The sequence below is a fragment of the Variovorax trehalosi genome (assembly GCF_051216415.1).
Lineage (GTDB): Bacteria > Pseudomonadota > Gammaproteobacteria > Burkholderiales > Burkholderiaceae_C > Variovorax.
Window position 1 is genome coordinate 110,267 of sequence record NZ_JBPJZG010000010.1, and the last position, 112,057, is coordinate 222,323.

General features: G+C 67.0%; 104 protein-coding genes and 1 other RNA gene (2 of these 105 cut by a window edge). 44 read left to right on the top strand and 61 right to left on the bottom strand.

Translation table 11 applies throughout. The features are described 5' to 3' along the window. Nucleotides 1-143 carry the 5' portion of a hypothetical protein gene (locus tag ACSFA7_RS29790; RefSeq protein ID WP_435502677.1) on the bottom strand. 136 nt of this gene lie to the left of the window's left edge, so 143 of the gene's 279 nt are visible here — the first part of the coding sequence; the start codon lies at nt 141-143; the stop codon falls past the left edge of the window. A gap of 49 nt (nt 144-192) precedes the next feature. Further along, nucleotides 193-960: a hypothetical protein gene (locus ACSFA7_RS29795; protein WP_435502678.1), complete on the bottom strand. Its 768-nt coding sequence runs from the start codon at nt 958-960 to the stop codon at nt 193-195. A gap of 231 nt (nt 961-1,191) precedes the next feature. On the opposite strand from ACSFA7_RS29795, the gene ACSFA7_RS29800 reads away from it, so the two are divergent. Further along, nucleotides 1,192-2,802 (top strand): patatin-like phospholipase family protein, encoded by a 1,611-nt coding sequence (locus ACSFA7_RS29800; protein ID WP_435502679.1) that lies wholly within the window; start codon nt 1,192-1,194, stop codon nt 2,800-2,802. Between the two features lie 32 nt (nt 2,803-2,834). Here ACSFA7_RS29800 and ACSFA7_RS29805 read toward each other — a convergent pair whose 3' ends face one another. Beyond that, on the bottom strand, nt 2,835-3,869 hold the full coding sequence (locus ACSFA7_RS29805; protein WP_435502680.1) for a saccharopine dehydrogenase family protein: 1,035 nt from the start codon (nt 3,867-3,869) through the stop codon (nt 2,835-2,837). Between the two features lie 123 nt (nt 3,870-3,992). Between ACSFA7_RS29805 and ACSFA7_RS29810 the strand changes: the two genes are divergently transcribed. Beyond that, nucleotides 3,993-4,598, top strand: a complete 606-nt coding sequence (locus ACSFA7_RS29810) for a TetR/AcrR family transcriptional regulator (protein ID WP_435502681.1) — start codon at nt 3,993-3,995, stop codon at nt 4,596-4,598. A gap of 10 nt (nt 4,599-4,608) precedes the next feature. Here the strand turns inward: ACSFA7_RS29810 and ACSFA7_RS29815 are convergent, their stop codons facing one another. From ACSFA7_RS29815 to ACSFA7_RS29825, 3 genes are all read right to left on the bottom strand, one after another. Next, nucleotides 4,609-4,866: a hypothetical protein gene (locus tag ACSFA7_RS29815; RefSeq protein WP_435502682.1), complete on the bottom strand. Its 258-nt coding sequence runs from the start codon at nt 4,864-4,866 to the stop codon at nt 4,609-4,611. 124 nt (nt 4,867-4,990) lie between these two features. Next, a complete protein-coding gene (locus ACSFA7_RS29820) occupies nt 4,991-6,250 on the bottom strand; it encodes an alpha/beta hydrolase family protein (RefSeq protein WP_435502683.1) in 1,260 nt (419 codons plus the stop codon). 51 nt (nt 6,251-6,301) lie between these two features. Continuing rightward, on the bottom strand, nt 6,302-7,504 hold the full coding sequence (locus ACSFA7_RS29825; protein ID WP_435502684.1) for an amidohydrolase family protein: 1,203 nt from the start codon (nt 7,502-7,504) through the stop codon (nt 6,302-6,304). 132 nt (nt 7,505-7,636) lie between these two features. Between ACSFA7_RS29825 and ACSFA7_RS29830 the strand changes: the two genes are divergently transcribed. Beyond that, nucleotides 7,637-8,566, top strand: a complete 930-nt coding sequence (locus ACSFA7_RS29830) for a DMT family transporter (protein WP_435502685.1) — start codon at nt 7,637-7,639, stop codon at nt 8,564-8,566. 103 nt (nt 8,567-8,669) lie between these two features. After that, nucleotides 8,670-9,500 carry a TorF family putative porin gene (locus ACSFA7_RS29835; protein WP_435502686.1) on the top strand — a complete coding sequence of 277 codons (831 nt, stop codon included), beginning with the start codon at nt 8,670-8,672 and terminating at the stop codon, nt 9,498-9,500. Between the two features lie 170 nt (nt 9,501-9,670). Here the strand turns inward: ACSFA7_RS29835 and ACSFA7_RS29840 are convergent, their stop codons facing one another. Next, nucleotides 9,671-10,687 (bottom strand): Bug family tripartite tricarboxylate transporter substrate binding protein, encoded by a 1,017-nt coding sequence (locus ACSFA7_RS29840; RefSeq protein ID WP_435502687.1) that lies wholly within the window; start codon nt 10,685-10,687, stop codon nt 9,671-9,673. Between the two features lie 131 nt (nt 10,688-10,818). Here ACSFA7_RS29840 and ACSFA7_RS29845 point away from each other — a divergent pair, with 131 nt between their 5' ends. The 3 genes from ACSFA7_RS29845 (at nt 10,819) to ACSFA7_RS29855 (ending at nt 13,914) form a co-directional block, all read left to right on the top strand. After that, nucleotides 10,819-12,516, top strand: coding sequence for an MBL fold metallo-hydrolase (locus ACSFA7_RS29845; protein ID WP_435502688.1), 1,698 nt, complete (start codon nt 10,819-10,821; stop codon nt 12,514-12,516). Then, nucleotides 12,513-13,235 (top strand): RNA pseudouridine synthase, encoded by a 723-nt coding sequence (locus tag ACSFA7_RS29850; protein WP_435502689.1) that lies wholly within the window; start codon nt 12,513-12,515, stop codon nt 13,233-13,235. The genes ACSFA7_RS29845 and ACSFA7_RS29850 overlap by 4 nt, the downstream gene beginning before the upstream one ends. Before the next feature lie 97 nt (nt 13,236-13,332). Beyond that, entirely contained in the window at nt 13,333-13,914 is a 582-nt protein-coding gene (locus ACSFA7_RS29855) for a hypothetical protein (protein WP_435502690.1), read from the top strand. 4 nt (nt 13,915-13,918) lie between these two features. On the opposite strand, the gene ACSFA7_RS29860 is transcribed toward ACSFA7_RS29855, so the two are convergent. From ACSFA7_RS29860 to rnpB, 7 genes are all read right to left on the bottom strand, one after another. Next, nucleotides 13,919-15,127: a multidrug effflux MFS transporter gene (locus ACSFA7_RS29860; protein WP_435502691.1), complete on the bottom strand. Its 1,209-nt coding sequence runs from the start codon at nt 15,125-15,127 to the stop codon at nt 13,919-13,921. After that, the gene (locus ACSFA7_RS29865; protein ID WP_435502692.1) at nt 15,124-16,596 is read right to left on the bottom strand and encodes an efflux transporter outer membrane subunit; all 1,473 of its coding nucleotides are present in this window, start codon (nt 16,594-16,596) and stop codon (nt 15,124-15,126) included. The genes ACSFA7_RS29860 and ACSFA7_RS29865 overlap by 4 nt, the downstream gene beginning before the upstream one ends. A 4-nt stretch (nt 16,597-16,600) precedes the next feature. Beyond that, nucleotides 16,601-17,512 carry an efflux RND transporter periplasmic adaptor subunit gene (locus ACSFA7_RS29870; RefSeq protein WP_435502693.1) on the bottom strand — a complete coding sequence of 304 codons (912 nt, stop codon included), beginning with the start codon at nt 17,510-17,512 and terminating at the stop codon, nt 16,601-16,603. 13 nt (nt 17,513-17,525) lie between these two features. After that, on the bottom strand, nt 17,526-17,732 hold the full coding sequence (locus ACSFA7_RS29875) for a DUF1656 domain-containing protein (RefSeq protein WP_013539373.1): 207 nt from the start codon (nt 17,730-17,732) through the stop codon (nt 17,526-17,528). Continuing rightward, entirely contained in the window at nt 17,729-19,843 is a 2,115-nt protein-coding gene (locus tag ACSFA7_RS29880; RefSeq protein WP_435502694.1) for an FUSC family protein, read from the bottom strand. Before ACSFA7_RS29880 ends, ACSFA7_RS29875 begins: the two co-directional genes overlap by 4 nt. Further along, nucleotides 19,844-20,287: a MarR family winged helix-turn-helix transcriptional regulator gene (locus ACSFA7_RS29885; protein ID WP_435502777.1), complete on the bottom strand. Its 444-nt coding sequence runs from the start codon at nt 20,285-20,287 to the stop codon at nt 19,844-19,846. A 169-nt stretch (nt 20,288-20,456) separates the two neighbouring features. Beyond that, an RNA gene (rnpB, locus tag ACSFA7_RS29890) (RNase P RNA component class A) lies at nt 20,457-20,816 on the bottom strand. Nucleotides 20,817-20,901: 85 nt separating this feature from the next. Between rnpB and cysK the strand changes: the two genes are divergently transcribed. The 5 genes from cysK to ACSFA7_RS29915 all read left to right on the top strand — a co-directional run bounded on the left by cysK (nt 20,902) and on the right by ACSFA7_RS29915 (nt 25,722). Beyond that, nucleotides 20,902-21,822, top strand: a complete 921-nt coding sequence (gene cysK / locus ACSFA7_RS29895; protein WP_307510640.1) for a cysteine synthase A — start codon at nt 20,902-20,904, stop codon at nt 21,820-21,822. Nucleotides 21,823-21,893: 71 nt separating this feature from the next. Next, nucleotides 21,894-23,540 carry an NAD(P)/FAD-dependent oxidoreductase gene (locus ACSFA7_RS29900; protein WP_435502695.1) on the top strand — a complete coding sequence of 549 codons (1,647 nt, stop codon included), beginning with the start codon at nt 21,894-21,896 and terminating at the stop codon, nt 23,538-23,540. Then, complete coding sequence (locus ACSFA7_RS29905; protein ID WP_435502696.1) at nt 23,540-24,097, top strand: VUT family protein; 558 nt, start codon at nt 23,540-23,542, stop codon at nt 24,095-24,097. The genes ACSFA7_RS29900 and ACSFA7_RS29905 overlap by 1 nt, the downstream gene beginning before the upstream one ends. Nucleotides 24,098-24,106: 9 nt before the next feature. Continuing rightward, complete coding sequence (locus ACSFA7_RS29910; RefSeq protein WP_435502697.1) at nt 24,107-24,730, top strand: flavin reductase family protein; 624 nt, start codon at nt 24,107-24,109, stop codon at nt 24,728-24,730. Between the two features lie 65 nt (nt 24,731-24,795). Further along, on the top strand, nt 24,796-25,722 hold the full coding sequence (locus ACSFA7_RS29915; RefSeq protein WP_435502698.1) for a ProQ/FinO family protein: 927 nt from the start codon (nt 24,796-24,798) through the stop codon (nt 25,720-25,722). Between the two features lie 93 nt (nt 25,723-25,815). Here ACSFA7_RS29915 and htpX read toward each other — a convergent pair whose 3' ends face one another. The 5 genes from htpX to ACSFA7_RS29940 all read right to left on the bottom strand — a co-directional run bounded on the left by htpX (nt 25,816) and on the right by ACSFA7_RS29940 (nt 30,169). Continuing rightward, nucleotides 25,816-26,688 (bottom strand): protease HtpX, encoded by an 873-nt coding sequence (htpX, locus tag ACSFA7_RS29920; RefSeq protein ID WP_013539363.1) that lies wholly within the window; start codon nt 26,686-26,688, stop codon nt 25,816-25,818. A 150-nt stretch (nt 26,689-26,838) separates the two neighbouring features. Then, nucleotides 26,839-27,564 carry a DUF3025 domain-containing protein gene (locus ACSFA7_RS29925; protein ID WP_435502699.1) on the bottom strand — a complete coding sequence of 242 codons (726 nt, stop codon included), beginning with the start codon at nt 27,562-27,564 and terminating at the stop codon, nt 26,839-26,841. A 4-nt stretch (nt 27,565-27,568) separates the two neighbouring features. Then, a complete protein-coding gene (locus ACSFA7_RS29930) occupies nt 27,569-28,381 on the bottom strand; it encodes an NYN domain-containing protein (RefSeq protein ID WP_435502700.1) in 813 nt (270 codons plus the stop codon). Then, nucleotides 28,378-29,409 (bottom strand): dihydroorotase, encoded by a 1,032-nt coding sequence (gene pyrC / locus ACSFA7_RS29935; RefSeq protein ID WP_435502701.1) that lies wholly within the window; start codon nt 29,407-29,409, stop codon nt 28,378-28,380. Before pyrC ends, ACSFA7_RS29930 begins: the two co-directional genes overlap by 4 nt. 43 nt (nt 29,410-29,452) lie before the next feature. Then, nucleotides 29,453-30,169 (bottom strand): peptidoglycan-binding protein, encoded by a 717-nt coding sequence (locus ACSFA7_RS29940; RefSeq protein ID WP_435502702.1) that lies wholly within the window; start codon nt 30,167-30,169, stop codon nt 29,453-29,455. A gap of 228 nt (nt 30,170-30,397) precedes the next feature. On the opposite strand from ACSFA7_RS29940, the gene ACSFA7_RS29945 reads away from it, so the two are divergent. The 7 genes from ACSFA7_RS29945 to ACSFA7_RS29975 are packed head-to-tail and all read left to right on the top strand — an operon-like array spanning nt 30,398 to nt 37,696. Beyond that, nucleotides 30,398-32,059 (top strand): ABC transporter substrate-binding protein, encoded by a 1,662-nt coding sequence (locus ACSFA7_RS29945; protein WP_435502703.1) that lies wholly within the window; start codon nt 30,398-30,400, stop codon nt 32,057-32,059. Nucleotides 32,060-32,096: 37 nt separating this feature from the next. Next, nucleotides 32,097-33,050, top strand: coding sequence for an ABC transporter permease (locus ACSFA7_RS29950; protein WP_435502704.1), 954 nt, complete (start codon nt 32,097-32,099; stop codon nt 33,048-33,050). A gap of 19 nt (nt 33,051-33,069) precedes the next feature. Continuing rightward, a complete protein-coding gene (locus tag ACSFA7_RS29955; RefSeq protein ID WP_435502705.1) occupies nt 33,070-33,972 on the top strand; it encodes an ABC transporter permease in 903 nt (300 codons plus the stop codon). Between the two features lie 4 nt (nt 33,973-33,976). Then, a complete protein-coding gene (locus ACSFA7_RS29960) occupies nt 33,977-35,026 on the top strand; it encodes an ABC transporter ATP-binding protein (RefSeq protein ID WP_435502706.1) in 1,050 nt (349 codons plus the stop codon). A gap of 38 nt (nt 35,027-35,064) precedes the next feature. After that, complete coding sequence (locus tag ACSFA7_RS29965) at nt 35,065-36,054, top strand: ABC transporter ATP-binding protein (protein ID WP_435502778.1); 990 nt, start codon at nt 35,065-35,067, stop codon at nt 36,052-36,054. 25 nt (nt 36,055-36,079) lie between these two features. Further along, on the top strand, nt 36,080-37,258 hold the full coding sequence (locus tag ACSFA7_RS29970; protein WP_435502707.1) for an amidase: 1,179 nt from the start codon (nt 36,080-36,082) through the stop codon (nt 37,256-37,258). 57 nt (nt 37,259-37,315) lie between these two features. Next, nucleotides 37,316-37,696, top strand: a complete 381-nt coding sequence (locus tag ACSFA7_RS29975; RefSeq protein ID WP_435502708.1) for a cupin domain-containing protein — start codon at nt 37,316-37,318, stop codon at nt 37,694-37,696. On the opposite strand, the gene ACSFA7_RS29980 is transcribed toward ACSFA7_RS29975, so the two are convergent. Genes ACSFA7_RS29980 through ACSFA7_RS29990 form a run of 3 tightly spaced genes read right to left on the bottom strand, consistent with a single transcriptional unit; the run spans nt 37,693 to nt 40,930 of the window. Further along, nucleotides 37,693-38,208, bottom strand: a complete 516-nt coding sequence (locus ACSFA7_RS29980) for an ureidoglycolate lyase (RefSeq protein WP_435502709.1) — start codon at nt 38,206-38,208, stop codon at nt 37,693-37,695. The genes ACSFA7_RS29975 and ACSFA7_RS29980 overlap by 4 nt on opposite strands. Further along, a complete protein-coding gene (locus ACSFA7_RS29985) occupies nt 38,205-39,665 on the bottom strand; it encodes a UdgX family uracil-DNA binding protein (protein WP_435502710.1) in 1,461 nt (486 codons plus the stop codon). The genes ACSFA7_RS29980 and ACSFA7_RS29985 overlap by 4 nt, the downstream gene beginning before the upstream one ends. An 11-nt stretch (nt 39,666-39,676) precedes the next feature. Continuing rightward, on the bottom strand, nt 39,677-40,930 hold the full coding sequence (locus ACSFA7_RS29990; RefSeq protein ID WP_435502711.1) for a putative DNA modification/repair radical SAM protein: 1,254 nt from the start codon (nt 40,928-40,930) through the stop codon (nt 39,677-39,679). 124 nt (nt 40,931-41,054) lie between these two features. Here ACSFA7_RS29990 and ACSFA7_RS29995 point away from each other — a divergent pair, with 124 nt between their 5' ends. From ACSFA7_RS29995 to ACSFA7_RS30005, 3 genes are read left to right on the top strand one after another with little or no spacing between them, the layout of a single operon-like run. Beyond that, nucleotides 41,055-41,408 carry a Rieske (2Fe-2S) protein gene (locus ACSFA7_RS29995; protein ID WP_435502712.1) on the top strand — a complete coding sequence of 118 codons (354 nt, stop codon included), beginning with the start codon at nt 41,055-41,057 and terminating at the stop codon, nt 41,406-41,408. 23 nt (nt 41,409-41,431) lie between these two features. Next, complete coding sequence (locus ACSFA7_RS30000; RefSeq protein ID WP_435502713.1) at nt 41,432-42,001, top strand: YbhB/YbcL family Raf kinase inhibitor-like protein; 570 nt, start codon at nt 41,432-41,434, stop codon at nt 41,999-42,001. A 48-nt stretch (nt 42,002-42,049) separates the two neighbouring features. Further along, a complete protein-coding gene (locus ACSFA7_RS30005; protein ID WP_435502714.1) occupies nt 42,050-42,286 on the top strand; it encodes a hypothetical protein in 237 nt (78 codons plus the stop codon). Here the strand turns inward: ACSFA7_RS30005 and ACSFA7_RS30010 are convergent. Continuing rightward, entirely contained in the window at nt 42,271-43,191 is a 921-nt protein-coding gene (locus ACSFA7_RS30010) for a LysR family transcriptional regulator (RefSeq protein ID WP_435502715.1), read from the bottom strand. The genes ACSFA7_RS30005 and ACSFA7_RS30010 overlap by 16 nt on opposite strands. 157 nt (nt 43,192-43,348) lie before the next feature. Between ACSFA7_RS30010 and ACSFA7_RS30015 the strand changes: the two genes are divergently transcribed. From ACSFA7_RS30015 to ACSFA7_RS30100, 18 genes are all read left to right on the top strand, one after another. Further along, nucleotides 43,349-45,493 (top strand): 3-hydroxyacyl-CoA dehydrogenase NAD-binding domain-containing protein, encoded by a 2,145-nt coding sequence (locus ACSFA7_RS30015; protein ID WP_435502716.1) that lies wholly within the window; start codon nt 43,349-43,351, stop codon nt 45,491-45,493. Nucleotides 45,494-45,507: 14 nt separating this feature from the next. Further along, nucleotides 45,508-46,698: an acetyl-CoA C-acyltransferase gene (locus tag ACSFA7_RS30020; RefSeq protein WP_435502717.1), complete on the top strand. Its 1,191-nt coding sequence runs from the start codon at nt 45,508-45,510 to the stop codon at nt 46,696-46,698. Nucleotides 46,699-46,708: 10 nt separating this feature from the next. After that, entirely contained in the window at nt 46,709-47,917 is a 1,209-nt protein-coding gene (locus ACSFA7_RS30025) for an acyl-CoA dehydrogenase family protein (protein ID WP_435502718.1), read from the top strand. Nucleotides 47,918-47,929: 12 nt separating this feature from the next. Further along, a complete protein-coding gene (locus tag ACSFA7_RS30030) occupies nt 47,930-49,072 on the top strand; it encodes an acyl-CoA dehydrogenase family protein (protein WP_435502719.1) in 1,143 nt (380 codons plus the stop codon). Next, nucleotides 49,069-49,881: an oxepin-CoA hydrolase, alternative type gene (locus tag ACSFA7_RS30035; RefSeq protein ID WP_435502720.1), complete on the top strand. Its 813-nt coding sequence runs from the start codon at nt 49,069-49,071 to the stop codon at nt 49,879-49,881. The genes ACSFA7_RS30030 and ACSFA7_RS30035 overlap by 4 nt, the downstream gene beginning before the upstream one ends. Nucleotides 49,882-49,954: 73 nt before the next feature. After that, nucleotides 49,955-51,163, top strand: coding sequence for a CaiB/BaiF CoA transferase family protein (locus tag ACSFA7_RS30040; RefSeq protein WP_435502721.1), 1,209 nt, complete (start codon nt 49,955-49,957; stop codon nt 51,161-51,163). A gap of 45 nt (nt 51,164-51,208) precedes the next feature. After that, nucleotides 51,209-52,207, top strand: coding sequence for a Bug family tripartite tricarboxylate transporter substrate binding protein (locus tag ACSFA7_RS30045; RefSeq protein WP_435502722.1), 999 nt, complete (start codon nt 51,209-51,211; stop codon nt 52,205-52,207). A 45-nt stretch (nt 52,208-52,252) separates the two neighbouring features. Further along, nucleotides 52,253-54,208 carry an acyl-CoA synthetase gene (locus ACSFA7_RS30050; protein WP_435502723.1) on the top strand — a complete coding sequence of 652 codons (1,956 nt, stop codon included), beginning with the start codon at nt 52,253-52,255 and terminating at the stop codon, nt 54,206-54,208. A gap of 36 nt (nt 54,209-54,244) precedes the next feature. Further along, the gene (locus tag ACSFA7_RS30055) at nt 54,245-55,243 is read left to right on the top strand and encodes a Bug family tripartite tricarboxylate transporter substrate binding protein (RefSeq protein ID WP_435502724.1); all 999 of its coding nucleotides are present in this window, start codon (nt 54,245-54,247) and stop codon (nt 55,241-55,243) included. Between the two features lie 32 nt (nt 55,244-55,275). After that, nucleotides 55,276-56,025 carry an electron transfer flavoprotein subunit beta/FixA family protein gene (locus ACSFA7_RS30060; RefSeq protein ID WP_435502725.1) on the top strand — a complete coding sequence of 250 codons (750 nt, stop codon included), beginning with the start codon at nt 55,276-55,278 and terminating at the stop codon, nt 56,023-56,025. A gap of 2 nt (nt 56,026-56,027) precedes the next feature. After that, entirely contained in the window at nt 56,028-56,960 is a 933-nt protein-coding gene (locus ACSFA7_RS30065; protein ID WP_435502726.1) for an electron transfer flavoprotein subunit alpha/FixB family protein, read from the top strand. 4 nt (nt 56,961-56,964) lie between these two features. After that, the gene (locus ACSFA7_RS30070; protein ID WP_435502727.1) at nt 56,965-57,936 is read left to right on the top strand and encodes an NAD(P)H-dependent flavin oxidoreductase; all 972 of its coding nucleotides are present in this window, start codon (nt 56,965-56,967) and stop codon (nt 57,934-57,936) included. Between the two features lie 1,008 nt (nt 57,937-58,944). After that, nucleotides 58,945-60,096, top strand: a complete 1,152-nt coding sequence (locus ACSFA7_RS30075; RefSeq protein ID WP_435502728.1) for a hypothetical protein — start codon at nt 58,945-58,947, stop codon at nt 60,094-60,096. A gap of 123 nt (nt 60,097-60,219) precedes the next feature. Continuing rightward, nucleotides 60,220-64,047, top strand: coding sequence for a hypothetical protein (locus ACSFA7_RS30080; protein ID WP_435502729.1), 3,828 nt, complete (start codon nt 60,220-60,222; stop codon nt 64,045-64,047). 220 nt (nt 64,048-64,267) lie between these two features. Further along, nucleotides 64,268-64,855, top strand: coding sequence for a TRAP transporter small permease (locus tag ACSFA7_RS30085; protein ID WP_435502730.1), 588 nt, complete (start codon nt 64,268-64,270; stop codon nt 64,853-64,855). Further along, complete coding sequence (locus tag ACSFA7_RS30090; protein ID WP_435502731.1) at nt 64,852-66,150, top strand: TRAP transporter large permease; 1,299 nt, start codon at nt 64,852-64,854, stop codon at nt 66,148-66,150. The genes ACSFA7_RS30085 and ACSFA7_RS30090 overlap by 4 nt, the downstream gene beginning before the upstream one ends. Nucleotides 66,151-66,185: 35 nt before the next feature. Continuing rightward, complete coding sequence (locus tag ACSFA7_RS30095; RefSeq protein WP_435502732.1) at nt 66,186-67,223, top strand: DctP family TRAP transporter solute-binding subunit; 1,038 nt, start codon at nt 66,186-66,188, stop codon at nt 67,221-67,223. Between the two features lie 248 nt (nt 67,224-67,471). Continuing rightward, nucleotides 67,472-68,527 carry a nucleoside hydrolase gene (locus ACSFA7_RS30100; protein WP_435502733.1) on the top strand — a complete coding sequence of 352 codons (1,056 nt, stop codon included), beginning with the start codon at nt 67,472-67,474 and terminating at the stop codon, nt 68,525-68,527. Between the two features lie 78 nt (nt 68,528-68,605). Here the strand turns inward: ACSFA7_RS30100 and ACSFA7_RS30105 are convergent, their stop codons facing one another. The 6 genes from ACSFA7_RS30105 to ACSFA7_RS30130 form a co-directional block, all read right to left on the bottom strand. Beyond that, nucleotides 68,606-69,343, bottom strand: coding sequence for an amino acid ABC transporter ATP-binding protein (locus tag ACSFA7_RS30105; RefSeq protein ID WP_056576214.1), 738 nt, complete (start codon nt 69,341-69,343; stop codon nt 68,606-68,608). Nucleotides 69,344-69,382: 39 nt separating this feature from the next. Then, nucleotides 69,383-70,072: an amino acid ABC transporter permease gene (locus ACSFA7_RS30110; protein WP_013539317.1), complete on the bottom strand. Its 690-nt coding sequence runs from the start codon at nt 70,070-70,072 to the stop codon at nt 69,383-69,385. Nucleotide 70,073: 1 nt separating this feature from the next. Beyond that, nucleotides 70,074-70,805, bottom strand: coding sequence for an amino acid ABC transporter permease (locus tag ACSFA7_RS30115; RefSeq protein ID WP_093441603.1), 732 nt, complete (start codon nt 70,803-70,805; stop codon nt 70,074-70,076). Between the two features lie 91 nt (nt 70,806-70,896). Beyond that, nucleotides 70,897-71,796, bottom strand: a complete 900-nt coding sequence (locus tag ACSFA7_RS30120; RefSeq protein ID WP_435502734.1) for an amino acid ABC transporter substrate-binding protein — start codon at nt 71,794-71,796, stop codon at nt 70,897-70,899. 179 nt (nt 71,797-71,975) lie between these two features. Continuing rightward, entirely contained in the window at nt 71,976-73,430 is a 1,455-nt protein-coding gene (locus ACSFA7_RS30125; RefSeq protein WP_435502735.1) for an aspartate ammonia-lyase, read from the bottom strand. 174 nt (nt 73,431-73,604) lie between these two features. Continuing rightward, nucleotides 73,605-74,597, bottom strand: a complete 993-nt coding sequence (locus ACSFA7_RS30130) for a LysR substrate-binding domain-containing protein (RefSeq protein WP_435502736.1) — start codon at nt 74,595-74,597, stop codon at nt 73,605-73,607. Nucleotides 74,598-74,658: 61 nt separating this feature from the next. Here ACSFA7_RS30130 and ACSFA7_RS30135 point away from each other — a divergent pair, with 61 nt between their 5' ends. After that, a complete protein-coding gene (locus ACSFA7_RS30135; protein ID WP_435502737.1) occupies nt 74,659-76,101 on the top strand; it encodes an amidase in 1,443 nt (480 codons plus the stop codon). Between the two features lie 126 nt (nt 76,102-76,227). Here the strand turns inward: ACSFA7_RS30135 and ACSFA7_RS30140 are convergent, their stop codons facing one another. Together ACSFA7_RS30140 and ACSFA7_RS30145 are read right to left on the bottom strand one after the other, a co-directional pair. Next, complete coding sequence (locus ACSFA7_RS30140; protein ID WP_435502738.1) at nt 76,228-77,166, bottom strand: 2-hydroxyacid dehydrogenase; 939 nt, start codon at nt 77,164-77,166, stop codon at nt 76,228-76,230. Between the two features lie 41 nt (nt 77,167-77,207). Then, a complete protein-coding gene (locus ACSFA7_RS30145) occupies nt 77,208-79,040 on the bottom strand; it encodes an ABCB family ABC transporter ATP-binding protein/permease (RefSeq protein WP_435502779.1) in 1,833 nt (610 codons plus the stop codon). A gap of 41 nt (nt 79,041-79,081) precedes the next feature. Here ACSFA7_RS30145 and ACSFA7_RS30150 point away from each other — a divergent pair, with 41 nt between their 5' ends. After that, nucleotides 79,082-79,507 (top strand): acyl-CoA thioesterase, encoded by a 426-nt coding sequence (locus tag ACSFA7_RS30150; protein WP_007834091.1) that lies wholly within the window; start codon nt 79,082-79,084, stop codon nt 79,505-79,507. 6 nt (nt 79,508-79,513) lie between these two features. Here the strand turns inward: ACSFA7_RS30150 and ACSFA7_RS30155 are convergent, their stop codons facing one another. The 12 genes from ACSFA7_RS30155 to ACSFA7_RS30210 all read right to left on the bottom strand — a co-directional run bounded on the left by ACSFA7_RS30155 (nt 79,514) and on the right by ACSFA7_RS30210 (nt 92,391). After that, a complete protein-coding gene (locus ACSFA7_RS30155) occupies nt 79,514-80,671 on the bottom strand; it encodes an ABC transporter substrate-binding protein (protein ID WP_435502739.1) in 1,158 nt (385 codons plus the stop codon). A 146-nt stretch (nt 80,672-80,817) separates the two neighbouring features. Then, a complete protein-coding gene (locus ACSFA7_RS30160) occupies nt 80,818-81,582 on the bottom strand; it encodes an enoyl-CoA hydratase (protein WP_435502740.1) in 765 nt (254 codons plus the stop codon). A gap of 40 nt (nt 81,583-81,622) precedes the next feature. Beyond that, on the bottom strand, nt 81,623-82,216 hold the full coding sequence (locus ACSFA7_RS30165) for a 2-hydroxychromene-2-carboxylate isomerase (protein WP_435502741.1): 594 nt from the start codon (nt 82,214-82,216) through the stop codon (nt 81,623-81,625). 29 nt (nt 82,217-82,245) lie between these two features. Then, entirely contained in the window at nt 82,246-82,995 is a 750-nt protein-coding gene (locus tag ACSFA7_RS30170; protein WP_435502742.1) for an SDR family oxidoreductase, read from the bottom strand. 2 nt (nt 82,996-82,997) lie between these two features. Further along, entirely contained in the window at nt 82,998-83,834 is an 837-nt protein-coding gene (locus tag ACSFA7_RS30175) for an acyl-CoA thioesterase (protein ID WP_435502743.1), read from the bottom strand. A gap of 32 nt (nt 83,835-83,866) precedes the next feature. Beyond that, a complete protein-coding gene (locus ACSFA7_RS30180; RefSeq protein WP_435502744.1) occupies nt 83,867-84,763 on the bottom strand; it encodes an alpha/beta hydrolase family protein in 897 nt (298 codons plus the stop codon). Between the two features lie 55 nt (nt 84,764-84,818). Then, nucleotides 84,819-86,018, bottom strand: a complete 1,200-nt coding sequence (locus ACSFA7_RS30185) for an acetyl-CoA C-acyltransferase (protein WP_435502745.1) — start codon at nt 86,016-86,018, stop codon at nt 84,819-84,821. A gap of 11 nt (nt 86,019-86,029) precedes the next feature. Continuing rightward, a complete protein-coding gene (locus ACSFA7_RS30190; protein WP_435502746.1) occupies nt 86,030-88,429 on the bottom strand; it encodes a 3-hydroxyacyl-CoA dehydrogenase/enoyl-CoA hydratase family protein in 2,400 nt (799 codons plus the stop codon). 39 nt (nt 88,430-88,468) lie between these two features. Next, on the bottom strand, nt 88,469-88,903 hold the full coding sequence (locus ACSFA7_RS30195; RefSeq protein WP_435502747.1) for a DUF2147 domain-containing protein: 435 nt from the start codon (nt 88,901-88,903) through the stop codon (nt 88,469-88,471). Between the two features lie 39 nt (nt 88,904-88,942). Further along, nucleotides 88,943-90,739, bottom strand: coding sequence for an acyl-CoA dehydrogenase C-terminal domain-containing protein (locus ACSFA7_RS30200; protein WP_435502748.1), 1,797 nt, complete (start codon nt 90,737-90,739; stop codon nt 88,943-88,945). A gap of 71 nt (nt 90,740-90,810) precedes the next feature. Further along, entirely contained in the window at nt 90,811-91,506 is a 696-nt protein-coding gene (locus ACSFA7_RS30205; RefSeq protein WP_435502749.1) for a TetR/AcrR family transcriptional regulator, read from the bottom strand. Nucleotides 91,507-91,632: 126 nt separating this feature from the next. Next, nucleotides 91,633-92,391 carry an SDR family oxidoreductase gene (locus ACSFA7_RS30210; RefSeq protein WP_435502750.1) on the bottom strand — a complete coding sequence of 253 codons (759 nt, stop codon included), beginning with the start codon at nt 92,389-92,391 and terminating at the stop codon, nt 91,633-91,635. Between the two features lie 110 nt (nt 92,392-92,501). Here ACSFA7_RS30210 and ACSFA7_RS30215 point away from each other — a divergent pair, with 110 nt between their 5' ends. Further along, entirely contained in the window at nt 92,502-93,389 is an 888-nt protein-coding gene (locus tag ACSFA7_RS30215) for a LysR family transcriptional regulator (protein ID WP_435502751.1), read from the top strand. Nucleotides 93,390-93,399: 10 nt separating this feature from the next. Here the strand turns inward: ACSFA7_RS30215 and ACSFA7_RS30220 are convergent, their stop codons facing one another. Genes ACSFA7_RS30220 through ACSFA7_RS30305 form a run of 18 tightly spaced genes read right to left on the bottom strand, consistent with a single transcriptional unit; the run spans nt 93,400 to nt 111,421 of the window. Further along, nucleotides 93,400-94,263 carry an isocitrate lyase/PEP mutase family protein gene (locus tag ACSFA7_RS30220; RefSeq protein ID WP_435502752.1) on the bottom strand — a complete coding sequence of 288 codons (864 nt, stop codon included), beginning with the start codon at nt 94,261-94,263 and terminating at the stop codon, nt 93,400-93,402. After that, on the bottom strand, nt 94,260-95,672 hold the full coding sequence (locus ACSFA7_RS30225) for an FAD-dependent oxidoreductase (RefSeq protein ID WP_435502753.1): 1,413 nt from the start codon (nt 95,670-95,672) through the stop codon (nt 94,260-94,262). The genes ACSFA7_RS30220 and ACSFA7_RS30225 overlap by 4 nt, the downstream gene beginning before the upstream one ends. Further along, a complete protein-coding gene (locus ACSFA7_RS30230; protein WP_435502754.1) occupies nt 95,669-96,283 on the bottom strand; it encodes a cysteine hydrolase family protein in 615 nt (204 codons plus the stop codon). Before ACSFA7_RS30230 ends, ACSFA7_RS30225 begins: the two co-directional genes overlap by 4 nt. Beyond that, the gene (locus tag ACSFA7_RS30235; RefSeq protein ID WP_435502755.1) at nt 96,280-98,334 is read right to left on the bottom strand and encodes a hydantoinase/oxoprolinase family protein; all 2,055 of its coding nucleotides are present in this window, start codon (nt 98,332-98,334) and stop codon (nt 96,280-96,282) included. Before ACSFA7_RS30235 ends, ACSFA7_RS30230 begins: the two co-directional genes overlap by 4 nt. Further along, nucleotides 98,331-100,043, bottom strand: coding sequence for a hydantoinase B/oxoprolinase family protein (locus tag ACSFA7_RS30240; protein WP_435502756.1), 1,713 nt, complete (start codon nt 100,041-100,043; stop codon nt 98,331-98,333). The genes ACSFA7_RS30235 and ACSFA7_RS30240 overlap by 4 nt, the downstream gene beginning before the upstream one ends. Then, nucleotides 100,036-100,554 (bottom strand): LeuD/DmdB family oxidoreductase small subunit, encoded by a 519-nt coding sequence (locus tag ACSFA7_RS30245; protein WP_435502757.1) that lies wholly within the window; start codon nt 100,552-100,554, stop codon nt 100,036-100,038. Before ACSFA7_RS30245 ends, ACSFA7_RS30240 begins: the two co-directional genes overlap by 8 nt. Next, nucleotides 100,551-101,837, bottom strand: a complete 1,287-nt coding sequence (locus ACSFA7_RS30250; protein WP_435502758.1) for a 3-isopropylmalate dehydratase large subunit — start codon at nt 101,835-101,837, stop codon at nt 100,551-100,553. The genes ACSFA7_RS30245 and ACSFA7_RS30250 overlap by 4 nt, the downstream gene beginning before the upstream one ends. Beyond that, nucleotides 101,834-102,790: a tripartite tricarboxylate transporter substrate binding protein gene (locus ACSFA7_RS30255; RefSeq protein WP_042580266.1), complete on the bottom strand. Its 957-nt coding sequence runs from the start codon at nt 102,788-102,790 to the stop codon at nt 101,834-101,836. The genes ACSFA7_RS30250 and ACSFA7_RS30255 overlap by 4 nt, the downstream gene beginning before the upstream one ends. Before the next feature lie 40 nt (nt 102,791-102,830). Then, nucleotides 102,831-103,541: an ABC transporter ATP-binding protein gene (locus tag ACSFA7_RS30260; protein ID WP_307601875.1), complete on the bottom strand. Its 711-nt coding sequence runs from the start codon at nt 103,539-103,541 to the stop codon at nt 102,831-102,833. Beyond that, nucleotides 103,538-104,299, bottom strand: coding sequence for an ABC transporter ATP-binding protein (locus tag ACSFA7_RS30265; RefSeq protein WP_435502759.1), 762 nt, complete (start codon nt 104,297-104,299; stop codon nt 103,538-103,540). The genes ACSFA7_RS30260 and ACSFA7_RS30265 overlap by 4 nt, the downstream gene beginning before the upstream one ends. Next, entirely contained in the window at nt 104,292-105,272 is a 981-nt protein-coding gene (locus tag ACSFA7_RS30270) for a branched-chain amino acid ABC transporter permease (protein ID WP_435502760.1), read from the bottom strand. Before ACSFA7_RS30270 ends, ACSFA7_RS30265 begins: the two co-directional genes overlap by 8 nt. Continuing rightward, nucleotides 105,269-106,141 (bottom strand): branched-chain amino acid ABC transporter permease, encoded by an 873-nt coding sequence (locus ACSFA7_RS30275; protein WP_206177136.1) that lies wholly within the window; start codon nt 106,139-106,141, stop codon nt 105,269-105,271. The genes ACSFA7_RS30270 and ACSFA7_RS30275 overlap by 4 nt, the downstream gene beginning before the upstream one ends. Nucleotides 106,142-106,154: 13 nt before the next feature. Beyond that, nucleotides 106,155-107,360, bottom strand: a complete 1,206-nt coding sequence (locus ACSFA7_RS30280) for an ABC transporter substrate-binding protein (RefSeq protein WP_435502761.1) — start codon at nt 107,358-107,360, stop codon at nt 106,155-106,157. A 22-nt stretch (nt 107,361-107,382) separates the two neighbouring features. Next, complete coding sequence (locus tag ACSFA7_RS30285) at nt 107,383-108,165, bottom strand: GntR family transcriptional regulator (protein WP_435502762.1); 783 nt, start codon at nt 108,163-108,165, stop codon at nt 107,383-107,385. 53 nt (nt 108,166-108,218) lie between these two features. Beyond that, nucleotides 108,219-109,049: a helix-turn-helix domain-containing protein gene (locus ACSFA7_RS30290; protein WP_435502763.1), complete on the bottom strand. Its 831-nt coding sequence runs from the start codon at nt 109,047-109,049 to the stop codon at nt 108,219-108,221. A gap of 20 nt (nt 109,050-109,069) precedes the next feature. Beyond that, nucleotides 109,070-109,918, bottom strand: a complete 849-nt coding sequence (locus tag ACSFA7_RS30295; RefSeq protein WP_435502764.1) for a fumarylacetoacetate hydrolase family protein — start codon at nt 109,916-109,918, stop codon at nt 109,070-109,072. A 25-nt stretch (nt 109,919-109,943) separates the two neighbouring features. Further along, nucleotides 109,944-110,690, bottom strand: coding sequence for an SDR family NAD(P)-dependent oxidoreductase (locus ACSFA7_RS30300; protein WP_435502765.1), 747 nt, complete (start codon nt 110,688-110,690; stop codon nt 109,944-109,946). After that, complete coding sequence (locus ACSFA7_RS30305; protein WP_435502766.1) at nt 110,687-111,421, bottom strand: SDR family oxidoreductase; 735 nt, start codon at nt 111,419-111,421, stop codon at nt 110,687-110,689. Before ACSFA7_RS30305 ends, ACSFA7_RS30300 begins: the two co-directional genes overlap by 4 nt. 118 nt (nt 111,422-111,539) lie before the next feature. Between ACSFA7_RS30305 and ACSFA7_RS30310 the strand changes: the two genes are divergently transcribed. Continuing rightward, nucleotides 111,540-112,057 carry the 5' portion of a FadR/GntR family transcriptional regulator gene (locus tag ACSFA7_RS30310; protein WP_435502767.1) on the top strand. The gene runs 190 nt beyond the window's last position, so the window shows 518 of its 708 coding nt (coding positions 1-518); the start codon lies at nt 111,540-111,542; its stop codon lies off the right edge, out of view.

The window sequence follows — 112,057 nt, forward strand, 5'->3', positions numbered from 1 at the left end:
TGCGCGTGCACGCCCTGGCCGCGCGCGATGTGCGCATGGCACGCAACGATGCTTCGATGAATTTCGAGCGCCTGCTCGACACGGGCAAAAGACTGAAAGGGCGCGGTATCCGTTGCGCCGCCGTGCGTTCCGACGATGTGCATTGCCGACTCCTCGTGGCGCACTCCGAGTGGCGCCGTGAGACGACTCTATTCACGCAGGCGGGCAGCGGGGAGTAACAACATCGTCGTGAATCCACCGACCGGAAGCCGGGCACACGCGGGCCCTCGCGCCGTTCCACAGGACCTGCTCTTCATCGAGCCTTGATGCGGCCGAGGGGTCGATGTCGAACGCGATCTGCAATGCCCGCGCCACATGCGCGTTCTCGATAGGGAGCTCCCAAGTGAGGAACACCTGCGTGACGTCGTGCCCCGTCGCGAAGTCGCCGGCATCGAAGCCGCTGCTGCCGCGCCGGATCACTGCGTGGGGCTGGCCGGTGTCGAAGAGCAGCACCGTGCCTCTGACGAGCGGAATGCGTTGGCCGGTGCCGGGAAAGTGAACGTCCAGGCCCTTGTCCTCGCTCACGAAGAGATTGCAGAAGGCCGCGGCGCCGTACTGCGCGCCGTCGTGGTGATATCGCGCGCCGCGGCAGGCCATGAGGGCGATGTCGCTTGCGGCAAGCGCTTCGGAGAGCCCGTGCGTGTGCGCCCAATCAGCTGCGGCCTGCACGCAGCGTTGGTAGTCGGGCCAGCGCGCACGCGCGCGCGCCAGGGGCAGCGGCTCGACGTCGCCGGGCTCCAACTGCAGCTGCGAGGCGATGTCGCGTTCCCAATCAACCACGAGGCGCGCGGGCGGCATGGGCACGTCGATCACGCCCGTGCGCACGATGCTGCTCACGCTGCGGCTGCGCAGGGCATCGCCGCTCCTGAAGCAGGAAGTGAGAAGACCTTGCGAGGGAGCGTGCTGACTTTCGGTTGTCATGAAGGTGCGGATCGGATGTGCGATGGATGCGGTTCGGCGTGCGGATTCGAGGTCCATTTTCTTATCTTCCCGGCGCCTCGCAATGCGTTCGCGAGTCACCCATCTATTGCGCATGACTTGGAATTACGCTGTTCTGCTGAACGGGATTTCACGCGTAGACGATGAATCTTCATGGCGAAGACACTGCGCATTCAGGGAGGACCAACTGCTTCACTCAATCAGGAGTCAACCGTGGATCCCAATCAAAAATTCACCATCCTCTCGTTCGTTGGCGGGGGCATTCGCGGCCTCATGTCGGCGACCGTTCTTCAACGCCTCGGGGACCAGACGAAGAAACTTCTGGACCAGACCACGATGCTTGCCGGCTGCTCGACCGGGTCGATCATCACCAGCGAGCTGCTGATGAAGACGACGCCGCAGGCACTCATCGATCTCTTCACAGGCGATGAGATCACGTTCTACAACAACATGAACCCCAAGCCCGACGCGCCGGCCTACCCCATCGACAAAGTGCTCGCTTCGCAGGGAGATCTGCAGAAGACGAACCTGGTCTCCGGTACGCCAAAGAACGTGTTGTTCGTGTCGTTCAATGTCGGGCGCATCGAGGCCGGCTCGGACGGCCGCGTGGTACCCAAGCCGTGGGACCCGATCATGTTCACCGACATGCTTGGCACCGATGCAGACAAGGCCAACGGCCTGGACGGCAACGGCAACACCCTGGTCGCCATAGCCGCATCGTCCAGCGGCGCAATGCCGGGGCAGCTCGGTTCGGTGGAAGGCAATGTGGACGGAGCCTTCTTCAACCACGACCCGACGCTCGCCGCGATCTGCCTGGCGGTGCACAACGGCGTGCCGCTGGAGAACATCGTGGCCATCACCATCGGCACCGGGCTCATGCCCGACTGGCTCGCCAGCGACACGACGAACTGGGGCGCCAAGCAGTGGATGAACGGCGACGCGAATCCGTTCGACAACACGCCGCCGTTCCTCATGAACCAGACGCAGCCGTCGCCGATTCTGGACATGTGCCTGAGCGGCACCTCGGCCAACATGATGCCCAGGCTGTGCAAGATGCTGCTGGGCGACCGCTACGTGAACATCAACCCGCGGCTGCCCTGCTTCATTCCCGAGAACTCAACCAATAAGCAGGCCACCGACTTGCTCCAATGGCACGGGAAGAACGGCGATCCGGAGAACGTCGAAAAAGCGATCGCGCTGATCAACAAGTACTGGCCGACCAGCAGCCCGCCCATCAAGCCGGTCGTCACGGGCCCGACGATTCCGGTGGTGCCGCCGAAGCCGCCGGTGACCGGACCAGACGGCACGCCGGGCCATGGCGCGTTCTTCTTCATCCAGCACAAGGAATCCAAGAAGGTGCTGGACATCGCCAACGCGAGCCCGTCCGCGGGCGCCCAGGTCATCCTCTACGGCAAGAAGCCCAATCCCGGCGACCAGGCGAACCAGAAATGGCAATTCGTTCCGGCCGTGGACGCGCCGGGCTGGTGGTACCTGCAGACGGCCATGTCGACCGAGATGGTGCTCACGCTCGGCGTCGGCCTCGCGAATGCCAACCCGCCGATCACCGTGCAGAAAAAGACGGACGAACTGCGGTCCCGCCAGCTCTGGAACCTGGTGTCGACCGAAGATCTCGGCTGGTGGTTCATCCAGTGCAAGGCGCAGACCGAGGAGGTGAAGTACACGAACCCGAACTCCTTCGTTCCCTGCGTGATCGGCGTCGGCAGCAACGGCGGTGCCGACCCGATCGCGGTAAGTACTTCACTGGACTACTTCGCGGACGGACCAATGTCCTGGGGCTTCCTGGAAATGCCTTACACGGGATGATGCGGGCGGGGGCGCGCGATCTCGGGCGCTCTCTAGCGGATCTCCAGCAACAGGTGCTCGGGGCTGAGCGTCGCAAGAAGGTCGCGCGCATCGAAGGCCTCGCCAGCGGTCAGCACGCCGGGTGCCTTGACCTGCCCGCCGACGACGCGGGCCAACGCCTCCACGACGAGCGGTGCGGTGAATGCATAGATGTCCCGCCCGCTCGCGATGGCCCTGCGCTCTTCGCTGCCGCGGCGCGCGATCACTTCGACCACGAAGGTCTGCGACGACCGGCCGCTCGCGTCGCTGGCCGTCGGCGCCTTCTGGCTCGGCTCGGTCAGGTCCTTGACGGCGGCGAGCGTCATGTACGAACGGATCTCAGGCACCTGGATGTGGCGCGAGATCGTCACCGTGTCAGCCATGGTGAATTGCGAGACGGCCTGCTGCCTGCCCACGGGCGCGGGGAATTCCCATTCGACGACCGGCGCGCTGCCCGTCGTGTACGCGATCTTTCCGTTTGCGAAGACGACGCGGCGGCCGTCGCGGCGCTGCCGGGAGACCTGGCCCGCAACCAGCGTGCCGGCGGTCGGCAGCCAGCTGTCGAGGCCGTAGGCGATGGAGATTTCGTCGGCCGATGTCCAGTCGCCCATCGCCGCGGTGGCGAGCAGGTCGCCCAGCCCGCCGTAGAACGCCATCGCGTGCACGACGACGACGCCGGCCCCGCGTGCGCGGTCGGCGTACAGCGCGAAGGTGTCGATGTTGGCTTCGACTTCGGCGGCGACATCGAGGTACGGAATGCGTGCGCGCAACGCTGCTTCGATCACCGGGCCCGCCGTGCTGGCGAAGGGGCCTGCGCAGTTGATGACCGCCGCTGCGCCCTGGAGTGCGCGGTCGAGCGATGCGGGTTCGTCGACCGATGCGGGTCTCGCTTCGAGGCCGGGGTAGTCGGTTGCCAGCGCGTCGAGCTTGCCGGCATCGCGCCCCGAGAGCACGGGCGTCCAGCCGCGCCTCTTCAGCTCCGCCACGACGAAGCGGCCGGTATGCCCATAGGCGCCATAGACGACCACCGATTGATTGTTGGATGCCACTGCGAATCTCCTCCAGTAGAGCCATCTGCCGCAAAACGCTACAGATCTGTACTCCCTTGATTCGAGCTTAGAGTACAGATCTGTAGCGTGTCAAGGTAAACTGCCGGCATGAACAAGCAACGCATGGTCGCGACCACCGAAGCAGTCGCCGGCGAACGCAGCCCCTCCGTCGCGCGGGCGCGCATTCTCGAAACAGCGGCGGCGCTGTTCTATCGGGAGGGTGTGAGGGCCGTCGGTGTCGACCTGGTGGTCGAGCGATCGGGCGTCGCGAAGACCAGCCTGTATCGGCACTTCACGACCAAGGACGATCTGGTCGTTGCGTTTCTCGAACAGGAAGACGCCGAGTACTGGCGCGATTGGGACGGCGTGGCCGAGAAGGCGAAAGGCGATGCGCTGGCGGAGTTGGAGGCGCACATCCGCTGGATCGCCAATCACATCCTCAAGCCGACCTACCGCGGCTGCCCGTTCCTCAACGTGGCCACGGAGTTTCCGGATGCAGGCCATCCTGCACGCGCCATCACCACGCGGCACAAGCTCGAATTGCACCGCCGTCTCGCCGCGCTAGCGAAGCAGGCGGGCATTCGCAAGCCCGCCGAGCTGGCGGACCAGCTGGGGCTGCTGTTCGATGGGGCCTACATGAACGGCCACCTGACAGGCAAGAAGGGGCCCGTGCGGTCGTTCGTTTCGGCCGGGATCGCGCTGCTGCGTCTTGCGCAGGAACAGAAATAGCGCGCGTTCTTTAACCCGCGTTCTTCAGCGACTGCTTGGCCTTCTCGGCCGAACTCTTCGAGCGATTCTTGTGATAGCCCGACTTGACGTTGTTCACCGCCTTGCCGACCGGGCCGCTCTTCTTGGCCTTGCTGTCGGCCTGCTTCTCGTCGATCTTGTGCTGCGCGGCATCGGTCGCCTCGGAGGCGGCCTTGCCGATCTGCGCACTGGCCGTGCCGGCCGCGAGCAGGGTGAGCGAAGTGGCGAGTGCGATCAGGGTCTTGTTCATCGGGTGTTCCTCCAAATGTTGAATCGGAGTCGATGGTTGCACCGCTCGCTGCAGCGGCGTGTCAGCGAGGGCCGCGCATGCACTGGGGGCCCGGCCCCACAAGCCCGTGGCGCGGCCGCTTTGCCTACCTGAGCGACTCCAGGTACGAATCCAAGGCCGCGCCCCACAGGCGCTGCACGGTGTAGGTGCCGTGGCCGTCCAGCCCCTTCGGTGGCGTGAGGACGTCGAACGTCCCTTTTCCGCCGGCTGCCTGGAATGCATTGAAGTTGCCCCGGCTGTGCGCAATGGGGTAGTACGGATCTGCCTCGCCGTACAGCCAGAGCGTCGGCTGCGGAAAGGCGGCCCCGCGTTTGAACAGTTCGCCATTCACCTTGACTGCATCCGGGCACCCCGCGCCGATCCAGCCGCCAACGAAGTTGATGACTCCCACCTCCTCCTGCGGATGAAGACCCGCGTAGGCCGTGGCGAGAATGCCGCCGCGCGACACGCCGCCGATCACGATGCGCTTGGCGTCCACATCGCTGCGTTGCCGGATGTGCGTCATGGCCACCTGCAGATCGGCCAGTGCGTGCTCGGCACCGGGCAGCGACAGCGAGGCCTGGCATGAATAGCGCGAGCGATCCGTCTCGAAGCCCTCGTCATACAGCCCTTCGGAGCGGCCCCGTCCCCGGCGCTGCGGATAGATGACCTGCCAGCCGCGTGCGACGAAGAACGCACTCACCTCGGGGCTGACCCAGGTCAGCTTGAACCACTCCGGGCGATTGCCCATGCCTGTCGAGCCATGGTTCATGACGAGCGTGGGAAAGGGCCCATCGCCTTCGGGGCGGTGGATGATCATCTCGAGCTTCACCGGCTTGCCGTTTTCCGTGAACGGCGTGTCCAGCCATTCGACGCGTCGCACATACGCAGGTGGGCGACGCGACAGCACGCCCGCGGACAGGAGCTGGGTTTCCGGCCGCCAGATGCCGAGCTCCATGTCGCCGTCCTTGCGCAGACGCAGCACCAGCTTGGCGCCGGTCTTGAGCGTGACCTGAAGTTCGTCGTTCTCGAAGCGGCCGGGGGCTTCGTCGACCACGGTCTGCAGCGGGCTGGCGCCCGCATAGGTCACGGTCGCGCCGGTGGTGGAAAGATCGCGGATGGCGATCTTGACGTCGCAGCCCGCCGTGCGGCACGACCATCCGCGCCAGATGCCGCTCCATTGCGCGACCTCGGCAGGGGCCGTGGCGTCCTGCGCCAACGCGGCCACCTCCGCTGGAAGTTCGGCCGCCACGGAGCTTTCGGAAACGGCACGCGGCAGATCGCCGATGTAGCTGGGCCATGGGGTCTGCGCCGATGCGGCCATGCAAACGCCGAGCAGAAACGCCCCGAAAAGACTTTGCTTCAAGAGAACTCCCTCCAATTTTCTGGTGATCGAAACACGCGCCTTCGCGTACCCCTACAACGATGCTATCCCGGCCTCCAGCGTGCCATCGCGCGCGACAACCCGCCCACCCGCCACCACGAGCTTGCGCACCGGCCGCGACACCACCGCATGCGCCACGGTCTGCGCATCGACCAGCACCAGGTCCGCGCGGTTGCCCGGCACGAGCCCATAGGCCTCGAAGCCGCAGCCGCCCGCGCCCGCGTGGGTGACGGTGTCGAGCGCCACTCCGACCTCGTCGTCGCGGCGCAGGTTGTAGCGCAGGCCGATGAGCATCGCGCGCTCCAGCATGTCGGGGTTGCCGTAGGGCGTCCACGCGTCGCGGATGCCGTCGTTGCCGCCGACCACCGTCACGCCCGCCTGCCGGCAGGCCATGAGCGGCGGCACGCTGCGGGACGGCGGCGCGCTGGTGACGAGCACCACGCCGAGCTTCGCCATGCGCACGAGCAGCGTCTCGCGCTCGCGTTCGGCCACGTCGCCGAGGCAGAAGCCGTGGCTGACGGCGACCTTGCCCTGCATGCCCAGCGCCTCGGTGCGCTGCAGGATGAGGTCGAGCGAGAACGCGCCCATGGCGCCCGGCTCGTGCAGGTGGATGTCGATGGGCCGCTGGTGCTTGTCGGCGATGCCGAAGAGCACATCGAGCGACTTCACCGGGTCGCCGTCGATGGCGCAAGGGTCGAGGCCGCCGAGCACGTCGGCGCCGAGCGCGAGCGACTGGTCGAGCAGCTCGGCGGTGCCGGGGCGACCCAGCAGGCCGGACTGCGGGAACGCGACGACCTGGATCTGCTGCAGCTCACGCAGCGCCTCGCGCGTGCGCAGCGTGCCTTCGAGATGGCGCAGGCCCGCCTGCGTGTCGACATCGACATGCGTGCGAAGCCGCGTGGTGCCCAGCGCGAGGAAGGCCTTGGCGAGCACCAGCGATTGCGCCGCTGCGCCGTGCCCGCTCGCGTGGCGGAAGGCGCGCTCGTTCTCGATCTTGTCGATGAGGTTGGTGCCGACTTCGTTGCGGTACCAGTCCATGCCCCACATGGTCTTGTCGAGGTGCGTGTGGCCTTCGACGAGGCCGGGGAGCAGCAAGGCGCCGCCGCCCTCTTCCACCGTTGCATCGGCGGGCGCGGAAAGCGCGGCGCCGATTTCCGAGATGCGGCCGTCGCGCACGAGCACGTCGACGGGGGGAGCGCCCATCGGGCGAACGTTGCGGATCAGGAGCGTGGGCATGGTTCTTTTTTGAAAAGCATCGGGCGGATTGTCGCGAGCAGCGTACCCAGATTCGGGCGCGTGGTCATCACCGCACACGATTCGTTCCAGGCCGAAGTGTTCGCGCCGCCCGCTCGCGATGATCGGCGCACCATGCACACGACCACCCTCGACACAGACGCCAGGACCCGCCCCAACCTCGCCTTCGAATGGGCGCTGCTCGCGGTGCTCGCGACCTGCTGGGGCGCCTCGTACACCTTCATCAAGATCGGCGTGCAGACGCTGCCGCCCGTCACACTGATCGCGGCGCGCACGCTGGTCGCCGGCCTGCTGCTGCTCGCGGTGCTGCGCATGCGTGGGGTGAAGCTGCCGACCGAACCCGCGATGTGGGGGCGCTTCGCGCTGCAGGCATGCCTGAACAGCGTGCTGCCGTTCACGCTCATCGCGTGGGCAGAGCGCAGCGTCGATGCCGGGCTCGCGACCATCCTCAACTCGACTTCGCCGATCTTCATCTTCCTGCTCGGCCTCTGCATGGGCGGCGCGGACAAGCCCACGCTGCGCCGGCTGTTCGGCGTGGGCGCGGGGTTGGCGGGCATCTGCCTCATCGTCGGCTTCGAGGCGCTGCACGGCCTCGGGCATTCGCTGCTCGCGCAGCTCGGGCTGGTGGCGGCCGCCGTCTGCTACGGCTGCGCCGCGATGTTCGGCCGCGTGTTCAAGGGGTTGGACCCGATGGTGCCGGCCGCGGGCTCGCTGCTGAGTGGCGCGGCGATGCTGCTGCCCGCGAGCATCGTGATCGACAGGCCGTGGACGCTCGCGCCCTCGGCTGCATCGGTGATGGCGGTGCTGGCGCTTGCGGTGGTTTCGACCGCTCTTGCCTTCACCATTTACTTCCGCCTCATCAAGACACTCGGGCCGATGTCGACTGCCGCGCAGGCGTACCTGCGCGTGCCCATCGGCGTGACGATCGGTGTGGTGTTTCTCGGCGAAGCGCTCTCGCCCACCGCGTGGATCGGGCTCGCTTGCATCGTGGCGGGCGTGGTCGCGATGACGATGCCGGCGCGCCGCGGCGCGCCAACGAGCTGAGGCCGCGTTCAAAACTTTTTCGCTCGGGACCTCATTTTTTACGCGGCTTTTAGACGCCCTCTCCTACGCTGCCGGCTCCTCCATCCGTTAGCGATTTCTTTCGATGAAACACCTGATCCGCATCGCCCTTCCGATGCTCCTTCTCCCCACCCTCACCGCCTTGCCGATGCTCGCGAGCGCACAGCTCGCGGGCAACGTCGCGCTCACCAGCAACTACAAGTTCCGCGGGCAAGACCAGGACATGCTGGGCCGCAACGACTACGCCAAGACCAGCGGCTTCAAGCCCGCCATCCAGGGCGGCCTGGACTACGCCTTCGGCGACAGCGGCTTCTATGTGGGCAACTGGAATTCGAGCGTCAACTGGCTCAAGGGCAACAGCCTGGAGAGCGATGTCTACGGCGGCTACAAGTTCAAGGCCGGCCCGCTCGACATGGACGTGGGTGCGCTCACCTACATCTACCCCGGCAATTCCTCAGGCAACACGACCGAGCTGTACGGCAGCGCCGGCTACACGAACGAAGCGATCGGCTCCTTCACGCTGAAGTACTCGCACACGGTGTCGAAGGACTACTTCGGCTATGCGGGCAACAAGGCCGGCTCGGGCCTGAAGGGCACCAACACCGGCTACCTGAACCTGGCCTACAGCAAGGAGATCGCGCCCAAGCTCACGCTGAAAGCAGCGGTGGGCTACACGAGCATGTCGAGCGACATCCGCAGCCTGGGCTACAGGAACTACGTCGACTACAACGTGGGCGCCTCGTATGACTTCGGCAACGGCCTCTCGCTGGCCGGCTCGGTGCAGGGCGCGAACAAGAAGAGTGCGTACACGGCAGTGAGCAACCCCGGCGTGGACTTCGGCTTCGGCACCTTCGGGCGGACAACTTACTCACCGAACAAGGCGCGCTTCATCGTCACGCTGACGAAGACGCTGTAGTTCTCAAGGTCAGAGCACCCGTTGATCGCTGCACACCGACAGCGTGCCCACGTGCGCAGGGCGTCGGGTGCTCCCCGCAGCGAAATCAAGGAGGAGCCGAAGGCGGGGGACATTCGCGGAGGGGAGTACCCGGCGGCCTGCGCACGCGCCCTGAACGCAGCCCGCACCCATCAGTCAATGCTGATGTTCGCAGCCTTCGCCACCTCCGCCCACTTCACGCGGTTCTCATGCACCGTCTTCTTGAACTGCGCAGGCGACTCGATGCGGATGGTGTTCCCCTGCGCCTCGAACTTCTCGCGGATCTCGGGCTGCTCCAGCACCGCCTTCACCGCGGCATTGAGCTTGTCCACGATCTGCGGGTCCGTGCCCTTGGGCGCGAAGATGCCGAACCAGATCGAGCTGTCGAAACCCTTGGTGCCCGGCACGCCGCTGGAGGCGATGGTCGGCACTTCCTTCACCGCCGCCACCGGCTTGGCCGTGGTCACGCCCAGCAGTCGCACCTTGCCCGCCTTGTAGTGCGGCAGCACCGTCTGCACCTGGTTCATGATGCAGCAGGTCTCGCCACGCACCACCGAGGTGATGGCCTCGGGGCCGCCCTTGTAGGGCACATGCACCATGTTCAGCCCGAGGCGTGAATTGAATTCGGCAAACGCCATGTGCGTGCCCGCGCCGTTGCCCGTGGAGGCATAGTTGTATTTGCCGGGGTTGGCCTTGACGAGATCGACGAACTCCTTCAGCGTCTTCACGTCGATCACGCTCGAATTGATGGTGAGCACGTTCGATACGTCGAGCACCGGCGCCACCGGCACGAAGTCGGTCTCCACGTCGAAGGGCAACTTCTTGTAGAGCGCGGCATTGCTGCCATGCGTGGCGGCGGTGCCGAACGAGAGCGTGTAGCCATCGGGCTTCGAATGCGCCACGTATTCGCTGGCGATGTTGCCGGCGGCGCCCGAGCGGTAATCGATGATGACCGGGCGGCCCAACTGCTTCGCGAGCGGCTCCTGGATGGTGCGGGCGACCACGTCGACGCCCGAGCCTGCGGGAAAGCCCATGATCAGCGTGACGGGCTGCTGCGGCCAGTCGTGCTGGGCAAAGGCGGCCGGCGTTGCGGCAGCGCACAAGGCCGTGGCCAGGAGCAGCGAACGGCGTGAGAACAGGGAGAAGAGAGAGGACGGAGAATGGGCCATGACTGTCTTTCTGCGAGGCGGGCGGTGCAGAGGGTGCAAAAGTGGATTGTGGCGCGCGGCTCATGCCCGTTTCTCCATGAGCTTATGCACCGCGCCACACGCGCATCGCACCCGCTCCCCATAATCACCCCATGGTCCGCTTCTCCCAATTGATCCACCCCGCACGCGAGCCCGCGCCCGTGCGCGCCGCCGCCACCGTGCTGCTGCTGCGCGACACGCCCGCCGGCATCGAGGTGCTGATGACCCGCCGCTCGGCCACTGCAAGCTTTGCGCCCGGTGCCTACGTTTTCCCCGGCGGCCACATCGACGCGGCCGACGAAGCCGCCAAGCGCATCGCCACCCGCCGCGCCACCCAGAGCCGCGCCCAACGCACCCAGGCCATCGCGGCGATCCGCGAGGCTTTCGAGGAACTGGGCGTGCTGCTCGCACACCACGCCGACGGCCGCCCGGTGAGCGCTGAAGACATCGCCTCGATGGACCGCAACGCCACCGCGGGCACCGGCTTCGCCGACCAATGCGCGGCGCGCGGGCTGGTGCTGGCGTCCGACCAGGTGTTCACTTTCGCGCACTGGATCACCGACCGCGACCTGCCCAAGCGCTTCGACGTGCCCTTTCTCGTGGCACGCATGCCAGAAGGCCAGGAGCCCACGGCCGACGAGAGCGAGCAGTTCGAGCCCAGCTGGGTGCACCCCGCCGATGCGCTCGCGCGCCATGCGGCGGGCAACTTCTTCATGATCTTCCCGACCGTGCGCACACTGCAGCGCATGGCGGCCTATGCAACGGTCGATGCGGTGCTCGCGGCCTGCGCGCCCAACGGCAATGGCGAGGCGCCGCTCTGGACCAGCTGCCCGCGCGCGGGCTTCCTCAAGGGCGAGGACGTGCGCTACATGGAAAGCGATTCACCCTACGGCGAGCTCGCACTGGTCTGCCCCGACGGCCAGCTCGTGCACGCGCTCGACTGGCAGAGCAAGCAGCCGGTGGCGCTTTTGAAGAACGTGCAGCGTCTCACCGCGCCCAACCCGAGCGCCATGACCGGCCCGGGCACCAACACCTACATCGTGGGCGATGCGGCCACCGGCTACCTGGTGATCGACCCGGGCCCGAACGACTTCGACCACATCGGCCGCCTCTGGCGCCTCACGCACGGCGACATCCGCATGATCGTCTGCACGCACTCGCATGCCGACCATTCGCCCGGTGCCGCGCCGCTGCAGGCGCTGTGCAAGGCAAGCAAACCGCCGATTCTCGGCCTGCCCTCGGCACCGACCGCGCGCGCCACGGCGCGCTTCACGCCCGAGCGCTCGCTGATCAACGGCGAGCGCCTCACGCTCTCTGGCACCACCGCCGAGGGCGAGCCCATCAGCCACACGCTCCGCGTGATCCACACGCCCGGCCACGCGGCCAACCACCTGTGCCTGGTGCTCGAGGAAGACGGCCTGCTGTTCTCGGGCGACCACATCCTGAACGGCAGCACGACGGTGATCGACCCGCCCGATGGCGACATGACGGCCTACCTGGATTCGCTCGACACGCTGGATGAGGCGTGCGCCGCGGGCCTGGTGGAATTCATCCTGCCGGCCCACGGCTACGTGATCGGCTTTGCGCGCAGCGCCATCGCGCAGCTGAAGGCGCACCGCCTCAAGCGCGAGGCCAAGGTCGCCGCGGCCATGCACAAGCTGCCCGAAGGCACGCCCGAGCAATGGCTGCCGATCGCCTACGACGATGTGCCCGAACGCATGTGGCCGGTGGCCGCGCGTTCGTTGGCCGCGCATGTGGCGCGCATCCAGCAACTGCAGCAACAACCACAACAACAGGCAGGCGCCCGATGAAGAACAACGCTCCCGAAGACGAAGGCATCCGCCTCGCCAAGCGCGTGGCGGCCCTCGCCGGCGTGTCGCGGCGCGAGGCCGAACTGCTGATCGAGAACGGCGCAGTGCGCGTCGATGGCGTGCCCGCACTGCTGCCGCAGTCGCGCGTGCAGGCACACCAGCAGGTCGAGATCGCGGCTGGCGCCAAGCCCGAGCCGGTGGTGCCCGTGACGATGCTGCTGTACAAGCCGGCCGGCATGCCGACCGACAACGCCTTCAAGCTGCTGGTGGCCGCGAACCACCACGAGCCCGAGCGCGCCGGCCAGAAATTCCTGCCCGCGCACGTGAAGGGACAGCACTGCATGACACCACTGGAGACCGGCGCCAGCGGCCTCGTGGCCTATACGCAGGAGTTCCGCATCGAGCGAAAGCTGCAGGAAGACGCGGGCATCCTCGAGCACGAGGTGATGGTCGACGTGGCCGGCACGGTGAGCCCCGAGGTGCTCGTGCGCTTCGAGCGCTCGCCCGCGCGCGTGAGCATCGGCCGCCAGGCCGAGGACGGCAAGCAGACCGGCCTGCGCTTCGCGCTCAAGGGTGCGCGGCCCGGGCAGATCGCGCACCTGTGCGACCAGATGGGCCTGACCATCGTGGCCATGCGGCGCATCCGCATCGGGCGCGTGCCGCTCGCGGGGTTGCAGCCCGGCCAGTGGCGCTACCTGGCGCCGCACGAACGTTTTTGACCGAAGAGAAAGAGAAAAACGACGCGCCGCCTGCCTTGTGCTTGCGGCTTGAAATTTTCAGCAAGCGGCCTGGCGCCGCCGACGGGGAGACCAAGCCATGAAATTCAGAAGAACCAAAACCAGAACCACGGCCGCCGCACTGGCCTCCATCGTGCCCGTGGCACTGCTTGCGGGCTGCAGTTTCTTCGCCTCGCTGCAGCCGGCGCCCGGGCCCGCCGCATCGGCCGCGCCCCCACCCGCCCCTCCAACCGAAGTGGTGTCCAAGGACGGACTCGCACCGATCACCGGCGCGCAGGTAGAGCGCATCCGTGAAGCTATCGGCAGCAAGACGCCCAGCCCGAGCGTGGCCAAGGTGGTTCGCGGCGCCGCGCCGACCATCGAGTCCTTCGTGCGGACCGAAGGCTGCATCACCGAGCGCAACGGCGCCGTGCTCAACCCCTTCGCGGCGCCGGGGCGGCTGTTCGACGGCACCGGCTTCCAGGGCGGCCCGATGGCGCAGATGCAGTACCACGACAAGACGGCCTGCGTGACCGTCAAGCGCATCCAGAAATGGAAGATGGTGTCGCCGAAGCTGTTGCGCTTCGAGGTGGTCTACGTGGGCGACGACGGCGAGGAGCACTCGATCCGTCGCCACGAGCTGATGCGCCAGCCCAAGGGCGGCTGGCTGTTCACGCGCTGAGCGTTCAGGCCGCGCCTGTGCGCTTCTGGCTGCGCAGCGCGATCCCGAACGACAGCTGCGCCACGATGCCCGCCCCGGCCAGCACGATGGCCGCGGCCAGTGCCGGATTCTGGTGGCCCATGCCGGCCAACGCCGTGCACAGCGCGCCCACCGCCATCTGCGTGGACCCATAAAGGCCCGAGGCCGATCCGATGACCTGCGGGTTGACGCTGATCGCCTGCGTCAGCGCCGCCGGCGAAGCCATGCCCGCGCCGACGGTGAAAAGGAACATGGTGCCCACCGCCAGCGCCACCGACAGGTGCCCCGTCAGCACCCCGCCCAGCAGCACAAAGGCTGCGAGCACGCTGAGCGCGTTCGAGCGGATCATGAGGCGGTCGACGCGCACACGCTGGATCAGGTGGCTCGTGAGAAAGCTGCCGAGCCACACGCCCGACACCAGGATCGCGAGGTAGATGCCCGCCTCGTGCGCCGGGCGGTGCAGCTGATCCACGAAGATGAACGGCGCGGAGGCGATGAAGGCGTACATCGAGGTGGTCGCGCAGCCGCCGCCGATCGAGAAGCCGAGGAACGCGGGCGAGCGCAGCAGTTCGCCGTAGTTGCGCGCGAGCGCAGACGCATCGAGCCGCGCGCCCGGCGTGCCGGTCTCGGGCAGCAGGCGCCAGGTGAAGAGCAGGCCGACGATGCCGAGCGTGAAGAGCGCATAGAAGATCGAGCGCCATCCGAGCGCGGTGGCAAGCGCGCCGCCGACCAGCGGCGCGATGCTCGGGCCGACCGTGACCATCAGATTCATCAGCGCGAGGCGGCGCGTGGCCTCTTGCGGCCCGGCCGTGTCGCGCACGATGCTGCGGCCCAGCACGAGGCCGGCGCAGCCGCCGATGGCCTGGAACAGCCGCGCCGTGATGAGCGCGTGCACATCGGGCGCGAGCGCGGCGACGAGCCCCGCCGCCGAGTAGAGCCCGAGCCCGAACAGCAGCACGGGGCGCCGGCCGAAGCGGTCGGCCATCGGCCCGTACAGCAGCTGCCCCACGGCAAGACCGAAGATGTAGAGGCTCACCGTCATCTGCATCGCGCCCATGCCGGCGCCGAGATTTTTCGCGGCAATCGGCAAGGCGGGCACGAAGATGTGCATCGCCAGCGTGCCGCTGAAGGTGACCAGCGCGAGCAGCCACAGCGGCGCGTGCGGGCGTTGCGACGGCGTTTCCGTGGAGGTCATTGCTTCACGGTCGCTGCCGAGTTCCTGTCGAGCGCAACGGCGCTGGATTCATCCGGCTCCCAGCCGCCGCCGAGCGCCATGAACAGCACCACCTGGTCGTCGGCCAGCTGCGCTTCGCTGGCCGCCAGGGCCGCATCGCTCGCCGCGAGCGAGCGCTCGGCATCGAGTGCGTCGAGGTAGGCGGTGCGGCCGTTCCGGTAGAGCTGTCGGGCCTGCGCCGCGACCTTCGCGCTCTCGTCGCGCGAAGCCTGCAACGCGGCGCGGCGGTCGAGTTCGCGGGCGTAGGTGCCGAGCGCGGTTTCGGTTTCGCGCAGCGCGGTGAGCACGCTGCCGTCGAACTTGGCGAGCGCGCCGCGCGTGCCGGCCTCGGCCTCGGCGATGCGGGCCTGCGCGATGCCGGTGTTGGGAATGGTCCAGGAGATCAGCGGGCCCATGCTCCAGCTCATCGTGTCCTTGCGGCCGAAGTCGGCGGCCGGACCAGCCGACGAAGCCGACAGGCCGAGCGTGACCTTCGGATAGAGATCGGCCGTGGCCACGCCGATGCGTGCGGTCGATGCGGCGAGGCTGCGCTCGGCCTGGCGGATGTCGGGGCGGCGGCGCAGCAGGGCCGCGCCATCGCCCACGGGCAGCGTGCCTGCCACGCGCGGGGGCACGGTGCAGTCGGCCACCTCGCGCGGAAAGTCCTGCGGCAATGCGCCGGTCAGCGTGGCGAGGCGGTAGAGCGCGCCCTGGCGCCCGGCCTTCAACGGCGGCAGCGCGGCGTTCAGCTGCTCGAGCTGCGCACGCGCGCGGCCGGTGTCGATGACGCCTGCGCGGCCTGCGCGCTGCAGGCGGTCGGTGACGTTCACCGCGTCTTGCTGCAGCGCAACGGACTTCTCTGCGATCCGCAGGCGCAGGCCCGTCGAGCAGGCCTCGGCGTAGGCGCGCGCGGTACCGGCCGCGACGTTCACACGCACGAGGTCGAGCGCGGCGGCGGCGGCTTCGGTGCTGGCGCCGGCCGCTTCGATGCTGCGGCGGATCTGGCCGAACAGGTCGACCTGGTACGACAGCGATGCGCCCGCGCTGTAGTTGAAGCGGCTCGGCGGCTCGTAGCCCTTCTGCAGCAGCGAGAGGCCCGACACGTGGCCGAACGACGGGCCGCCGCTCACGCCCAGCGTAGGGCGCTCGGCGCCGGCCACTTCGGACTCGATGGCGCGTTCGCGTTCGAGGTTCGCGACGGCCTGGCGCAGGTCGGTGTTGTGCGCGAGGGCCTGCGTGACGAGCTTGTCGAGCAGCGGGTCGTGGTACAGGCGCCACCAGTGCGGGGGCAGCGGCGCGGCATTCGCGGGCGCTTCGGCAAAGGGCTTTGCGGCGGCTGGCTGGCTGGCGAGCGCATCGGCGGGTTGCTTGTAGTCGGGGCCGACCGCTGCGCACGCGGCGAGCCCGGCGACCACCGCCAACGAGGCCATGCGAAAAGCGAAGCGAGTCATGGCGTCATCCCTTCTTCGGAGCGGCCGCGCCGTGCTCCAGCACCTGCACGGTCACGGTCTGGCCCGCCACGAGCCGCGCGCCTTCGGGCAGCGGATCGAGTTTCACGCGCACCGGAATGCGCTGCGCGAGCCGCACCCAGTTGAAGGTCGGGTTCACGCTCGGCAGCAAGTTGGCGCTGGTGGAGCGGTCGCGGTCGGCGATGCCGGCGGCCACGCTGTCGACTGCACCTTCGAGCACCGCGCCGCCGCCCATCGGCGTGACGCGCACGCGGTCGCCCAGGTGGATGCGCGGCAGTTTCGTTTCCTCGAAATAGCCTTCGACGTAGAACGACTGCGCGTCGACCAGCGCGAGCACCGGCCGGCCGGCTGCGGCGTAGCTGCCCTGGCGCAGGTCGAGGTTGGTGACCAGACCATCGGCTGGCGCGCGCACCTGGGCACGCTGCAGGTTGAGGCGCGCGGAATCGAGCGCCACTTCGGCCTGCGCGACGGCGGCCCGCATCTGCTCGACGCGCGAGCGGGTCTGTTCGCGCGCTTCCTTGGAGACGAGTTCGTCCAGGCCTGTGTTGCGCGCGTTCTCGCGCTGCACCTGCGCACTCGCGGCGCGCTGCGCGGAGAGCGCGGCCTGGGCCTGGCGCACGGCCAGGTCGTAGCGCGCGCGGTCCACCTCGAAGAGCAGCGTGCCGGCGGCGACCGATTGGTTGTCCTGGATCGGCACGGCCGTGACGAGGCCCGACACGTCGGGCGCGATCTGGACCACGTTGGCGCGCACGCGGCCGTCGCGCGTCCATGGCGCGAGCTCGTAGTGATCCCAGAGCCGGAAGCCGGCCCAGACGGCCGCGGCCACCACGGCCACGGTGAGGAGGACGCGCAGCAGGCGCTGTATCCGGGAGTTGTCTGAAGAAGAACTGGCTGTCATGGGAATCTCTTCGTCATTGAAGGTGGGAGGTGAGGCGGCTCAGCGCATAGAGCAGCAGCAGGTAGAGCGCCATGTCGAACAGTGCCGGGTGCCACACCCAGCGGTAGAGGCCGGTGGCCGCGAGCAGGCGCCGCACGCCCCAGAGCGCGAGCAGCGCGCCGGCGGCGAGCACCATGAGCCATGGCAGGTAGAGGCCGTAGAAACTGGCTTCGCCGATCATGTGGAGGCTCCTTGGGGTTTGACTGCTGCCAGCGAAGGCGGCGCGTCAGGGAACAGGTTGCGGCGCAGGCCCACCAGCGCGGTGATGGCGGCGCGCGATGCCGAAGAGGTGTCGCGCGCGGCGAGCACCGCATTGAGCGCGTCGTCGATCTGCGGCAGCAGGCCTTGCGGCCGCGGCGTCATGCGGCCTTCGCCGCGCTGGCGGAAGAAGCGCGAGATGCCGCCCAGCAACGCAGCCGAGGTGGCCAGCGGCAACTGCGCGCGCACGCGCTGCAGCACGGCGATGTCGGCGCCCATGCGCAGGTCGCGCAGCGCGTCGTCGGCAGCCACGCCCTCGACGCTGCCGCCGGCCTGCGCGATGCGCGGCGCGAGCAGGCCGATGCGGTCGAGCATGCGCACCGCGTAGGCGTCGCCCTGCGCGTGCTGCGGTTGCGAAGAAGCGGCCATCTCGCCGAGCTCGCGCCAGGTCGCGCGCTGGATGCGGCGCGCGCTCCAGTCGGCGCCCACCGAGCGCACCAGGCGCGTGACGCGGGCCGCGACCAGCACGCCGACGATCTGGCCGATCATGCTGTTGATGAAGCTCACGAGGTCGGCGCTGGCGGTGTCGTGCATCGCGAGCGTGCCGGCCACGCCGAAGATCATCGCCATCGCGGGCATGAAGTGCGTCGGCCGCGGCAGGTACAAGCCCAGCAGCAGGAAGAGCGGCGCGCAGATCGCGACCAGCATGCCGAAGTCCTGCACCGTGGGCATGAGCACCAGCACGTAGACGGCGGAGATCGGAATGGACCACAGCGTCCATTTCAGGAAGCCGTGGATGGCCGGCACCGGATCGTCCATGGTCGCGAAGAAGCAGCAGAAGACCGCGGCCATCATGGTGGCGACCGAGCCCATGGTCCAGCCGGTGAGGATCCAGAACGCGCCGCAAAGGCAGATGGCGATGACAGCCGCGAGCGCGGAGAGCAGCGCCATGCCGTAGTCGCGGTGCAGCGCGCGGTTGCCGAGGGCGGCGGTTCGGCGCAAGGGGGCGGCGCCCTTGAGGCCCTCGTCGATGTCGAGGCGCAGTTGGGCGCAGGCGGTCCAGCCGTCGACCAGTTCTTCGAGGCGGCCGGCGAGGCCGATGCGCAGGGCGCGGCCCCAGGCGGTGGGTTGCGCGCCGGTCTCGGCTGGCGGTGTGGCGCTCAGTGCGGCGATGGCATCGCGCAAGGCTTGCAGGCGCTCGGCGCGCGAGACGTCGTCGCTCGCGGGCTCGGCTTCTGCGCGCAGCCATTGCGCGGCCTGCGCGAGCACGGCGGCCACATCGGGTGCGAGCGCGCCTTCGGCCTGTTCGAGTGCGAGCAGCCGGTCTTCGACGGCCGAGAGCGCGGGCGTGAGCGCGGCGACGCGGTCCTGCATCGTGCGGATCGCGCCGGCGGTCCAGCGCAGGTGCGTGGTGTCGAAGGGCACGTGGGTGGAGAGCAGGCGCAGCTGCGTGATGTCGCCCGCGAGGCGGCGGCGGTCGTCGTCCAGGCGCTTGGGGTCGGCATCGCTCTTGCGGCCGGCCGGCTGCAGCAGGTCGCCGAGCCACTTGCGCGCGTCCTGCAGCGTGCGGTCGAGCAGGCCCAGCACGGTCGGCGCGAGACCCGTGGGCAGCACGAGGCTGTGAACCAACGTGGCGCAGAAGATGCCGAGGCCGATCTCCTCGACGCGCGCCACGGCGGTGTCGAACAGCACCAGCGGCGTCTGCACCGACGGGAAGCCGATCAGCGCGGCCGTGTAGCCCGCGAGCATGAAGACGTAGGAGCGCGGTGTGCGGTCGAAGAGCGAGATGCACAGGCACAGGCCCACCCACAGCGCGAGCACCAGCGTCAGCAGCTCGGGCGCATTGGAGAGTGCGGGCACCAGGAGCACCGTCGCCGTGCAGCCGATCAGCGTGCCGAAGAAGCGGTACACCGCCTTCGAACGCACCGCGCCGGCCAGCGGATGGGCCACGATGTAGGTGGTCATGAGCGCCCAGAACGGACGCGGCAGGCCGGCGCGGCTGGCCAGGTACATCGCGAGCATCGCGGCGGCGAAGCTCTTGCCGGAGAACAGAAGCTCCGCGCGGCTGAAGCGCGGCAGGCGGAGCGCGGTCATTTACTTGCGGCCTTCCTGCGTTGCCAGCGCGTTGCGGCCCAGGCGCTCCTCGAGCGTGGCGAAGACGCGCAGGCACGCGGCGATGTCGTCGTCGCCGATGCCTTCGAAGAGCGTGTTGCGCATCTCGCTCAGCGCGGCTTCGATGGTGGCGCAGGCGGTCACGCCGGTGGGTGTGAGGTGCAGGGTCTTGGCGCGGCGATCGGCCGGATCTTCGAGGCGTTGAACGAGGCCCGCCTCGACCAGTTGATCGACCGAGCGAACCAGCGACGGTCCCTCGATGCCCAGCACGGAGGCGAGCATGCCCTGCCGCATGCCGTCGCCCATGCGGCCGATCATCACGATGGGCCAGGCCAGCGTCTGCGACACGCCGACATGGGCGACCGCCTTGTCGGCCACGGCACGGTAGGAACGCTGCAGCGTGGACAGCGACATGCCGAGGTGCATGAGCGCGTGTTCGCGGCTCTGGGTGGTTTTGGAGGCAGTCACGTCGGATAGCAATTAGTTAGCTTGCTATCTATTATACGGGTAACTACCGATCCGTGCAGCGGCCACGCTGGCGCCCACCTGGGGCGCCGGCGAACCGGGAAAGAAAAAACGGGGGGAAAGAAGAAAAGTGTGAAGCCCGCCGATAAGCCGGATTCTGTGCATCGGAGGTCTCTTGCGAAACTCCCGACGTGACCGCCATTACTCTGGGCCGTTTGTCGCCAAACGGCTCGATGCCACCTACCCGCCAGCTCAGCGGAACCACCTCGATACTGGCCTACTTGGTGTTGCTGCGCGCAGAGATTGCCCGTTTCACCCGAACTGAATCGGCTCGTCTCTGTTGCTCTGATCCTCACCTCACGGTGGAGAGTCGTTAACTCCTGCGCTGTCCTGTGCAGTCCGGACGTTCCTCCAGTGCGGTCTTTCGACACGATGCCCGAAGGCAGAGCGTCCCTTTCGGGCTTGCACCAGCGGCGGTCTGGCGTGCTTCACAGCGCGATTATCGCCCGGCGCGCGGGCACGCTGGTCTCACAATGCGCGGTGTCCGTCGACAAACCGCATCCAAGGAGATTTCCATGAAGGCCCAGAACATCCTCCAGACCATCGGCAACACGCCGCACATCCGCATCAATCGCCTGTTCGGCAATGCGAAGCAACAGGTGTGGATCAAATCCGAGCGCGCCAACCCCGGCGGCTCGATCAAGGACCGCATCGCGCTGTCGATGGTGGAAGACGCCGAGAAGTCCGGCGCGCTCAAGCCCGGCGGCACCATCGTGGAGCCGACCTCGGGCAACACCGGCATCGGCCTGGCGATGGTCGCGGCCGTCAAGGGCTACAAGCTGATCCTGGTGATGCCCGACAGCATGTCGATCGAGCGCCGCCGCCTCATGCTGGCCTATGGCGCCACCTTCGACCTCACGCCGCGCGCTGGCGGCATGAAGGCCTCCATCGCCCGCGCTGAAGAAATCGTGGCCGGCACGCCAGGCGCGTGGATGCCGCAGCAGTTCAACAACCCGGCCAACGTCGAGGTGCATGTGCGCACCACGGCCGAGGAAATCGCGGCCGATTTTCCCGACGGCATCGACGTGATCATCACCGGCGTGGGCACGGGCGGCCACATCACCGGCGTGGCGAAGGTGCTCAAGAAGAAGTGGCCCAAGCTGCAGGTGTTCGCGGTGGAGCCGGTGGCCTCGCCCGTCATTTCGGGCGGTGCGCCGTCGCCGCACCCGATCCAGGGCATCGGCGCGGGCTTCATTCCGAAGAACCTGGACACCTCGCTGCTCGACGGCGTGCTGCAGGTCGATGCCGAACCGGCCCGGGAAATGGCGCGCCGCTGCGCGCAGGAGGAAGGCATCCTCGTGGGCATCTCGTCCGGCGCCACGCTCGCGGCCATCGCGCAGAAGCTGCCTTCGCTGGCGCCCGATGCGGTGGTGCTGGGATTCAACTACGACACGGGCGAGCGGTACCTCTCGGTCGAGGGCTTCCTGCCCGCCTGATCCAGCTATCTCTTTCATAGCGCCCCGGCGCGTAAAATCCGCGGTCTGCTTGATAACCACAAGCCACCGCCATGCTGAGAATCTCCGAACTCAAACTCCCGCTCGACCACGCGCCTGAAGCGCTCGTCACCCTGATCGCCCGGACCCTCGACGTCCCGCTCGAAGCGATCGCCTCCCATACCGTCTTCAAGCGCAGCTTCGATGCACGCAAGGTGGACCTGCTCACGGTCTACATCTGCGACGTGCAGCTGGCCGATGCGAAGCTCGAAGCCGCCCTGCTCGCCAGGCACGCCGGCCACCCGCACATCCAGCCCGCCCCGAACATGGTCTACGTGCCGCCGGCCGACGCGCCCGAAGGCACGAGCCGCCCCGTGGTGATCGGCTTCGGCCCTTGCGGCATCTTCGCGGCGCTGATGCTCGCCAAGATGGGCTTCAAGCCCATCGTGCTCGAACGCGGCAAGACCGTGCGCCAGCGCACCCGCGACACCTGGGGCCTGTGGCGCAAGAGCGTGCTCAACCCCGAGTCGAACGTGCAGTTCGGCGAAGGCGGTGCCGGCACTTTTTCCGACGGCAAGCTCTACAGCCAGATCAAGGATCCGCGCTTCCTCGGTCGCAAGGTGATGGAAGAGTTCGTGAAGGCCGGCGCGCCGCCCGAAATCCTTTATGTCGCGCACCCGCACATCGGCACCTTCAAGCTGGTGAAGGTGGTGGAGAACATCCGGGAGCAGATCGTCGCGCTCGGCGGCGAGATCCGCTTCGAGCAGCGCGTGACCGATGTGGGCATCGAAGACGGGCAGCTGCGTGCGCTCACCGTGCTCGACCAGACCACTGGCCAGTCGAGCGAGCTGCGCGCCGACCATGTCGTGATGGCGCTCGGCCACAGCTCGCGCGACACCTTCGCGATGCTGCACGCGCGCGGCGTTCACATCGAGGCCAAGCCTTTTTCCATCGGCTTTCGCGTCGAGCATCCGCAAGGCCTCATCGACCGCGCGCGCTGGGGCCGCCACGCGGGCCACCCGCTGCTGGGCGCAGCCGACTACAAGCTGGTGCACCACGCGAGCAACGGCCGCTCGGTCTACAGCTTCTGCATGTGCCCGGGCGGCACGGTGGTCGCGGCCACCAGCGAGCCGGGGCGCGTGGTCACCAACGGCATGAGCCAGTACTCGCGCAACGAGCGCAACGCCAATGCGGGCATCGTGGTCGGCATCGACCCGAAGGATTTCCCGGGCGATGCGCTCGCCGGCATCGCGCTGCAGCGCGAACTCGAATCGAACGCCTATGTGCTCGGCGGCAGCAACTATCACGCGCCGGGGCAACTCGTCGGCGACTTCGTGGCCGGCAAGCCCTCGGCCGCGCTCGGCAGCGTGACGCCTTCGTACAAGCCCGGCGTGACGCCCACCGACCTGCGCGAGGCCCTGCCCGCCTATGCCATCGAGGCGATGCGCGAAGCCTTTCCCGCCTTCGGCCGCAAGATCAAAGGCTTCGACCTGCACGACGCGGTACTCACCGGCGTGGAAACGCGCACCTCGTCGCCGATCCGCATCACGCGCGGCGACGACTTCCAGAGCCTCAACGTGCGCGGCTTGTACCCCGCCGGCGAAGGCGCGAGCTACGCGGGCGGCATCCTCTCGGCCGGCGTGGACGGCATCAAGGTGGCCGAAGCGGTGGCGCGCAATGTGCTCGCCGCCGCGGAACGCGAACGCACGGTCAAGGCCTGATGCACGCCGCGCACTTCGCACGCCCCACCGCCGGTGAATTCGCCGTCGCCACACTGGCCATGGCCGCGGTGGTGCTGGCTTCCAACATCCTGGTGCAGTTCGCCATCAACGACTGGCTGACCTGGGGCGCCTTCACCTATCCGGTGGCCTACCTCGTGAGCGATCTCGTCAACCGGCGCTTTGGCCCTAGCATGGCACGCCGCGTGGCATGGGTCGGCTTCGCGGTGGCCATCGTCGCGTCGCTCCTGCTCGCGCCGATGCGCATCGCGCTCGCCTCAGGCCTGGCCTTCATCGCCTCGCAGCTGCTCGACATCCGCGTGTTCGACCGCCTGCGCCGCGGCCTCTGGTGGCGCGCGCCGCTGGTGGCGACGGTGATCGCAGCGGTCCTCGACAGCATCGTGTTCTGGGGCATCGCCTTCGCGGGCACCGACGGACCCTGGCTCACCTGGGCCGCGGGCGACCTCGCGGTAAAGCTCGGCGTCGGCGTGCTGATGCTGCTGCCGTTCCGCCTGTTGATCGGGCGGCAAGCCGCGCGTGCCTCGGCCCTGAGCCACTGAAAGACGACGATGTCCAGCGACGACTTCCACTTCTACGAGCCCGCCAAGGGCCACGGCCTGCCGCACGATCCGTTCAACGCGATGGTCGGCCCGCGCCCCATCGGCTGGATCTCGTCGCAGGACGAGAACGGCGTGCTCAACCTCGCGCCCTACAGTTTTTTCAACGCCTTCAACTACACGCCGCCGATCGTCGGCTTCGCCAGCATCGGCGCGAAGGACAGCCTGCACAACATCCGCCAGACGCGCGAGTTCGGCTGGAACCTCGCCACGCGACCGCTGGCCGAGCGAATGAACCAGTCGTGCGCGGCCGTGCCGCCCGAGGTGAACGAGTTCGAGCTCGCCGGCCTCACGCCGGCGGCCTCCAAGCAGATCGCCGTGCCGCGCGTGGCCGAGAGCCCGGTGTCCTTCGAGTGCCGGCTCACGCAGATCGTCCAGCTCGAAGGCGTGGACGGCGTGCCGGTGCAGACCTGGCTGGTCCTCGGCGAAGTGGTGGGTGTGCACATCGCGCACCACCTGCTGAAAAACGGCATCTACGACACCGCGGCGGCGCAGCCCATCCTGCGCGGCGGCGGTCCGGCCGACTATTTCGAGATCAGCCCCGACAATATGTTCAGGATGTTCCGGCCGCGCTGAGCGCAGAACCGGTTTTTCTGTTGTTCCCCTTTCATCCCATCGCGCCCACCGCCGAGCCCCACCGTATGACCGACGCATCCACCGCAGCCCCGAACACGAACGCGCGCAACGCACGGCGCCAGCGCCCGGACCTCGCCGAACAGCTGCAACAGCTGAAGACCGGCGCCAGTGCCGATGCAGGTGCCGACGCGCAAGCGCCGGCCGAGCAGCAACAGCAAGAACAGCGGCCGCCGCGCGAGAAGAAGCCGCGTCCGCAGGGGCAAGGGCAACAGCCCCGTCAACAGCAGCAGGCCCGGAAGCCGCAAGCGCAAGGTCAGCAACAACAACCCCAACGCGCGCCGCGCAAGGTCAACCCGGTGCTCGAGCGCCTGTTCGAGCTGTACCCGCAGCTCTTCGGCGCACGCTTCGTGCCGCTGAAGCTGGGCGTGTACGAGGAGCTGATCGCACGCCACCCGGAAGACTTCAAGGCCGAAGACCTGAAGATCGCGATGGGCCAGCACGCACGCTCGACGCGCTACCTCGAAAGCGTGGCCGCGGGCCTCGCGCGCCACGACCTCGACGGCAATGCGCTCGACCCGGTTGCGCCCGAGCATGTGCACCACGCCATCCTCGAACTGCACCGCCGCCGCATGCATCGCAACCCCGGTGAAGACCTGCGCCCGCAACTGGTGGCGCGCATCGCCAAGGCGATCGAGGCCTCGGGCCTGGACCGCGAAGCCTATGCCGTGCTCGTGCGCTCGCGCGATGCGAACAACAATGCGGTGGTCGACGAAGCCTTGGCGGAGCTCGCACAACAGGCCGCCAAGCGCGAGGCGCTGCTGCGCGCCTTCGAGGCCAGCGGCCGCACCGAGCAGGAGTTCGCCGAGATGTACGGCATGAAGCCGGGCGAGGTGGCGCGCACGCTGCAGCATGCGCGCGCCGAAAGGCAAGCACCGGCTGCGGCTGCAGAACCAGCTACCCCCACGGAGCCCACAGAACCCGCTGCGGACTGACACGCCAGGCGCCTCCGGGCGTCAACCGCCCATAAAAAAACCGCCAGGCAAAACTGGCGGTTTTTTTCTTTCGGCGGCGGCGCCGCGGTGATGTCAGCGCGCGTTCTGCAGCGCAGCGATGCGCTCCTCGATCGGCGGGTGCGTCGCGAACAGCTTGCCGATGCTGCCGGTGATGCCCATGGCTTCCACGGCCTTCGGCAGTTCGCCGGCCGGCAGGCCGCCCAGGCGCGCAAGCGCGTTCATCATCGGCTGCTTCTGGCCCATGAGCGCGGCGGCGCCGGCGTCGGCGCGGAACTCGCGCTGGCGCGAGAACCAGGCCACCACCATCGCGGCGGCAAAGCCGAGCACGATGTCCAGCACGATGGTGCTCACGTAGTAGCCGATGCCGGGGCCCGAGGAGCGGTCGTCGCCGCGGCGCAGGAAGCTGTCGACCGCGTAGCCGATCACGCGCGAGAGGAACACGACGAAGGTGTTCATCACGCCCTGGATCAGCGTCATCGTGACCATGTCGCCGTTGGCGATGTGCGCCACCTCGTGGCCGATAACGGCCTCGACCTCTTCGCGCGTCATGTTCTGCAGCAGGCCGGTGGAGACGGCGACGAGCGAGGAGTTCTTGAAGGCGCCGGTGGCGAAGGCATTGGGCTCGCCCTCGAAGATCGCGACCTCGGGCATGCCGACGCCGGCCTTGTCGGCGAACTTGCGCACGGTGGCGACGATCCAGGCCTCGTCGGGCGACTGGGGGTTGTCGATCATGCGCAGGCCGGCGGTCCACTTGGCCATGGGCTTGCTGATGAGCAGCGAGATGAATGCACCGCCGAAGCCCATGATGAGCGCGAAGCCCAGCAGCGCCGTGAGGTTCAGGCCGTTGGCCGTGAGGAAGCGGTTGACGCCGAGCAGGCTCGCGACGATGCCGAGCACTGCGACGACCATCACATTGGTCAAAACGAACAGAAGGATACGTTTCAAGTTGAATTCTCCGTGGGGAACTGCCGCTCAGATGAGGGCCGGCGGGCCCTCTTCAAGCCATGCGGTATTGCGAGCGCTTCTTTGTTGTTTGAATACTGACGCGGCCCCGGCATGGCGGCTGCGGGTAGAGCAATGATAGGAGCAAAAGTTCTACGGACGGGGGCGGAAGACCTTCGGATCGTCGTAGTACTCGGCCGACACATTCCCGGCACACCACCCCGGTACGCCCAGCACGGGAAGCGGCACGAAGGGCTTTTGCGCGAGCCAATCCGGGCCCAGGCGCCGGGCCAGCGCGGCGTCATCCAGCGTGTTCGAATGCGCAGCGTCCGGCAGCAGCACGTGCGCCGTCGCGGCCTTGCGGGGCACGACGAGCTTTTCGAGCAGCGCATGGCCGAATACGAGCAGCCGCGCGTCGGACCACTGGGCGCGCCGCGTCACGAAAAGGGTGTGCCAGTCCCGCGCCACCAGCGCCTCCCACAGCGCGGGCGGCGCATCGAGCACCGCGCCGTTCTCGTCGAACAGCGTGAGCGCGTCGCGCAGCGGGCCGCGCGTGGCGCCGATGCCGGTGCGGGCAATCTCGGCGGCCTGCAGTTCATTGAGGCGTCGCTTGGACTCGGGAAACGCGAGCCAGACCAGGCCGTTGAAGAAGTCGTGCAGGTTGTCGCGCGTCGGCACGGTGCGGGTCTGGAAGATGTGCGCTTCGTAGGCCTGGCCGGCGGGCAGGTTGTCCTGATGCACGAAGTCGGGCGCCGAGGGCGGCTTGATGGCCTGCAGTGCCGAAGCGACCGATGTGTCGCTCATGGCTTGCGCAGCCGCTTCGCCATGGGCGCGATAGGGCGCGAGCCAGGGCTGCGCCCAGTCGACCGCCGGCAGCATCGACTCAGAGCGCGGAAGCGCCCGTCCAGCGGATGCGGTCCGGGTGCTGCAGCACGGCGAACTCCGCGGTGAGCTTGTCGAACAGCTTGAGCGAACTGCCGCTCTTGCTGAGGAGGCCTGCGGTGCGCAAGGCTTTCGCCACGTCGTTGAGCGGCACGTCCTTGCCGCTGCGCAGGGCGGGCGCGGCCCGCAGGATGAATTCGGCAGCTTCGGAGACCGGCTGCTGCGAGGGCTGGGGCTCCGCCGCGGCCCGCGTCGTCTTCCTGGCGGCCGTCTTCGTTGCCGCTTTCTTCGCAGGCGCCGTCGTGGTGCTCTTCGCGCGCGCAGTCTTCACCGCAGGCACCTTCGCCGTGACCTTCTTGGCGGCCACGGTGCGGGCCGCAGGCTTCGCGCTGTGGTGCGCCAGATCGATGAAGCTGTCGTACACCCCCACCGTCTCGTCGCCCGTCTTGCCTTGCTGGCCGATGCCGCAGACACGGCAGCCCTTCTCGCGCAGCCGGCTCACGAGCGGCGCGAAGTCGGAATCCGAGGACACCAGCACCACCACGTCGGGCCGCTCGGCGATCACGAGGTCGATCGCGTCGACCGCGAGCGCGATGTCGGTGCTGTTCTTGCCCGCCGAGAGATTCACCATCGGCCGCACCGAAAGCTGCTTGAACAGCGCCTGCCGATTGACCGCCATCTCGGCATTGCAATAAGCGCGGCGCACATGGATGGCGCCGTACTCGTCCATCGTGCGCTGCACGGCTTGCTCGATCACGTCGGCCGAGACGTTGTCGGCATCGATCAGGAGCATCACGCGCAGCGTGGGTGTCATACGAGTTTCCAGTGGATGGTTTCGCCGCCGCGCAAGGGCTTGAGCGTGGCTTCGCCGTAGGGCACGGTCTCGGGCACGGTCCAGGTCTCGCGCTTGAGCGTGACGGTGTCCGTGTGCCGCGGCAGGCCGTAGAAGTCGGGGCCATGGAAGCTCGCGAAGCCTTCGAGCTTGTCGAGCGCATTCACGCCGTCGAAAGCCTCGGCGTAGAGCTCGATGGCGGTCAGCGCGGTGTAGCAGCCGGCACAGCCGAGCGCGTGCTCCTTCAGGTGCGCGGGGTGCGGTGCGCTGTCGGTGCCGAGGAAAAAGCGGTCGCTGCCGCTCGCTGCCGCCTCCACCAGCGCGACGCGGTGCGTCTCGCGCTTGAGCACCGGCAGGCAGTAGTAGTGCGGACGGATGCCGCCGGTGAAGATGGCGTTGCGGTTGTAGAGCAGGTGGTGCGCGGTGATGGTGGCGGCCGTGAAGCGGTCGGCATCGCGCACGTAGTGGGCGCCCTCTTTCGTGGTGAGGTGCTCGAACACCACCTTGAGCTCGGGGAAGTCGCGGCGCAGCGGAATCATCACGCGGTCGACGAAGACGGCCTCGCGGTCGAACAGGTCGATGGCGGGATCGGTCACCTCGCCGTGCACCAGCAGCAGCAAGCCGTGCTTCTGCATGGCTTCGAGCGTCTTGTAGGTCTTGCGGATGTCGGTCACGCCGGCATCGCTGTTGGTGGTCGCGCCGGCCGGGTAGAGCTTGAGCGCGCGGACGCCGGCTTCGGCGGCCAGGGCGATTTCCTCGGGCGGCAGCTTGTCGGTGAGGTAGAGCGACATCACCGGCTCGAAGGCGATGCCTTCAGGCACCGCGGCGCGGATGCGGTCGCGATAAGCCACGGCCTGTGCGGCGGTGGTCACGGGGGGACGCAGGTTCGGCATGATCAGCGCGCGGCCGAACTGGCGCGCGCTGTGCGGTACGACGGCTTCGAGCGCGGCGCCATCGCGCACATGCAGGTGCCAGTCGTCGGGGCGGGTGATCGTGAGGGTGTCTGTCATGGCGCGGGGATTGTCGCACCGCCTCCCCGCGGCGCCCTCCGGGTTACGCGTGCAGGAACACCCTGCAGATATTCCCGGCCGTGTGCCGGCTCCAGCTCGCATGGTTGACCGAGCAGCGCGCACCCTTGTTCGGCGGCCAGGGATCGAAGACGCGCAGCGTGGTGCCGGCGTCCCCGTCGCCGCGAATGCCCGCCACGACGACCATGTGCCCCGGACAGCCCGCCGCATGGCCCTTGGCGCCCCAGCGCAGGTCGAACATCAGCAGCCCGTTCTCCAGCGCGGTGCGCATGGCGCCGACCGTCCAGGACACCGCCGGCTGCTGCAGCGCCAGGCCGTGCGCGGACGCGAAGAGCGCATCGGCCGTCATCGCCTCGTCGGCGTCCGCGAAGCTGCGCAGCCCGCCGTCCTCGGCGATCAGCTCGCCCGGCGTGCGCGCGACCACCGCCGGCACGGTGGAGCGCGTGATCATGGCCGCGGCGGCCGCCCAGCACAGGGCGGGCGCGGGCTGCGGGATCAGCGCGACCGGATGCAGGATCGGCACGCGGCCCTCGCAGCCGAACACGACGTTCTGCGTACAGGGGCCGGCCTCGCCGTCCTCGACGAGCCAGTTCGCAGCCTGCAGCCGGCGCACGGCCATCCGGGTGAACGGACCGTAGTCGCCGTCGATCACGAGCCCGGGTCCGGGCTGCAGCTTCCTGTTCAGGGCCTCCTGCAGCCTGCGGACATCGGCCCCGCGCGAGCCTTGTCTCAGTGTTGTCATCGGTTCTTGCCCTCGCCCACGCGACTTTGTCTCTCGAAGCGGGGCGGCTGCATTGTGGAAAGCGGGGCGCCGCTGCGTCTATCGGTCGGATGGCATAGCCGGGATGGCGGCATCGCCGCGATCAGCCCGCAATAGCCAGCACATGTCTGGGGCCTCTGCGCCGGCTGGCACATGTCGTGCTTGAGATTTTCTTTCGCCCTTTCCGTCATCCCCACACCGGAGTTCCATGTGAAGCGTGCTGCCCCCGCCCTGTCCCTGAAACCCCTGGCCGCCTGCGCGGCACTTGCCATCCTGGTCTTCGCATCGCCCGCCGCGCTGGCCCAGGAAAAAACGCTGCGCATCGCCATGACCGCGGCCGACATTCCGCGCACCCTCGGCCAGCCCGACCAGGGCTTCGAAGGCAACCGCTTCACCGGCATACCGATCTACGACGCGCTCACGCAGTGGGATCTGTCGAAGGCCGATGCGCCCAGCGTGCTGATTCCCGGCGTCGCCACCACATGGACGGTCGACGCGAAGGACAAGACCAAGTGGGTCTTCAAGCTGCGCCCCGGCGTCAAGTTCCACGACGGCTCGGCCTTCAATGCCGATGCGGTGGTGTGGAACGTGCAGAAGGTGCTCGACAAGGACGCGCCGCAGTTCGACCCGAGCCAGGTCGGCGTCACCGCCTCGCGCATGCCCACGCTCAAGTCCGCCCGCAAGATCGACGACATGACGGTCGAGCTCACCACCAGCGAGCCCGACGCCTTCCTGCCGATCAACCTGTCGAACCTGTTCATGGCTTCGCCTGCGCACTGGCAGAAGAAGTTCGACGCGGCGACCGGCGCCACGCCCGCCGACAAGGCCAAGGCCGCCTGGACCGCCTTCGCCGCCGACCCGGCCGGCTCGGGCCCGTTCAAGGTCACGCGCTTCGTGGCGCGCGAACGCCTGGAGCTCGCCGCCAACAAGACCTATTGGGACGCCAGGCGCGTGCCCAAGATCGACAAGGTCGTGATGATCCCCATGCCCGAAGCCAACGCCCGCACCGCCGCGCTGCTGGGCGGACAGGTCGACTGGATCGAGGCGCCCTCGCCCGACGCCATGGCGCAGATCACGCAGCGCGGTTTCAAGATCTATTCGAATGCGCAGCCGCATGTGTGGCCGTGGCAGCTGTCGTTCGCCGAAGGCTCGCCCTGGCTCGACAAGCGCGTGCGCCAGGCCGCCAACCTGTGCATCGACCGCGGTGGCATGAAGCAGTTGCTGGGCGGCATGATGGCCGAGCCCAAGGGCACGGTGCCGCCGGGCCACCCGTGGTTCGGCAAGCCCACCTTCGACATCCGCTACGACGTGAAGGCCGCGCAGGCCCTCATGACGCAGGCCGGCTACTCGGCGGCCAAGCCGATCAAGGTGAAGGTGCAGATCTCGGCCTCGGGCTCGGGCCAGATGCAGCCGCTGCCGATGAACGAATTCGCGCAGCAGTCGCTCAAGCAGTGCTTCTTCGACGTGCAGTTCGACGTGATCGAATGGAACACGCTCTTCACCAACTGGCGCAAGGGCGCGAAGGACCCGTCGGCCAACGGCGCCAACGCGGTCAACATCAGCTTCGCGGCGATGGACCCGTTCTTCGCGATGGTGCGCTTCGTGAGCACCAAGGCCTTCCCGCCGGTGTCGAACAACTGGGGCTACTACGGCAACGCCGAGGTCGACAAGCTGGTGGCCGATGCGCGCACCAGCTTCGACGACAAGGCGCGCGACGCCGCGCTCGCGAAACTGCACACGCACATCGTGGACGACGCACCGTTCGTGTGGATCGCGCATGACGTGGGCCCGCGCGCCATGTCGGCCAAGGTGAAGAACGTGGTGCAGCCGAAAAGCTGGTTCATCGACATCGCGACCATGACGATGGACTGAGCGTTTCCCTCCAGCCAGCCACGAGCCAGCCATCTCCATGTTCACCTACCTCCTGCGCCGCGTGATCTACGCCGTGCCGATCATGATCGGCGTGGCCCTCGTGTGCTTCCTGCTCGTGCACATCGCGCCCGGCGATCCGCTGGTGTCGATCCTGCCGCCCGACGCCTCGGCGGACCTGCAGGCGCAGTTGCGCGAGCTCTACGGCTTCAACCGCTCGCTGCCCGAGCAGTTCGCCATGTGGGTCTGGCGCGCGCTGCACGGCGACCTGGGCGTGTCCATCGCGAGCAACCGCGCGGTGGCCGGCGAGGTGTTCACCGCGGTGGGCAACACGCTGCGCCTCGCGGTGGTGGCCACCTTCATCGGCTTCGTGCTGGGCTGCCTCTTCGGCTTCGTGGCAGGCTACTTCCGCAATTCGTGGATCGACCGCTTCGCCTCGATGTTCTCGGTGCTCGGCGTGAGCGTGCCGCACTACTGGCTGGGCATGGTGATGGTGATCGTGTTCTCGTCGCAGCTCATGTGGCTGCCGGCCACGGGCGCCGGCCCGAGCGGCTCGGACGACTGGGCCTGGAACTGGGAGCACCTGCAGTTCCTCTTGCTGCCGGCGCTCACGATGTCAGTGATTCCGATGGGCATCATCGCGCGCACGGTGCGCGCGCTGGTGGCCGACATCCTCGACCAGGAGTTCATCGTCGGGCTGCGCGCCAAGGGGCTCACGCACCTGGGCGTGTTCCGCCACATGGTGAAGAACGCGGCGCCCACGGCGCTGGCCGTGATGGGCCTGCAGCTGGGCTACCTGCTGGGCGGCTCGATCCTGATCGAGACGGTGTTCTCCTGGCCCGGCACCGGCTTCCTGCTGAACTCGGCCATCTTCCAGCGCGACCTGCCGCTGCTGCAGGGAACGATCCTGGTGCTGGCGATGTTCTTCGTGGTGCTCAACCTGCTGGTCGACGTGCTGCAGACGCTGCTCGATCCGCGCATCGCGCGCGCCTGAAGAAGGAAGCCGACAAGCCATGTCCACCGTGCTCGCTTCTTCTCCCACCGCCGCGGCCGTCGAACCGCTGCCGGCGCAACGCTCGCGCGGCTACTGGGCCTCGGTCTGGCTGCGCTTTCGCCGCGACCCGGTCGCGGTCGGCGCGGCCATCGTCGTCCTGCTGCTGATCGCGCTCGCGGTGTTCGGCCCCTGGCTCGCGCCGTCCGACCCGTACCAGTCGTCGATGCTCAAGCGGCTCAAGCCCATCGGCACCGAGGGCCTGCCCTTCGGCAGCGACGAGCTGGGTCGCGACATGCTCTCACGGCTGATCGTCGGCGCGCGGCTGTCGCTCTTCATCGGCATCACGCCGGTGCTCTGCGCCTTCGTGCTGGGCACGGTGATCGGCATCGTCGCGGGCTATGCGGGTGGTCTCACCAACACGCTGATCATGCGCACCATCGACGTGTTCTACGCGTTCCCTTCGGTGCTGCTGGCCATCGCGCTCTCGGGCACGCTGGGTGCGGGCGTGGTCAATTCGCTGATCTCGCTGACCATCGTGTTCATTCCGCAGATCGCACGCGTGGCCGAGAGCGTGACCACGCAGGTGCGCACCCGCGACTATGTGGAGGCGGCGCGCGCCTCGGGCGCCAGCCCCTTCACCATCGTGCGGGTGCATGTGCTGGGCAACGTGCTCGGGCCGATCTTCGTGTACGCCACGAGTCTCATCGCGGTGTCGATGATCCTGGCCTCGGGCCTGTCGTTCCTGGGCCTGGGCGTGAAGCCGCCGGAGCCCGAGTGGGGCCTGATGCTCAACACGCTGCGCACCGCGATCTACGTGCAGCCATGGGTGGCCGCGCTGCCGGGGGTGATGATCTTCATCACCTCGATTTCCTTCAACCTCCTGTCCGACGGCCTGCGTTCGGCCATGGACAACAAGGGCTGAAACCATGGAAGCTCTGAAAGACATCGGCGGCCCCGCGCAGCCGCTCCTCACCATCACGGGCCTGGTCAAGCACTTCCCGCTCAAGAAAGACCCGCTGGGCCGCGGCGGCGGCGTGGTGCGCGCCGTGGACGGCGTGGACTTCGAAGTGATGAAGGGCGAGACGCTCGGCGTGGTCGGCGAATCGGGATGCGGCAAGTCGACCACCGCGCGCCTCCTGATGCAACTGATCGAGCCGACACGCGGCGAGGTGATCTTCGACGGCCGCGAAGTCGGCAGCCGCGACCTGCCGCTGAAAGAATTCCGCCGCCAGGTGCAGATGGTGTTCCAGGACAGCTACGCCTCTCTCAACCCGCGCCTCACCATCGAGGATTCGGTCGCCTTCGGGCCGCAGGTGCATGGCGTGTCGCGGCGCGAGTCGGTGGCGCGGGCGCGGGACCTGCTGGCGCGCGTGGGCCTGGCGCCGCAGCGCTTTGCCGAGCGCTATCCACATGAGCTTTCCGGAGGGCAACGGCAGCGCGTGAACATCGCGCGGGCGCTCGCATTGCAGCCGCGCATGGTGATCCTCGACGAGGCCGTGTCGGCGCTCGACAAATCCGTAGAAGCGCAGGTCATCAACCTGCTGCTCGACCTGAAGACGGAGTTCGGCCTCACCTACGTCTTCATCAGCCATGACCTCAACGTGGTGCGCTATGTGAGCGACCGCGTGATGGTGATGTACCTGGGGCAGGTGGCGGAGATCGGCCCCGCCGATGCGCTGTACGAAACGCCCGCGCATCCGTACACGCGCGCCTTGCTGTCCTCGATGCCGTCCATGGACCCGGACAACCGCACCGAGGTGGCGGCGCTCGCGGGCGATCCGCCGAACCCGATCAATCCGCCGTCGGGTTGCCGCTTCCATCCGCGCTGTTCGATCGCGGCGCCGGTGTGCAGCCAGGTCGTTCCCGAGCGCATCGCGACGGATTCGCAACATGCGGTGAGCTGCCTGGTTCACGAGGCGGGCAGCGGGCATCCAATGGCACAGCCGCAACCCTTCTTGCAGAGGCAGGCCGCATGAGCACAGCAGCAGAGACAGAAACTGCCGCCACCGGCCCCATGGTCCGGCTGCGTGACCTGAGCGTCACGTTCAGCGGCGGCCGCAAACCCGTGCATGCGGTCAGCGGCGTGAGCCTCGAAGTACAGCGCGGCGAGGTGGTCGCGCTGATCGGCGAATCGGGCTCCGGCAAGAGCGTGACCATGCGCACCTTGCTGCGCCTGCACCCCGAGCGCCGCACCCGCATGGGCGGGCTGGTGAAAGTGGCGGGCCGCGACGTGCTCGCGATGTCGCAGCGCGAACTCGCGGACTTTCGCGGCAAGGTCGCCTCGATGATTTTCCAGGAGCCGTTGCTCGCGCTCGATCCGGTGTATTCGGTGGGCGCGCAGATCGTCGAGTCGATCCGTCGCCACGAGCCCGTGAGCCAGGCCGAGGCGCAGCAGCGCGCGCTGGCCCTCTTCGAACGCGTTCGAATTCCGAGCCCCGAACGGCGGCTGCAGGCCTATCCGCACGAGATGTCGGGCGGCATGCGCCAGCGCGCCATGATCGCGCTCGCCCTCGCCTGCAAGCCGCAACTGCTGCTGGCCGACGAGCCGACCACGGCGCTCGATGCCACGGTGCAGATCCAGATCCTGTTGCTGCTGCGCGAGTTGCAGCGCGACCTCGGCCTCTCGGTGATCTTCGTCACGCACGACATCGGCGCGGCTGTCGAAGTGGCCGACCGCATCGCGGTGATGTACGCGGGGCGCATCGTCGAGGAAGGCACGGTGCGCGAGCTGATCCGCTCGCCGCGGCATCCGTACACCATCGCGCTGCTCAAGAGCCGGGCGCACGGCGCACTCGCGCGCGGCACGCGGCTGGAAACCATCGGCGGTGCGCCGCCCGATCTTTCGGCGTTGCCGCCCGGCTGCTCCTTCGCCGAGCGCTGCGCGCTCGCAAGCGATGCCTGCCGTGCCGCGCAACCGCCGGTGATCGAGCTCGCGCTGAATCACCGTGTACGCTGCATCCACACGGAGGCCGCCGCCGCCATTGCGCCCGTGCTGGTTGCCTGAACTTTCCTTCTTCACGTCCATCGCCATGCCATTGCACGATCCCGCCCACGCCTTCGTTCCCTACCCCGATGCGCCGGTGGCGCGCGCCAGCACCGGCCCGCTGTCGGACCTGAGCTTTGCCGCCAAGGACCTGTTCGACGTGGCCGGCTATCCCACCGGCGGCGGCAACCCGATCGTGCTGGCGATGTCGGGCATCAAGACCCGCACCGCGCCCACGGTGCAGAAACTGCTCGATGCCGGCGCGCGCTTCGCGGGCAAGACCGTGACCGACGAGCTCGCGTTCTCGATGAACGGCAACAACGCGCACTTCGGCGCACCGGTCAATGGTGGCGCGCCGCTGCGCATCACGGGCGGCTCGTCGTCGGGGTCGGCCTCGGCGGTGTCGTCGAATCTGTGCGACTTCGCGCTCGGCACCGACACCGGCGGTTCGGTGCGCGCACCAGCCAACCACTGCGGCCTGTACGGTCTGCGCCCGACGCACGGCCTGGTGAGCCTGGAAGGCGCGCTCGACCTCGCGCCGAGCTTCGACACCTGCGGCTGGTTCGCCCGCGACGTTGGCACCTTCGCACGCGTGGCCGATGTGCTGCTCGGCGCCGATGCGCAGGCCCTGCCCGAGCGCGTGCGGCTGCTGCGGCCCGACGACGTCTGGGCACTGGCCGTGCCTGCCGCGGCCGCAGCGCTGCAAGGCGCGGCCGATCGCGTGCAAAGCCTGCTCGGCCCCGCGCAAGGAACGACGGTGGCGCTGGAATCCTTCGATGCGATGTACTGGAACTTCCGCTACCTGCAATCGCGCGAGGCCTGGACCACTGACGGCCCGCTGATCGAACGCTACGCGCCGCCGCTCGGCCCGGGCGTGGCCGAGCGCTTTGCGTGGTCGCGCGAAGTGACCGATGCGCAGGTGGCGACCGCGCGGGTTTTCCACACCGCGTTTCGCGCGCACCTGAGCGCCCTGCTCGGTACCGACGGCGTGCTGCTGATGCCGACCATGCCCGATATCGCACCGCTGCGCAGCGAGAGCGAGGCGTCGATGGAGGACTATCGCAATCGCGCGATCCGGCTGCTGTGCATTGCGGGGCTGGCCGGCTTTCCGCAGCTCTCGATGCCGCTCGCGACACGCGATGGCGCGCCGCTGGGCATCTCACTGCTGGGGCCGGCGGGGTCGGACCGGTCGCTGGTCGCGCTGGCCGAGCGTATCGCGGGGTAATACAGGGCCATGCGGCCTGGGTTAGGCTGGCGTTCCCACGTTCCGCACAGAAGCGCCATGTCGAACAATACCCAGGTCACCACCCCCAAGCAAATCGCCGCCTCGCTCACCGAGTTCTGGTCGCCGCGCGTCGTCGCCGAAGTCGACGACGCCTACATCAAGGTCGCCAAGGTCCACGGCTCGCTCGCCTGGCACAGCCATGACGACGAGGACGAGCTGTTCATGGTGCTCAAGGGGCGCCTGCGCATCGAGATGGAAGCGGGGCTAGTCGAACTCGGCGAAGGCGAGATGTTCGTCGTGCCCAAGGGCGTGCGGCACAACCCGGTCGCCGACGAGGAATGCCACCTGATGCTCATCGAGCGCAAGACCACGCTGCACACCGGCAGTACCGTCACCGAGAAGACGCGCTCGCTCGCAGATCAGTTGCGCCCGGTCTAGTTCAGCACCACGCTGCCCGGCGCGCGCAGCCAGCACACATCGCAATCGACAGCGTCTGCGGCACGCTCGATCACCACGAAGTCCCCCGCATCGACCGCCAGCAGCGCGTGGTGCCAGGTGCCGGGCGCGAGCACCACGCCTTGATGCCCGTCGGTGATGAAGGCCGAGATGTCGCTGGCCGACTCGGGTGCATCGCCCGCGCGCGCCACCACGATCACGAAGCGACGCTCGCCCAGCGGCACGAAGGCCTGGCTGCCGAGCGCATGCCGTTCCATCTCCGTGACCTCGTGCGGAAAGCTTCGCGCCTGCGCGCGGAACAGCGCGAGCATCGGCCGGCCGCCGTCGGTATCGAGTTGCAGATCGCCGAGCAGGTCGAAGCGCCGTGCGTTGCCGCTGTTGATGAGACGGCCTCCGCCGGCAGGAGCCTCGATCACCGTGCCGAAGGGCGCAAAGGCCGTGGATGTGAGCGGTTGCGCGACGAGCGGCGCGGCAATGGGCGATTCGGCATTCATGCCGCGATTGCAGCAGAAACCGTGCCGCGGGCACGTTCGAGGTCGCCCAGCCATTGGGCGTAGGCTTCGGCGCGCTCGCCGTCCGCAAGCCGCAGCAGCGCCGAAGGATGCAGGGTCACGAACACCGGCCTGCCATCGCTGCGCTCATGCAGCCACGCACCGCGCTCGGCCTGCACCGCCACTGCCCGTCCCAACAGCGCGCGCGCAGCCGTGGCACCGAGCGCCACCAGCCCCTGCGGCCTGACGAGCGATATCTCGCTGTCGAGCCAGTGCGCGCAGGCCAGGGCCTCGCGCTGCGCCGCCGTCTTGTGGATGCGCCGCTTGCCGCGCAGCTCGTACTTGAAATGCTTGACGGCGTTGGCCAGGTACACGCTGTCGCGCGCCCATCCCAGTTGCGCCATCGCCCGGTCGAGCAGTTGGCCGGCCGGGCCGACGAAGGGGCGGCCCATCAGGTCTTCCTGATCGCCGGGTTGTTCGCCGACGAGCATGTGTTGCGGCGCCAGCGGGCCCTCGCCGCACACCGCCTGGGTGGCGAGCGCGCCGATGGGGCAATCGCGGCAGGCATGCGTTGCCGCGCGCAACTCGGCCAAGTCGGCGGGCGCCACACCCACGGCCGGCTTCAAGTGCAGCGCAATGGGCGCCCGGATGCGGCGTGCGGGCGTGGGCGGCGCATCGATCATCGACTGGCTGCGCGCCTCGGCCGCGTCGGTCAGCGGCTGGATCAGCGCGGCCTCGGGCAGGTTGTGCCAGTAGCGGCGCGGCATCTCGCGCCGCATCATCGCGACCTTCAGGCGCGCGGGGTTGAAGATGTGTTCGTAGTAGGTGAGCCAGAGCTGCTCGCCCGCATCGGGCGGCGGCTTCTCGCGGCGGTCGGCGCCCTCGCCGAAGGCCAGCGTTTCGCCGTTCCATTCGACACACCGCTCGGGCGTGAGGATGGCCCAGCGCATCTGCGCGAAGCGGCGCGCGAAGAAGGGGGCGTTGGCCTCAACGATGTGGTGGTCGGGTTCGAACCACGCAACGTGGCGCTCGAGCCCGTCTTCCCCCATGACCCGGGTGAAGCGCACGAAGGCGCGCATCTTGTGGATGTCGCGGTGCACGGCCTTGGCCATCAGCTGGGCCTGCATCATGTCGGCGTCCAGCGGGTCGTGCCGCAGCGCAGGCTCGTGCGCGAGGCGCCAGAGCAGGCGGTACAGGAGCGCGAAGCGTTGCGGGGCGCGGTGCAGGATCACGTCGCCGCACAGCGCGACAAAGGATGCGGGCACGGCATGCCGCGCGCCGGCAGCGGGCATTGCGGACGGCGCCAGGTCGTGCGGCGCGCCGAAGAGATCGGCTGCGCCGTCGCCCGCCTGTTCCCCATTCCACTCGACGCAATCCGGCGCCACGCCCGCCGCGAGCAACTGCCGCGCGTGGCGGCGAAAAGCGTCGAGATCGACCGGGTCATCGAGCCGCACGTGCATCGCGGGCCTGCTCAGAACAACGCGGCTTGCGTGGGTTGCGCGGTGGGGGCCGCCGAAGCCATGGCACCCGCCGCCGGCCGGTGCCCGTCGGCCACCACGAACGGCAGCACCTTGCGCGCCGGCACATGCAGCCGCCGCAGGTCGTCCGCGCGCACCCGGCGCACGCGCCGCGCCTGCAGCAGCCGCTCGACCGCTTTCACGCCCAGGCCCGGCACGCGCAGCAGCATCTCGCGCGGCGCGTGGTTCAGGTCGACCGGGAAACGCTCGGCATGCGCGAGCGCCCAGGCGAGCTTGGGATCGACATCGAGCCGCAGCAGGCCGTCGGAGGCGGCGACGATCTCCTGGTGTTCGAAACCGTAGAAGCGCATGAGCCAGTCGGCTTGGTAGAGCCGGTGCTCGCGCATCAGCGGAGGCGCAACTAAAGGCAGCGCGCGGGCCGCATCGGGGATGGGGCTGAAGGCCGAGTAGTAGACGCGCTTGAGCTTGTACGCGCCGTAAAGCGTGGCGCTGGAGGCAAGGATGTGCCGGTCGTCGGTGGCATCGGCGCCCACGATCATCTGCGTACTCTGGCCTGCCGGCGCGAAGGGCGGCGGCCTGGCGGCGGTGGGCGCCGCGCCGGGCAGTGCGCGGATCGGCACCACGCGGCGCGCTTCTTCGCGCGTGTCGTCGATGCGCAGCCGCAGCCGCGCCATCGAACGCCGGATCGCGCTTTCGTCCTTCTCGGGCGCGAGCGCCTGCAAGCCTTCGGTGGTGGGCATCTCGACATTGATGCTGAGCCGGTCGGCATAGCGGCCGGCGCGCGCGATGAGTTCGTCGCTGGCGTCGGGAATCGTCTTGAGGTGGATGTAGCCGCGGAAGTCGTGGTCTTCGCGCAGCTGGCGCGCCACCTCGACCACCTGCTCCATCGTGTGGTCAGGCGACTTGACGATCCCGCTCGACAGGAACAGGCCCTCGATGCAGTTGCGGCGGTAGAAGTCGAGCGTGAGCTGCACCACTTCTTCGACGCGGAATCGTGCGCGCGGCACGTTGCTCGAAGCACGATTGACGCAGTAGAGGCAGTCGTACTGGCAGTGGTTGGTGAGCAGCACCTTCAAGAGCGAGATGCAGCGGCCGTCGGGCGCATAGCTGTGGCAGATGCCGGCACCCTCGGTCGAACCGATGCCTCGCCCGCCGAGCGAGTCGCGCGGCTGCGAGCCGCTGGACGCGCACGAAGCGTCGTACTTGGCGGCGTCCGCAAGGATGGCGAGTTTGCGCTGGAGGTCCACGGGCGCCTTTGAATTGGAAATACTGTATGAATATACAGTCTCAAAGAGGCGGTTGTCGGAGAAAGCCGCGAGCTTGCCGCAGCGAATTGCCCAGCGGCCGATCCCTGGGTACGCTCGCCCGCAGATGACGTCCCCCTCTTCCTTGCGCGGCACCACAGACCCCCGCCTGATTTCCCCCAGCCTCGCCGATGGCGGCCTGGCTGCCACGTTCAACACGCCCGACGGCGTGCCGGCCTTTGCGGTGCGCTGGAACGGCGGCGTCCACGGCTACCTCAACCAATGCCCGCACGCCGGCGGTCCGCTTGACTTCGAGGGCCAGGTCCTCGAAAGCTCGGGCCGCTTTTTGATGTGCGCGCGGCACGGCGCGATCTTCGAGCCGGACACGGGCAAGTGTGTCGGCGGCCCCTGCCGCGGCGCGCGATTGACGCCGCTGACGGTCCGCGAGGATGCGGACGGCAGCGTCTGGCTTACCGATTGACGACGACCCACCCAGGAAAACGCATGAACACCCTTCGCCTCGGCACCCTTTCGATTTCGACCATCGCCTTCGCCGCCCTGCTGGCCGGCTGCGGCACCATGGGCCCCGCCCCCGGTGGCAAGGTGCCCACGGGCATGAAGGTCACTTCGACCGCCTTTGCCGACAACGGCGTGATCCCGGCCGAATACGCCAATGTGGGCGACTGCGGCGGCAAGAACACCTCCATGCCCGTGGCCTGGACGCAGTTGCCCGCCAAGACCCGGTCGGTCGCCGTGCTGATGTCGGACCCCGACGGCGCGCTGGGCCTGGGCGTCTCGCACTGGGTGGCCTACAACCTCCCCGCCGAGCGCGGCCAGCTCAAGGCCAACGAGACGGGCGGCTTCACCGTGGGCGTGAACGTGGCGGGCGCGGCCGCCTACCGGGGCATGTGCCCGCCGGCCGGCGACCATCCGCATCACTACGTGCTGACCGTGGTGGCGTCTGACCTCGCGCCGGGGGCGCTGCCGGCCGGGCTCACGCGCGATGCGCTGCTCGCGGCGCTCAAGGGGCACGCGCTGGGCGGGCAGAGCGTGGTCGGGCTCTACAGCCGCTAAAGTCGCGGCTCCTTTTCCAATCACAGTGCGCAGCGATGCGCAGTTCCGATGCGCCGCTCCCTCGCTCTCCTCACGCTTCTTCCGGCCGCCCTGGTCGTCATCACCGGCTGCGCCTCGTCCCGGCCGGTGCCCCGCGTCACCTGGCTCGGCGACGGCGTGTTCAAGTCGCCGACCGCTCAGGATGCCGAGGCCTACTGCCGCAATTTCGGTGCGCCGCTGCGCTACCTCGACCCGAAGGCCGCGGCACGCGCGCCCGAAAGCGAAGTGACCTACCGCTGCGACTGAGCGACGGCTTCCGCGCCGGGTGCCCGCACCCGCTCCAGGATGAAGTCGATGAAGGTGCGGATCGCCCGCGTGTGCTGCCGGTTCGGCATGTAGAGCATGAACATCTGCGTGCCGAAGATGGAGAGGCGCCAGTCGTCCAGCGTGGTCAGCACATCGCCCTTGCGCACGTCTTCCTGCACCACGTAATCGGGCACGAGGCCGATGCCCAGGCCCGCGAGAACGGCCTGGCGCAGGAACAGGAAGTTCTCTGAAATCAGCGTCGGCTCCAGGATCACCTCGCGCCGCGTTTCCCCCTGGTAAGCCGACACGCGCAGCTGCCGGCCGATGACCGCGGCGGTGACCACCGGTGCGCCCTGCAGTTCGTCGAGCTGCACGGGCAGCGGATGTTTTTCCGCATAGTCGCGTGAGGCGCACGCCACGTAGCGCACCGGCCCGAGGGCGCGCGCCACCAGGTTCTGCGGCGGCTCGGGAATCACGCGCACCGCGATGTCGACCTCGTCGCGCAGCAAATCCTCGATGCGGTTCTCGAACACCACGTCCAGCACGATGCCGGGGTACTGCCGCTTGAAGTCGATCAGCCAGTCGGCCATCACCAGCTGTCCGTAGCCGCTGGGCACGCTCAGCCGCACACGGCCCTGCAGGCCTTCGCCGAGCGTGGTGACCGATTCGCGCGCGGCCAGCAGCTCGGTCTGGATGGCCACGCCGTGCTGGTACAGCCTGAGGCCGATTTCGGTCGGCTCGGCGCGCCGGGTGGTGCGCCGCACGAGCTGCGCGCCCACCGAGCGCTCCAGCTGGTTCAGGTGGTAGCTGACGTTGGCACGGCTCATCTTGAGTCGCCGGGCGGCGGCGCTCAGGTTGCCGGCGTCAAGGATTTCCACCAGCAGGGTGAGCGATTGGAGGTCCATTGGGCGATTGTGTCAAAAATTCTTTGACAGTCTGTCAACCGTCTATGCAATTGTCAAAGCGCCGGTGCGGGCCAAGAATGCGGGGTTCACCCCCAGAGCCTCGGGTCCCTCGCCTTGCATCCGCATTCGAGGGCCCGCTAACGCAAGAGACAAGCACATGGCCACCACCACTCCGAGCCCCTCCACGTCTTCCGGTCCCGTGACCTTCGAGCCGTCCCACGTTCACGGCGACGTGTTCGTGGTGACCATCGACAACCCGCCCGTCAACGCCCTGGGCGTGGATGTGCGCCGCGGCCTCGTGGCCGCCATTGAGGCGGCCGAGGCCGACAGCGGCGCGAAGGCGGTGCTGATCGTCGGCGCGGGCCGCAACTTCATCGCGGGCGCGGACATCCGCGAATTCGGCAAGACGCCGCAGCCGCCGTCGCTGCCCGAGGCGTGCCTTGCCATCGAGAACTGCACGAAGCCGGTCGTTGCCGCCATCCATGGCGCAGCGCTGGGCGGCGGGCTCGAAGTGGCGCTCTCGGCGCACTACCGCATCGCCTCGCCCACCGCCAAGCTGGGGCTGCCCGAAGTGGCGCTCGGCCTTCTGCCCGGTTCGGGCGGCACGCAGCGCGCGCCGCGCCTCATCGGTGTGAAGCCGGCGCTGGAGCTGATGCTGAGCGGCCGCCACGCGGGCGCGAAGGAAGCGTTGTCGCTCGGCCTCGTCGACCGCCTTGCCACCGATGCCGACGCGCGCGCCGAAGGCCTGGCCTACGCCGACGAACTCATCGCCGCCAAGGCCCCGGTGCGTCGCACGCGCGAAGCCGGCGGCCTCGCCGATCAGGAAGCCAGCCGCGCCGCGCTCGAAGCCGCGCGCGCCGACACTGCCAAGAAAAGCCGTGGCCTCTTCTCGCCGATGAAGATCATCGAAGCCGTCGAAGGCGCGCTCACGCTGCCCTTCGACGAAGGCATGGCGCTGGAGCGCAAGCTGTTCATGCAATGCATCGACAGCCCGCAGCGCGCCGGCCTCATCCACGCCTTCTTCGCCGAGCGCGAAGTGCTGAAGGCGCCCGAGACCAAGTCCGCCAGCCCGCGCAAGCTCGAATCGGCCGGCATCGTCGGCGGCGGCACCATGGGCGCGGGCATCGCGGTGGCGATGCTCGATGCGGGCCTGCCCGTGACCATGATCGAGCGCGACGAGCCCAGCCTCGCGCGCGGCCGCCAGCATGTGGAGAAGGTGTACGACGGCCTCATCGCCAAGGGCCGCATGACGCCCGAGGCCAAGGCTGCGGTGATGGCGCGCTTCAGCGGCTCGACGTCGTATGACGCGCTGGCCGACGTCGACATCGTCGTCGAGGCGGTGTTCGAGGAAATGGGCGTGAAGAAGGCCGTGTTCGCCGAACTCGACCGCGTCTGCAAGCCCGGCGCAGTGCTCGCCACCAACACCTCGTACCTGGACATCGACGAGATCGCGGCCAGCATCAAGCGCCCGCAGGACGTGGTGGGCCTGCACTTCTTCTCGCCGGCCAACATCATGAAGCTGCTGGAGATCGTGGTGCCCGCCAAGGTGAGCGCCGATGTGGTCGCCACCGGCTTCGAGCTCGCGAAGAAACTGAAGAAGGTGCCGGTGCGTGCCGGCGTCTGCGATGGGTTCATCGGCAACCGCATCCTCGCGGTGTACCGCCAGGCGGCCGACCACATGATGGAAGACGGCGCCTCGCCCTACCAGATCGACGAAGCCGTGCGCGAGTTCGGCTACCCGATGGGTCCGTTCCAGGTGTCGGACCTCGCGGGCGGCGACATCGGCTGGGCCACGCGCAAGCGCAAGGCCGCCACGCGCGACCCGCAGGCGCGCTACGTGCAGATCGCCGACCGCATCTGCGAGCGCGGCTGGTTCGGCCAGAAGACGCAGCGCGGCTACTACCTGTACCCCGAAGGCGCGCGCACCGGCTCGCCCGACCCAGCCGTGCTGGCCATCATCGACGCCGAGCGCGAGCGTGCGGGCATCGTGCGGCGCAGCTTCACGAACGAGGAAATCATCCGCCGCTACATGGCCGCGATGGTCAACGAAGGCGCGAACGTCGTGCTCCAGCGAATTGCGCTGCGCCCGCTGGACGTGGACCTGACCTTCCTCTACGGCTACGGCTTCCCGCGCCACCGCGGCGGCCCGATGAAGTACGCAGACACGGTGGGCCTGCCGAAGGTGCTGGCCGACATCCGCGAGTTCGCCAAGGAAGACCCGATCTTCTGGAAGCCATCGCCGCTGCTGGTCGAGCTGGTCGAACGCGGTGCCGATTTCTCGAGCCTCAATCAATCCGAATAAACAGGAGCATCCCCATGCGTGAAGCCGTCATCGTTTCCACCGCCCGCACCCCGCTCACCAAGGCGCACCGCGGCGAATTCAACATCACCCCCGGCGCCACGCTGGCGTCCTTCGCGGTGAAGGCCGCGGTCGAGCGCTCGGGCCTGGACCCGGCACTGATCGAGGACGCGATCCTCGGCTGCGGCTACCCCGAGGGCACCACGGGCCGCAACATCGCACGCCAGGCCATCATCCGTTCGGCCCTGCCGATCAGCATTGCCGGCACCACGGTGAACCGCTTCTGCGCCTCGGGCCTGCAGGCGATCGCCATGGCCGCGGGCCGCATCGTGGTGGACGGCGCGCCGGCCATGATCGCGGGCGGCGTCGAAAGCATTTCGCAGATCCGTGGCCGCAGCCCCGGCGATGGCGGCGACCTCAGCCTGGACCCGTGGATCGTCGAGCACAAGCCCGACCTCTACATGGCGATGATCGACACGGCCGACATCGTCGCCAAGCGCTACAACATCAGCCGCGAGGCACAGGACCGCTTCTCCGCCGAAAGCCAGCGCAAGACTGAAGAAGCGCAACTGGCCGGCTGCTACAAGGACGAAATCGTCGCCTGCACCACCACGATGGCCGTGACCGACAAGGAGACCAAGGAAGTCACCTACCGCGAAATCACCGCCACCGAAGACAACTGCAACCGCCGCGGCACCACCTACGAAGCGCTGGCCAAGCTCAAGCCGGTGATGGGCGAAGACAAGTTCGTGACGGCCGGCAACGCCTCGCAGCTCTCGGACGGCGCCTCGGCCTGCGTGCTGATGGAAGCCAAGGATGCGGAGCGCGCCAACATCCAGCCGCTGGGCGCCTTCCGCGGCCTCGCGCTCGCCGGCTGCGAACCCGACGAAATGGGCATCGGCCCCGTGTTCGCCGTGCCCAAGCTGCTCGCGCGCCATGGCCTCAAGGTCGAGGACATCGGCCTCTGGGAACTCAACGAAGCCTTCGCTTCGCAATCGATCTATTGCCAGGACAAGCTGGGCATTCCGTCGGAACTGCTCAACGTGAACGGCGGCGCGATCTCCATCGGCCACCCGTTCGGCATGACCGGTGCGCGCCTCACGGGCCATGCGCTCATCGAAGGCAAGCGCCGCGGCGCGAAGTACGCGGTGGTCACGATGTGCATCGCCGGCGGCATGGGCGCAGCCGGCCTGTTCGAAATCTACTGAGGAGCCAGCGATGGACCTGAACTTCACCCCCGAAGAGGAAGCCTTCCGCGCGGAAGTGCGCGCCTTCCTGGCCGACAAGCTGCCCGCACGCCTCTCGGCGAAGGTCAGCGGCGGCCAGATCCTCAGCAAGGCCGACATGCAGGAATGGCACGCCATCCTCAATGCGCGCGGCTGGCTCGCCAATCACTGGCCCGAGCAGTACGGCGGCCCGGGCTGGACGGCGGTGGAGAAGTTCATCTTCGAACACGAATGCGCACTGGCTTTTGCGCCGCGCATCGTGCCCTTCGGCGTGAACATGCTGGGGCCGGTGCTCATCAAGTACGGCAACGAGGCGCAAAAGCAGCGCTGGCTGCCGCGCATCCTGGACGGCTCCGACTGGTGGTGCCAGGGCTACTCGGAACCCGGCGCGGGCTCCGACCTCGCGGCGGTGAAGACCTCGGCCGTGCGCGGCATCGACGCGCGTGGCGACCACTACATCGTGAACGGTCAGAAGACCTGGACCACGCTGGGCCAGCACGCCAACATGATCTTCTGCCTGGTGCGCACCAACCGCGAGGCGAAGAAGCAGGAAGGCATCAGCTTCCTCCTGATCGACATGACCTCGCCCGGCGTGGAAGTGCGCCCGATCATCACGCTCGACGGCGAGCATGAAGTCAACGAAGTGTTCTTCTCCGACGTGCGCGTGCCGGCCGAGAACCTCGTCGGCGAAGAGAACAAGGGCTGGACCTGCGCCAAGTACCTGCTGACCTACGAGCGCACCAACATCGCGGGCGTGGGCTTCTCGGTGGCTGCGCTCGAACAGCTCAAGGGCATTGCCGCCAAGCAGGTGAAGAACGGCAAGCCGCTTGCCGAAGACCCGTCGTTCGCCGCGCGCATGGCGCGCGTGGAGATCGATCTGGAGAACATGAAGACGACCAACCTGCGCGTGATCGCGGCCGTGGCCGGCGGCGGCGTACCCGGTGCGGAAAGCTCGATGCTGAAGATTCGCGGCACGGAAATCCGCCAGGAGATTTCTTCGCTCGCCCGTCGCGCGATGGGCGTCTACGGCCGACCCTTCGTTGCAGAGGCGCTGCAGGACGGTTTCGAAGGCGAGACCTTCGGCCCCGCGTATGCGAAGGCAGCCGCCGCGCGCTACTTCAACAACCGCAAGCTGTCGATCTTCGGTGGCTCCAATGAAATCCAGAAGAACATCATCTCCAAGATGATCCTTGGGCTGTAAAGGAGACATGCAATGAACTTCGAACACACCGAAGACCGGCGCATGCTCGCCGACAGCCTGAACCGCTTCATCGCCGAGCAGTACGCCTTCGATGCGCGCGACCGCATCGCGAAGTCGGCGCACGGTTTCAGCAAGGAAATCTTCCAGCAGTTCGCCGAACTCGGCGTGATCGGCGCGCTGTTCAGCGAAGCCGATGGCGGCTTCGGCGGCGGCGGCTTCGACATCGCCGTGGTCTTCGAGGCGCTGGGTCGTGGCCTTGTGGTCGAGCCGCTGTTGGGCGCTGTGATGGTCGGCGAAGCGCTCAGCGCCGCCGGCAGCGATGCGCAGAAGGAAAAACTCGGCGACATCATCAACGGCGTGACCGTTGCGGCCTTTGCGCACGACGAGGCCGACTCGCACTACGAACGCGCGCGCGTGGCGACTCGCGCCGAGCGCAGCGGCGACGGCTGGGTGCTGAATGGTGCCAAGGCCGTCGTGCCGCAAGGCGAGCAAGCCGACCTGTTCCTCGTCTCCGCCCGCACCTCGGGCAATGTGGACGACGAAGCCGGCATCTCGCTGTTCCTCGTGCCCGCGAAGACCGCGGGCCTCACGGTGCGCGGCTGCCCCGCCATCGACGGTGGCCGTGTTGCCGAACTCACGCTCGACGGCGTGAAGCTCGGTGCCGACGCATTGCTCGGCACCGAAGGCCAGGGCCACGCAACGCTGGAACGCGCCATCGGCCGCGGCGTGCTCGCGCTGTGCGCCGAAGCCGTCGGCGCCATGGAAGCCGCCAAGACCGCAACGCTGGAGTACCTGCGCACGCGCAAGCAGTTCGGCATCCTCATCGGCAGCTTCCAGGCGCTACAGCACCGCATGGCCGACCTGCTGCTCGAGATCGAACAGGCCCGCTCGGCGGTCATCAACGCCGCAGCCGCCATCGACGGCACCGACCGCGTGGCGCGCGAGCGCGCGCTGTCGGCCGCCAAGTTCAGCATCGGCCGCATCGGCGCGCTGGTGGCGGAAGAAAGCATCCAGATGCATGGCGGCATCGGCATGACGTGGGAGCTGCCGCTGCCGCACTACGCCAAGCGGCTCGTGATGATCGACCACCAGCTCGGCGACGAAGACCACCATCTGCAGCGCTACATCGCGCTCGGCAAGGAGCTCGCGGCATGACGGACAAAACCGTCCTCATCAGCCAGCAGGGCGCGGTCCGCATCCTGACCAACAGCAATCCCGGCGCGCGCAACGCGATCACGCCGACGCTGTATGCCGAGCTGTCGGCAGCGCTCACCGATGCGCAGAACGACCCCGAAGTGGGCGCCATCGTCTTCACCGGCGCGGGCGATTTCTTCTGCTCCGGCGGCGACCTCAACCTGCTGGCCAAGCGCCGCGAGCTGCCCGCCTCGGAACGCCGCGAAAAACTCGAAGGGCTGCACAACCTGATCCGCGCGATCCGCGATTGCGGCAAGCCCGTCATCGCGGCCGTCGAAGGCGGCGCGGCGGGTGCGGGCCTCTCGATGGCGCTCGCCTGCGACATGCTGGTGTCGGCGCGCGATGCGTTCTACACGGTCGCCTACGTCAAGGTCGGCCTCACGCCGGACGGCGGCGCGACCGCCTTCCTTGCGGAGTTCGTCTCGCGCCAGGTGCTCACCGAGATGTGCCTCACCGGCGACCGCATGACGGCCGAGCGCCTGCATGCGTTAGGTGCGGTCAATCGCCTCACCGACAAGGGCGCGGCGCTCGCCGAAGCGATTGCACTCGCAGCCAAGGTGGCCGATGGCCCGCAACGCGCGAGCGCGCGCATCAAGACGCTGTGCCGGCAGGCGCACCGCGCCACGCTCGAAGAACAACTCGATGCCGAGGCCGCCTACATGGTCGAGTCGCAGGCGGATGCCGAAGCGGCCGAGGGCATCGGCGCGTTCCTCGGCAAGCGCAAGGCGGATTTCGTCGCGCTGCGCCACAAGAAGCAGGACGCGTCCTGACACCGCCTGCGCTCACCCGTCTTCATGCCTCGCACCCCGTGCGGGGCTTTCTCGTTTCCAGGGAGTCGCCTCCATGCCACTGCTGAATTCCTCGCTGCCGCTCGCCGGCGTGCGCGTCCTCGATCTGTCCCGCATCCTCGCGGGCCCCTGGTGCGGCATGGTGCTGGCCGACATGGGCGCCGAGGTGATCAAGGTCGAGCACCCCGGCCGCGGCGACGACACGCGCGACTGGGGCCTGCGCGTGGGCAAGACCGAGACCGCCTACTTCAACAGCGTGAACCGCAACAAGCGCTCGGTCACGCTCGACCTGCAGACGCCCGAAGGGCAGCAGATCGCGCGCGACCTTGCGAAGCAATGCGATGTGGTGATCCAGAACTTCAAGTTCGGCGGCATCGACAAGCTGGGCTTGGGCTACGAGCAGTTGAGCAAGGAACAGCCCGGCCTCATCTACTGCTCGATCTCGGGCTACGACCGCACCGGCCCCGAGGCCGCACGGCCCGGCTACGACCTCGTGGTGCAGGGCGAAGCGGGCCTGATGGCGCTCAACGGCGAAGCGAACCAGCCGCCGCTGAAGTTCGGCGTGGCCGCCGTGGACCTCTTTACCGGCATGTACTCGGCGCAGGCCATCCTCGCCGCGCTCTACCAGCGCGAGAAGACCGGCAAGGGCCGGCATGTGGAGATGGCGCTCTTCGACTGCGGCCTGATGATCACCGCCTACTACGGCCTCGAAGCGCTGCTGATGGGCGAAGACCCGCCGCGCTACGGCAACTCGCATCCGTCGATCGTGCCCTACGGCGTGTTCGACGCGGCCGATGGTCCGCTGGTCATCACCGTGGGCAACAACGCGCAGTTCGCGCGCTTCTGCACCGACGTGATCGAGCGGCCCGACCTCGCGGCCGACGAGCGCTTCAAGACCAACATCCTGCGTTCGGCGAATCGCGCGGTGCTGCTGCCCGAGCTGCACGCCGAGCTGGCGAAGCGCCAGCGCGCCGACCTGCTCGCGAAGCTCACTGCATCGGGCATTCCGTGCGGCGAAGTGCTGGGTTTGCTCGAAGCGCTGCAGTCGAAGCGCGCGACCGATGCCGGCCTCGTGACCACGCAGCCGCACCCGGTGGCCGGCACGGTCAACGTGCTCGCGCCACCTTATCGTTTCGATGGCGAGCGCCTGCCGGTGCGCAGCGCACCGCCCACGCTGGGCGAAGGCACGCACGAGGTGCTGCAGTCCCTGCTCGGCCTGCCGGATGACAAGCTGGCCGCGCTCAAAAAAAGTGGCGTCGTCTGAAGACGCGCCTGTGCATTCCTGATCCCCTGAATTAGCAAGAAGTCCATGGCCTCCCTCGTTTCCCGTTCCCTTCGCAATCCTCTTCGCCGTGCACTTGTCGCCCTGGCTCTTCCCCTTATCGCCGGCAGCGCCTTCGCGCAAGCCTGGCCCGCCAAGCCGATCACGCTGATCGTTCCCTTCCCGCCCGGCGGCCCGACCGACGTGGCCTCGCGCATCGTGGCGCAGAAGATGTCGGTCGCGCTCAAGCAGAACATCGTCATCGACAACCGCAGCGGCGCCTCGGGCACCGTGGGTGCGGCTGCGGCCGCACGCGCCGCACCGGACGGCTACACCTTCGTGATGCTGGCCACGCCGACGCTGCTGGCCTCGCACCTCTACGGACCGACCGGCTACGACATCTTCAAGAACTTCACGCCCGTGGGCTCGGTGTACGACCTGCCGATCGTGCTGGTGGTCAACCCCAAGTCGTTGCCCGACGTGACCACCCTGCAGGGCCTGATCGCCAAGGCCAAGGCCGAGGACGGCAAGCTCAACTACACGACAGCCGGCGCCGGCAGCTTCGGCCACCTGACGACCGAGCAACTGAAGACCATCGGCAAGTTCGACATGCAGCACGTGCCCTACCGCGGCAGCGCGCCGGCCGTGACCGACCTGATCGGCGGCCAGGTGCCCGCGATGTTCTCGGACCTCGTGGGCGTGCTGCCGCACGTCAAGGCCGGCAAGCTGCGCGCCATCGCGGTCGGCTCGGGCCAGCGCGTGAGCCTGCTGCCCGATGTGAAGACGGTGGCCGAGCAAGGCTTCCCCGGTTTCGATGCGACCTCGTGGGGCGGCCTGCTGGCGCCGGCCGGCACGCCCAAGGATGTGATCGCCCGCATGAGCGCCGAGCTCAAGACTGCCCTGGCCGACAAGCAGGTGCAGGAGAAGCTCGAAAGCGTCGGCTCCTTCGCGGCCTACCGCACGCCCGAGCAGACCGGCGTTCGCATGCGCGAGGACTTCGAACGCTGGGGCAAGGTCATTCGCGACAACAAGATCACGAACCAGTAAAACCGCGATTCGCCATCGCTGGCCACACGACCTCAAGGAGACAACATGACAACAGGCAACGACAAGAACAACAACATGGGAACAGCCGGTGCGCCGTTCCGCCCCCTGTTCCCGGTGCGCGGCCTCGCCGACATCCGGCGGCTGGAAGAAACGCCGCTCGAAGAAGCGCTCACGGTGCGCAGCACCTACGAGCTGTTCCGCAATTCCGGTGCGGCCTTCGGCGACAAGACCGCGCTCACGTTCTTGCGCTCCGGCAATCCGGCCGATGAACCGATCCGCTGGTCGTATGCCGAGCTGCTCGCGGGCATCCACCAGACCGCGAACCTGCTGCACACGCTGGGCGTGGGGCCCGACGATGCGGTCGCGGTGATGCTGCCCGGCTGCCTCGAATACCACCTCGCGCTCTGGGGCGGCGAAGCGGCCGGCATCGTGCAGCCGCTGAACCCGCTGCTGACCGACGAGAAGCTGGTCGCGCTGATGACCGCGGCGCGCGCCAAGGTGTTGATCGCCTACGGGTCGGATGCCGAATCGGGCATGTGGTCGAAGGCGATGCGCCTGCGCGGCCAGGTGCCCACGCTCACGACCGTGCTGCGCGTGGCGCCGCACGACGAAGCGCCCGGTGCTGCGGGTGCGCTGCCCGAGGGCGTGGCCGCGTTCGACACGCTGCGCGCCGCGCAACCGAACGACCGCCTCGTGAGCGGCCGCGACATCGCCCCCACCGACATCGCCGCCTACTTCCACACCGGCGGCACCACCGGCGCCCCCAAGCTCGCGCGCCACAGCCACGGCGCACAGGTGTTCACCGCCTGGGCCAGCGTGCAGCTCGCGGGCATGAACGAGCAGGGCATCTCGATCAACGGCTATCCGTTGTTCCACGTGGCGGGCGTGCTGCCGGCTTCGCTCTCGTCGCTGTCGGCGGGCGTGGAGGTGATCATTCCGACGCCCTCGCTGCTGCGCAACAAGGAGGTGCTGGCCAACTACTGGAAGCTGGTCGCCAAGTACCGGCCGACCTCGCTCTCGGCTGTGCCCACGGTGCTCGCGGCGCTGGCGAACGTGCCGCTCGACGGTGCGGACATTTCATCGATCACCTACTGCCGCACCGGCGCCGCCGTGCTCGCGCCCGAGCTGGCTGCGCGCTTCGAGCGCCTGTTCGGCCTGCATGTGCACGAGAGCCTGGGCATGACGGAGATGGCCGGCATCTCGACCATCACGCCGCCGGGTGTGAACGGCCCCGCGGGCTGCGTCGGCTTCCGGTTGCCGTATTCGCAGATCCGCATCGTCGCGCTCGACGAGAGCGGCAACGCGAGCGACCGCGACGTGGCGCCCGGCGAGCAGGGCATGGTGCTCTTCAAGTCGCCCAATGTGTTCTCGGGCTTCGTCGACCCGGCGGACAACGCCAAGGCCTTCACCGCCGACGGCTGGCTCGCGACTGGCGACCTCGGCTGGATGGACAGCGAGGAGCGGCTCAACCTCACCGGCCGCTCGAAGGACCTGATCATCCGCAGCGGCCACAACATCGATCCGAAGACGATCGAAGACGCGCTCGGCGCGCACCCCGCGGTGCAGCTGTGCGCGGCGGTCGGTGCGCCCGATGCCTATGCGGGCGAACTGCCAGTGATCTTCGCGACGCTGGTGCCCGGCGCCTCGGCCACCGAAGACGAGCTGCTGGCCTTCACCGCCGCGCGCGTGGACGAAGCGCCCGCCAAGCCCAAGTGGGTGTCGGTGATCGGCGCGATGCCGATGACCAACGTCGGCAAGATCTACAAGCCCGAGCTGCGCGCCATGGCCGCGCGGCAAGTGGTGACTGCGACGGTCGGCGAGGTGTGCGCCGAACTCGGCGCGAGCGGTGCGGCAACGCCCGCCGTGACCACCGAGGGCGAAAGCCTCGTGCACGTGCAGATCGACGCCAATGCGGCGGGCGCACTCGCCGCAACGCTGCAGGAGCGGCTGCAGAAGGCGCTGGCCCCGCTGCCCTTCAAGACGCGCATCGCGCTGAAGTGAACTTCGAGAGTTTCTGAAACCAACGAGAGACAAGCCATGACACGTCAACCTTCCAACCGCCGCGCGCTGCTCTGCGCCGCCGCATCGACCGCCGCGCTGTTCGCGCTGGCCCCCGCCCACGCGCAAGCACCCTATCCGAACAAGCCGATCCGCCTCGTCGTGCCCTTCCAGGCCGGTGGCGCCACCGACGTGCTCGCGCGCGTGCTTGGCCAGAAGATGTCGGCCGGCTTCGGCCAGCCCGTCGTCATCGACAACAAGCCGGGCGCGGCCGGCATCATCGGCACCGATGCGGTCGCCAAGTCGCCGCCCGATGGCTACACCGTCGTCTTCTCGCTCAGCAATGCGCTGCTGACCAACGAGTTCCTCTACGAGAAGCTGCCCTACGACACGCAGCGCGACCTCACGCTGGTCTACCAGGTGGCTATGGGTCCGCTGGTGCTGGTGGTGCATCCGAGCGTGCCGGTGAAGACCGCACCCGAACTGCTGAAGTACGTGGCCGCGAACAAGGGCAAGGTCGCCTACGGTTCCTACGGCGTGGGCGCCTACCCGCACCTGGCCGGCGCGCACATGAGCCTCACGCAGCAGGCCGACATGAACCACGTCGCCTACAAGGGCGAGGCGCCGATGATGCAGGACCTGATCGGCGGGCAGATCCAGATGGCCTATGCGAGCGCGCTCGTGGCCAAGCCGCACATCGACGCGGGCAAGGTGCGGGCCATCGGCGTGAGCGGCGAACGCCGCATGGCCGCGCTGCCCAACGTGCCGACGATGGCCGAGCAGGGCCTGAAGGACGAGGCCTACCGCGTCACCGGCTGGCTTGCCTTCGCGGTGCCTGCCAAGACGCCCAAGCCCATCGTGGACCGCATCGCCGACGAGGTGCGCAAGGCCTCGCAGCAGCCCGACGTGCGCGAGCGCATCGCGGCCATGGGCTTCGAGCTGCGCGACAGCTCGCCCGAACTCTTTGCCGCCGCCTGGAAGCAGGAGCGCCCGGTGTGGGAGCGGCTCATCAAGCAATCGGGCGCGAAGCTCGAGTGAACGAACCTCATCTGATTTCTGAAGGAACAACCATGAAGATTCTTGTACCTGTCAAACGGGTCGTCGATTACAACGTGAAGGTGCGCGTCAAGAGCGACGGCACCGGGGTGGACATTGCCAACGTCAAGATGAGCATGAACCCCTTCGACGAGATCGCTGTCGAAGAAGCGGTGCGCCTGAAAGAGAAGGGTGTGGTCACTGAAGTCATCGCCGTCTCCTGCGGCGATGCGAAATGCCAGGAAACCCTGCGCACCGCGATGGCCATCGGCGCCGACCGCGGCATCTTGGTCGAGACCACCGAAGAGCTGCAGCCGCTGGCCGTCGCCAAGCTCCTGAAGGCGCTGGTCGACAAGGAACAGCCCCAGCTCATCATCCTCGGCAAGCAAGCCATCGACGATGACGCCAACCAGACCGGCCAGATGCTGGCTGCGCTGGCCGACCTGCCCCAGGCCACCTTCGCCTCCAAGGTCGAAGTCGCTGGCGACAAGGCCACGGTCACGCGCGAAGTCGACGGCGGCCTGGAAACCATCTCCCTCAGCCTGCCGGCCGTCATCACGACCGACCTGCGCCTCAATGAGCCGCGCTATGTGACGCTGCCCAACATCATGAAGGCCAAGAAGAAGCAGCTCGATACCTTCAAGCCCGAAGACCTGGGTGTCGATGTGAAGCCGCGCCTGAAGACCCTGAAGGTCAGCGAGCCGCCCAAGCGCGGTGCGGGCATCAAGGTGCCTGATGTAGCGACGCTGGTGGACAAACTGAAGAACGAAGCGAAGGTGATCTGAACATGACCGCACTTGTTATTGCCGAACACGACCACGCCAGCATCAAGCCGGCGACCTTGAATACCGTGACCGCAGCGTTGGCTTGCGGCGGTGAAGTGCATGTGCTGGTGGCTGGCGCCAATGCCGCTGAAGCCGCGAAGGCTGCTGCCCAGATCGCAGGCGTGACCAAGGTCATCGCTGCTGACAGCCCGAGCCTTGCCGAGAACCTCGCCGAGAACGTGGCTGCCCAAGTCCTCGCGATTGCAGCCAACTACAGCCACATCCTGTTCCCCTCGACCGCCAACGGCAAGAACGTCGCACCGCGCGTGGCCGCCAAGCTGGACGTGGCCCAGATCAGCGACATCACCAAGGTCGACAGCCCCGACACCTTCGAGCGCCCGATCTATGCCGGCAACGCGATTGCCACCGTGCAGAGCAGCGATGCCACCAAGGTGATCACCGTGCGCACGACCGGTTTCGACGCCGCCGCAGCCACTGGTGGCAGCGCCACCGTCGAAACGGCTGAAGGCGTCGCAGACAGCGGCAAATCGAGCTTCGTGGGCCGTGAAGTCACCAAGAGCGAACGCCCCGAACTGACCGCCGCCAAGATCATCGTCTCGGGTGGCCGTGCCCTCGGCAGCGCCGAGAAGTTCACCGAAGTGATGGCCCCGCTGGCCGACAAGCTCAACGCGGGCCTGGGTGCCAGCCGCGCTGCGGTCGACGCGGGCTACGCCCCGAACGACTGGCAAGTGGGCCAGACCGGCAAGATCGTCGCGCCGCAGCTGTACATCGCAGCGGGCATCTCGGGCGCGATCCAGCATCTGGCCGGCATGAAGGACTCCAAGGTGATCGTGGCGATCAACAAGGACGAAGAAGCGCCGATCTTCTCGGTGGCCGACTACGGCCTCGTGGCCGACCTGTTCACGGCTGTGCCGGAACTCGTCAAGGCGCTGTGAGCCAATGAAGACCCGCATCACCGAACTGCTCGGCATTCGCTACCCGATCATCCAGGGCGGCATGCAATGGGTGGGCCGCGCCGAACTGGCCGCGGCCGTGTCGAACGCCGGGGGCCTGGGCATCGTGACGGCGCTCACGCAGCCCACGCCCGACGACCTGCGCAATGAAATCGCACGCACCCGCACGCTAACCGACAAGCCCTTCGGCGTGAACCTCACGATCCTGCCCGCGGTGAAGCCGCCGCCGTATGCGGGGTACGTGCAGGCCATCATCGACAGCGGCATCAAGATCGTGGAGACCGCGGGCAACAGCCCGAAGGATTTCATCGAGGCCTTGAAGCGCCACGACGTGAAGATCGTCCACAAGTGCACCTCGGTGCGCCACGCGCTCTCGGCGGAGCGCAACGGCGTGGATGCGGTGTCGGTGGACGGCTTCGAGTGCGCGGGCCATCCGGGCGAGGACGACGTGCCCGGCCTCGTGCTGCTGCCGATTGCGGCGCGCAAGCTCCGCATTCCGATCATCGCTTCGGGCGGCATCGCCGACGGACGCGGCATGGCCGCCGCGCTCGCGCTGGGCGCCGAGGGCGTGAACATGGGCACGCGCTTCTGCGTGACGCAGGAAGCGCCGATCCACCCGAACATCAAGCAGGCGCTGGTCGACGCGACCGAGCGCGACACCAAGCTGATGTTCCGCACCATGCGCAATACCGCGCGGGTGTTCCGCAACGCGATCTCCGAAGAGGTGGTGGCGACGGAGAACCGCCCCGGCGGCTGCGAGTTCGAGGAAGTGCGTCCGCTGGTGGCCGGCGCGCGCGGCCGCGCGGCGCTGGAGTCGGGCGAGGTGCAGAACGGTGTGGTCTCGGCCGGCCAGTGCATCGGGCTGATCGATGACGTGCCGACTTGTGCGGAGCTGATCGAGCGCATGGTGCGCGAGTGCCGCGAGCATCTGGACCGGGCGCGGTCCTGGATGGACTGAGTCCTTCTGCTCGCGTCCGGGGCGACGCTCACGCCGACGGGGTACCTTGCTCCGCGAATGTCCCCCGGCCTTCTGCCTCCTCCTTGATTTCGCTGCGCAAGGCACCCCTTCGGCGTGAGCGTTCAGAGCCGCTGTTGATTCACACAACATGGCGCCTCCGAGCTCTACGCGCAGCGCATTGAAGAAGCTGCATTTGTTGGCGGTTGCCGAGACTTCGTGCTGCATGGAGCGGCGACTTGCCGGGTTCTTCTTTAGAGTGAATGCCCCTGTCACTCGATACCCCAACAAGGGAAGAAGGAAGGCGCAACACACACAGCCACCGAGATGTTTGAAGGCTGCTTGCCTCGCGGCAGGTTGTCGGTGCGAAAGCAGCGATGCAGATGCGAGGTATCAAAAGGCGACGGCCAGGGTGTTACGAGCACCCCGGCCGTCTAACCAAGTTCGTGCAATCACCTTGGAAGGAACGCACAAAAATGGCTACCAAGACTATAGCCCGGCCTCGCACGCCGGCAGCTTCCGAAGACAACGCCCAAGACCCGGCGGATCTTCTCGAAAACACACTCTCTCAACTCGAAGCGCTCCTGTGGGTCTGCCACGGGGAAGACATCGACTGGTGCAGCGGGGACGGGCCTCGACAACTGGACAACCTGCTTTGGCTTGCGGCTGAACTTGCTCGCAAGGCGGGGGAGTTGTTTCAGGTGAGTGAGAAGGCGCGGCGTGGGGCGCGTGAGGCTGGCGGGTAGGGGCTGGTCTGCGGGCTGCAGGGTTCGCGGCCCGCCTGGCAAACGGGTTCTTCAAGGTGCGACGCTGAAGTCTGCGTGATGGAGAGAATTCGGTTCGGTAGTCAGACGCAAAGCCACCCCCAAGCTCGACGTGGATGTGGCGGTATCCCATGGCGGCAGCCAGACGTCGTCCCGCGACAGCGACGATAGAGCAACTTTGAATAGCTGAGTGCTTTTTCTGGATTTGCCGTATCTTGGAGGAAGTTCAGAACAAAGCCAGTTTTGTATGACTGACCCTACATTGATCAGCCAGCCACGCTTCGTTGCCCTCGATACCTCGCACTTGGCGGGGTTGGCTTTTGACTGGGCTTCTTCCGATCGCAGTCGGAGGCGCGCGGCCCAAGTATTTGCGCCTGACCTTGTCAAGCGCGGATGGCTTCCGCTGCTTTGCTGGCACCAAGTAGAGGAGTTGTTGCAGCACAAGGACGACGAACTGGTTGACCAGCGCCTACGCTATCTCAGAAGTTGGCCGCTGGTGGCGTGGGTCCGTCCATCAGACCCAGACTCTGGGCCCGGCTCGGTGCTGGAGGTGTTGAAGGCCGAAGTGCGGGCGGCGTACGCGCACCCTAGCGCTGATTTGCTCCAAGTGCGCGATCTCGCGCGCGAAGAGCTGCTTCTGGTAGGCCCGGGTTCAGAGGCCATCCCTGATCGCTTCCAAGATTGGCGGGTTCTTCAGGCAGCGTTGGCCGAGCGACAAGAGGGCGCGCGCAGGGTTGCTGCTATCTCGCAGTGGCGTGCTACGAATATTGACAACGTGCGCATTTCAGACTTGCTGGCTAAGCCCTTTCGAAAGACCGAGGATGCGAATCGTGCGCTTCAACATCTTCGGAACCAGTTGGCCGGCGAGATAGCGGCACGTGGAGACAAGCGCATCACTGACCCGGGCGCGATGGCGGACCATTTTTTTTCCGAGATCGCCCGTGAGGGCCATGCAATCCCAATCGGCGGCGACCTGCCGCCTGTGATTCAGATCTTGTTGATGGCGGGCCTTGAACTGGACGACATTGACCTTTCAGCGACGTTCGGCCGAACGACAAATCTCCTGATCTTTCGTGATCGGCTGCGGATGGTTGCGGACGCGAGCGGGCTACCCTGGCAAACACTCAAGCGAGTTGTGACGCAGGATCGCCTGCCCGTTACCGTCATCGAGGAATGCATGCGGGCTCATGCCCAAGATCAGCCCGAACGCAAAGGCAGTGACCTGAACGACACCCATCTTCTCTGTTTGGCACCCTATGCTGATGTCACGTATGTGGACAAGCGGACGCTGGAAAACGTTCGCCGGGCAAGGGGAAAAGTTGCAGCCTTCGATCAGATCACTGGCGAGGTTCGCAGAGCTGGTGGCTATGCTGAGATATTCGCCGCACTGACGCGATGACTCGTGTGAAGGAAACATAGGGCGGGCTAGGAAGATCGGCGTCGTCGATCATCAGGCTCATCAAAAAAAGCTTCACGCAGGGCGATGAAGAACAGTTCGGGCGAATAATTCTGAAAGGAAAAAATGGGGAAGAAATCACGGCTGAAAAGAGAGAGACGAAATGCTGCCGCAGACATTCCGACCGTTGATGTCAAGAGGGAGCGGCAGAAAGCGTCGTCACAAGAGCCGCGATTCCGTGAGGAAACTGCAGCGGTATATGGGTACTTCGCCCGATACGCCGCAATCGATGTGATCCTTAGTCTGAGCATCTCCGAGCTCTGGCGCCCCAATCGCTCCAGCCAAGTCAAACATAGCTTGGCGATGCTTGTCGCTCTGAGTATGCAGCCGGACGATTTTCAAGGTCATCGATCTATCGTTACCCACGCCGAGTTTGCAGAATTTCTTGATGGGCTTAAGCAACTATTGCCTCGCTTCCCCATGTTGGAGGATTTCGTTCCTCAGGCTGATTGGGGAGATGTCCGAGTAGCTAGCGCAATCGGATTTAAGCGGATCTTCTACGGCGGTAGCGTGGAACGGATTCCAGACTTTATAGAAGCGTTCAGGCTCTTGCGCTCTGACCATCCGGGCGCAGCGGGCGATATGAACTTCGCCATTGCATTGCAAGCGCACATTATTGGGACGATTGACGCCGACCTCGTTGGCGGTGAGGATCGCGTTCTCGCGGGGCACATGGAGGTTCCGTCGCGCAACTTCTGGTCTTCTTGCCGCGAAGCACTGCTGTCTACTCGCGCTGCCGCCCAAGCTTTCGTGGCAGGAACAAGCGAAGAACTCATTGTTGGACAGGGAGAGCTCAAGGTTCCCGAATCATTGAGCGGCTTCAGCGACGCGGTCATGATGGGAACGGTCTTGCCGGTACTCATGGCAAGAGTGGACGGCTTTTACTTGCCGATTTCTCCCAGAGCGGCATCCAGTGTAGTCATTGATCTATGGCACGAGAGGATCAATTCTTGCCGCGTTGACGCGCTGCAGGATCTTGGCGGGCGGCTTGGCACATTTCTGTCACACAGACTTCGCGAAGATGACGTCATTGTTGGGCCTGCCAGGCTCGTTGGGATGTCGCATCGTTTCGATCGGCACATAGCCGCTGTCATCCGCTCCGGCGGGAAACTCTACTTTCTACTCCCAATCAACGTTGGTGATTTGCCAAAGCTGGGGCAAATCGAGCGTTGGTTCAAACGGCTAGTGGACGATAGTGAGCGTTGGGCGCTTGTGCTCGCTGCTAAGAGGCAGATCGTGGAGCTGCGCAATGCAAGAGGGATTTTGGCGCGATCCGGTGGCATCGAGCTGATAGCCGTTATCGCGCGAGTGAGTACGCAGCCCGCCTTCATGGAGATGCCGGACACCCGGGCTCGCGTGATCAGTCTGCCAGACTTTGTCTCCCTATTCGATTCGATAAAGAGCGGTGGTGAATTGGAGGACTTCTGGACCTATCGGGACACCATGGATTCGACGACGGGGGGCATGATTGGTCTCATCGATCACTTTGCTGCCTTTCGTGACAGCCACGGTGTCTTGATAGAGGGGGCGGACTTCCCCGATTGGATCAACCTGGACCCGCACTGGAACTCCAGCTGGCGTTTCAAGGAACTCAGCACCTTCTGGGCATCCGCCCCGTACAGCTTCCCGGATGATTTGAGCACTTGGGTTTTGAGTGATCGCGAGGACGGTCTCACATGCATGAAGGCCAAGGGTCCCTTCATCCTTGCATGGTCTGGCAATGCTGGAAGGTGTGCTGTGCAGGCCGTAATGGAGGTCGGATCAGATCCAGACTACAAGAACGGACCGCTACTTGAACTGTTCACCCATTGTGTTGCCGATGCGATCACCCAGCGCAGTTCTCTACTGGAGAAGTTTGATGTATTTCGCCGAAATCACATCGTGATCCGCTGTGAAATGGATCCAGTGAAGTTGCCTGCAACAGACGATGATGAGGCCACGAAGCTCCAGGCGTCGCTGCCCTTGCTCAGTAGCCTAAGGCTCATTGTCGATACCTCTGAAAAAATTGTGGTTGCGGCCGAAGTGAATCTCTCTCGCCTCTATTCAAAGCTTGAGAACGCCGAGGATGCGTCGTTTGAGGCTGAATGCGCGAGTGAGTTGACTGTTGGTTTGTCCGGGCTACTTGCTTTGAGTTGTGACGAGGGAATCTTGGAGCTGCTACGCGGGACTCAAAATCGACAGCCGAGGTTCACGCTAAAGACCACACAGAGACCTTTTGATGTGCCTGACTATGCGAATCCAAGGTTGCCGGAAGCAGGCCAATTCAAGCTGGCTCGAAAAGAACTAGCGATCATCTTCAAACAACAAGGAGTAGCCGCTCCCGCACGCTATGAGCTTGAATCTGCCAAGCACATCCTGAACTCCGCACGCGATGCAATGCGAAATGAACTACATGTGAGGATTGCTCGGTACGATCAGAGGCAGCTTCTGCAGACTTGTGTTGAACAACACGATGAGTTGACCGCGAAGTATCAGCACGAGGTTACGCGAATAAGGCTCAGCCTGAGCCATCAAGTTTCCTTCGACCGGTCAAGCAGGTTGGCCGATGCGTATGAAAAGTCCACGAGCATGGCTCGAAATTATCGATACTTGTTGGAGTGTTGCATCAGTTCCCCAGTGCAAGGCAACACGCGACCAACCATACCCGAGGTTACTCAGCTAATCGCGTCCATTGATTGGCTATCAGTGCTGTACGGAGCAAGCGATACGCTCCATAACGGAATCGACATCGGCGGTATCGAGCTAGATGACTCTTTTGTACCTACAGTATTCTTTTCTGAAGACCGTGAGGAAAAGGAGCAGCAGTACCTTGAAGAGGTCGCGAGCACAAGGCTCGGGGTTGGGCTTTCGGAAGGGGATGAAGTGAGCTCCGATCAGGATAATGCAGAGAACTGGGGGTCGCTTGACGAGGCGCTTAATGCCGATCTTGGGTTTTCTCTAACCCAAATGACTCAGGTCCTCCAGGTGCTCTCGCACTGGCACTCCGCTGGAGGTGATGATGAACTTCGCTTTGGATACGCTGCGGCGCCGACGTCAATCGCTGCTCGAGTGTGCGAACGACTACCTACCTTCCCTGTAGGGGCGGCGGAGAAGGTGGTGAAATTCCTAACGTTAGATGCAGCCGGCGTGCGCCGTTTGGCTGGAAAGCAAGTGGATGAGCCAGATGTTCCGATATGGGAGCATTCCAAGCGTGTACACCGATATCTCATCCGTCCCTTGGTTCAGATTGATCACGAGCTACTGGCTTGGGGGGCCGCAACCGCCGATCGGGCACTTTCGATTTGGGTTGGAAGCATCGTCAATGGCTATCTGCCTGCGGAGTTCCAGTGGCCCAAGGTCGCAAAGGTCGTTCGCGAAATTAAATCTGGGATCGAGAAGCAGCTTGAGGTGCGAGCTCATGAGATTTTTGGCAGGCATGCTGAATATGTGGTGCATGGAATTGACTTCCGGCGTAGGTTTCCGAAGGAGCAATTCGATGATGTTGGTGACTTCGATGTGCTCGCGTACTGGCCTGACAAGAATCTTTGGATCGGGGTCGAATGCAAGTACAACCAGCCACCGTTTTGTCTTAAAGATGCAAGGCGTTTAAGAGAGCGAATCTTTGGGCAGGGCGAAGATCATGGTCAGTTTTCGAAGATTGAACGCCGTCGTCAGTTCTTTTCCACGAATGTTCACCATCTCAGGGAATTGCTCCAGTGGCCTGAGAGTCAAGTCGGTCCCGATCCTGTGTTTCGGGAGGCGTATGTATGCCGAGAGATCTACTGGTGGCTCAAGCATCCGCCCTACGAAGTTTCCACGGAGTTTGTGCGTGTTGACGCACTAGATGGTTGGCTCCGTGCCGTGCTTGGTATCGTGCGCAGGGCGCCGGGTGCTCCCCGCAGCGAAATAGAGTAGGAGCCCGAAGAGCGGGGGACATTCGCGGAGGGGAGTACCCGGCGCCCTGCGCACGCGCCCCGAAAGCGGCCCAGCAAGCCCGCCAGCTAAGGAAACCCCCGATGCATGAATGGTCATCGACCCTCTAGCATCGGCGACTGCTCCCCCTGTCGAGGTGTACGGACCGCGTCCCGGCGTCCGCCCGGCGACAAGCGCGCCTGCCTCACCTGCCCTTCCTGCGATGACAACTCCTCCCGAGTCCGGCCCCACGCTGGACGCCGCCAGCCCCCTCCCCCCCGACATCGAAGCCGCCGACGAACCCACCAAGGTGCCGCTCGCCATCGAAGACTGGCTCACCGTCATCATCATGGGCGCGCTGGCGCTCATCACCTTTGCCAACGTGCTGGTGCGCTACTTCACCAGCTCGTCGTTCGCCTGGACAGAGGAGTTCTCGGTGTTCCTCATGATCATGCTGGCGCTGGTGGCGGGCTCGGCCGCGGTGGCGCGCGACCGCCACATCCGCATCGAGTATTTCTCCGAGAGCGGCTCGATGGCGCGGCGCAAGCGCCTCGCGCAGTTCGGCGCGCTGATGATCGCCATCCTCTTCGGCCTGATCGGCGCGCTCAGCATCCGCATGGTGTGGGACGACTACCGCTTCGAGGAAACCACGCCAGGCATCGGGCTGCCGGCCTGGTGGTATTCGATCTGGCTGCCGATCGTGTCGTTCGCCATCGCGGGGCGCGCCATCGGCCTCATGGTGCGGCGCGGGCGCAAGACGAACTACCAGTCCGACGACAGCAGCAACAGCAGCAAAGGCGACGCCAAGTGATCGCCACCCTGCTCTTCGTCGCCTTCGTGCTGATGATGCTGGTGGGCGTGCCCATCGGCGCCGCACTCGGCCTGGCAGGCGCCGCCTGCATCGCGCTGGCCAACAGCGATGCCCAGTGGTTCGGCCTGCTGGCCGTGCCGCAGAACTTCTATGCGGGCCTTGGCAAATACCCGCTGCTGGCCATTCCGATGTTCGTGCTGGTCGGCTCGATCTTCGACCGCTCGGGCGTGGCGCTGCGGCTGGTGAACTTTGCGGTCGCCATCGTCGGGCGCGGTCCCGGCATGCTGCCGCTGGTGGCGATTGCGGTCGCGATGTTCCTCGGCGGCATCTCGGGCTCGGGCCCGGCCAATGCCGCCGCCGTGGGCGCGGTGATGATCGCGGCCATGTCGCGCGCCGGCTACCCGGCCGCGTTCTCGGCCAGCGTGGTGGGCGCCGCGGCGGCCACCGACATCCTGATTCCGCCCTCGGTCGCGTTCATCGTGTACTCGGTGCTGGTGCCCGGCGCCTCGGTGCCGGCGCTGTTCGCGGCCGGCATGATCCCGGGCGTGATGGCCGGCCTCGCGCTGATGATCCCGGCCGTGTGGCTGGCCCGCACCCACAAGATGGGCGCGCTCGAGGCGACGCTGCCGCGCCCGCCGTTCTGGAAGAGCTTTCGCGAAGCCATCTGGGGCCTCGCGGCGCCGGTGCTGATTCTTGGCGGCATGCGCGCGGGCTGGTTCACGCCGACCGAAGCGGCGGTGGTGGCGGTGTTCTACGGCCTCTTCGTGGGCATGTGCATCCACCGGACGATCAAGGTGCGCGACCTGTTCGTGATCCTGCGCGAATCGGGCGAGCTCTCGGCGGTGATCCTTTTGGTGGTGTCGCTCGCGGGCATCTTCGCGTACTCGCTCTCGACGCTGGGCGTCATCGATCCTGTGACGCGGGCCATCGTGAATTCGGGCCTCGGCGAATACGGCATCCTCGCGCTGCTGATCCTCTTGCTCATCACCGTGGGCATGTTCCTCGACGGCGTGTCGATCTTCCTCATCTTCGTGCCGCTGCTGCTGCCCATCGTGCAGCACTACAAGTGGGACCCGGTGTGGTTCGGCGTGATCCTCACGCTCAAGGTCGCGCTCGGGCAGTTCACGCCGCCGCTTGCCGTGAACCTCATGGTCTCGTGCCGCATCGCCAAGGTGCGCATGGAAGAGACCGTGCGCTGGGTCGGCTGGATGCTGTTCTCGATGTTCGTGGTGATGGTGCTGGTCATCGCATTCCCCGAACTGGCGCTCTGGCTGCCGCGCAAGCTGGGCTACTGATTTTTTTGTTCCATCTACAAAGAGGAGACCTTCAAATGAAATTCCGCCGCACCCTGCTGGGCCTCGCCGCTGTCGCTGCCACGCTCGGCCTCTTCTCGACCGGCGCGATGGCGCAGGCCGCCTACAAGCCCGAATACAAGATGTCGCTGGTGCTGGGCCCGCCCACGCCGTGGGGCCAGGCCGGAAAGATCTGGGCCGACCTCGTGAAGGAGCGCACCCAGGGCCGCATCAACATCAAGCTGTACCCGGGCGTGTCGCTCATTCAAGGCGACCAGACGCGCGAGTTCAGCGCGCTGCGCCAGGGCGTGATCGACATGGCCGTGGGCTCGACCATCAACTGGTCGCCGCAGGTGAAGCAACTCAACCTGTTCTCGATGCCCTTCCTCATGCCCGACTACGCGGCCATCGACGCGCTCACCCAAGGCGACGTGGGCAAGGAAATGTTCAAGACCCTCGACAAGGCCGGCGTGGTGCCGCTCGCCTGGGGCGAGAACGGCTACCGCGAAATCACCAACTCGAAGAAGCCGATCAAGTCGCCCGAAGACCTGAAGGGCATGAAGATCCGCGTGGTCGGCTCGCCGATCTATTCGGACATGTTCACCGCGCTGGGCGCCAACCCCACGCAGATGAGCTGGGCCGATGCGCAGCCCGCGCTCGCGAGCGGCGCGGTCGACGGACAGGAGAACCCGCTCTTCCTCTTCACCGTGCTCAAGATGCACACGGTGGGCCAGAAGTTCGTGACCGCCTGGGGCTACGTGGCCGACCCGCTGGTCTTCGTGGTGAACAAGGAGATCTGGGCCTCGTGGACACCGGCCGACCAGGCCATCGTGCGCCAGGCCGCGCTCGATGCCGGCAAGCAGGAAATCGCCATCGCGCGCAAGGGCCTCGTGGAAGCCGACAAGCCGGTGTTCAAGGACATCGCCGCCATGGGCGTGACGGTAACGCAGCTCACGCCGGAAGAGCGCCAAGCCTTTGTGAAGGCGACGCGTCCGGTGTACGACAAGTGGAAGTCGACGGTGGGTGCGGACCTCGTCGCACAGGCCGAGAAGGCGATTGCCGCGCGCAAGAAGTAAGCTGCGTTTTCGCAACACTGCGGGGGCTTCGATGGCCCCGCCGAAGCCCCGCTTGCGGGGCTTTTTCTTTGCCGGTTGCGCACTTTCAACTGCAACGAAAATGGCGGGCGAAATCCTTGGTTTGCGGACCGCCCGATGCCCCGTGGCAGAGGCCCAGAACACGCCTTCGATTTCATGCCGCCGACGCGAATTGCTCTGGCAGACTGGTTTTCACCGCGCGTTTTCTCGCGCTTCAAGGAAGCCAATTCATGCCCCTCTCTTCGCGCTGGAAAGCCGATCTTTCCTCGTTCCTTCTCGCGGGATTCGCCCTCTTGATGACCACCAGCATCGCCCCGACCGCAGCGCACGCCGCCGACGCCACCAAGGTGCACACGCTGATCATCGACACCGACCCCGGTGCCGATGACGTGATCGCGCTGCTGTTCGCCATGGCATCGCCCGAGACGCTGAAGATCCAGGCACTGACCACGGTGGCCGGCAACGTGCCGCTCGCGAAGACCTCGCGCAATGCGCGCCTGGCACGCGAATGGGCCAGGCGCCCGGACATTCCTGTCTACGCGGGCGCACCACGCCCCCTGCTGCGCACGCCGATCTACGCGGCCGACATACACGGAAGCGAAGGCATCACGGGCGTGAAGGTGTCCGAGCCGAAGCAACCGCTCGCCGAAGGCAACGCGGTCGACTATTTGATCCGCACGCTGCGTGCCGCGCCAGAGAAGAGCGTGACGCTCGCGATGCTCGGGCCCGAGACCAACCTCGCGCTGGCGCTCACGCAAGCCCCGGACATCGTGCGCGGCCTGCGCGAACTGGTGCTCATGGGCGGCGCGCACTTCAACGGCGGCAACATCACGCCGACGGCAGAGTTCAACGTGTTCGCCGATCCGCATGCGGCCGAGATCGTGCTCAAGAGCGGCGTGCCGATCACCATGCTGCCGCTGGATGTGACGCACAAGATCCTCACGAGCCCCGACCGCATCGCCAAGCTGCGCGGCCTCGGCAACCAGGCGGGCAAGACGGTGGCCGACATCCTCGATGCCTATGTGCAGCACGACATGCAGTACTACGGCCTGCCCGGCGGGCCGGTGCACGACGCCACCGTGATCGCTTATCTGCTGCAGCCCTCGCTCTTCAAGGGCAAGCAGGTGAACGTGGAAGTCGACAGCCGAGAAGGCATCGGCTTCGGCCAGACGGTGACGGACTGGTACGGTGGCTTGAAGCGGCCGGCCAACGTCAACTGGATTGCCGAGGGGGATGCGCAGGGGTTCTTCGATCTGCTTACGCAGCGCATCTCGCGGTTGCCCTGAGCCAAGGGTCTCGCCCATGAAAAAAGCCACGCTGCAGAACAGCGTGGCTTTTGTCTTTGCGTCGCAGCAGCGAATCGATCAGTGCTGCAGGATCTTGTTGAGGAAATCCTTCGTGCGCGGCTGACGGTTCTCGGGGTGATTGAAGAACTCGTCCTTCGGGCAGTCTTCCAGGATCTTGCCGCCCACGTCGATGAAGATCACGCGGCTCGCCACCTTGCGGGCGAAGGCCATTTCGTGCGTGACCACCATCATGGTCATGCCTTCCTTGGCCAGGCTCACCATCACGTCGAGCACTTCGCCGACCATCTCGGGGTCGAGCGCCGAGGTGGGCTCGTCGAACAGCATCACGATCGGGTCCATCGACAGCGCACGGGCGATTGCCACGCGCTGCTGCTGGCCGCCCGAGAGCTGGCCCGGGAACTTGTCCTTGTGCGCCATCAGGCCCACGCGGTCGAGCATCTTCAGGCCGCGCGTCTTGGCTTCGTCGGGCGTGCGGCCCAGCACCTTGATCTGCGCGATCGTGAGGTTCTCGGTCACCGACAGGTGCGGGAACAGCTCGAAGTGCTGGAACACCATGCCGACCTTGGAGCGCAGCTTGGGCAGGTTGGTCTTGGGGTCGTGCAGCGGGATGCCGTTGACGGTGATCTCGCCCTTCTGGAAGGGCTCGAGCGCGTTCACGGTCTTGATGAGCGTGGACTTGCCGGAACCCGACGGGCCGCACACCACCACCACGTCGCCCTTGGAGATGTTCACCGAGCAGTCGTTGAGCACCTGAACGGGGCCGTACCACTTGGAGACGTTCTTGATTTCGATCATTTTTTCGGACATATCTTTCTCTCCGGTTCAGTCAGCCACTCAGCGAATGATGGCGATCTTCTTGTGCAGGCGCTTCACGAGCCAGGACAAGGCATAACACATGACGAAGTACACGACAGCTGCGAGCAGGTAAGCCTCGATCGGACGGCCGAAGTTCTTGCCGGCGGTTTCGAAGCCCTTGAGCATGTCGTAGGCGCCGATGGCGTAGACCAGCGAGGTGTCCTGGAACAGGATGATGGTCTGCGTGAGCAGCACCGGCAGCATGTTGCGGAACGCCTGCGGCAGCACGACCAAGCGCATGTTCTGGCCGTAGGTCATGCCCACCGCCTGGCCCGCGTTCACCTGACCGCGTGGGATCGACTGGATGCCGGCCCGCATGATCTCGGAGAAGTACGCCGCCTCGAACGCCACGAAGGTGATCACGGCCGAGATTTCGGAACGGTAGTTCGAGCCGAGCGAGCCGAACAGCGAATAGAACGACGCCGGCACGAGCAGGAAGAACCACAGGATCACCATCACCAGCGGAATGCTGCGCATGCCGTTGACGTAGATGGCAGCTGGCGTATCGAGCCACTTCTTGCCCGACAGGCGCATGAGCGCGAGGATCGTGCCGAAGATCACGCCGCCGATCGTGGCCACCACCGTCAGCATGATGCTGAAGTAGAAGCCCTTGATGACGAAGTTGCTGATGACGTCCCAGTTGTAGAACGACAGGTCGAGATTCATCATGTCAGTGACCTCCGCCGCCGGCGCTGGCCGAGACGATGAAGCCCGGCACGCGGGTCTTCTTCTCGATGAACGCCATGAGCCGGTTGATGGCCAGGGCCGACACCACGTAGCACGCCGTCACCGCGAGGTAGACCTCGATGCCGCGCGAGGTTTCTTCCTGCGCCTGCATGGCGAACATGGTGAGCTCGGTGACCGACACGGCGAACGCGACGGACGAGTTCTTGAAGATGTTCATCGTCTCGCTCGTGAGCGGCGGGATGATGATGCGGTAAGCCATCGGCAGGATCACGTAGCGGTAGTACTGCGTGGTGGTGAAGCCCACCGCCATGCCCGCATAGCGCTGGCCCTTGGGCAGTGCCTGGATGCCCGAGCGCACCTGCTCGGCGATACGCGCGGAGGTGAAGAAGCCCAGCGCCAGCACCACCAGGATGAAGCTCGGCACGCCCTTCATCACGGGTATGAGCGCCGGGATGACGTGGTACCAGAGAAAGATCTGCACCAGCAGCGGAATGTTGCGGAACAACTCCACCCAGGCATTGCCGAACCGCACCAGCCACGGGCTGTCGGGCAGCGTGCGGATGATGCCGATCAGCGAGCCCAGCACCAGCGCCACGACCAGCGCCAGCAGCGCCACGGACACCGTCCAGCCCCAGGCCGAGAGCATCCACTGCCAGTAGGTCGGATAGTCTCCCCCCGGGTCCTGCAGGAACACCTGCCAATCCCAGTTTCCCATTTCTTACTCCTTCACCGTCTTCGACGAAACCGTCCCTTGAAAAGAAACGCCCACCGCGAAAGGTGGGCGTCATTCACGCAGCGACGCGCGCTTATTCCTTGGTGACGTACTCTTCCGCGGGCTTGTCGTTCGGGTTGGCCCACGCGTTCTTGGTGGCTTCGCCCAGCGGCAGGTTGATCACGACATTTGCCGGGGGAATCGGCTTCAGGAACCACTTGTCATAGAGCTTGGCCAGCTCGCCCGACTTGGCCTGGGCCTTGATGCTGTCGTCCACGGCCTTCTTGAAGGCGGGGTCGTCCTTGCGGATCATGATGCCGATGGGCTCGACGGCCAGCACGTCGTTCAGGATCTTGTAGTCCTTGGGCGACTTCGACTTGGCGGCCAGGGCAGCCAGGATCGAGCCGTCCATCACGAACGCGTCGGCACGGCCGGTTTCCAGCAGCAGGAAGCTGTCGGAGTGGTCCTTGCCGTAGACCTCCTTGAAGGTCAGGTTCTCGGCGCGCTTTTGCTTGCGCACGGTCTGCAGCGGCGTGGTGCCGGTGGTGGTGGCGACCGTCTTGTCCTTCAGGTCGGCCAGCGAGTTGATGCCCGAGTTGGCCTTGACGACGATCTTGGTTTCTTCCACGTAGGTGGTCACGCCGAAGGCCACGTCCTTTTGACGGGTGGCGTTGTTGGTGGTCGAGCCGCACTCGATGTCCACGGTGCCGTTCTGCACGAGGGGGATGCGGTTCTGCGAAGTCACGGGCTGGTACTTGACTTCGAGCTTCTTGCCGGCGGCCTTTTCCAGGTCCTTGATGATGTTGGCGCAGACGTCGTAGTGGAAGCCGGTGTACTGGCCGTTGCCCAGCGTGTACGACAGGCCGGAGGATTCGCGCACGCCTTCGGTGATCACGCCCGAGGCCTTGATCTTGGCCAGGGTGTCATTGGCCTGAGCGAAGGCGCCGCTTGTGGCGAACGCCGCGATTGCCAATGCCATTGCTTGTTTTTTCATGCAGATAACTCCTGAGGGTGACTGAAACAGATACAACTAAATTCTAGACATTCATATTTTGCGTGATACCCGGACCAACCCGGTGCATCCGGGGGGCATCCCGCCGTGCATTGCACCGGCTGCGCGCATTGCGACGCCAGCCTGGTGCGATCCTGCCTCCTGGCATTGTCCGACTTTCACTAAGCAGCCTTTGTGCCCGAAGGCTCGGCAGCCGGGGGAACCGGTGCGGCGGACAGGCGCACCGGCTGGGTCAGGTTCTCTGGAATCAGCAGCGCCTCCATCTCGGCGCGCGTCATGATCCCGAGCGACTCCGCCACCAGATCGATGGGGCCGCCCGTGGCGAGCGCGGTCTTGGCGATGAGCGCGGCCTTCTCGTAGCCAATGAGCGGATTGAGCGCGGTGACCAGCGTGACCGACTCGCGCACACGCTTGGCCAGGAATTCGCGGTTGGCCTCGATGCCGTCGACGCAGTTCAACTGCAGCGTGTTGCAGGCGTTGCCCAGGTGCTTGATGCTCTTGAACAGGCTCCAGCCCATGATCGGCTCGAAGGCGTTGAGCTGCAGCTGGCCCGCCTCGGACGCCATGGTCACGGTGATGTCGTTGCCGATCACCTCGAAGGCCACCTGGTTCATCACTTCCGGGATCACCGGATTGACCTTGCCCGGCATGATCGACGAGCCCGCCTGCCGCGCAGGCAGCCGGATTTCGCCGAAGCCGGCCTGCGGGCCGCTGGAGAGCAGGCGCAGGTCGTTGCAGGTCTTGCTGAGCTTGGTGGCCACGCGCTTGAGTACGCCCGACAGCTGCACGAAGGCGCCCGTGTCCTGCGTGGCCTCGATGAGGTTGGCGGCCTGCTTCAGCGGCACGCCGGTCTGCTCGGCCAGGTACTGGCAGGCGAGGTTCGCATAGCCGTGCGGCGCGTTGATCCCGGTGCCGATGGCGGTGGCGCCGAGGTTGATTTCCTCGATCAGCGCGCGCGCTTCGCCCAGGCGCGCCTCGTCCTCGCCGATCATGATCGCGTAGGTCAGGAACTCCTGGCCCAGCGTCATCGGCACCGCGTCCTGCAGCTGGGTGCGGCCGATCTTGAGGATGTCCTTGAACTCGAGCGCCTTGGCCTCGAAGCTGCGGCGCAGCGCGGCCATGGCTTCGAGCAGCTTGCCGATCGCGAACCACAGCGCCAGGCGCACCGCCGTGGGGTACACGTCGTTGGTGCTCTGCGAGGCGTTGACGTGGTCGTTGGGGTGCAGCACGTCGTAGCGCGCCTTCTCGTGGCCGAGCTTTTCGAGCGCGAGGTTGCAGATCACCTCGTTGGCGTTCATGTTGGTCGAGGTGCCGGCGCCGCCTTGAATGACGTCGACCACGAACCCGTCGAGCAGCTTGCCCTCGATGATGTCCTCGCAGGCCAGGATGATCGCGGCCGCGCGGTCGCGGTCGATGGCGCCCAGGTCGGCATTGGCGCGGGTGGCGGCCTTCTTCACGAAGGCCAGCGCGCGAACCAGGTCGGGCATGGCCGAGATGCGGGTGCCGGAGATCGCGAAGTTCTCGACGGCACGTGCCGTGTGCACGCCCCAATAGGCGGCGGCGGGAATCTGCTTCTCGCCGAGGAAGTCGTGTTCGGTCCTGAAATTGGAGCTCATACAGGTTCCTCGGCTAAAAAAAAGCACGCGGATGGCGTGCCTCGAATGATGCCGCGATTGCGGCTGAAGAAAAACTGCCGCGACTGTAGTACCGGCGTGCTCATGGCGCCAATGCTGAATCCGGGAGGCCTCATGCGCGGCATTTATAGATTGTGCAGCGCACAAAAACTGAGATCAGCGGGCGGCCGGCTGGGTGCCGACGAGGTAAGACCAGAGCGCGTCGGCCGTGCGTTTGGGCTGGATGCCCTCGGACACCGCCGCGACCTTGGCGGAGCGCCCGTTGCCGGTCTTCACCGGCGCCGGGGCGCTCGGCTTCTCGCGATAGGCGCGGATTTCCATCGTCGCCTCCAGGCTGTCGATCTCGGGCGGCAGCGCGCTCACGAGCTTGCGGGCCTTGATCTCCTTGCGCACCGCGCTCTGCGGCAGGAAGGCGATGCCGTGGCCTTCGAGCGCCATGACCTTGAGGCCCTCGGCCATGTCGGTTTCGTAGACACGGTCCAGGTGGATGGCCGTGCCCGATTCCTTGAGCAACTGGTCGACCACGCGGCCCAAGTAGGCGCCGGGTGCATAGCCCAGGTAGGGCAGCGGCTGGCCCGGGCGGCCCGGCAGCCGGTAGCGCGGCGCGCCGTCGGCATCGGCCTTGACCCAGGGGGCCACGGTTTCCTCGCCGAGGCTGACCATCTCGTACTTGTTGTTGTCCAACTGAAGCGGCTGCGAGGGGTGGTGGTAGGCGATCAGCAGGTCGCAGCTGCCTTCGACCAGCCGCAGCACCGCGTCGTGCACATTGAGCGCGATGAGCCGGCTCTTGATCGGCCCGAAGTGCTCGCGCAGGCTGGTGACCCACGAGGGGAAGAAGGTGAAGGCCAGCGTGTGCGGCACGGCGATCTCGATCACGTCCTGCCCGGCCGCCGAGTGGCCGCGCAGCATGGCCCGGGTGCTCTGCAGCGACTGCAGCATCTCGATGGCCTGGCTGTAGAGCGTCTGGCCTGCGGGCGTGAGGCGCGTGGGGTAGGAACTGCGATCGACGAGGTCGGTGCCGGCCCAGCCTTCGAGCGCCTGGATGCGGCGGGAGAACGCCGGTTGCGTCACGTGCCTCAACTGGGCCGAGCGGCTGAAGCTGCGGGTCTCCGCCAAGCTGATGAAGTCTTCAAGCCACTTTGTTTCCATGAGTGACGATTATGCGAGCGCCGCGCCATACTGGGCGCCCTCTCCTTTTCCCGCATCCGCCATGCCTTCAGACGATCTGCTCGCCCTCAGCGCCACCGAACTCTCGCGCCGCATCGCGGCCCGCGACGTGTCCTGCCACGAATTGATGCAGGCCTCGCTGGCCCGCATCGAGGCGCTGAACCCGCGCTTCAACGCCATCGTCTCGCTGCGCGAACCCGGGCAGTTGCTGGCCGAGGCGGAAGCGCACGATGCCGAACTGGCCCGCGGCGAACGGCGCGGCTGGATGCACGGCTTTCCGCTCGCTGTGAAAGACCTGAGCCACGCCGCCGGGCTGCCGACCTCGATGGGCTCGCCCCTGTCGCCGCGCTCGCCTTCGCGCATCGACAGCCTTCACGTGGCCCGTGCGCGTGCCGCCGGTGCCATCGTCATCGGCAAGACCAACACGCCCGAGTTCGGCCTCGGCTCGCACACCTACAACACCGTGTTCGGCATCACCCGCAACGCCTATGCGCCCGAGCGCAGCGCGGGCGGCAGCAGCGGCGGCGCGGCCGTGGCGCTGGCCCTGGGCATGCTGCCGGTGGCCGACGGCAGTGACATGATGGGGTCGCTGCGCAACCCCGCCGGCTTCAACAACGTGATCGGCATGCGGCCCTCGCGCGGGCGCGTGCCCGGCGACCCGGAGCAGGAACTGTTCTTCCAGCAACTGAGCACCGAAGGCCCGATGGCGCGCACGGTGGAAGACGCGGCGCGGCTGCTCGCGGTGCAGTCGGGCTTCGACGGGCGCGTGCCGCTGTCGTCGCCACACGCCCTGCCCTCGCCCGATGACATCGCGCTCGATGGCGACGGCAAAGGCCTGCGCATCGGCTGGCTCGGCAGCGTCTGGCCCGATCTGCCGCTCGCACCCGGCATCCGCGAACTCGGCGAGAAGGCGCTCGATACCTTCCGCACCATCGGCTGCGAGGTCGAACCCTGCGCGCTCGACGTGCCGCGCGAGCACAACTGGAGCGCGTGGCTGCGGCTGCGGCAGTTGCTGGTCGGCGGCAAGCTCGGTTCGTACCTGAGCGATCCGAAGCTGTTCGCGCAGCTCAAGCCCGAGGCACAGTGGGAAATCGAGCAAAGCCAGCACCTGGATGCGGCGTCGCTGTACCAGGCCTCGATCTATCGCTCGAACGTGTACCGCGCATTCCTCAAGGTCTTCGAGCGCTTCGATTTCGTCGTGGCGCCGACCGCGCAGGTCTTTCCGTTCGACGCCGAACTGCACTGGCCCGATTCGGTGGGCGGCGTGAAGAGCGACACGTACCACCGCTGGATGGAGATCGTCACGCCGTTCACGCTGGCGGGGCTGCCGACGCTCAATGTGCGCGCAGGCTTCGGCGAAAGCGGTCTGCCGATGGGGCTGCAGCTGGCGGGGCCGATTCACTCGGACCTCGACGTACTGCGGCTCGGGCATGCGTATGACCAGGCCTGCGGCTGGGGCGCGCGGCGCCCCTCGGTCTTGGCTTGAGACTCCCTCCCCCGCTGGGGGAGGGTTGGGGTGGGGGCAAGCGGCCGTCGATCGAGGGCTGCCTGCATTGCAAGCGCCGTCTGCCCCCATCCCAGCCTTCCCCCAAAGGGGGAAGGAGCAAGACCCTCAGATCGGCGTCAGCACGCCGCGCCCCGCGAAGTGTCCCTGGGCATTCGCGAGGAAATGATCGACCGACTTCTGCGTCGCCTCGGGCGACCAGCCGGCCATGTGCGGCGTCAGCAGGATGTTGTCCAGGCCGATGAGCTGCTCGGGCCGCTTGGGTTCGCTCTCGTACACGTCGAGCCCCGCGCCCGCAATGCGGTTCTCGCGCAGCGCCGCGGCCAGCGCCTCGGTGTCGACCACGCTGCCGCGGCCGATGCTCACGAGGTAGCCCCGCGACCCCAGCGCATCGAGCACTTCGGCGTTGACCAGGTGCTTGGTCGCCGGCCCGCCCGGCGCGGCAAGGATCAGGAAATCCGCCCAGGCGGCGAGCGACTTCAGGTCATCGAAGTAGCGGTGCGTCGCGCCTTCGCGCGGCTTCCTGTTGTGATAGCCGACTTCCATGTCGAACGCGGCGGCGCGCTTGGCGATCTTCTGGCCGATGGTGCCGAGCCCCAGGATGCCGAGCTTCTTGCCTGACACGTTCGGCGGCTGCGGGATGGCCTCGCGCCACACGCCTTCGCGGCACAGCCGGTCGAGCTTGCGGAACTCGCGCACGATGCCGATGAGCAAGCCGAAGGCGTGGTCGGCCACGCAGTCGTCGTTGGTGCCGGCGCCGTTGGCGGTCACGATGCCGCGGGCGCGCGTTACCTCGAGCGGCACGCATTCGTAACCCGCGCCCAGGCAGCAGATCAGCTCGAGCGCCGGCATCGCCGCGATTTCCTCGGGGGTGATGCCGATCACGCCGATGGTGAGCACCGCGCGGAATACCTTGCCGCGCTCGGCGATGGCGGCCGCGCGTGCGGCGGGGTCGAAGGCATAGGTCACGTCGTAGACCTCGGCAATCTGGGCCTGGTGGGCGCTCGAGAGGCTGTTGAGCACCAGCAGGGGAATCTTGGTCGACACGTCTGAACTCCTGGATCGATGGAAAGGGTTGAATGATCGGGCTAGAGCAAAGGTGCTGCTTCGCTCTTCTGCAAAGCCCACATCTGGGCGTAGCGGCCTTGTTTTGCGAGCAGCTCGCCGTGCGTGCCGCGCTCGACGATCACGCCGGATTCGAGCACCAGGATCTCGTGCGCATCGACCACGGTCGACAAGCGGTGCGCGATGACCAGCGTGGTCTTGTCCTGCGCGGCGCTCTTGAGCTCCGACTGAATGGCGCGTTCGTTGGCCGAATCGAGTGCCGAGGTGGCCTCGTCGAAGATCACGATCGGCGGGTTCTTCAGGAGCGTGCGCGCGATGGCCACGCGCTGCTTCTCCCCGCCCGAGAGCTTGAGCCCGCGCTCGCCCACGGTCGTCTCGTAGCCCGCGGGCGTGGCCGAGATGAAGTCGTGAATGCGCGCGGCCCGCGCTGCGCCTTCCACCTCTTCGCGCGTCGCACCGGGGCGGCCGTATGCGATGTTGTATTCGACCGTGTCGTTGAAGAGCACCGTGTCCTGCGGCACGATGCCGATCGCCCGGCGCACGCTCGACTGGGTGACTTCGCGGATGTCCTCGCCGCCGATGGTGATGCGGCCTTGCTGCACGTCGTAGAAGCGGTAGAGCAGCCGCGCCAGCGTGGACTTGCCCGAGCCCGACGGGCCAACGACGGCCACCGTCTTGCCGGCCGGAATCTCGAAGCTCACATGCTTGAGGATGGGGCGCGCGGGTTCGTAGGCGAAGCTGACGTCCTCGAAGCGAATGGTGGAGTCAGCGCCCGCCAGGGGCTGCGCCCCGGGCGCATCGCGCACCTCGCGCTCCTTCTCCATCAAGACAAACATCTTGTCCAGGTCGGTCAGGCTCTGCTTGATCTCGCGGTAGATCACGCCCAGGAAGTTGAGCGGAATGTAGAGCTGGATCATGAAGGCGTTGACCATCACCAGGTCGCCCAGCGTCATGCGCCCTTCGACCACCCCCGAGGTGGCGCGCCACAGCATCAGCACCAGGCTGATGGCAATCAGCAGCTGCTGCCCGGTGTTGAGCATGCTCAGCGTGCGCTGGCTCTTGATGGCGGCCTTGCGGTAGCGGTCGAGGCTTGCGTCGTAGCGCTTGGCCTCGAACTCCTCGTTGTTGAAGTACTTGACCGTCTCGTAGTTCAGGAGCGAATCGACCGCGCGGCTCTGGGCCGCCGAGTCGAGCTCGTTCATGGTCTTGCGGAACTGGGTGCGCCACTCGGTCACCGTGACCGTGAAGGTGATGTACAGCACCAGCGCGGCGGCCGTGATCCAGACGAACAGCGAGTCGAACTTCACGCCCAGGATCGTGAGCACCAGCACCAGCTCGATGATGGTCGGCACGATGCTGTAGAGCGACATCGAGATGAGCGAGTGCACGCCGCGCGTGCCGCGCTCGATGTCGCGGGTCATGCCGCCGGTCTGGCGCTCCAGGTGGAAGCGCAGGCTCAGCGAATGCAGGTGGCCGAACACCTCCAGCGCGATCTGCCGCGCCGTGCCCTCGGTGGCCTTGGCGAAGATCAACTCCCGCAGCTCGCCGAAGAGCGCGGTCGAGAAGCGCAGCAGCCCGTAGGCCAGCAGCAGCCCGATCGGCACGATCAGGAGCGCCTGCGCCATGTCGGGCTTGGGCGTCATCGTGTCGATGAGGTTCTTCAGCAGCACCGGCACACCCACGTTGGCCACCTTGGCACCCACCATGAACGCGAGCGCGGCCATCACGCGCCATTTGTACTGCCAGAGGTAGGGGAAGAGGCGGCGCAGCGTCGCCCAGTCGGAACGGTCGCTTTTCGCCGGCGGGTGGCCGGAGACGGTAGGGGAAGGAGGAAGGGCTTCGCCGCTGCGGCGCATGAGGGACAATCGTGGTTGTTGTTTGTTGCCAGATTGTGCCCATGTCAGATACTTCCAGTGCTGCCGCCGCAGCGACCCTCAAAAGCCTGCCCACCGACATGGAGCTGGTGCTCAAGGTCATCCCGATGCCGGCCGATTGCAATGCCAACGGCGACATCTTCGGCGGCTGGGTCATGGCCCAGTGCGACCTGGCCGGCTCGGTGATTCCGGCGCGCTACGCCAAGGGCCGGCAGGCCACGGTGGCGGTCAACGAGTTCATCTTCAAGCAGCCGGTGCGGCTGGGCGACATCCTCTCGTTCTATTCGAAGCTGGTGCGCATCGGGCGCACCTCGGTCACGGTGACGGTCGAGGTGTTCGCCGAGCGTTTCCGGGCGCAGGGCGAGTACATCAAGGTGACCCAGGCCACCTTCACCTACGTGGCGATCGACGACAACGGCCGGCCGCGCGTCATCGAACAGCAGCCCTGAACGGGCTCAGACGCCCGGATCGCGCACGCGCTCGAAGCGCTCGAACTCGCGGTTGACCCAGCGCCCGTCGCGCCGCTCGGTGCGACGGATGTAGACGGTCTGCACGATGTCACGGGTGTGGGCGTCGATCTCGATCGGGCCGCGCGGGCTCTCGAACTTGAGGCCGCGGAAGGCGTCGACCAGCCGTTCCCCGCTCGCATTGCCGCGCACGCCAGGCGAGGTCATCGCGGCATCGATGGCCGCAAGCGCATCGTGCGCCGCCACCGCGAAATAGCCCGGCCGCAGATGGCTGCCGTATTCCGTCTCGAAGACGCCCGTGAAGCGGCGGTTGGCCGGCGATTCATGCGCGAACGAGTAGTGGTGGCTGGTCACGAGTCCGTCGGCCAGTTCGCCGATGCCTTCGAGGTAGTGGTCGTCGGTGGCGTCGCCGGTCGCGAGCAGGCGGATGCCGGTGTCGGCCATGCCGCGGTCGCGCCAGAACTTCAGGAACGTCGCCGGCATCTGCCCCGAGGGCAGGAAGAAAAACACCGCCTGCGGCTTGAGTTCGCGCAGCCGCAGCATGTAGGCCGAGTAATCGAGCGTGTTGAGCGGCACCCGCAGCATCGCGCCGACCTGCCCGCCGCCGGCGGTGATGCCCGCGACGAAGGCGCTTTCGGCATCGACGCCCGAGGCGTAGTCGGCCACCACGGTGCAGACGTCGCGCAGGCCCTGCTGCAGCGCCCAGCGCGCGAGCGGCAGCGTGACCTGGGCGATGGTGAACGACAGCCGCACGGCATAGGGACAGCGCGCCGTGATGCCCGAGGACGCCGCGTTCATCACCACCAGCGGCAGCTTCGCCTGCACGGCGACGGTGCCGACGGCGTAGGCGTTGGAGCTGAAGTCCAGGCCGGCGAGCAGATCGACGCGCTCGTTCTCCACGAGATCCTGTGCATTGCGGCGCGCCTGCTCGGGCGCGCTGCCCGGCACGTCGCGGCGCAGCAGTTCCACCGGCCGTCCCGCGATCTGCTGGTTGTGCGCGGCCAGCCAGACCGACATGCCCGCATCGAACTGGCGCCCGCCGCCCGCGTAGGGGCCGGACCAGGAACCGATGACGCCGATGCGCAGCGGGCGAACCCGCGCGAGGACCACGGAAGGCGCCGCCAGAGTGCCCGCAAGCAAGCCCAAAGTACGCCTGCGCGCGGGGTCGAATGCTACTTTTTCAGTAGCATTACATGCCCGCTGGTTGGGCGTTTCGGGCGGTCTTGTCTTGAAAACTTGCACGGCAAACAGTGTAAAGGGCCACTGTCTGCAGGCCAACGCGGGAGGAACCCTCAGACCTTCGAGAAATCGGGCTTCCGCTTCTCCATGAACGCGCCGAATGCCTCCTTGGCCGCCGGCTCGCGCAGCATGCGGCCGAAGCTCGCGCCCTCTTCGCTCATGCGCTCGAGCACGGCCGGCAACTGCCCCTTCTTCAGCAGGCGCTTGGTCTCGACCAGCGCACTCAGCGGCTTGGCCGCGAGCTTGCGGGCCTGCGTCTGCGCGATGCCGTTGGCTTCGGTCGGTGGCACCACGCGGTTGACCAGGCCCACTTCGAGCGCGGCCTCGGCCATGAAAGGTTCGCCCAGCAGCAGCGCCTCGGCCGCGCGGTGGTAGCCCAGCATCTGCGGCACGAGCAGGCTCGATGCCGCCTCGGGGCACAGGCCCAGGTTCACGAACGGCATCGAGAACGCGGCGTTGTCGCCCGCGTAGACGAGGTCGCAATGGAACAGCATCGTCGTGCCGATACCCACGGCCGGGCCGCAGACCGACGCGACGATGGGCTTGGGGAAGGTGGCAATGCCGCGGAGGAACCGGAACACCGGCGACTCCTGCGTGGCAGGCGGCGCGTTGAGGAAGTCGCCGATGTCGTTGCCCGCGCTGAAGATCGTCGGGTCGCCCTGGATCAGCACGCAGCGCACGGCCGCTTCGCTCTCGGCCGTGGCCAGCGCATCGGCCAGCTCGGCGTACATGCTGCTGGTGATGGAGTTCTTCTTGTCGACGCGGTTGAAGGTGATGGTCATCACACCGGCTTCGGTGTGGACGAGGATGTCGCTCATGGGAATGGTCCTTGGGTAAAAACGGTGGTTGGCGACGCGCTCAGGCGTCGAGGGCTTCGCGCACGAAATCGAGGCGGTCCTGCCCCCAGAACATCTGGTCGCCGACGAACATGGTGGGAGCGCCGAACACGCCGCGCTCCACGGCTTCCTGCGTGACGGCCTTGAGGCGGTCTTTCACGTCCTGCGCGCCGGCCAGCGCGAGCAAGGCGGTGGCGTCGAAGCCCGCATTCTGAAGCACCGCGCCGACGGTGGCGGGGTCGCCGAGGTTCTGCGGCTCGACCCACATCGCGTGGTAGACCGCATCGACGTACGCACCAAAACGCCCCGGCTCCTTCATCTGGATGCCGGTCGCACCGCGCATCAGCAGCAGCGTGTTGATAGGGAAGTGCGGGTTGTGCACGAACGGCACGCCGTAGCGCCTGGCGAAGCGCTTCAGGTCGATGTTCATGTACGGGCCCTTGGGCTTGATCTCCGCGGGCGAATGATTGCCCGTGGCCTGGAACACGCCGCCCAGCAACATGGGCTTCCACACCAGCTCGGCACCGGTGTCGGCGCATACGTGCGGCAGCTGCGTGGCGGCCAGGTAGGCGGCGGGGCTGCCGAAGTCGAAATAGAACTCGACGGTCTTTGTCATGGGCGTCTCCGGATCTTTTGATTTGTTTGTCAGAACTTCTCGGACCAGGGCCGCAGGTCCAGCTCGTGCGTCCACGCATCGCGCGGCTGCGAATGCAGCATCCAGTAGCTGTCCGCGATGTGGTCCGGGTTCAGGATGCCGTCGCTCTCCTTGAGCGCATAGCGCTCGGGGAAGTTGCTGCGGATGAATTCGGTGTCGATGGCGCCGTCGACCACCACATGCGCGACGTGAATGCCTTGCGGTCCCAGTTCGCGCGCCATCGACTGGGCCAGCGCGCGCAGCGCCATCTTCGCGCCCGAGAAGGCACCGAAGTTCGCTGCACCGCGAAGCGATGCGGTGGCACCGGTGAAGATGATCGTGCCGCGATGCCCGCCCTTGGGCACTTCGCGCGCCACCATGCGCTTGGCCACTTCGCGCCCGTTGAGGAAGCCCGAGAAACAGGCCATCTCCCACACCTTGAAGTACTTGCGCGCGGTCTCCGTGAGGATGCTCTCGGGCACGTTGGCGCCAATGTTGAACACCATCACCTCGATGGGGCCGACGGTGGATTCGATCTGCTCGATGAGCGCGACCACTTCTTCTTCCTTGCGTGCATCGCAAGCGAACGCATGGGCGCGGCCGCCATCGGCCTCGATCTGCGCGACCAGCGGTTGCAGCTTGTCCAGGCTGCGCCGCGTGACGCAAGCGGCATAGCCCTCGCGCGCGAAGCGGCGGGCGATGGCGCCGCCGGTGGCATCGCCTGCGCCGACGATGAGCGCGGCTTTCTGGAGAGTGGCCATGGCTATTCCTTGTAATAGACGATCTGGTTGGAGGTCGCGAGCAGTACGCCCTTCTCGCTCCACAGATGCGCCGTCTGGTCGAAGAATCCGTTGAAGAACTGTTGCCCCGCAGCGCGGCCCAGCAGGTAGCCCGTGCCGACCTCGGCCAGTTGCTCCAGCCCGGCGTGGAAGTAGGTGGTGATCGACACCGTGCCCGCCGGCACATGCTTGGCGCGACGCAGCCACACGCGCGGATAGAACATGTCGCTCATCGCGGCGAGCGAAGGAAAGTCCAGTGGACGCGGCTGGGCATCGCGCAGCCAGATGCGGGTTTCGCTGTGCTGCAGGTTTCCGTCCCACTTCGCGGGAATGCCGCCGCTGAACGGGCGCATCTCGTACTGGTTGATCCAGGCCACGCCCGAGGGGCCGATGCTCATGCGGTCGACCGTCTCGGGCCTGGGGGCTTCCTCGGGCATCGGCATGTCGTTCTCGCCCCAAGTGTCGCGGCGCGCGGCCGTCACCACGGTGGCGGTGGTGGTCATGTTGGGCGCGCCGCTTGCGCCGGCCTGCGTGATCTGCACGGTCCAGTGCTGCGTCGAACGGTTGGTGCGCACGGCCGTGGCCTGGATGTCGAACGCGCCGGCTTCGAGCGCGGCCGCGTAGTTGACGGTCAGCGCGATCGGCGTGCCGAGCAGGTCGGGATGCCGCAGCACCGCCTGCAGCGCGAGGGCCGCGGTGGTGCCGCCGAAGGGACCGACCATGTTCCAGTAGTCGGGGCTGGTCATGCCCGTGAAGTGGCCCACGCGGATGTCGCTGTGGTGCAGGGCCAGGGCTTTGTCGAAGGGGTGTTGCGTGCTCATGGTGACTTGCAGTGTGCCTCCGGAGGATGGCGTCACGCAGTCGTGTGCGGGACGTTGGCTTGCTGCACCGCGGTAAGTGCCGCGAGCCTGTGCAGCTTGTCGACCATGCTCGGCCACAGGCTCTGGCTGAATTGTTCGCGGAAGAAGCCGAAGTGACCGATGCGCCGCGCCTGCACGTCGGCCGGCGCGATGCGCTCGACCGCGCTCGGCGCGCCCGCATAGAAGCTCACGAGGCTCTCGGTGCCCGCGAGCGTCATGAGCTCGTCGTCGGTGATCGACAGCGCGAGCACTGGAAAGCGCACGCGCCCATAGCTGCGTGCCGCCATGTCGCCTTCGGCGCCCAGGCTGTAGCGCGGGTTCAGGCACCACCGGCGCCATTGCAGGATCACGCCGCGCGGCAAGTCACCGACCTTCTTCAACTTGCGGCCAGGGAAGTAGCCGCACAGCCGCGTGACCAACGGCACCAGCACGAACCAGAAATAGAGGATGCTGCGCCGCAGCTTCGGCGCGTTCTCGCGCCAGTAGCCGCTGCCGGCCGCGATGCTGACGAGGCCGGCCACCTGCTCGGGACGCTGCAGGAAGCCCGGCAGCTGCGCGCCGAGGCTGTGGCCCAGCAGGTAGAGCGGTTGGTCGGGCAGCGCGGCCTTGGCGGTGTCGATCACCGCTTCGTAGTCACGTGCCCAGTCGAACAGGTCGGCCTTGAAGCCGCGCAGCGGTGCATCGCCAAGCGATTCGCCGGAGCCGCGGTAGTCGAAGGTCCAGACGTGCAGGCCCTGCTGGGCGAGCCATTGCGCGAAGGGTTCGTAGAACGACTGGCGCACGCCCATGGCGCCACCGATCACGATGCTGGCGCGCGGTGCGCCGGCGGGCTCGTAGCGGCGAACCGCCAGTTGCATGCCGCCGTCGACCGGGAGCTGCTGCGTCTGCATGAAGTTGTCTCCTTCGTTGCGCAGGCACTCGCCGTGGTGCCTTGCGCGTTGCCGATCAGACGCGTTCGAAGATGCCCGCAGCGCCCTGCCCCATGCCCACGCACATCGTGACCATGCCGTACTTCAGGTTCTCGCGGCGCAGCGCGTGCACCACGGTCGCCGCGCGGATCGCGCCGGTTGCGCCGAGCGGATGGCCCAGCGCAATCGCGCCGCCCATCGGGTTGACCTTCGACGGATCGAGCCCCAGCGTGTTGATCACCGCGAGCGATTGCGCGGCGAAGGCTTCGTTGAGTTCGAACCAGTCGATGTCTTCGTGCTTCAAGCCGGCATAGCGCAGCGCGGCCGGAATCGCCTCGATCGGGCCGATGCCCATGATGTGCGGCGGCACGCCCTTGCTCGCGAAGCTCACGAAGCGCGCGAGCGGCGTGAGGCCGTATTGCTTGACCGCCTTCTCGCTCGCCAGGATCAGCGCGCCCGCGCCGTCGGAGGTCTGCGAGCTGTTGCCGGCCGTCACGGTGCCGCGCGCGGCGAACACGGTGCGCAGCTTGGCGAGGCCTTCGATGCTGGTGTCGGGGCGCGCGCCTTCGTCGAGGTTCACGGTGCGGGTCTTGGCAATCGACTCACCCGTCTCCAGGTTCGGCGTGCGGTCGGTCACTTCGATGGGCGTGATCTCGTCCGCGAACTTGCCGGCCTTCTGCGCCGCCAGTGCCTTCTGGTGCGAGGCCAGCGCGAATTCGTCCTGCGCCTCGCGGCTCACCTTCCACTGCTGCGCGACCTTCTCGGCCGTGAGACCCATGCCGTAGGCAATGCCCACGTCGCCCTCGCGCTCGAAGATGGAAGGCGACAGCGACGGCGAGTTGCCCATCATCGGCACCATGCTCATGCTCTCGACGCCGGCCGCGATCATCACGTCGGCCTCGCCGACGCGGATGCGGTCCGCGGCCATCTGCACGGCCGACAGACCCGAAGCGCAGAAGCGGTTGACGGTGATGCCGCCGATGCTGGTCGGCAGGCCCGCCAGCACCGCGCCGATGCGCGCGACGTTCAGGCCCTGCTGTGATTCGGGAATCGCGCAGCCGCAGATGATGTCTTCGATGGCCTTGGGGTCGAGGCCGGGCACGGCGGCCAGTGCCGCCTTCAGCGTCGTCGCGAGCAGGTCGTCGGGACGGTAGTTGCGGAAGTAGCCGCGGTGCGACTTGCCGATGGGCGTGCGGGTGGCGGAGACGATGTAGGCGTCTTGTACTTGCTTGCTCATGAAATCTGTCCTTAGTTGCGCACTGGCTTGCCGGTGCTGAGCATCCCCATGATCCGCTCCTGCGTCTTGGGATGCACGATGAGCGAGCAGAACGCCTTGCGTTCCAGCGTCATCAGGTATTCCTCGGTCACGAGCGAGCCCGCATCCACGTCGCCGCCGGTGACCACGTTCGCGATCAGGCTGGCAATGTGGAAGTCGTGCGCGCTGATGAAGCCGCCGTCGCGCATGTTCACCAGCTGGCCCTTGATCGTCGCGGCGCCGCTGCGGCCCGCCACGCGGAAGGTGCGGCGCAGCGGTGCGCGGTAGCCCGCGTCGGCCATGGCCTTCGCCTGCTGCAATGCCACGTAGAGCAGCTCGTCCTTGTTCGGCACGATCACGTCGCTGTCGAGCAGGTAGCCCAGCTTCTTCGAATCGAGCGCGCCGGTGCCGACCTTGGCCATCGCCGCGGCGGTGAAGCCTTCGGTGAGGAAGGGCAGCAGGTCGGTGCCCGTCGAGGCCGATGCGTTCTCCGCAGCGCGGCGCGCGATGTAGGTCAGGCCGCCCGCGCCAGGGATCAGGCCCACGCCCACTTCGACCAGGCCGATGTAGCTTTCCATCGCAGCCACGCGCTTGGCCGAATACACGGCCAGTTCGCAGCCGCCGCCCAGGGCCAGGCCGCGCACGGCCGACACGACCGGCACGCTGGCATAGCGGATCTTGAGCATCACGTTCTGCAGTTCTTCTTCGGCGCCTTCGACCGCGCCGATGCCCGCGACCACGAAGGCCGGCAGCATCGCCTGCAGGTCGGCGCCGACCGAGAACATCTCGTCGGGCGACCAGATCACCAGGCCCTTGTATTCAGCCTCGGCCAGGTCGACCGCGGCGCCCAGCGCTTCGGCCACGTCGGGGCTGATGGCGTGCATCTTCGAATGGATGCTCGCGATGAGCACTTCACCGTCGAGCGTCCACACGCGCACATCGCCTTCGTCGCTGATCGTCGTGCCGGCGGTGTTGGCATCGGGCGCGTTCGCGCCGAGCACGCTCTCGGGGAACAGCTGGCGGTCGTGCACCGGGAGCTTGCGTTGCGGAACGAACTGGCCCTGCGATGCGCTCCACGAGCCTTCGGGCGTGTGCACGCCGCCGGCCTTGGCCACGGCGCCTTCGAACACCCACCTGGGCAGCGGCACGCTGCTCAGCGCCTTGCCGGCGTCGATGTCTTCCTGCACCCACTTGGCGACCTGCGCCCAGCCGGCTTCCTGCCAGAGCTCGAACGGGCCCTGCTTCATGCCGAAGCCCCAGCGCATCGCGAAGTCGATGTCGCGCGCGCTCTCGGCGATGTCGGCCAGGTGCACGGCGGCATAGTGGAAGCCGTCGCGCAGGATCGCCCAGAGGAACTGGCCCTGCGGCCCTTCGCTCTCGCGCAGGAGCTTCAGGCGTTCGCCCGCGGGCTTCTTGAGCATGCGGCCGTACACCTCGTCGGCCTTCGCACCGGCGGGCACGTACTCGCCGCTCTTCAGGTCGAAGCGCAGGATGTCGCGGCCGACCTTCTTGAAGAAGCCGGCCTTGGTCTTCTGGCCCAGGTTGCCCAGCTCGAGCAGCTTGGCGAGCACCGGCGGCGTCGAGAAATTGGCGTAGAACGGATCGCTCTCGGCGTTCAGGTTGTCCTGCAGCGTCTTCACGACGTGGGCCATCGTGTCCAGGCCCACCACGTCGGCGGTGCGGAAGGTGCCGGAGCTCGCGCGGCCCAGCTTCTTGCCGGTGAGGTCGTCCACCACGTCGGGCGTCAAGCCGAACTTCTCCACTTCCTTCAGCGTGGCCAGCATGCCGGCGATGCCGACGCGGTTGGCGATGAAGTTGGGCGTGTCGTGCGCACGCACCACGCCCTTGCCGAGCGTGCTGGTGACAAAGGCCTCGAGGTCGTCGAGCACCTGGGGTTGGGTGGTGGGCGTGTTGATCAGCTCCACCAGGAACATGTAGCGCGGCGGGTTGAAGAAGTGAATGCCGCAGAAGCGCGGCTTCAGCGCTTCAGGCAACGCTTCGCTCAGCTTGGTGATCGACAGGCCCGAGGTGTTCGAGGCGAGGATCGAATGCTTGGCCACGTGCGGCGCGATCTTCTTGTAGAGATCGAGCTTCCAGTCCATGCGCTCGGCAATGGCTTCGATGATGAGGTCGCACTCGCCGAGCTTGGCAAGGTCGTCGTCGTAGTTGGCCTGTTCGATCAGGCCCGCGTCGGCCACGTCGCCGAGGGGCGCGGGCTTGAGCTTCTTGAGGTTGTCGATGGCGCGCGTGACGATGCCGTTCTTCGGGCCTTCCTTGGCGGCCAGGTCGAACAGCACGACGGGCACGCGCACGTTGACGAGATGGGCCGCAATCTGCGCGCCCATCACGCCGGCGCCGAGCACGGCGACCTTCTTCACTTGAAATCGGGACATGTTGCTTGGTATTTCTTCGGTTGAAAACGCGCGGCAGGTTTACTGCGCGCGGGTCCAGGTTTGAGTGCGCCAGAAGGGGCCGAGGTAGCCGCGAACTTCGAGCTTCTTGCCGCCGTCGATGGGCGTGAAGCTCGCGCGGTATTCCTTGCCGTTCTCGGGGTCGAGGATCTTGCCGCCTTCCCAGACGTCCTTGCCCTCGGTCTTCTTGCCCCCGCGGATGATCTCCAGGCCCGTGATGGGCTTGCCCTTGCGGTCGTCGCTGCACTCGTCGCAGGTCGCGTCGGGCTTGGTGTCTTTCTTCAGCGACTTCTCGATGCGGCCGCTGAGCGCGCCGTTGGTCTCGGCGATGCGGATCTCGGCCTTGACCTCGCCGGTCTTGTCGTCGGCGTTGCGCCACAGCCCCACCGGGGTGCTCTGTGCCATGGCCGTGAAGGAAGTGGCGGCGAGGACGATGGCTGCAAGTGTCGTTTTCATGAACGGCTCCCGGTTGGACGATGAAGAAAGACAGTGACCTCAGGCCAGCGCGGCGTCGGTGTCCATCAGGACCTTGCTGCCGGCGCGCGCGGTGCGCATCAGCGTCGCGGTCTCGGGGAACAGCTTGGCGAAGTAGAAGCGCGCGGTCTGCAGCTTGGCAACGTAGAACGGGTCCGTGTTGCCGGCGGCGATTTCGCGCAGCGCCACTTGCGCCATGCGGGCGAACAGGTAGCCGAACACGAAATGGCCGGCCACGCGCAGGTAGTCCACCGCGGCGGCGCCCACTTCGTCGGGGTTCTGGAAGCCCTTGAAGCCGATCTCGGTCGTGAACTTGGTGAGCTGGTCGCCCAGCATCGCGATCGGGTTGATGAACTCGGCCATCTTCTCGTTCACGCCTTCTTCTTCCACCAGCTTCGCGACGAGCTTGCCGAACTTCTTGAGCGATGCGCCGTTATTGCCCAGCACCTTGCGGCCCAGCAGGTCCAGCGACTGGATCGTGTTGGTGCCTTCGTAGATCATGTTGATGCGGTTGTCGCGCACGAACTGCTCCATGCCCCATTCCTTGATGAAGCCGTGGCCGCCGAACACCTGCATGCACGAATTGGTCGCGATGTGGCCGTTGTCGGTGATGAAGGCCTTGACGATCGGGGTCAGCAACGCGACCAGTTCGCCACTGTCCTTGCGCACCTTCTCGTCAGGATGGTTGTGTTCCTTGTCCAGCAGCAACGTGCAGAAGATCTGCAGCGCACGGCCGCCTTCGGCATACGCCTTGGCCGTGAGCAGCATCTTGCGCACGTCGGGGTGCACGATGATCGGGTCGGCTTCCTTGTCCTTGGCCTTCACGCCCGAGAGCGAGCGCATCTGGATGCGGTCCTTGGCGTAGGCCAATGCGTTCTGGTAAGCCACTTCAGTCAGGCCCAGCGACTGGTTGCCCACGCCCAGGCGCGCGGCATTCATCATCACGAACATCGCGGCCAGGCCCTTGTTGGGCTCGCCCACCAGCGTGCCGGTGGCGCCTTCGATCACGATCTGCGCGGTGGCGTTGCCGTGGATGCCCATCTTGTGCTCCAGGCCCGCACAGAAGATCGGGTTGCGCTCGCCGAGCGAGCCGTCGGCCTTCACCTTGAACTTGGGCACCACGAACAGGCTGATGCCCTTGCTGCCCTTGGGTGCGTCCGGCAGGCGGGCCAGCACCAGGTGAATGATGTTGTCCGTCATGTCGTGCTCTCCGGCCGAGATGAAGATCTTGCTGCCGGTGATGCGGTAGGTGCCGTCGGCTTGCGGCTCGGCCTTGGTGCGCAGGAGGCCCAGGTCGGTGCCGCAGTGCGGCTCGGTCAGGCACATGGTGCCGGTCCATTCGCCGGTCGTGAGCTTGGGCAGGTAGGTCTTCTTCTGCTCGTCGGTGCCGTGCGCGACGAGCGCTTCGTACGCGCCGTGCGAGAGGCCCGGGTACATGGTCCAGGCCTGGTTGGCGCTGTTGAGCATCTCGAACAGGCACTGATTCACCACGAAGGGCAGGCCCTGGCCGCCGAAGGCCGGGTCGCACGACAGCGCGGGCCAGCCGCCTTCGACGTACTTGGCGTAGGCGTCCTTGAAGCCCTTGGGCGTCTTGACTTCGTGCGTGGTCTTGTCGAGCACGCAGCCTTCTTCATCGCCGCTGATGTTCAGCGGGAAGGTCACTTCGGCGGCGAATTTGCCAGCCTCCTCGATCACCGCGTTGATGGTGTCGGCGTCGGTTTCGGCATGCGCCGGGAGTGCCTTGAGTTCTTCGGTGACGTTGAGCACTTCGTGCAGCACGAACTGCATGTCGCGCACGGGTGGGTTGTAGGTAGGCATCCGGGACTCTCCTGGTCGAAGCTAGATAGATGAAAAGAAAAAAAGGGGGAAAGCGAAACAGTGCCGCGCGCTCAGCGCACGGGCTTCAGGCGCCGGCCGGCGGGCGCGGGTGCGGCAGCGGTCGGGTCGACCGGCGCATCGGGCGTGGCGCTGCGCGCAAGGATGTTGTTGAAGCCGACGGTTGCGCGGCCGATGGAGCCGGGCACCTGCAGGAAACGGGCTTCGTAGTGCAGCGCAAGGATGAGGCCGTGGATCTCGAACGCGACCTGGCGCTCGTCGGCATCCGCGCGAAGATGGCCTTCGGTCTGCGACTGCACGATGGCGCGCAGCACTGCCGCCTGCCAGATGCTGACCGACTCGACCAGCGCATCGCGCACCGGGCCCGGACGATCGTCGAATTCGGAAGCGCCGCTGATATAGATGCAGCCCGAGTCGATCTCGGTCGAGGTGCGCTTCATCCAGTTGGCGAACATGGCGCGAAGGCGCGGGAGGCCGCGCGGCGCCGAGAGTGCAGGAAAGAACACCTCCTGCTCGAAACGTGCGTGATACTCGCGCACCACCGAGATCTGCAGCTCCTCGCGGGAGCCGAAGTGGGCGAAGACGCCCGACTTGCTCATCTTGGTGATCTCGGCCACGGCGCCGATCGACAGGCCCTCGAGCCCGATCTGCGCAGCCAGCGCCAGTGCGGCGTCGACGATCACGGCCTTGGTCTGCTGGCCCTTCTGGGCGGCGCGGGCCGGCTTGGCGGGAACGGCATTGACAGACATCGTGGAGCTCCGAATAAAACGAACGGTCGTTCTATTTTGCGGGAGCTTTGCACTTTTGGCCGCAAATGACCTTCTATTCCCGAAGGTTAATTGAAGCGAAGGGGGCCGCTACCGGCCCCACCCCGATCAGAAGTCCTGCGACACGGGCCGCACGACCACTTCGTTGATGTCCACGTTCGCCGGCTGCTCCACCGCATAGACCACCGCGCGGGCGATCGCATCGGCCGGGATCTGGTTGGCGTCGTAGAACGCCTTCACGCCAGCCGCGGCTTCGGCATCGGTGCTGCCGAACTTCAGTTCCGACTCGACCGCGCCGGGCGACACGACCGTGACGCGCACGCCGCTGTTGCCCATCTCGACGCGCAGTCCTTCGGAGATGGCACGCACTGCATGCTTGGTGGCGCTGTACACGGTGCCGATCGGCGTGAACACCTTGATGCCCGCGATCGACGCCACGTTCAGGATGTGCCCGCTGCCCTGCGCCTGCATGCGCGGCAGCACCGCGGCGATGCCGTAGAGCACGCCCTTGATGTTGACGTCGATGGTGCGGTCCCACTCGTCGACCTTGAGCTTCTCGATGGGCGACAGCGGCATCACGCCCGCGTTGTTGACCAGCACGTCGATGCGGCCAAAGGCTTCGACGGTCGCGGCGGCGAGCTTTTCCAGGTCGGCGCGTTGCGCCACGTCGGTGGCTACGGCGATGGCTTCGCCGCCGGCCTCGCGGATCTCGGCGACCACCTTGTCGAGCCGGTCGGTGCGGCGTGCCGCGAGCACCACCTTGGCGCCCCGCGCAGCCAGGTGGCGCGCCATGGATTCGCCGATGCCGCTGCTCGCGCCGGTGACGATGGCGACCTTGCCCTTGATGTTGTCTTGAACGGATGTCATGGAGAAATTCCTTTCGGGTGTGTTGAAGAAGTGCATGCAGTGTGGAAAATCCACGCGTTCCAGTAAATGAAACTCTGGCGACTTCAGAATTCCTCAACAAGGAACACCCCATGTCCAACCGCCTCGAAGCCCTGCGCGTTTTCTTCACCGCCGCCGATGCCGCCAACTTTCGCGAGGCGGCCGTGTGCCTGTCCGTGTCACCGCAGGTGGTGACGCGCGCAGTGCGCGAACTCGAAGAAGAACTGGGCGAGCCGCTGTTTCACCGCAGCACGCGCGGGGTGCAGCTCACCGATTTCGGGCGGCAGCTCGCAGAGCGTGCGCGTGTCGCGGTGGGTGGCGTCGACGCGCTGTTCCACCGCACCGACCGGCGCGCGCTGTCGCAACACGCGGGCACGGTGCGCGTCACTGCGCCCAATGTGTTCGGCCGCCGGCTGATCCCGCAGGCGCTGGCGCCGATGCTGGCCGAGCATCCCGGCCTGGTGCTCGACCTGCGGCTGTCGGAGACCCACGCCGACGTGGTCGACGAGCAGATCGACATCGGGGTGCGCGCGGGCCCCATCCGCGATGCGCGCTTCGTCGCGCGCACCGTCGGCAAGATGCGCCTTTACGTCGTGGCGACGCCGGCGTTGATCGAGCGCACCGGCATTCCGAAGAGCCTCGATGCGCTGCCCGGCTTTCCGCTCACCGCGCTGATGGACCGCAGCTCGGGCCGCCCGTGGTCGTGGTTCTTCAGCAAGGGGCGGCAGGTGCCGGTCGCCGCGCCGGCCTTCGTCACCGACGACGTCGATGCCGAGTGCGCCGCGGTGCGCGCGGGCCTGGGCTTCGGCCAGCTCGTGGGGCCGCTGGCCGAGCCGCTGCTGCAATCGGGTGAGCTGGTGGCGGTGCTCGAGGCCGAGGCGCCCGAGCCCTGGCCGATCCATGTCTACCGCTCACAGCGCGCGCCGGTTCCGGCGCGGGTGCGACTGGTCTACGACGAACTGATCCGAGCGTTGCGCTGAGGCGCGAATCTCAGTCGTATTTCTGCCCGGTGCGCATCAGCTCGGGCGTGCCGATCACTTCGTTGAGCGCATCGAAGTCCAGCATCTGCGGCCGCCACGGCTGCGTGGTGCGGTGCCGGTGCAAGCTCCCGTAGTAGCCCTGCAGCGTGTGCACCACCGCGCGCGCCGTGCCGCCCGGGAAGATCGCGATGCGAAAGCCATGCTTCTGCAGCGCGTCCGCATCCTGGATCGGCGTCTTGCCGCCTTCGACCATGTTCGCCAGCAACGGCACGCGGTCGCCGAAGCGCTGGCACGCTGCATCCATCTGCTCCGGCGAGCGCAGCGCCTCGATGAAGAGCGCGTCCACGCCGCAGGCCAGGTACGCCTCGGCGCGGTCGAGCGCCGCCTCGAGCCCTTCGACCGCCACCGCATCGGTGCGCGCGAGGATCAGCGTGTCGCTCGATGCGCGCGCGTCCAGCGCGGCCTTGAGCTTGCCGACCATCTCGCGCTCGGGCACCACGGCCTTGCCGTCGAGGTGGCCGCAGCGCTTGGGAAAGGTCTGGTCCTCGATCTGGACCATGGCAGCGCCCGCGCGCTCGAAGCCGCGCACGGTGCGTTGCGTGTTGAGCGCGTTGCCGAAGCCCGTGTCGGCATCGACGATCACCGGCAGGCTCACCCGCTCGGTGATGCGCGCGAGCGTGTCGGCCACCTCGGTGAAGGTGGTCAGGCCCACGTCGGAGCGGCCCAACCGCGTGTAGGCGATGGAGGCGCCCGAGAGGTACAGCGCCTCGAAGCCGGCCTGCTCGGCCACCAGGGCGCTGAGTGCGTCGTACACGCCGGGCGCGAGCACGATGTCGTTGCGCGCGAGCCGGGTCTTGAAGGAAGGGTTCGTCATCTGGACGCTTTCGTCGAATGGATCAGTGCGGCAGCCGTGCGCGCCGCGATGTAGCCGCCGGCCACGGCACTCAGCAGGCCGTTGCCGGAGAGATAGCCCCACACCGCATCGCCCGACACGCCGCCCGCCGCGCCGCCGGCAGCGAACAGGTTGGCGAAGGGCGTGCCGTCGTGGCGCAGCACGCGCATGTCGGGCGCGGTGTCGAGGCCGCCCTGGGTGTGGAAGAGCGCGCCCGTCACCTTCACTGCGAAGTACGGGGCCTCGAGTGTGCGTGTGAACGCGCGGCCGTCAGGCGGTGTGCCGTCGCGCATGGCGTCCAGCGTGCCTTGCAGCACAGTGGATTCACAGCCGATGCAGTCCGCGAGCGCCGCGACCGATTCGCAGCGGCGCAAAGCGCCTGCCGCTTCGGCATCGCAGAAGTCGGGAAAGCCGCGCGCCAACGCAAGCAGCGGCGCATCGAACACATTCCACGCGATGCCGCCCGGCTGCGCGAGCACATGCACGGCCGCTTCCGAGTAGCCCTGCGTCTCGTCATGGAAGCGCCGACCCTCGCAGTTGACCTGGACGCCGCCTTCCATCATCACGGCCCACGACATCAACGCCCCTTGCGGCGTGACCCATGAGCCGTGGCCCTGGTAGCCGCCGAGGTCGCGCAGCCGCGCGCCCAGCGACTCGCCCCAGAGGATCGCGCTGCCGTCGTTGCCGACGTGGCCGCCGAAGGTGGCCTCTGCCATCTCGGGCAGCAGCGCGCGCACCATCTGCGCATTGCCGCCGAAGCCGTTGCAGGCGAGCAGCAGCGCGTCGCAGGCCAGCGTCTCGCGGCTGCCGTCGGGCCGGGCGTAGTCGATGCCGATCACGCGGTCCTCGGCATCGAGCACCAGCGTATCGACCAGCGCCTGCGTCAACACGGGAATGCCCGCGGCCTCGACCGCCGACTGCAGCGCGGCCATCAGCGAGGCGCCGGTCTTCTGCGGCAGCGCGTGCATGCGATGCACGCTGTGTCCCGGATAGAGAAAACCGTCGAGCAGCATCCACTGCAAGCCATGACGTTCCTGCAGCGCGTCGAGTGCCGGGCCGATGGAGGCCGCATAGGCCTCGACCAGCGCAGGCAACGCGCGCCCGTGGGCCTTCGCCTGGATATCGGCGGCGAAGCGCTCGGCGCTGTCGTCGCGCACGCCATGCGCGCGCTGCGTGCGGGTGCCGGGCGCGGGAATGAAGCCGGATGACAGCGCGGTCGATCCGCTCGGCAGCGCATCGCGTTCCAGCACCACGCACGCCACGCCCGCATCGGCCAGCATCAGCGCGGCCGTGAGCCCGCAGGCGCCGCCGCCGACGATGGCCACCGGCACGTGCACATCGGCTTCGATCTGCGCCGCGCGGCGGATGAGACGCGAAGGGCTTCCAGTCATGCGAGCGATGCGGTGAAGGCCGCGCAGTCCGTCACCTCGGCCACGTTGCGCATGTCGGCCAGCGAGGTCTGGTGCCGTTCCTCGCCGAAGGCCGCGCAGCCGTCGGCGAGCACCAGCGTGCGGTAGTCGCGCATGTGCGCATCGCGCACAGTGCTCGCGACACCGCCGTTCGTGACGATGCCGCAGATGGCTACCGTGTCGATGCCCGCGCGGCGCAGCACCCAATCGAGCTGCGTGTTGAAAAAGGCCGAATACGCAACCTTGCTGACCGTCACATCAACAAGTCCGGTCAACGCATCGACGTTCGCTTGGCCCCAACTGCCCGGCGCGAAGTCGCCCTTCTTCAGGTACGGACGCAGCGCCTTGAGATGCGGCGACACCATCGGCTCGCCGGCCGAGTCGGGCCACAGCGTGAACTGGCTCGCAACCACGAGGCCACCCGCCGCCTTGAGCGCGCGCGCGACCTCGGCCACGCGCGCCGGCAGCAGCAGCGCCGGAGGATTGGTATCGCCGCCGCGCGCATAGGCGCCGTTCGCATCGAGAAAGTCGTTCTGCAGGTCGATGACAACCAGAGCCGTCTTCGTCGCAAAGGGTTTCGTCGCCTCGCTCATGACAGTCTCACCAGCAAGTTGCCGTGCGCATCGACCTCGGCGTGGAAGCCGGGTTCGAGCCACACGGTGGTGTCGGCCTGCTCCAGGATCGCGGGCCCTTCGATGCGCGCAGCCACCGGCAGTTCGAGCCGCGCGTAGCGCACGGCCTCGTGCCACTGGCCGTGGTGGAACACGCGCTGCGTGCCCAGCGGCGCAGTGCTGCCCTCGCCTTCGGGCGCGAGCACCTTCAGGTCGAACTTGGGCCGCACGCCGATGCGCGCGTAGCGCAGGTTCATCACCCGGATCGGGATGCCTTCGAGCACGCGGCCGAACGCTGCCGTGTAGCTGGCTTCGAACGCGGCGCGGATCGATGCGGCCGTGAGCGGCGCCTTGCCGGCGTCCGCGAGCACCACGGGCAGCGTGTGCGTCTGCCCTGCGTAGAGCATGTCGAGCGCGATCACCTCGCGCACGTCGTCGAAGCGCACGCCCGAGGAGTCGAGGCGCTGCTGGCAGCTCGCCGCCAGTTCGTCGATGCGGCGTTGCACGTCGCCCACGTCGAGCTCGGTCAGCGGCTTGTTGAGCGTCTGCACAGCGTCGTGGCGCATGTCGGCGATCACGCAGCCGAGCGCCGAGGTCACGCCGGGGTAGCGCGGCACGATGCCCGTGGCGACGCCCACCTCGCGCATCATGGCGCACACATGCAGCGCACCGCCGCCACCGAACGGCATGTAGGCGAAGCGGCGCGGATCGTGGCCGCGCTCGATGGAAACGAGGCGAATGGCGCCCGCCATGCGCGCATTGGCCACCGTGAGAATCGCCTCGGCCGCTGCGTGCACATCGAGGCCCAGCGGAAGCGCGACATGTTCCTCGATGGCCTGGCGCGACTTCTCCGCATCCAGCGCCGCGAGCAAACCGCCGCCCAGCGGTCGGTCCGCAGCGATGCGCCCCAGCAGCACGTTCGCATCGGTCACCGTCGGGCGCATGTTGCCGCGCCCGTAGCACGCCGGCCCCGGCACGCTGCCGGCCGACTCGGGGCCGACCTGCAGCATGCCGCTCGCATCCACCGAGGCGATGGAGCCGCCACCGGCGCCGATGGTCTCGATCTGGATCATGGGCGAGCGGATCACCATGCCGAACTCGATGGCGGTCTGCGCGGCCAATGCGGCCTCGCCGTTCGCCACCAGCGACACATCGAACGACGTGCCGCCCATGTCGCCGGTGATCGCGTTGGGAAAGCCCGCCGCGCGCGCAATCGCCGCGCAGGCGATCACGCCCGCCGCCGGACCCGAGAGCGCCGTGCGCACCGGCAGGTCGCTCGCGGTCTGGCGCGACATCACGCCGCCATTGCTCTGCACCACCAGCAGTTCGCCCGCGAAGCCCTGGCCGCGCAGGTCGGATTCGAGCCGGCCGAGGTAGCTGCCCACCACCGGCTGCAGCGCCGCGTTGAGCGTGGCGGTCGAGCAGCGCTCGAACTCGCGGATCTCGGGCAGCACTTCGCTCGCAGAGGTGACATGCGGGTTGGGCCACAGTTCGCGCACCGCCGCGACGGCCAGGCGCTCGTTCTCGGGGTTCGCGTAGGTGTTGATGAAGAACACGCACACGGCCTCGCAGCCCGCTTCGAGCAGCGAGCGTGCCTCGGCGCGCACCTGCTCCAGGTCGACCGCGGTGTGCAGCGTGCCGTCGGCCAGCACGCGTTCGTCCACTTCGCGGCGCAGGTCGCGCGGCACCACGGGCGTGAAGCTGCCGCGCAGGCCCCAGGTCTCCGGGCGGTCGCGGCGGCGCATCTCCAGCACGTCGCGGAAACCGCGCGTGGTGATGATGCCGGTGCGCGCCACCTTGCGCTCCAGCAACGCATTCGTTCCGACCGTGGTGCCGTGCACGATGGTGGAAATGTCGGCGGCCGAATCGGCCACGCGCGCCACGCCGTTCATGAAGCCGCGCGCTTCCTCGCCGCGCGTGGACGGCACCTTGACGATGCGCGCCGTGCCGTTCGCCTCGTCGAGCACAAAAAGGTCGGTGAAGGTGCCGCCGACATCGACGCCGACGACAAGGGATTTACCAGTGGAAGTCATTCGGTCGCCTTCTTGTCGCTGCTGCCGGTCGTCACGTAACCCATCGCGCTGTCGGCTTCGCGCTGGGGCGCGGGCCGCTCGGCCGCATGGCCCCAACCGCCGCCGCCGGGCGTTTCGAGCCGCACGCGCTCTCCGCGCGCGAGCTGGATGCCGCGCATCTTCGAAACCATCGGCGGCGTGTGCCATGTGCCTTCGTTCTCGTAGCTGAATCTGTTGACCGCACCTTCGCCGCCGCCCGCGATGCCTTTGGGCGGCGAGGTGCCGCGCTCGCCGAAGACGAACACCTCGGCGTCTTTCTCCAGCAGTTCGATTTCATACACGGCGCCGAGCCCGCCGCGGTGCCGGCCGTCGCCGCCCGAATCGGCGCGCAGCGACCATTCGGTGAAGCGCACCGGGTACGCGGCTTCGAGGATCTCGAGCGGCGGAATCGTCGCGGTCGAGATCGGCGCATTGCCATGCGAGAGCCCGTCGCCGCCCGAGTGACCGCCATGGCCGCCGCCGAAGAAGCTGAACATCACCCAGCGCTGGCCTTCACGGCCCTTGTCGCTGCGGTGGCCCGCGATCGACAGCGCGTTGATCGTGCCGTAGGCTTGCGCCACGGCGCGCGTCGGACCGGCCTGCGCGGCGGCGCTGAAGATCACGTCGATCATGCGCAGGATGGTCTCGGTGTAGCCGCCGACCGGGCGCGGGCGTTCGCAGCTGATCACCAGCTTATCGGGGATGTTGAAGTCCACCGCGTCGAGCACACCGGCATTGGCCGGCACATCGGGAAACAGGTGCTTGAGCGCGACGTAGCACGCGGCCACCGCGGTGGCGCGCGAGATGTTCACCGGCCCCGCGCATTGCGGCGAGGTGCGCGAAAAGTCGAGCAAGAGCCTGTCGCCGGCCACCGTCATGTCCAGCGCGATGGTGAGCGGCTCGTTCGTGATGCCGTCGTTGTCGAGCACGTCCTCGAAGCTGTAGCGCCCGTCGGGCAGCGACGCGATGTGCGAGCGCATGAGGCGCAGCGCGCGGCCGCGCAGTTCGCCCAGCGCGTTCAGCACCAGGTCGTCGCCGTACTCGTCGAGCAGGCCGTTCAGGCGCTTCTCGCCGAGCTCCAGCGCCGCGAGCTGGCCGTTCAGGTCGCCCCAGAGGCTGTCGGGAAGCCGCGTGTTGGCCTGCAGGATGGCGAGCACGTCGGCATCGAGCACGCCATCGCGCACGATGCGCACGGGCGGAATCTGCACCGCCTCCTGCCAGCACTCGGTGGCGGCAGGGTTGTAATTGCCGGGCACCGCGCCGCCCACGTCGTGCCAGTGCGCGGCCGAGGCCATGTGGCAGTAGAGCTTGCCGTTGCGAAAGAAGGGCTTGACCAGTTTGAAGTCGTTGGCGTGCGTGCCGCCGTCGTAGGCGTCATTGCTGATCCAGATGTCGCCGTCCTTCATGCCGCCGCGCGGCCCGGCCGCCTTGGCGGTGGCGCGCACGGCAAAGGCCATGGCGCCGACGAACACCGGCAGGCCCGACTTGCCCTGCACCAGCGTGTCGCCGCTCACCGCGTCGTACAGGCCGTGGCAGGCGTCATGCGCCTCGGCAATGATGGGATTGAACGCGCTGCGGTAGAGCGTGGCGTCCATCTCGTCGGCCACTTGTTCGAGGCGGCCGCGCAGCACGGCGAGCGTGACGGGGTCGATCGCTGTCGCGGTCGCCGCGAAAGAGGAAGGATCAGGCATTGCTTGCTTTCTGGGAGGCCGGAGAGCCGCCACGCTGGCGTAACTGGTTCATCAATCCGCCGGCGCGGACCATGTCCATGAGGAATCCGGGCACGGGCTCGCAGGCCAGTCGTGCACCGCGGGGCGAGACGACGGCGGGCGCCGTGGTGTCCAGGGCGATGCGGTCGCCCTCGTTCAGCGTCTCGGCCTCGGCACAGGTCAGGAGCAGCAGGCCGAGGTTGAAGGCATTGCGGAAATAGAGCCCGCTGTACGACGGCGCGATCACCGCCGCCACACCGAGTTGCACGAGCACGGCCGCAGCCTGCTCGCGCGAGGAGCCGATGCCGAAGTTGGGGCCGGCCACGATCACGTCGCCCGGTTGCACTTCGCCTGCGAACTCCGGCCGCACGGCTTCGAGACAGTGCTTCGCGATGATGTCGATGCCGTGCTTCATCGCATGGCCCGGTGCGAGCGCGTCGGTGTCGACATCGGCGCCCAGGCGCCAGACACGATGCAGGGTCTGGCCGTTCATGCGAGCACCTCGCGCGGATCGGTCACGCAGCCGCGCAATGCAGCCGCCGCCACCGTGTAGGGCGAGCCCAGATAGACCTGTGCGGTCGGCGAGCCCATGCGGCCCTTGAAGTTGCGCGCGGTGGTCGAGATGACGGTGACGTCGTCGCCCATCGGATCGCCATAGCCGGAGCAGGCGCCGCAGGCGGTGGGGAACAGCTCGGCGCCGGCGTCCATCAGCACCTGCAGCACACCCTCCTCGCGCGCCGCTTCCTGGTCGCGGATGCTAGCGGGCGCCACGATCAGGCGGATGCCGCTGGCCACCTTGTGGCCGCGCAGCACCTGCGCGGCGGCGCGCAGGTCGTCGAGCTTGGCGCCGGTGCAGGCGCCGATGTACGCCACGTCGACATGCGTGCCCACGTACCGGCTCACGCCGTGCGCATTGGCCGGGCTGTGCGGCGCGGCGATGTAAGGCTCCAGCGTGGAGGCATCGAAGCGATGGTCCGTGAGCGCCGCATCTTCGTCAGTGAACCAAGGAGCCATGTCGACGGGCGGTGCGCCCGCGCCGGCCAGGAACTGGGCCGTGGTCGCGTCGGGGGCGATCAGCCCGGCCTGCGCACCCAGCTCGGCGCTCATGTTCGAGAGCGTCATGCGCTCCTGCATCGACAGCGCGACGACCGCGGGCCCCGCGAACTCGACCGCCTGGTAGCGCCCGCCGTTCATGCCGAAGCGGCCGATCATGTGCAGCATCATGTCCTTGGCGGTCACGCCCGCGGGAAGCGCGCCGTCCCACCACATGCGGATGGTCTCGGGCACGCGCAGCCAGATCTCGCCAGTCACCATCACGCCCAGCATCTCGGTGCTGCCGATGCCGAACATGTAGGCGCCGAACGCGCCGCCCGTCGGCGAGTGCGAGTCGCCGCCCACGCACAGCATGCCGGGGCGGATGTGGCCGTGCTGCGGCACCACCACGTGGCAGATGCCCTGGCTGTCGTACACGTGCGGCAGCTGCTGGTCGCGCGCCCAGTCGCGCGCGATGCGCACGATGCGGCGCGAGTCGTCGTCGCGCTCGGGCACGTAGTGGTCCATGACCAGCACCACGCGCGAGCGGTCCCAGATCTGCGCGCCGAGTTCCTCGAGCATCGGCTTCAGGCGCCGCGGACCCGAGGAGTCGTGGAACATCGCCATGTCGACGCCGCAGGTCACGATCTCGCCCACCGACACCCGCTCGCGTCCGCTCGCGCGTGCGATGAGCTTCTGCGCCAGCGTCTCTGCCGGCGCGCGGGTTGGAGCCATCGATGTCATTCCGGCTTGGCTCCCGAGAACTTGACCACCTTGGCCCAGCGCGTGATCTCGCTCTGCACGAAGGCGGAGAACTGTTCGGTCGAATTGCCGACGGGAATCGCACCTTCAGTGTCCAGCCGCTGGCGCATGTCGGCCTGCTGCAGCGCGTGGCGCGCGGCATCGCCGATCTGCTTCACGCGGTCCGCCGGCATGTGCGCAGGGCCGAAGAGGCCGAACCATGCGCTCGATTCGTAGCCCGGCAGCGCCTCGGCAATCGCCGGCACGTTCGGAAAGGCGGGCAGCCGCTTGGCCGTGGTCACGCCCAGCGCCTTGAGCTTGCCGGCCTGGATGTGCGCCTTGACATTGCCCACGGCCGCGAACATCAGCTGCACCTGGCCCGCGAGCACGTCCTGCACGGCAGGCGAGGTGCCCTTGTAGGGGATGTTCACGATGTCCACGCCCGACTGCATCTTGAAGGCCTCGCCCGCCATGTGCAGCGAGGAGCCCACCGCGCCGATCGCGAAGTTCAGTTGCCCGGGCTTCGCCTTGGCGAGCGCGATGAGCTCGCGCACGTCCTTGGCGGGCAGCGACGGGTGCGCCACGAGGATCGACGGCGACGTCGCCACGCAGGTGAGCGCTGTGAAGTCCTTCACCGGATCGAAGGGCAGCGTCGGGTAGAGCGTGGCGTTGATCGCGTGGCTCGTGAAGCTCATCAGGAGCGTGTTGCCGTCGGGTGCGGCCTTGGCCACCGCATCGGCGGCGATGTTGCCGCCCGCGCCGGGCCGGTTCTCGACGATCACCGTGCGGCCGAGCGCCGGGCCCATGCTCACGGCGAGCGAGCGTGCGAGCGTGTCGGTCGAGCCGCCCGCGGGTGCGCCTACGAGGATGCGAACCGGCGCATTGCCGATCTGCGCGAAGGCGCCGCCGGCCCATGCCGCGGCCAGCGACGAGAGGAGGATGTCGCGTCTTTTCATGTGTTGTTCTCCGGGAAAATCGTGGGGTGTTTCGCGGGGGTCAGAGCCCCAGGTAGGCGCGCCGCAGTTCGTCGCTGCCGAGCAGTTCGCCGGGCAGGCCCGAGAAGCGCACGCTGCCGTTCTCCAGCACGTAGGCGCGGTCGGCGATCTCCAGCGACTGGCCCACGTTCTGCTCGACCAGCATCACGGCGAGGCCGCCGTCGCGCAAGTTGCGGATCAGCGAGAACATCTCCTCGACCAGCAGCGGCGAGAGGCCGAGCGAGGGTTCGTCGAGGATCAGCAGCACGGGCTCGGCCATGAGGCCGCGCGCAATGGCCAGCATCTGCTGCTCGCCGCCGCTCATCGTGCCGGCGTGCTGCGCCATGCGCTCGCGCAGCCGCGGGAAGATGTGGAACATCTTCTCGACGTTGGCCGCGCGCCGCTCGCGGGCGCGGGTGAAGGAGCCCAGCTCCAGGTTCTCCAGCACGCTCAGGTTGGGAAACACCTTGCGGCCTTCGGGCACCTGGATAAGGCCGGCCTTGACCACATCGCGGTAGTGCGCGCCGCTCAGGTCCTTGCCGTCGAAGCGCACCGTCCCACCCCAGGCGGGGCACAGGCCGCAGACCATCTTGTTGAGCGTGGACTTGCCCGCGCCGTTGCTGCCGAGCAGCGCGACCATCTCGCCCGCGTTCACCTTGAGGTCGACGCCGCGCAGCACCTCGACGCGGCCGTAGCCGCCGCGCAGGCCTTGAATCTCGAGCAACGCGCTCATGCCTGAACTCCCGATGCGGCCTTGCGCAACCGCGCCGCGGTGCCATGCCCCAGATAGGCTTCGACGACCTTGTCGTCGGAGGTCACTTGCGCAGGGCTGCCCTCGGCGATCAGCTGGCCCTGCGCGAGCACCCACACGTGTTCGGCCAGGTGCATCACGGCCTGCATGACGTGCTCGATCATCAGCACGGTGACGCCGCTGTCGGCGATGCCGCGCACCACCGGCATCATCTCGGCGATCTCCTGCGGGTTGAGGCCCGCGAGCACTTCGTCGAGCAGCAACAGGCGCGGCCTGGTGGCGAGCGCGCGCGCCAGCTCGAGGCGCTTGCGGCCGGCCACGGTGAGGTCCGATGCGGGCTTGTCCAGCTGCGGCGCGAGGCCCACGCGCAGCGCGACGGCCTCGGCGTTCTGCAGCGCCTCGGCGCGGCCACGCACATGCAGGTGCGCGCCGACGGCGATGTTCTCGCGCACGGTCTGCGCGGCGAAGGGCTTCACGATCTGGAAGGTGCGGGTCATGCCGAGCGCCGCATTGCGGTGCGGCTCGCGGCCAGTGATGTCCTCGCCCGCGAAGCGCACGGTGCCGGTGTCGGGCTTGAGGAACCCCGACATCAGCGCGAACAGCGTGGTCTTGCCCGCGCCGTTCGGGCCGATCAGCGCACTCAGGCTGCCCTCGCGCACCGAGAGGCTCACGTTCTGCACGGCCTTCAGGCCGCCGAACGAGCGCGAGAGGCCGTCGATGGCCAGCAGGGCGTCAGTCATGGCGGCCTCCCTTCGGCTTCCACAGCTGCCGCACCGACAGCCCGATGCCCGCGATGCCGCGCGGCACGAAGATGACGATGAGCACGAGCACTGTGCCATAGATCACCATGTTGATGCCCGGCAGTTCGCCGAAGAGGTTGCGCGTGAGGTCCGACAGCACATGCAGCACGACCGCGCCGAGCACCGGGCCCCACATCGTTCCCATGCCGCCGACGATGGCCGCGACCAGCGCCTCGATCGACACGGCCGGACCGTAGGCGATGCCCGCGTCGATGTACTGGAACACCTGCACGTAGAAGGCGCCTGCCGCGCCCATGAAGGCGGCGGACAAACCGATGGCCGCGAGCTTCACGCGAAACGGATTGACGCCGACGGCGCGCGCCGCGTCCTCGTTGTCGCGCACCGCCTGCAGGTAGGCGCCGAAGCGCCCGTTGCGCAGCCACCAGGTGACCAGCAGCGCCGCGACCACCATCGCGAGCACCACCCACAGGTAACCCGCACGCGAAGAGAACTGCAGGTTGCCCACCGATTCGCGCAGCGGCACCATGAGCCCGACGCCGCCGCCGGTGAAATCGACCGACAGCGCGAGGATGCGGAACACCTCGGCGAAGGCCAGCGTGACCAGCGCGAAGTACGAGCCCTTCAGGCCATAGCGGAAGGTGAGCGCGCCCATGAAGAGCCCGACCAGCGCCGCGCCGACGATGGCCAGCGGCAGCGCGACCCAGGCGTTGATGCCGCCCTGCAGCTGCGCGATCGCCTGGATGTACGCGCCGGTGCCGAAGAACAGCGCATGCCCGAACGAGAACTGACCACCGAAGCCGCCGAGGATGTTCCAGGCCTGCGCGATGAGCGTGGCGTAGAGCGCCATCATCACGAAGTTGAGCGTGACGCCCGACTTCGTGACGAAGGGCACGCACGCGACCAACACCGCGAAGAGTGCGATGCCCGCAAGTTGCTTCATGCCCGCGCTCATGCCTTGGCCCCGAACATGCCTTGCGGCCTGAAGAGCACCACGCCGATGAAGATCGCGAAGATGCCGATCTGCCCGAGCGATTCACCGAGGTAGAGACCACCGAGCGACTCGACGATGCCGACGAGGAAGCCGCCGATCAGCGCCCCCACGAAGCTGCCCATGCCGCCGAGCACGACGATGGTGAAAGCCACGAGCACGAAGCCGCCGCCCACCTGCGGGTTGACGTAGTACGCCGGCAGCAGGAAGCACGCGGCAGCGCCCAGGCACGCAAGGCCGATGCCGAAGCTCATCGCGTAGACGTGGTCCACGTCGATGCCCATGAGCTTGGCACCCTCCTTCTCTTTCGCGACCGCGCGGATGGCGCGGCCGAGGTCGGTGCGGCCCATGATCCAGAACAGGATGCCCGAGACGACCAGCGCACCCGCGAAGGCGACGAGCTTGGGCACCGCGATCATCGCGGGGCCGATGGCGACGGTGCTCAGCGAATAGGCGGTGTCGATGTTGCGCGTGTCGGACTTGAAGAACAGCAGCGCGAGGTTCTCCATGACGATCGCGATGCCCAGCGTGGCGAGCAGGATGTTCTCGTCCTTGCCGTGGCCCGCGCGGTTGATGACCACGCGTTGCAGCGCATAGCCGAGCGCGAACATGCCCAGCACGACGATGGGCAGCGCCAGGTACGGGTCGATGCCAAGCTTCTCTTTCAGGAAGTACACCGCGTATAGCGCCAGCATCAGGCTGGCGCCGTGCGCGAAGTTGATGATGTGCAGGACGCCGTAGATCAGCGTGAGCCCCAGCGCGATCAGTGCGTACACCGCGCCCGTCGTCAGCCCGTTCAGGACCGACGGGAAAAGAATGCCGAAATCGAACATCCCGCCTTCCGCTTCAGGCCGCGCGCAGCGGGAACACTGGGTCCACTTCGCGGTAGTCGCGCGGAATGATGACCTTGATGTCGTTCTTCACCACCTGCGTCATGAGCGGCTGCGCGCCCTCGTTCTGGCCGTTGACGAACTTCGTCGGGCCGTAGGGCATGAAGTGGTTCGAGAAGGTGCTTTTCTCCAGCGCGTCGACGATGGCGGCGCGCTCGGTGGACTTCGCGCGTTCCAGTGCATCGGCCAGCAGCCACATCGAGGCGTAGGTCATGAAGACCTCGTAGCTGAAGAACTGGCCCTTGGCCTCGACGCGCTTGCGCAGGTCCTGCGCGCGCTTGTCCTTGGGGTTGAACCAGTGGTTGCAGTCGATGATGCCGTTGGCCGCGTCCGGAAACTCCTTCACGAACTTGTAGCTCGACGCCGCGCCGCCCAGCACCGAGAAGATCGCCTTGGGCACCACCTTCTGCTGCTGCATGGTGCGCACCAGCAGCGCGTATTCGTTGTAGTAGTTGGCCGGGATCACGATGTCGGGGTTGATCGACTTCATGCGCAGCACGATGTTGTTGAAGTCGCGCGTGGGGTTGGCATGCTTGACCACTTCCTTCACCTCGAAGCCGTAGCCCGGCAACTCGCGCGAGAGCAGCTGCGCGGTGCCGGCGCCGAAGAGCGACTCCTCGTGAATGATCATCACGGTCTTGGCCGGGTTGCCCGCGGCCTTGTTGAGCACCAGCAGGTTGGCCATGGCCACCTCGGTCGACTTCTTGTAGCCGGGGCCGAAACGGAAGGTGTTCTTCAGGCCGCGCTCCACGATCTGGTCGGCCACGCCCACATCGACCACGTGCGGCAGGTTGTACTTGGCCGCAGCCTGCGTGGTGGCCAGGCAAATGGCCGACGCATACGCACCCAAGATGGCCGAGACGCCGGCCTCGTTCATCTTCTCCACTTCTGCTGCGCCCGCTTGCGGCTGCGACTGCGCATCGCCCAGCAGGGCCTCCAGCTTCGCGCCGCCAAGCGACTTGATGCCGCCCGCCGCGTTGATGTCCTCGATGGCCATCAGCGCACCGAGGCGGCACTGCTGGCCCGAGTAAGCCAGCGCACCGGTGACCGGATGCAGCACGCCAACCTTGACGGTCTTGGGCTGTGCGCCGGCCACGAGCGGGAAGGCAACGGCGGTCGCCAGGGCGGCGGACTGCGACACGAAACTGCGGCGGTTCTGCATGGTGGGGCTTTCCTTTTTCTCTTCAGTTGAACTGGGCTGACACGTCTTTACTGACCCACACCTTCGCGTCGATGCTGCCCACGCGGGAGAGCTGCATTTCGTAGGTGTAGCGGTCGGGGCGATAAAAGCCGTGCAGCCACTGCACGGGCCGCTCGTCTTCGTCGTAGATGAGGCGGCGCACCGCGAGCAGGGCCGAGCCGACCGACACATCCAGGTGCTGCGCGAGCACGTTGTCGGCCAGGCGCGCGGAGATGGTCTGGTGCGCGCGGCCCACCTTCACGCCCGACTCTTCCAGCAGCACCAGGATGGGCTTCTTCGAGAGTTCGCGGCGGCCGAAGCGGCGCGCGATCGTGTCGGGCACGTAGGTGGTGATGTGCGAGAGCGGGCCTTCCTTGGTGGAGCGCACGCGCACCGCCTTCTGCACTGCATCGCCCAGTTGCAACTGCAGCGCCTCGGCCACCTGGGTGGAGGCGGTGATGGTCGCGACCTCGATCACCTTCACCGAGGTGTGCAGGCCCATGGTGACGAGGTTCTCGAGCAGGCCGCGCAGGTTGGCGCGCTCCAGGTTCTTCGTGCCCGGCTGTTCACCGGCGGCAGGTGGTGGCAATGCGCGCGTGCGCCGGCCGGGGTTGCGGGCGATCAGGCCTTCGGACGAAAGCTGTTCGAGTGCGCGGCGCACTGTGACGCGCGCCACGCCGAACTGCGCCATGAGCGCAAGCTCGCCGGGCAGGCCTTCCGCGAAACGCCCCTCGTGCAACTGCTCACGCAGGACCAAGTAGATCTGGTGGTACTTCGGCAAAGGCATTTGCGACATGCCTTTGATGTTTTTGCAGTTTCAATGTTCTGTCAATGGGACATTTAAAACCGAAGACCGCGCTGCCAGGCGCCGGGGGTGAAGCCGAACTGGCGCGTGAAGATGCGCGTCATGTGGCTCTGGTCGGAGAAGCCGCTCGCGGCCGCGGCCTCTGCGAGGTCGGCGCCGTGGCGGATCAGGTGGCGCGCGCGTTCGCTGCGCTGCAGCACCAGCCACGCATGCGGCGGCACGCCGTAGGTCCTCTCGAAACGGCGCAGTACCTGGTAGGTGCTCAGGCCCGTCATCGCGGCGAGTTCGGCGAGCGTGGGCGGGGCGAGCAGTTCATCGGCGAGGCGGTCGCGCACCTGCTTCACGTCGGCAGCAGCTTCGCGCGAAGGTGCGGCGGTGGAATGGTTGTCGCGCAGCAGGCCGCAGACTTCGGCCAGTGATTCTTCACAGGCAAGCAGTTCGACGCGGCGCGCATCGGGTGACGCGGTGCGCCAATCGTCGAGATGGGTGAGCAGGCGGCGCAACGTGTCGCCGAGCCTTGCGTCCTGGATGACGGGGCGCGTCAACGCCACATCGGCGGCGACATCGCCATTGATCGCGGCCATCACCTCGGCATCGAAATACACCATGCGCCAACGGCGCGACGGTCCGCCGAGCGGCATGCCGTCGTGCACTTCACCGGGGTTGGTGGCGATCAGGTCGCCGGCATACGCATCGACCTTGCCGCGCCCGCTGGCCGAGCGCTGCGCGCCCTGCTCCAGCAGGCCGAGTCCATAGGTGGAATGCCAGTGCCGGCCGTAGTGGCGGGCACTCTCGATCGCGGTGCCGTGCACGCCCTCCCAGGGCGTGCCGAACACTTGCGATCGATGGTCCGGCGGCGCTTTCATCCGCCGGATGATCGCAGGGATCAGAGCTTGAAGGGAATCACTTCCTGGCGCTGTTCGCCGAGGCCTTCGATACCGAGCGTCATGACATCGCCCTTCTTGAGGTACAGCGGCGGCTTCATGCCCATGCCGACGCCGGGGGGCGTGCCGGTGGTGATCACGTCGCCGGGCATCAGGGTCATGAACTGGCTCACGTAGCTCACGATCTTGGCGACCGTGAAGATCATGGTCTTGGTGCTGCCGGTCTGCACGCGCTGGCCGTTCAGGTCGAGCCACATCGAGAGCTTCTGCGGGTTCTCGATTTCGTCGCGCGTCACGAGCCAGGGGCCGAGAGGGCCGAAAGTGTCGCAACCCTTGCCCTTGTCCCAGGTGCCGCCACGCTCGATCTGGTATTCGCGTTCGCTCACGTCGTTGATGGTGCAGTAGCCGGCCACGTAGTCGAGGGCGCTCTTCTGCGAGACGTAGCGCGCCTTCGTGCCGATGACCACGCCGAGCTCGACTTCCCAGTCGGTCTTGACCGAGCCCTTGGGCAGCATCACCGGGTCATTCGGGCCCTGGATGCAGCTGTTGGCCTTCATGAAGACCACGGGCTCCTTGGGCACCGGCAGGCCCGATTCGGCCGCGTGGTCCGCGTAGTTGAGGCCAATGGCGATGAACTTGCCGACGTTGGCCACGGGGCTGCCCAGGCGCGGCTTGCCCTTCACGAGCGGCAGCTTGTCGAGCTTGGTCTTGCGCAGCTTGGCGATGGCGGCATCGCCGAGCTGGTCGGGACCGATGTCCTTGACGATGGCGCTCAGGTCGCGCAGCTTGCCGTCTGCGTCGATGAGGCCGGGCTTCTCCTTGCCGGGGTTGCCATAGCGGACGAGTTTCATGCTTTCCTTTCAGTACATTGAATGATCAATAAGTGGAGCGGCCACCGGAGAGGTCGAAGACCGCGCCGGTGGAGAACGAACAATCTTCGGTGCAGAGCCAGCCGACCATCGCGGCCACCTCTTCCACCGTGCCGAAGCGGCCCATCGGTATTTTCGACAACATGAAGGCGATGTGCTCGGGCGTCATCTGGTCGAAGATCGCCGTCTTCACCGCCGCGGGCGTCACGCAGTTCACGCGGATGCCGGTGTCGGCCAATTCCTTGCCGAGCGACTTGGTGATGCCGATGACGGCCGCCTTGCTCGCGCTGTAGGCGCTGGCGTTGGGGTTGCCCTCCTTGCCGGCGACCGAGGCGATGTTGACGATGCGCCCGTAGCCCTGCTTGCGCATCTGCCCGACCACTTCGCGGCAGCACAGGAACACGCCATTGATATTGACCTCCATCACTTGGCGCCAGTCGTCCACCGGGTAGTCCCACAGCTTGACGTTGGGGCCGGTGATGCCCGCGCTGTTGACCAGCGCATCGATGCGCGGCGAATGCGCCAGCGTGGCCGCCACGGCCTTGGCGACCGAAGGCTGCTGCGACACATCGACCTTCAGTGCGAAGGCCTTGTCGCCGAGCGATTGCGCCGCCTGGTTGGCCGCGGCCTCGTCGCGGTCCCACAGCGTGACGCTGCCGCCCGATGCGATCAACCTCTGCGCGATGCCGAAGCCCAGGCCCGTGGCGCCGCCGGTGATGACGGCGTGCCGGCCCGTGAAGTCGAGCTGGTTCATATCGTGATGCCGCCGTCGACAGTGAAGAACTGGCCGGTGGCGAAGATCGATTCGTCGCTCGCCAGGAACACGACCACGGGCGCGATTTCTTCCGCCTGTGCGAGCCGGCCCATCGGCTGGCGCGCGATGAAGGCCTTGCGGGCTTCCTCGGGATCGGCGTTGGCGTTGATGCGGTCGCCCAGCGACGGCGTATCGACGGTGCCCGGGCACACCGCATTGCAGCGGATGCCCTTGGTCACGTAGTCGGCCGCCACGCTCTTGGTGAGGCCGAGCACCGCGGCCTTGGTGGTGCCGTAGACAAAACGGTTGGGCAGGCCCTTCATGCTGGAGCACACGCTCGCCATGTTGATGATGCTGCCGCGCCCCGCCTCGAGCATGCCGGGCAGCACGGCCTGGATGGTCCACATCTGCGCGCGCACGTTGAGCGCGAAGGCGAAGGCCAGGTCGTCGTCGCTCGCCTGCTCGATGGCGCCGTTGTGCACCACGCCCGCGCAGTTGAAGAGCACGTCGAGCGCGGGCAGCCTGGCGAACAGCGCGCCGATGGCGGCCTTGTCGAGCACGTCGAGCTTCACGGCGGTGACGTTCGCGATGCCCGCATAGCGCTCCAGCAGCTTCTCGTTGACGTCGGTGGCCCAGACCTGGGCGCCCTCCGCGGCGAGCGCCAGCACGCTCGCGTGGCCGATGCCCTGGCCGGCTGCGGTGACGAGCGCGGTCTTTCCCTTCAGTCTCATGGATGTCTCCGATTCGGGTTTGGCCCGATGGGTGACACGGGCGACACATCGTATTCTGAATTGGCCTTACCACTTGTCCAATTCAGGACAACCCTTAAACACGCTCCGTCTCTCGTCCGTGCCCCTCCAGACCGTCGAACCCCAACGCCTCTATCGCCAGATCGCCGACCAGCTCCGTGCGCTGATCGCCAAGGGCGAGTTCGTCGTGGGCGCCCGCCTTCCCGCCGAGCGAGACCTCGCCAAGCAGCTCGGCGTGAGCCGCCCTTCGGTGCGCGAGGCGCTGATCGCGCTCGAGGTCGAGGGCTGGGTCGAGGTGCGCACGGGCTCCGGCGTGTATGTGCTCGATCGTTCGCACCGCGCCGCCGCACCGGTCGCGCCCACCGAATGGGGGCCGCTGGAGCTGATCCGCGCGCGCCGCGTGATCGAGGGCGAGACGGCCGCCATTGCCGCCACCGCCGGCAAGCGCAAGGACGTCGACGCGATGACGCGCGCCATCGAGGTCATGCGCGAGATGGCCGACCGCAAGGTGATGCCGCTGGAGGGCGATCGCGCCTTCCACCTGGCCATCGTGAACGCCAGCGGCAACGCGGTGCTGGTCGAGACGGTGCAGAACTTCTGGGACTCGCGCAAGGGTCC

What these genes read in the sequence shown, in the direction of transcription:
- ACSFA7_RS29795 (WP_435502678.1), bottom strand. Translation starts at nt 960, where the DNA reads ATGACAACCGAAAGTCAGCACGCTCCCTCGCAAGGTCTTCTCACTTCC.
- ACSFA7_RS29810 (WP_435502681.1), top strand. Translation starts at nt 3,993, where the DNA reads ATGGTCGCGACCACCGAAGCAGTCGCCGGCGAACGCAGCCCCTCCGTC.
- ACSFA7_RS29815 (WP_435502682.1), bottom strand. Translation starts at nt 4,866, where the DNA reads ATGAACAAGACCCTGATCGCACTCGCCACTTCGCTCACCCTGCTCGCG.
- ACSFA7_RS29825 (WP_435502684.1), bottom strand. Translation starts at nt 7,504, where the DNA reads ATGCCCACGCTCCTGATCCGCAACGTTCGCCCGATGGGCGCTCCCCCC.
- ACSFA7_RS29830 (WP_435502685.1), top strand. Translation starts at nt 7,637, where the DNA reads ATGCACACGACCACCCTCGACACAGACGCCAGGACCCGCCCCAACCTC.
- ACSFA7_RS29835 (WP_435502686.1), top strand. Translation starts at nt 8,670, where the DNA reads ATGAAACACCTGATCCGCATCGCCCTTCCGATGCTCCTTCTCCCCACC.
- ACSFA7_RS29840 (WP_435502687.1), bottom strand. Translation starts at nt 10,687, where the DNA reads ATGGCCCATTCTCCGTCCTCTCTCTTCTCCCTGTTCTCACGCCGTTCG.
- ACSFA7_RS29845 (WP_435502688.1), top strand. Translation starts at nt 10,819, where the DNA reads ATGGTCCGCTTCTCCCAATTGATCCACCCCGCACGCGAGCCCGCGCCC.
- ACSFA7_RS29850 (WP_435502689.1), top strand. Translation starts at nt 12,513, where the DNA reads ATGAAGAACAACGCTCCCGAAGACGAAGGCATCCGCCTCGCCAAGCGC.
- ACSFA7_RS29855 (WP_435502690.1), top strand. Translation starts at nt 13,333, where the DNA reads ATGAAATTCAGAAGAACCAAAACCAGAACCACGGCCGCCGCACTGGCC.
- ACSFA7_RS29860 (WP_435502691.1), bottom strand. Translation starts at nt 15,127, where the DNA reads ATGACCTCCACGGAAACGCCGTCGCAACGCCCGCACGCGCCGCTGTGG.
- ACSFA7_RS29865 (WP_435502692.1), bottom strand. Translation starts at nt 16,596, where the DNA reads ATGACTCGCTTCGCTTTTCGCATGGCCTCGTTGGCGGTGGTCGCCGGG.
- ACSFA7_RS29870 (WP_435502693.1), bottom strand. Translation starts at nt 17,512, where the DNA reads ATGACAGCCAGTTCTTCTTCAGACAACTCCCGGATACAGCGCCTGCTG.
- ACSFA7_RS29875 (WP_013539373.1), bottom strand. Translation starts at nt 17,732, where the DNA reads ATGATCGGCGAAGCCAGTTTCTACGGCCTCTACCTGCCATGGCTCATG.
- ACSFA7_RS29880 (WP_435502694.1), bottom strand. Translation starts at nt 19,843, where the DNA reads ATGACCGCGCTCCGCCTGCCGCGCTTCAGCCGCGCGGAGCTTCTGTTC.
- ACSFA7_RS29885 (WP_435502777.1), bottom strand. Translation starts at nt 20,287, where the DNA reads ATGCACCTCGGCATGTCGCTGTCCACGCTGCAGCGTTCCTACCGTGCC.
- cysK (WP_307510640.1), top strand. Translation starts at nt 20,902, where the DNA reads ATGAAGGCCCAGAACATCCTCCAGACCATCGGCAACACGCCGCACATC.
- ACSFA7_RS29900 (WP_435502695.1), top strand. Translation starts at nt 21,894, where the DNA reads ATGCTGAGAATCTCCGAACTCAAACTCCCGCTCGACCACGCGCCTGAA.
- ACSFA7_RS29905 (WP_435502696.1), top strand. Translation starts at nt 23,540, where the DNA reads ATGCACGCCGCGCACTTCGCACGCCCCACCGCCGGTGAATTCGCCGTC.
- ACSFA7_RS29910 (WP_435502697.1), top strand. Translation starts at nt 24,107, where the DNA reads ATGTCCAGCGACGACTTCCACTTCTACGAGCCCGCCAAGGGCCACGGC.
- ACSFA7_RS29915 (WP_435502698.1), top strand. Translation starts at nt 24,796, where the DNA reads ATGACCGACGCATCCACCGCAGCCCCGAACACGAACGCGCGCAACGCA.
- ACSFA7_RS29925 (WP_435502699.1), bottom strand. Translation starts at nt 27,564, where the DNA reads ATGCTGCCGGCGGTCGACTGGGCGCAGCCCTGGCTCGCGCCCTATCGC.
- ACSFA7_RS29930 (WP_435502700.1), bottom strand. Translation starts at nt 28,381, where the DNA reads ATGACACCCACGCTGCGCGTGATGCTCCTGATCGATGCCGACAACGTC.
- pyrC (WP_435502701.1), bottom strand. Translation starts at nt 29,409, where the DNA reads ATGACAGACACCCTCACGATCACCCGCCCCGACGACTGGCACCTGCAT.
- ACSFA7_RS29940 (WP_435502702.1), bottom strand. Translation starts at nt 30,169, where the DNA reads ATGACAACACTGAGACAAGGCTCGCGCGGGGCCGATGTCCGCAGGCTG.
- ACSFA7_RS29950 (WP_435502704.1), top strand. Translation starts at nt 32,097, where the DNA reads ATGTTCACCTACCTCCTGCGCCGCGTGATCTACGCCGTGCCGATCATG.
- ACSFA7_RS29955 (WP_435502705.1), top strand. Translation starts at nt 33,070, where the DNA reads ATGTCCACCGTGCTCGCTTCTTCTCCCACCGCCGCGGCCGTCGAACCG.
- ACSFA7_RS29960 (WP_435502706.1), top strand. Translation starts at nt 33,977, where the DNA reads ATGGAAGCTCTGAAAGACATCGGCGGCCCCGCGCAGCCGCTCCTCACC.
- ACSFA7_RS29965 (WP_435502778.1), top strand. Translation starts at nt 35,065, where the DNA reads ATGGTCCGGCTGCGTGACCTGAGCGTCACGTTCAGCGGCGGCCGCAAA.
- ACSFA7_RS29970 (WP_435502707.1), top strand. Translation starts at nt 36,080, where the DNA reads ATGCCATTGCACGATCCCGCCCACGCCTTCGTTCCCTACCCCGATGCG.
- ACSFA7_RS29975 (WP_435502708.1), top strand. Translation starts at nt 37,316, where the DNA reads ATGTCGAACAATACCCAGGTCACCACCCCCAAGCAAATCGCCGCCTCG.
- ACSFA7_RS29980 (WP_435502709.1), bottom strand. Translation starts at nt 38,208, where the DNA reads ATGAATGCCGAATCGCCCATTGCCGCGCCGCTCGTCGCGCAACCGCTC.
- ACSFA7_RS29985 (WP_435502710.1), bottom strand. Translation starts at nt 39,665, where the DNA reads ATGCACGTGCGGCTCGATGACCCGGTCGATCTCGACGCTTTTCGCCGC.
- ACSFA7_RS29995 (WP_435502712.1), top strand. Translation starts at nt 41,055, where the DNA reads ATGACGTCCCCCTCTTCCTTGCGCGGCACCACAGACCCCCGCCTGATT.
- ACSFA7_RS30000 (WP_435502713.1), top strand. Translation starts at nt 41,432, where the DNA reads ATGAACACCCTTCGCCTCGGCACCCTTTCGATTTCGACCATCGCCTTC.
- ACSFA7_RS30005 (WP_435502714.1), top strand. Translation starts at nt 42,050, where the DNA reads ATGCGCCGCTCCCTCGCTCTCCTCACGCTTCTTCCGGCCGCCCTGGTC.
- ACSFA7_RS30010 (WP_435502715.1), bottom strand. Translation starts at nt 43,191, where the DNA reads ATGGACCTCCAATCGCTCACCCTGCTGGTGGAAATCCTTGACGCCGGC.
- ACSFA7_RS30015 (WP_435502716.1), top strand. Translation starts at nt 43,349, where the DNA reads ATGGCCACCACCACTCCGAGCCCCTCCACGTCTTCCGGTCCCGTGACC.
- ACSFA7_RS30020 (WP_435502717.1), top strand. Translation starts at nt 45,508, where the DNA reads ATGCGTGAAGCCGTCATCGTTTCCACCGCCCGCACCCCGCTCACCAAG.
- ACSFA7_RS30025 (WP_435502718.1), top strand. Translation starts at nt 46,709, where the DNA reads ATGGACCTGAACTTCACCCCCGAAGAGGAAGCCTTCCGCGCGGAAGTG.
- ACSFA7_RS30030 (WP_435502719.1), top strand. Translation starts at nt 47,930, where the DNA reads ATGAACTTCGAACACACCGAAGACCGGCGCATGCTCGCCGACAGCCTG.
- ACSFA7_RS30035 (WP_435502720.1), top strand. Translation starts at nt 49,069, where the DNA reads ATGACGGACAAAACCGTCCTCATCAGCCAGCAGGGCGCGGTCCGCATC.
- ACSFA7_RS30040 (WP_435502721.1), top strand. Translation starts at nt 49,955, where the DNA reads ATGCCACTGCTGAATTCCTCGCTGCCGCTCGCCGGCGTGCGCGTCCTC.
- ACSFA7_RS30045 (WP_435502722.1), top strand. Translation starts at nt 51,209, where the DNA reads ATGGCCTCCCTCGTTTCCCGTTCCCTTCGCAATCCTCTTCGCCGTGCA.
- ACSFA7_RS30050 (WP_435502723.1), top strand. Translation starts at nt 52,253, where the DNA reads ATGACAACAGGCAACGACAAGAACAACAACATGGGAACAGCCGGTGCG.
- ACSFA7_RS30055 (WP_435502724.1), top strand. Translation starts at nt 54,245, where the DNA reads ATGACACGTCAACCTTCCAACCGCCGCGCGCTGCTCTGCGCCGCCGCA.
- ACSFA7_RS30060 (WP_435502725.1), top strand. Translation starts at nt 55,276, where the DNA reads ATGAAGATTCTTGTACCTGTCAAACGGGTCGTCGATTACAACGTGAAG.
- ACSFA7_RS30065 (WP_435502726.1), top strand. Translation starts at nt 56,028, where the DNA reads ATGACCGCACTTGTTATTGCCGAACACGACCACGCCAGCATCAAGCCG.
- ACSFA7_RS30070 (WP_435502727.1), top strand. Translation starts at nt 56,965, where the DNA reads ATGAAGACCCGCATCACCGAACTGCTCGGCATTCGCTACCCGATCATC.
- ACSFA7_RS30075 (WP_435502728.1), top strand. Translation starts at nt 58,945, where the DNA reads ATGACTGACCCTACATTGATCAGCCAGCCACGCTTCGTTGCCCTCGAT.
- ACSFA7_RS30080 (WP_435502729.1), top strand. Translation starts at nt 60,220, where the DNA reads ATGGGGAAGAAATCACGGCTGAAAAGAGAGAGACGAAATGCTGCCGCA.
- ACSFA7_RS30085 (WP_435502730.1), top strand. Translation starts at nt 64,268, where the DNA reads ATGACAACTCCTCCCGAGTCCGGCCCCACGCTGGACGCCGCCAGCCCC.
- ACSFA7_RS30095 (WP_435502732.1), top strand. Translation starts at nt 66,186, where the DNA reads ATGAAATTCCGCCGCACCCTGCTGGGCCTCGCCGCTGTCGCTGCCACG.
- ACSFA7_RS30100 (WP_435502733.1), top strand. Translation starts at nt 67,472, where the DNA reads ATGCCCCTCTCTTCGCGCTGGAAAGCCGATCTTTCCTCGTTCCTTCTC.
- ACSFA7_RS30105 (WP_056576214.1), bottom strand. Translation starts at nt 69,343, where the DNA reads ATGATCGAAATCAAGAACGTCTCCAAGTGGTACGGCCCCGTTCAGGTG.
- ACSFA7_RS30110 (WP_013539317.1), bottom strand. Translation starts at nt 70,072, where the DNA reads ATGATGAATCTCGACCTGTCGTTCTACAACTGGGACGTCATCAGCAAC.
- ACSFA7_RS30115 (WP_093441603.1), bottom strand. Translation starts at nt 70,805, where the DNA reads ATGGGAAACTGGGATTGGCAGGTGTTCCTGCAGGACCCGGGGGGAGAC.
- ACSFA7_RS30120 (WP_435502734.1), bottom strand. Translation starts at nt 71,796, where the DNA reads ATGAAAAAACAAGCAATGGCATTGGCAATCGCGGCGTTCGCCACAAGC.
- ACSFA7_RS30125 (WP_435502735.1), bottom strand. Translation starts at nt 73,430, where the DNA reads ATGAGCTCCAATTTCAGGACCGAACACGACTTCCTCGGCGAGAAGCAG.
- ACSFA7_RS30130 (WP_435502736.1), bottom strand. Translation starts at nt 74,597, where the DNA reads ATGGAAACAAAGTGGCTTGAAGACTTCATCAGCTTGGCGGAGACCCGC.
- ACSFA7_RS30135 (WP_435502737.1), top strand. Translation starts at nt 74,659, where the DNA reads ATGCCTTCAGACGATCTGCTCGCCCTCAGCGCCACCGAACTCTCGCGC.
- ACSFA7_RS30145 (WP_435502779.1), bottom strand. Translation starts at nt 79,040, where the DNA reads ATGCGCCGCAGCGGCGAAGCCCTTCCTCCTTCCCCTACCGTCTCCGGC.
- ACSFA7_RS30150 (WP_007834091.1), top strand. Translation starts at nt 79,082, where the DNA reads ATGTCAGATACTTCCAGTGCTGCCGCCGCAGCGACCCTCAAAAGCCTG.
- ACSFA7_RS30160 (WP_435502740.1), bottom strand. Translation starts at nt 81,582, where the DNA reads ATGAGCGACATCCTCGTCCACACCGAAGCCGGTGTGATGACCATCACC.
- ACSFA7_RS30165 (WP_435502741.1), bottom strand. Translation starts at nt 82,216, where the DNA reads ATGACAAAGACCGTCGAGTTCTATTTCGACTTCGGCAGCCCCGCCGCC.
- ACSFA7_RS30170 (WP_435502742.1), bottom strand. Translation starts at nt 82,995, where the DNA reads ATGGCCACTCTCCAGAAAGCCGCGCTCATCGTCGGCGCAGGCGATGCC.
- ACSFA7_RS30175 (WP_435502743.1), bottom strand. Translation starts at nt 83,834, where the DNA reads ATGAGCACGCAACACCCCTTCGACAAAGCCCTGGCCCTGCACCACAGC.
- ACSFA7_RS30180 (WP_435502744.1), bottom strand. Translation starts at nt 84,763, where the DNA reads ATGCAGACGCAGCAGCTCCCGGTCGACGGCGGCATGCAACTGGCGGTT.
- ACSFA7_RS30185 (WP_435502745.1), bottom strand. Translation starts at nt 86,018, where the DNA reads ATGAGCAAGCAAGTACAAGACGCCTACATCGTCTCCGCCACCCGCACG.
- ACSFA7_RS30190 (WP_435502746.1), bottom strand. Translation starts at nt 88,429, where the DNA reads ATGTCCCGATTTCAAGTGAAGAAGGTCGCCGTGCTCGGCGCCGGCGTG.
- ACSFA7_RS30195 (WP_435502747.1), bottom strand. Translation starts at nt 88,903, where the DNA reads ATGAAAACGACACTTGCAGCCATCGTCCTCGCCGCCACTTCCTTCACG.
- ACSFA7_RS30200 (WP_435502748.1), bottom strand. Translation starts at nt 90,739, where the DNA reads ATGCCTACCTACAACCCACCCGTGCGCGACATGCAGTTCGTGCTGCAC.
- ACSFA7_RS30205 (WP_435502749.1), bottom strand. Translation starts at nt 91,506, where the DNA reads ATGTCTGTCAATGCCGTTCCCGCCAAGCCGGCCCGCGCCGCCCAGAAG.
- ACSFA7_RS30210 (WP_435502750.1), bottom strand. Translation starts at nt 92,391, where the DNA reads ATGACATCCGTTCAAGACAACATCAAGGGCAAGGTCGCCATCGTCACC.
- ACSFA7_RS30215 (WP_435502751.1), top strand. Translation starts at nt 92,502, where the DNA reads ATGTCCAACCGCCTCGAAGCCCTGCGCGTTTTCTTCACCGCCGCCGAT.
- ACSFA7_RS30220 (WP_435502752.1), bottom strand. Translation starts at nt 94,263, where the DNA reads ATGACGAACCCTTCCTTCAAGACCCGGCTCGCGCGCAACGACATCGTG.
- ACSFA7_RS30225 (WP_435502753.1), bottom strand. Translation starts at nt 95,672, where the DNA reads ATGACTGGAAGCCCTTCGCGTCTCATCCGCCGCGCGGCGCAGATCGAA.
- ACSFA7_RS30230 (WP_435502754.1), bottom strand. Translation starts at nt 96,283, where the DNA reads ATGAGCGAGGCGACGAAACCCTTTGCGACGAAGACGGCTCTGGTTGTC.
- ACSFA7_RS30235 (WP_435502755.1), bottom strand. Translation starts at nt 98,334, where the DNA reads ATGACTTCCACTGGTAAATCCCTTGTCGTCGGCGTCGATGTCGGCGGC.
- ACSFA7_RS30240 (WP_435502756.1), bottom strand. Translation starts at nt 100,043, where the DNA reads ATGCCTGATCCTTCCTCTTTCGCGGCGACCGCGACAGCGATCGACCCC.
- ACSFA7_RS30245 (WP_435502757.1), bottom strand. Translation starts at nt 100,554, where the DNA reads ATGAACGGCCAGACCCTGCATCGTGTCTGGCGCCTGGGCGCCGATGTC.
- ACSFA7_RS30250 (WP_435502758.1), bottom strand. Translation starts at nt 101,837, where the DNA reads ATGACATCGATGGCTCCAACCCGCGCGCCGGCAGAGACGCTGGCGCAG.
- ACSFA7_RS30255 (WP_042580266.1), bottom strand. Translation starts at nt 102,790, where the DNA reads ATGAAAAGACGCGACATCCTCCTCTCGTCGCTGGCCGCGGCATGGGCC.
- ACSFA7_RS30260 (WP_307601875.1), bottom strand. Translation starts at nt 103,541, where the DNA reads ATGAGCGCGTTGCTCGAGATTCAAGGCCTGCGCGGCGGCTACGGCCGC.
- ACSFA7_RS30265 (WP_435502759.1), bottom strand. Translation starts at nt 104,299, where the DNA reads ATGACTGACGCCCTGCTGGCCATCGACGGCCTCTCGCGCTCGTTCGGC.
- ACSFA7_RS30270 (WP_435502760.1), bottom strand. Translation starts at nt 105,272, where the DNA reads ATGAGCGCGGGCATGAAGCAACTTGCGGGCATCGCACTCTTCGCGGTG.
- ACSFA7_RS30275 (WP_206177136.1), bottom strand. Translation starts at nt 106,141, where the DNA reads ATGTTCGATTTCGGCATTCTTTTCCCGTCGGTCCTGAACGGGCTGACG.
- ACSFA7_RS30280 (WP_435502761.1), bottom strand. Translation starts at nt 107,360, where the DNA reads ATGCAGAACCGCCGCAGTTTCGTGTCGCAGTCCGCCGCCCTGGCGACC.
- ACSFA7_RS30285 (WP_435502762.1), bottom strand. Translation starts at nt 108,165, where the DNA reads ATGCCTTTGCCGAAGTACCACCAGATCTACTTGGTCCTGCGTGAGCAG.
- ACSFA7_RS30290 (WP_435502763.1), bottom strand. Translation starts at nt 109,049, where the DNA reads ATGAAAGCGCCGCCGGACCATCGATCGCAAGTGTTCGGCACGCCCTGG.
- ACSFA7_RS30295 (WP_435502764.1), bottom strand. Translation starts at nt 109,918, where the DNA reads ATGAAACTCGTCCGCTATGGCAACCCCGGCAAGGAGAAGCCCGGCCTC.
- ACSFA7_RS30300 (WP_435502765.1), bottom strand. Translation starts at nt 110,690, where the DNA reads ATGAACCAGCTCGACTTCACGGGCCGGCACGCCGTCATCACCGGCGGC.
- ACSFA7_RS30305 (WP_435502766.1), bottom strand. Translation starts at nt 111,421, where the DNA reads ATGAGACTGAAGGGAAAGACCGCGCTCGTCACCGCAGCCGGCCAGGGC.